This window comes from Streptosporangium sp. NPDC000095 (genome assembly GCF_042899335.1).
In the GTDB taxonomy this organism is placed as follows: domain Bacteria; phylum Actinomycetota; class Actinomycetes; order Streptosporangiales; family Streptosporangiaceae; genus Streptosporangium.
This window is the reverse complement of record NZ_JBIAZS010000001.1, coordinates 57672-170301: the sequence shown is the minus strand read 5'-3', so window position 1 is coordinate 170301 and position 112630 is coordinate 57672. Positions and strand designations below refer to the sequence as shown.

At 70.0% G+C, this 112630-nt stretch carries 104 protein-coding genes and 2 tRNA genes (2 of these 106 only partly in view); 53 read left to right on the top strand and 53 right to left on the bottom strand.

What is annotated here, in order from left to right:
• The 3 genes in view from ACFY3V_RS00620 to ACFY3V_RS00610 are tightly spaced (each overlapping or abutting the next) and all read right to left on the bottom strand, a layout consistent with a single transcriptional unit that may run on beyond the window.
• Positions 1 to 603, bottom strand: partial view of a branched-chain amino acid ABC transporter permease gene (locus ACFY3V_RS00620; RefSeq protein ID WP_362766613.1) — the 5' portion only. It extends 288 nt beyond the left edge of the window; 603 of the gene's 891 nt are visible here — the first part of the coding sequence; it begins with the start codon at positions 601 to 603; its stop codon lies off the left edge, out of view.
• Positions 600 to 1559 (bottom strand): ABC transporter ATP-binding protein, encoded by a 960-nt coding sequence (locus tag ACFY3V_RS00615; RefSeq protein WP_389768632.1) that lies wholly within the window; start codon positions 1557 to 1559, stop codon positions 600 to 602. The genes ACFY3V_RS00620 and ACFY3V_RS00615 overlap by 4 nt, the downstream gene beginning before the upstream one ends.
• Positions 1556 to 2383: an ABC transporter ATP-binding protein gene (locus ACFY3V_RS00610; protein ID WP_389768629.1), complete on the bottom strand. Its 828-nt coding sequence runs from the start codon at positions 2381 to 2383 to the stop codon at positions 1556 to 1558. Before ACFY3V_RS00610 ends, ACFY3V_RS00615 begins: the two co-directional genes overlap by 4 nt.
• A gap of 183 nt (positions 2384 to 2566) precedes the next feature.
• Between ACFY3V_RS00610 and ACFY3V_RS00605 the strand changes: the two genes are divergently transcribed.
• Positions 2567 to 3766, top strand: a complete 1200-nt coding sequence (locus ACFY3V_RS00605; protein ID WP_389768626.1) for a PucR family transcriptional regulator — start codon at positions 2567 to 2569, stop codon at positions 3764 to 3766.
• A 92-nt stretch (positions 3767 to 3858) separates the two neighbouring features.
• Positions 3859 to 4287, top strand: coding sequence for a CBS domain-containing protein (locus tag ACFY3V_RS00600; RefSeq protein ID WP_362895157.1), 429 nt, complete (start codon positions 3859 to 3861; stop codon positions 4285 to 4287).
• Positions 4288 to 4527: 240 nt separating this feature from the next.
• Here ACFY3V_RS00600 and ACFY3V_RS00595 read toward each other — a convergent pair whose 3' ends face one another.
• Positions 4528 to 7872 carry a S8 family serine peptidase gene (locus ACFY3V_RS00595; RefSeq protein WP_362895155.1) on the bottom strand — a complete coding sequence of 1115 codons (3345 nt, stop codon included), beginning with the start codon at positions 7870 to 7872 and terminating at the stop codon, positions 4528 to 4530.
• A 398-nt stretch (positions 7873 to 8270) separates the two neighbouring features.
• Between ACFY3V_RS00595 and ACFY3V_RS00590 the strand changes: the two genes are divergently transcribed.
• The 3 genes from ACFY3V_RS00590 to ACFY3V_RS00580 all read left to right on the top strand — a co-directional run bounded on the left by ACFY3V_RS00590 (position 8271) and on the right by ACFY3V_RS00580 (position 10665).
• On the top strand, positions 8271 to 8525 hold the full coding sequence (locus ACFY3V_RS00590) for a Smr/MutS family protein (protein WP_329093428.1): 255 nt from the start codon (positions 8271 to 8273) through the stop codon (positions 8523 to 8525).
• Between the two features lie 146 nt (positions 8526 to 8671).
• Positions 8672 to 10027: a hypothetical protein gene (locus ACFY3V_RS00585; protein WP_389768621.1), complete on the top strand. Its 1356-nt coding sequence runs from the start codon at positions 8672 to 8674 to the stop codon at positions 10025 to 10027.
• Between the two features lie 275 nt (positions 10028 to 10302).
• Positions 10303 to 10665, top strand: a complete 363-nt coding sequence (locus tag ACFY3V_RS00580) for a hypothetical protein (RefSeq protein ID WP_350948259.1) — start codon at positions 10303 to 10305, stop codon at positions 10663 to 10665.
• A 205-nt stretch (positions 10666 to 10870) separates the two neighbouring features.
• Here ACFY3V_RS00580 and ACFY3V_RS00575 read toward each other — a convergent pair whose 3' ends face one another.
• The 3 genes from ACFY3V_RS00575 to dhaK form a co-directional block, all read right to left on the bottom strand.
• The gene (locus ACFY3V_RS00575) at positions 10871 to 11242 is read right to left on the bottom strand and encodes a phosphoenolpyruvate--protein phosphotransferase (protein WP_362895150.1); all 372 of its coding nucleotides are present in this window, start codon (positions 11240 to 11242) and stop codon (positions 10871 to 10873) included.
• Positions 11236 to 11865 carry a dihydroxyacetone kinase subunit DhaL gene (dhaL, locus tag ACFY3V_RS00570; RefSeq protein WP_362895148.1) on the bottom strand — a complete coding sequence of 210 codons (630 nt, stop codon included), beginning with the start codon at positions 11863 to 11865 and terminating at the stop codon, positions 11236 to 11238. The genes ACFY3V_RS00575 and dhaL overlap by 7 nt, the downstream gene beginning before the upstream one ends.
• A 158-nt stretch (positions 11866 to 12023) precedes the next feature.
• On the bottom strand, positions 12024 to 13016 hold the full coding sequence (gene dhaK, locus ACFY3V_RS00565) for a dihydroxyacetone kinase subunit DhaK (RefSeq protein WP_362895146.1): 993 nt from the start codon (positions 13014 to 13016) through the stop codon (positions 12024 to 12026).
• A gap of 194 nt (positions 13017 to 13210) precedes the next feature.
• Here dhaK and ACFY3V_RS00560 point away from each other — a divergent pair, with 194 nt between their 5' ends.
• The 6 genes from ACFY3V_RS00560 (at position 13211) to ACFY3V_RS00535 (ending at position 19137) form a co-directional block, all read left to right on the top strand.
• Positions 13211 to 13984, top strand: coding sequence for a cyclase family protein (locus ACFY3V_RS00560; protein ID WP_362895144.1), 774 nt, complete (start codon positions 13211 to 13213; stop codon positions 13982 to 13984).
• On the top strand, positions 13981 to 15744 hold the full coding sequence (locus ACFY3V_RS00555; RefSeq protein WP_362895142.1) for a thiamine pyrophosphate-binding protein: 1764 nt from the start codon (positions 13981 to 13983) through the stop codon (positions 15742 to 15744). The genes ACFY3V_RS00560 and ACFY3V_RS00555 overlap by 4 nt, the downstream gene beginning before the upstream one ends.
• A 76-nt stretch (positions 15745 to 15820) precedes the next feature.
• Positions 15821 to 16573 carry a lysophospholipid acyltransferase family protein gene (locus ACFY3V_RS00550; protein WP_389768615.1) on the top strand — a complete coding sequence of 251 codons (753 nt, stop codon included), beginning with the start codon at positions 15821 to 15823 and terminating at the stop codon, positions 16571 to 16573.
• A gap of 85 nt (positions 16574 to 16658) precedes the next feature.
• On the top strand, positions 16659 to 17210 hold the full coding sequence (locus ACFY3V_RS00545; protein ID WP_389768612.1) for a hypothetical protein: 552 nt from the start codon (positions 16659 to 16661) through the stop codon (positions 17208 to 17210).
• A 327-nt stretch (positions 17211 to 17537) separates the two neighbouring features.
• On the top strand, positions 17538 to 18431 hold the full coding sequence (locus ACFY3V_RS00540; RefSeq protein ID WP_389768609.1) for a hypothetical protein: 894 nt from the start codon (positions 17538 to 17540) through the stop codon (positions 18429 to 18431).
• Between the two features lie 253 nt (positions 18432 to 18684).
• Complete coding sequence (locus tag ACFY3V_RS00535) at positions 18685 to 19137, top strand: helix-turn-helix domain-containing protein (RefSeq protein WP_389768606.1); 453 nt, start codon at positions 18685 to 18687, stop codon at positions 19135 to 19137.
• Positions 19138 to 19283: 146 nt separating this feature from the next.
• On the opposite strand, the gene ACFY3V_RS00530 is transcribed toward ACFY3V_RS00535, so the two are convergent.
• From ACFY3V_RS00530 to ACFY3V_RS00510, 5 genes are all read right to left on the bottom strand, one after another.
• Positions 19284 to 19556 (bottom strand): type II toxin-antitoxin system RelE/ParE family toxin, encoded by a 273-nt coding sequence (locus tag ACFY3V_RS00530; protein WP_362895134.1) that lies wholly within the window; start codon positions 19554 to 19556, stop codon positions 19284 to 19286.
• A complete protein-coding gene (locus ACFY3V_RS00525; RefSeq protein ID WP_350948270.1) occupies positions 19553 to 19840 on the bottom strand; it encodes a type II toxin-antitoxin system Phd/YefM family antitoxin in 288 nt (95 codons plus the stop codon). The genes ACFY3V_RS00530 and ACFY3V_RS00525 overlap by 4 nt, the downstream gene beginning before the upstream one ends.
• An 84-nt stretch (positions 19841 to 19924) precedes the next feature.
• Complete coding sequence (locus ACFY3V_RS00520; protein ID WP_362895132.1) at positions 19925 to 20689, bottom strand: SDR family NAD(P)-dependent oxidoreductase; 765 nt, start codon at positions 20687 to 20689, stop codon at positions 19925 to 19927.
• Positions 20690 to 20708: 19 nt separating this feature from the next.
• Positions 20709 to 21149 carry a MarR family transcriptional regulator gene (locus ACFY3V_RS00515; protein WP_362895130.1) on the bottom strand — a complete coding sequence of 147 codons (441 nt, stop codon included), beginning with the start codon at positions 21147 to 21149 and terminating at the stop codon, positions 20709 to 20711.
• Positions 21146 to 21715, bottom strand: a complete 570-nt coding sequence (locus tag ACFY3V_RS00510) for an NADPH-dependent FMN reductase (RefSeq protein WP_389768600.1) — start codon at positions 21713 to 21715, stop codon at positions 21146 to 21148. The genes ACFY3V_RS00515 and ACFY3V_RS00510 overlap by 4 nt, the downstream gene beginning before the upstream one ends.
• A 286-nt stretch (positions 21716 to 22001) precedes the next feature.
• On the opposite strand from ACFY3V_RS00510, the gene lanM reads away from it, so the two are divergent.
• The 10 genes from lanM to ACFY3V_RS00460 all read left to right on the top strand — a co-directional run bounded on the left by lanM (position 22002) and on the right by ACFY3V_RS00460 (position 34999).
• A complete protein-coding gene (gene lanM, locus ACFY3V_RS00505; protein WP_389768597.1) occupies positions 22002 to 24884 on the top strand; it encodes a type 2 lanthipeptide synthetase LanM in 2883 nt (960 codons plus the stop codon).
• Positions 24874 to 25131, top strand: a complete 258-nt coding sequence (locus ACFY3V_RS00500; protein WP_389768594.1) for a hypothetical protein — start codon at positions 24874 to 24876, stop codon at positions 25129 to 25131. The genes lanM and ACFY3V_RS00500 overlap by 11 nt, the downstream gene beginning before the upstream one ends.
• 40 nt (positions 25132 to 25171) lie before the next feature.
• Positions 25172 to 28105 (top strand): helix-turn-helix transcriptional regulator, encoded by a 2934-nt coding sequence (locus tag ACFY3V_RS00495; protein WP_389768591.1) that lies wholly within the window; start codon positions 25172 to 25174, stop codon positions 28103 to 28105.
• Between the two features lie 208 nt (positions 28106 to 28313).
• A complete protein-coding gene (locus ACFY3V_RS00490) occupies positions 28314 to 31544 on the top strand; it encodes a type 2 lanthipeptide synthetase LanM family protein (RefSeq protein ID WP_389768588.1) in 3231 nt (1076 codons plus the stop codon).
• Positions 31541 to 33706: a peptidase domain-containing ABC transporter gene (locus ACFY3V_RS00485; protein WP_389768585.1), complete on the top strand. Its 2166-nt coding sequence runs from the start codon at positions 31541 to 31543 to the stop codon at positions 33704 to 33706. Before ACFY3V_RS00490 ends, ACFY3V_RS00485 begins: the two co-directional genes overlap by 4 nt.
• Before the next feature lie 77 nt (positions 33707 to 33783).
• Positions 33784 to 33969: a hypothetical protein gene (locus ACFY3V_RS00480; protein ID WP_362895117.1), complete on the top strand. Its 186-nt coding sequence runs from the start codon at positions 33784 to 33786 to the stop codon at positions 33967 to 33969.
• A gap of 91 nt (positions 33970 to 34060) precedes the next feature.
• Entirely contained in the window at positions 34061 to 34234 is a 174-nt protein-coding gene (locus ACFY3V_RS00475) for a hypothetical protein (RefSeq protein ID WP_389768581.1), read from the top strand.
• 30 nt (positions 34235 to 34264) lie between these two features.
• Entirely contained in the window at positions 34265 to 34432 is a 168-nt protein-coding gene (locus ACFY3V_RS00470; RefSeq protein ID WP_389768578.1) for a hypothetical protein, read from the top strand.
• Between the two features lie 31 nt (positions 34433 to 34463).
• Positions 34464 to 34643 carry a hypothetical protein gene (locus tag ACFY3V_RS00465; RefSeq protein ID WP_362895111.1) on the top strand — a complete coding sequence of 60 codons (180 nt, stop codon included), beginning with the start codon at positions 34464 to 34466 and terminating at the stop codon, positions 34641 to 34643.
• A gap of 179 nt (positions 34644 to 34822) precedes the next feature.
• Complete coding sequence (locus ACFY3V_RS00460) at positions 34823 to 34999, top strand: hypothetical protein (RefSeq protein WP_362895109.1); 177 nt, start codon at positions 34823 to 34825, stop codon at positions 34997 to 34999.
• A gap of 244 nt (positions 35000 to 35243) precedes the next feature.
• Here the strand turns inward: ACFY3V_RS00460 and ACFY3V_RS00455 are convergent, their stop codons facing one another.
• The 3 genes from ACFY3V_RS00455 to ACFY3V_RS00445 all read right to left on the bottom strand — a co-directional run bounded on the left by ACFY3V_RS00455 (position 35244) and on the right by ACFY3V_RS00445 (position 39330).
• Positions 35244 to 36476: a PP2C family protein-serine/threonine phosphatase gene (locus tag ACFY3V_RS00455; RefSeq protein WP_389770169.1), complete on the bottom strand. Its 1233-nt coding sequence runs from the start codon at positions 36474 to 36476 to the stop codon at positions 35244 to 35246.
• 302 nt (positions 36477 to 36778) lie between these two features.
• Positions 36779 to 38404, bottom strand: coding sequence for an L-glutamate gamma-semialdehyde dehydrogenase (gene pruA, locus ACFY3V_RS00450; RefSeq protein WP_389768573.1), 1626 nt, complete (start codon positions 38402 to 38404; stop codon positions 36779 to 36781).
• The gene (locus ACFY3V_RS00445) at positions 38404 to 39330 is read right to left on the bottom strand and encodes a proline dehydrogenase family protein (RefSeq protein ID WP_350947021.1); all 927 of its coding nucleotides are present in this window, start codon (positions 39328 to 39330) and stop codon (positions 38404 to 38406) included. The genes pruA and ACFY3V_RS00445 overlap by 1 nt, the downstream gene beginning before the upstream one ends.
• Before the next feature lie 94 nt (positions 39331 to 39424).
• Between ACFY3V_RS00445 and ACFY3V_RS00440 the strand changes: the two genes are divergently transcribed.
• Positions 39425 to 40495 (top strand): PucR family transcriptional regulator, encoded by a 1071-nt coding sequence (locus ACFY3V_RS00440; protein ID WP_389768570.1) that lies wholly within the window; start codon positions 39425 to 39427, stop codon positions 40493 to 40495.
• Between the two features lie 13 nt (positions 40496 to 40508).
• Here the strand turns inward: ACFY3V_RS00440 and ACFY3V_RS00435 are convergent, their stop codons facing one another.
• Positions 40509 to 41258 (bottom strand): glycoside hydrolase family 16 protein, encoded by a 750-nt coding sequence (locus ACFY3V_RS00435; protein ID WP_350947023.1) that lies wholly within the window; start codon positions 41256 to 41258, stop codon positions 40509 to 40511.
• 111 nt (positions 41259 to 41369) lie between these two features.
• On the opposite strand from ACFY3V_RS00435, the gene ACFY3V_RS00430 reads away from it, so the two are divergent.
• Positions 41370 to 42323: a hypothetical protein gene (locus tag ACFY3V_RS00430; RefSeq protein WP_350947024.1), complete on the top strand. Its 954-nt coding sequence runs from the start codon at positions 41370 to 41372 to the stop codon at positions 42321 to 42323.
• A gap of 203 nt (positions 42324 to 42526) precedes the next feature.
• On the opposite strand, the gene ACFY3V_RS00425 is transcribed toward ACFY3V_RS00430, so the two are convergent.
• Positions 42527 to 43681, bottom strand: a complete 1155-nt coding sequence (locus ACFY3V_RS00425; RefSeq protein ID WP_362895097.1) for a glycosyltransferase — start codon at positions 43679 to 43681, stop codon at positions 42527 to 42529.
• A 275-nt stretch (positions 43682 to 43956) separates the two neighbouring features.
• A complete protein-coding gene (locus ACFY3V_RS00420; RefSeq protein ID WP_389768565.1) occupies positions 43957 to 45816 on the bottom strand; it encodes a SpoIIE family protein phosphatase in 1860 nt (619 codons plus the stop codon).
• Between the two features lie 125 nt (positions 45817 to 45941).
• On the opposite strand from ACFY3V_RS00420, the gene ACFY3V_RS00415 reads away from it, so the two are divergent.
• Positions 45942 to 46664: a GAF and ANTAR domain-containing protein gene (locus ACFY3V_RS00415; protein WP_350947027.1), complete on the top strand. Its 723-nt coding sequence runs from the start codon at positions 45942 to 45944 to the stop codon at positions 46662 to 46664.
• 185 nt (positions 46665 to 46849) lie between these two features.
• Here the strand turns inward: ACFY3V_RS00415 and ACFY3V_RS00410 are convergent, their stop codons facing one another.
• Entirely contained in the window at positions 46850 to 47221 is a 372-nt protein-coding gene (locus ACFY3V_RS00410; protein ID WP_350947028.1) for an STAS domain-containing protein, read from the bottom strand.
• Positions 47222 to 47416: 195 nt separating this feature from the next.
• Here ACFY3V_RS00410 and ACFY3V_RS00405 point away from each other — a divergent pair, with 195 nt between their 5' ends.
• On the top strand, positions 47417 to 48193 hold the full coding sequence (locus ACFY3V_RS00405; RefSeq protein ID WP_350947029.1) for a SigB/SigF/SigG family RNA polymerase sigma factor: 777 nt from the start codon (positions 47417 to 47419) through the stop codon (positions 48191 to 48193).
• Between the two features lie 176 nt (positions 48194 to 48369).
• Complete coding sequence (locus ACFY3V_RS00400) at positions 48370 to 48768, top strand: ATP-binding protein (protein WP_362895092.1); 399 nt, start codon at positions 48370 to 48372, stop codon at positions 48766 to 48768.
• 315 nt (positions 48769 to 49083) lie between these two features.
• On the opposite strand, the gene ACFY3V_RS00395 is transcribed toward ACFY3V_RS00400, so the two are convergent.
• The 5 genes from ACFY3V_RS00395 to ACFY3V_RS00375 all read right to left on the bottom strand — a co-directional run bounded on the left by ACFY3V_RS00395 (position 49084) and on the right by ACFY3V_RS00375 (position 51586).
• A complete protein-coding gene (locus tag ACFY3V_RS00395) occupies positions 49084 to 49278 on the bottom strand; it encodes a hypothetical protein (protein WP_350947031.1) in 195 nt (64 codons plus the stop codon).
• Between the two features lie 3 nt (positions 49279 to 49281).
• Positions 49282 to 50088 (bottom strand): hypothetical protein, encoded by an 807-nt coding sequence (locus ACFY3V_RS00390; RefSeq protein ID WP_362907548.1) that lies wholly within the window; start codon positions 50086 to 50088, stop codon positions 49282 to 49284.
• Positions 50089 to 50093: 5 nt separating this feature from the next.
• Entirely contained in the window at positions 50094 to 50801 is a 708-nt protein-coding gene (locus ACFY3V_RS00385) for a hypothetical protein (RefSeq protein ID WP_362907550.1), read from the bottom strand.
• Positions 50802 to 51025: 224 nt separating this feature from the next.
• A tRNA-OTHER gene (locus ACFY3V_RS00380) sits at positions 51026 to 51098 on the bottom strand.
• 35 nt (positions 51099 to 51133) lie between these two features.
• Positions 51134 to 51586, bottom strand: coding sequence for a hypothetical protein (locus tag ACFY3V_RS00375; RefSeq protein ID WP_389768559.1), 453 nt, complete (start codon positions 51584 to 51586; stop codon positions 51134 to 51136).
• Positions 51587 to 51705: 119 nt separating this feature from the next.
• Here ACFY3V_RS00375 and ACFY3V_RS00370 point away from each other — a divergent pair.
• Positions 51706 to 51782: transfer RNA gene (locus ACFY3V_RS00370), tRNA-Pro, on the top strand.
• A gap of 647 nt (positions 51783 to 52429) precedes the next feature.
• Complete coding sequence (locus tag ACFY3V_RS00365) at positions 52430 to 53614, top strand: low temperature requirement protein A (RefSeq protein ID WP_389768556.1); 1185 nt, start codon at positions 52430 to 52432, stop codon at positions 53612 to 53614.
• An 18-nt stretch (positions 53615 to 53632) separates the two neighbouring features.
• Here the strand turns inward: ACFY3V_RS00365 and ACFY3V_RS00360 are convergent, their stop codons facing one another.
• A complete protein-coding gene (locus ACFY3V_RS00360; RefSeq protein ID WP_362907556.1) occupies positions 53633 to 53857 on the bottom strand; it encodes a hypothetical protein in 225 nt (74 codons plus the stop codon).
• A gap of 334 nt (positions 53858 to 54191) precedes the next feature.
• Here ACFY3V_RS00360 and ACFY3V_RS00355 point away from each other — a divergent pair, with 334 nt between their 5' ends.
• The 11 genes from ACFY3V_RS00355 (at position 54192) to ACFY3V_RS00305 (ending at position 65094) form a co-directional block, all read left to right on the top strand.
• The gene (locus ACFY3V_RS00355) at positions 54192 to 54422 is read left to right on the top strand and encodes a hypothetical protein (RefSeq protein ID WP_362907558.1); all 231 of its coding nucleotides are present in this window, start codon (positions 54192 to 54194) and stop codon (positions 54420 to 54422) included.
• Positions 54406 to 56061, top strand: coding sequence for a ferritin-like domain-containing protein (locus ACFY3V_RS00350; RefSeq protein WP_389768552.1), 1656 nt, complete (start codon positions 54406 to 54408; stop codon positions 56059 to 56061). The genes ACFY3V_RS00355 and ACFY3V_RS00350 overlap by 17 nt, the downstream gene beginning before the upstream one ends.
• 20 nt (positions 56062 to 56081) lie before the next feature.
• Entirely contained in the window at positions 56082 to 56270 is a 189-nt protein-coding gene (locus tag ACFY3V_RS00345; protein WP_389768549.1) for a hypothetical protein, read from the top strand.
• Between the two features lie 42 nt (positions 56271 to 56312).
• A complete protein-coding gene (locus tag ACFY3V_RS00340) occupies positions 56313 to 57227 on the top strand; it encodes an RNA polymerase sigma-70 factor (RefSeq protein ID WP_362907564.1) in 915 nt (304 codons plus the stop codon).
• Positions 57228 to 57273: 46 nt separating this feature from the next.
• Positions 57274 to 57951, top strand: coding sequence for a hypothetical protein (locus tag ACFY3V_RS00335; protein WP_389768546.1), 678 nt, complete (start codon positions 57274 to 57276; stop codon positions 57949 to 57951).
• Between the two features lie 51 nt (positions 57952 to 58002).
• Positions 58003 to 58230, top strand: a complete 228-nt coding sequence (locus ACFY3V_RS00330; protein WP_389768543.1) for a helix-turn-helix transcriptional regulator — start codon at positions 58003 to 58005, stop codon at positions 58228 to 58230.
• Positions 58231 to 58300: 70 nt separating this feature from the next.
• A complete protein-coding gene (locus ACFY3V_RS00325) occupies positions 58301 to 59053 on the top strand; it encodes an SDR family oxidoreductase (RefSeq protein WP_389768540.1) in 753 nt (250 codons plus the stop codon).
• Positions 59054 to 59061: 8 nt separating this feature from the next.
• Positions 59062 to 59472 (top strand): cupin domain-containing protein, encoded by a 411-nt coding sequence (locus tag ACFY3V_RS00320; RefSeq protein ID WP_362907572.1) that lies wholly within the window; start codon positions 59062 to 59064, stop codon positions 59470 to 59472.
• Positions 59473 to 59586: 114 nt separating this feature from the next.
• Complete coding sequence (locus tag ACFY3V_RS00315; protein ID WP_389768536.1) at positions 59587 to 59844, top strand: ferritin-like domain-containing protein; 258 nt, start codon at positions 59587 to 59589, stop codon at positions 59842 to 59844.
• 222 nt (positions 59845 to 60066) lie between these two features.
• Positions 60067 to 61179: a hypothetical protein gene (locus tag ACFY3V_RS00310; RefSeq protein WP_389768533.1), complete on the top strand. Its 1113-nt coding sequence runs from the start codon at positions 60067 to 60069 to the stop codon at positions 61177 to 61179.
• Between the two features lie 144 nt (positions 61180 to 61323).
• Positions 61324 to 65094, top strand: coding sequence for an RICIN domain-containing protein (locus ACFY3V_RS00305; RefSeq protein ID WP_389768530.1), 3771 nt, complete (start codon positions 61324 to 61326; stop codon positions 65092 to 65094).
• A gap of 616 nt (positions 65095 to 65710) precedes the next feature.
• Here the strand turns inward: ACFY3V_RS00305 and ACFY3V_RS00300 are convergent.
• From ACFY3V_RS00300 to ACFY3V_RS00280, 5 genes are all read right to left on the bottom strand, one after another.
• A complete protein-coding gene (locus tag ACFY3V_RS00300) occupies positions 65711 to 66343 on the bottom strand; it encodes a response regulator transcription factor (protein WP_362905849.1) in 633 nt (210 codons plus the stop codon).
• Entirely contained in the window at positions 66328 to 67590 is a 1263-nt protein-coding gene (locus tag ACFY3V_RS00295; protein WP_389768527.1) for a sensor domain-containing protein, read from the bottom strand. The genes ACFY3V_RS00300 and ACFY3V_RS00295 overlap by 16 nt, the downstream gene beginning before the upstream one ends.
• 66 nt (positions 67591 to 67656) lie before the next feature.
• Positions 67657 to 69042 carry an ABC transporter permease gene (locus ACFY3V_RS00290; RefSeq protein WP_362905845.1) on the bottom strand — a complete coding sequence of 462 codons (1386 nt, stop codon included), beginning with the start codon at positions 69040 to 69042 and terminating at the stop codon, positions 67657 to 67659.
• 1 nt (position 69043) lies between these two features.
• Positions 69044 to 69829: an ABC transporter ATP-binding protein gene (locus ACFY3V_RS00285; RefSeq protein WP_362905843.1), complete on the bottom strand. Its 786-nt coding sequence runs from the start codon at positions 69827 to 69829 to the stop codon at positions 69044 to 69046.
• Positions 69830 to 69918: 89 nt separating this feature from the next.
• On the bottom strand, positions 69919 to 70155 hold the full coding sequence (locus tag ACFY3V_RS00280) for a hypothetical protein (RefSeq protein ID WP_362905841.1): 237 nt from the start codon (positions 70153 to 70155) through the stop codon (positions 69919 to 69921).
• A 159-nt stretch (positions 70156 to 70314) separates the two neighbouring features.
• Here ACFY3V_RS00280 and ACFY3V_RS00275 point away from each other — a divergent pair, with 159 nt between their 5' ends.
• From ACFY3V_RS00275 to ACFY3V_RS00255, 5 genes are all read left to right on the top strand, one after another.
• Positions 70315 to 70758, top strand: a complete 444-nt coding sequence (locus tag ACFY3V_RS00275) for a PASTA domain-containing protein (RefSeq protein WP_389768522.1) — start codon at positions 70315 to 70317, stop codon at positions 70756 to 70758.
• Positions 70759 to 70993: 235 nt separating this feature from the next.
• A complete protein-coding gene (locus ACFY3V_RS00270; protein WP_362905837.1) occupies positions 70994 to 71359 on the top strand; it encodes a hypothetical protein in 366 nt (121 codons plus the stop codon).
• A 518-nt stretch (positions 71360 to 71877) separates the two neighbouring features.
• A complete protein-coding gene (locus tag ACFY3V_RS00265) occupies positions 71878 to 72219 on the top strand; it encodes a TraR/DksA C4-type zinc finger protein (RefSeq protein WP_362905835.1) in 342 nt (113 codons plus the stop codon).
• A gap of 55 nt (positions 72220 to 72274) precedes the next feature.
• Positions 72275 to 73843, top strand: a complete 1569-nt coding sequence (locus tag ACFY3V_RS00260) for a helix-turn-helix domain-containing protein (RefSeq protein ID WP_362905833.1) — start codon at positions 72275 to 72277, stop codon at positions 73841 to 73843.
• 150 nt (positions 73844 to 73993) lie between these two features.
• Entirely contained in the window at positions 73994 to 75238 is a 1245-nt protein-coding gene (locus tag ACFY3V_RS00255) for an FAD-dependent oxidoreductase (protein WP_362905831.1), read from the top strand.
• A gap of 117 nt (positions 75239 to 75355) precedes the next feature.
• On the opposite strand, the gene ACFY3V_RS00250 is transcribed toward ACFY3V_RS00255, so the two are convergent.
• From ACFY3V_RS00250 to ACFY3V_RS00220, 7 genes are all read right to left on the bottom strand, one after another.
• Positions 75356 to 76522 carry an SGNH/GDSL hydrolase family protein gene (locus tag ACFY3V_RS00250; RefSeq protein ID WP_389768517.1) on the bottom strand — a complete coding sequence of 389 codons (1167 nt, stop codon included), beginning with the start codon at positions 76520 to 76522 and terminating at the stop codon, positions 75356 to 75358.
• 137 nt (positions 76523 to 76659) lie between these two features.
• On the bottom strand, positions 76660 to 77442 hold the full coding sequence (locus ACFY3V_RS00245; RefSeq protein WP_362905827.1) for a MerR family transcriptional regulator: 783 nt from the start codon (positions 77440 to 77442) through the stop codon (positions 76660 to 76662).
• Between the two features lie 72 nt (positions 77443 to 77514).
• Positions 77515 to 78342 (bottom strand): CPBP family intramembrane glutamic endopeptidase, encoded by an 828-nt coding sequence (locus ACFY3V_RS00240; protein ID WP_389768513.1) that lies wholly within the window; start codon positions 78340 to 78342, stop codon positions 77515 to 77517.
• Between the two features lie 650 nt (positions 78343 to 78992).
• A complete protein-coding gene (locus ACFY3V_RS00235; protein WP_362905823.1) occupies positions 78993 to 79265 on the bottom strand; it encodes a hypothetical protein in 273 nt (90 codons plus the stop codon).
• Positions 79266 to 79505: 240 nt separating this feature from the next.
• Positions 79506 to 80279 (bottom strand): ABC transporter permease, encoded by a 774-nt coding sequence (locus tag ACFY3V_RS00230; RefSeq protein WP_389768510.1) that lies wholly within the window; start codon positions 80277 to 80279, stop codon positions 79506 to 79508.
• Positions 80276 to 81037, bottom strand: coding sequence for an ABC transporter permease (locus ACFY3V_RS00225; RefSeq protein WP_389768507.1), 762 nt, complete (start codon positions 81035 to 81037; stop codon positions 80276 to 80278). Before ACFY3V_RS00225 ends, ACFY3V_RS00230 begins: the two co-directional genes overlap by 4 nt.
• On the bottom strand, positions 81037 to 81762 hold the full coding sequence (locus ACFY3V_RS00220; RefSeq protein WP_350947084.1) for an ATP-binding cassette domain-containing protein: 726 nt from the start codon (positions 81760 to 81762) through the stop codon (positions 81037 to 81039). Before ACFY3V_RS00220 ends, ACFY3V_RS00225 begins: the two co-directional genes overlap by 1 nt.
• Before the next feature lie 210 nt (positions 81763 to 81972).
• Between ACFY3V_RS00220 and ACFY3V_RS00215 the strand changes: the two genes are divergently transcribed.
• Entirely contained in the window at positions 81973 to 82860 is an 888-nt protein-coding gene (locus ACFY3V_RS00215; protein ID WP_389768504.1) for a sensor histidine kinase, read from the top strand.
• Complete coding sequence (locus ACFY3V_RS00210) at positions 82857 to 83549, top strand: response regulator transcription factor (protein WP_350947086.1); 693 nt, start codon at positions 82857 to 82859, stop codon at positions 83547 to 83549. The genes ACFY3V_RS00215 and ACFY3V_RS00210 overlap by 4 nt, the downstream gene beginning before the upstream one ends.
• A 109-nt stretch (positions 83550 to 83658) precedes the next feature.
• On the opposite strand, the gene ACFY3V_RS00205 is transcribed toward ACFY3V_RS00210, so the two are convergent.
• The 6 genes from ACFY3V_RS00205 to ACFY3V_RS00180 form a co-directional block, all read right to left on the bottom strand.
• Positions 83659 to 85488, bottom strand: coding sequence for an RICIN domain-containing protein (locus ACFY3V_RS00205; RefSeq protein ID WP_389768499.1), 1830 nt, complete (start codon positions 85486 to 85488; stop codon positions 83659 to 83661).
• Between the two features lie 45 nt (positions 85489 to 85533).
• On the bottom strand, positions 85534 to 87123 hold the full coding sequence (locus tag ACFY3V_RS00200; RefSeq protein ID WP_389768496.1) for an arabinofuranosidase catalytic domain-containing protein: 1590 nt from the start codon (positions 87121 to 87123) through the stop codon (positions 85534 to 85536).
• A gap of 120 nt (positions 87124 to 87243) precedes the next feature.
• Positions 87244 to 88698 carry a hypothetical protein gene (locus tag ACFY3V_RS00195; protein ID WP_389768493.1) on the bottom strand — a complete coding sequence of 485 codons (1455 nt, stop codon included), beginning with the start codon at positions 88696 to 88698 and terminating at the stop codon, positions 87244 to 87246.
• A gap of 453 nt (positions 88699 to 89151) precedes the next feature.
• Entirely contained in the window at positions 89152 to 90840 is a 1689-nt protein-coding gene (locus tag ACFY3V_RS00190; RefSeq protein ID WP_362905717.1) for a PQQ-dependent sugar dehydrogenase, read from the bottom strand.
• A 146-nt stretch (positions 90841 to 90986) separates the two neighbouring features.
• On the bottom strand, positions 90987 to 92816 hold the full coding sequence (locus tag ACFY3V_RS00185) for an ABC transporter ATP-binding protein (protein ID WP_362905715.1): 1830 nt from the start codon (positions 92814 to 92816) through the stop codon (positions 90987 to 90989).
• Positions 92817 to 93075: 259 nt separating this feature from the next.
• On the bottom strand, positions 93076 to 93720 hold the full coding sequence (locus ACFY3V_RS00180) for a hypothetical protein (protein ID WP_389768489.1): 645 nt from the start codon (positions 93718 to 93720) through the stop codon (positions 93076 to 93078).
• A 267-nt stretch (positions 93721 to 93987) separates the two neighbouring features.
• Between ACFY3V_RS00180 and ACFY3V_RS00175 the strand changes: the two genes are divergently transcribed.
• Both ACFY3V_RS00175 and ACFY3V_RS00170 read left to right on the top strand, forming a co-directional pair.
• On the top strand, positions 93988 to 94128 hold the full coding sequence (locus ACFY3V_RS00175) for a hypothetical protein (RefSeq protein ID WP_350947093.1): 141 nt from the start codon (positions 93988 to 93990) through the stop codon (positions 94126 to 94128).
• Between the two features lie 195 nt (positions 94129 to 94323).
• Positions 94324 to 94872: an Hsp20/alpha crystallin family protein gene (locus tag ACFY3V_RS00170; protein ID WP_350947094.1), complete on the top strand. Its 549-nt coding sequence runs from the start codon at positions 94324 to 94326 to the stop codon at positions 94870 to 94872.
• 162 nt (positions 94873 to 95034) lie between these two features.
• Here ACFY3V_RS00170 and ACFY3V_RS00165 read toward each other — a convergent pair whose 3' ends face one another.
• From ACFY3V_RS00165 to ACFY3V_RS00145, 5 genes are all read right to left on the bottom strand, one after another.
• On the bottom strand, positions 95035 to 98841 hold the full coding sequence (locus ACFY3V_RS00165; RefSeq protein ID WP_389768485.1) for a type I polyketide synthase: 3807 nt from the start codon (positions 98839 to 98841) through the stop codon (positions 95035 to 95037).
• A gap of 31 nt (positions 98842 to 98872) precedes the next feature.
• The gene (locus ACFY3V_RS00160; RefSeq protein ID WP_362925869.1) at positions 98873 to 99916 is read right to left on the bottom strand and encodes a ketoacyl-ACP synthase III family protein; all 1044 of its coding nucleotides are present in this window, start codon (positions 99914 to 99916) and stop codon (positions 98873 to 98875) included.
• Positions 99917 to 99934: 18 nt separating this feature from the next.
• Positions 99935 to 100186: a phosphopantetheine-binding protein gene (locus ACFY3V_RS00155; RefSeq protein WP_350947098.1), complete on the bottom strand. Its 252-nt coding sequence runs from the start codon at positions 100184 to 100186 to the stop codon at positions 99935 to 99937.
• Entirely contained in the window at positions 100183 to 101193 is a 1011-nt protein-coding gene (locus ACFY3V_RS00150) for a ketoacyl-ACP synthase III family protein (protein ID WP_389768482.1), read from the bottom strand. Before ACFY3V_RS00150 ends, ACFY3V_RS00155 begins: the two co-directional genes overlap by 4 nt.
• A 399-nt stretch (positions 101194 to 101592) precedes the next feature.
• Positions 101593 to 102915: a cellulose binding domain-containing protein gene (locus ACFY3V_RS00145; protein ID WP_389768479.1), complete on the bottom strand. Its 1323-nt coding sequence runs from the start codon at positions 102913 to 102915 to the stop codon at positions 101593 to 101595.
• Positions 102916 to 103454: 539 nt separating this feature from the next.
• On the opposite strand from ACFY3V_RS00145, the gene ACFY3V_RS00140 reads away from it, so the two are divergent.
• On the top strand, positions 103455 to 103673 hold the full coding sequence (locus ACFY3V_RS00140) for a hypothetical protein (protein WP_350947101.1): 219 nt from the start codon (positions 103455 to 103457) through the stop codon (positions 103671 to 103673).
• Positions 103674 to 103806: 133 nt separating this feature from the next.
• Here ACFY3V_RS00140 and ACFY3V_RS00135 read toward each other — a convergent pair whose 3' ends face one another.
• The gene (locus ACFY3V_RS00135) at positions 103807 to 104820 is read right to left on the bottom strand and encodes a LacI family DNA-binding transcriptional regulator (protein ID WP_362907107.1); all 1014 of its coding nucleotides are present in this window, start codon (positions 104818 to 104820) and stop codon (positions 103807 to 103809) included.
• Positions 104821 to 105084: 264 nt separating this feature from the next.
• On the opposite strand from ACFY3V_RS00135, the gene ACFY3V_RS00130 reads away from it, so the two are divergent.
• Positions 105085 to 105987: a hypothetical protein gene (locus tag ACFY3V_RS00130; RefSeq protein WP_362907105.1), complete on the top strand. Its 903-nt coding sequence runs from the start codon at positions 105085 to 105087 to the stop codon at positions 105985 to 105987.
• 168 nt (positions 105988 to 106155) lie between these two features.
• Here the strand turns inward: ACFY3V_RS00130 and ACFY3V_RS00125 are convergent, their stop codons facing one another.
• Entirely contained in the window at positions 106156 to 107838 is a 1683-nt protein-coding gene (locus ACFY3V_RS00125; protein ID WP_389768474.1) for a serine/threonine protein kinase, read from the bottom strand.
• 185 nt (positions 107839 to 108023) lie between these two features.
• Between ACFY3V_RS00125 and ACFY3V_RS00120 the strand changes: the two genes are divergently transcribed.
• The gene (locus ACFY3V_RS00120; RefSeq protein ID WP_362769432.1) at positions 108024 to 108365 is read left to right on the top strand and encodes a hypothetical protein; all 342 of its coding nucleotides are present in this window, start codon (positions 108024 to 108026) and stop codon (positions 108363 to 108365) included.
• 121 nt (positions 108366 to 108486) lie between these two features.
• Here ACFY3V_RS00120 and ACFY3V_RS00115 read toward each other — a convergent pair whose 3' ends face one another.
• From ACFY3V_RS00115 to ACFY3V_RS00105, 3 genes are all read right to left on the bottom strand, one after another.
• Positions 108487 to 108987, bottom strand: a complete 501-nt coding sequence (locus tag ACFY3V_RS00115) for a calmodulin-binding protein (protein ID WP_389768471.1) — start codon at positions 108985 to 108987, stop codon at positions 108487 to 108489.
• A gap of 442 nt (positions 108988 to 109429) precedes the next feature.
• The gene (manA, locus tag ACFY3V_RS00110) at positions 109430 to 110542 is read right to left on the bottom strand and encodes a mannose-6-phosphate isomerase, class I (RefSeq protein ID WP_389768468.1); all 1113 of its coding nucleotides are present in this window, start codon (positions 110540 to 110542) and stop codon (positions 109430 to 109432) included.
• Complete coding sequence (locus ACFY3V_RS00105; protein ID WP_362907097.1) at positions 110539 to 110679, bottom strand: hypothetical protein; 141 nt, start codon at positions 110677 to 110679, stop codon at positions 110539 to 110541. The genes manA and ACFY3V_RS00105 overlap by 4 nt, the downstream gene beginning before the upstream one ends.
• Before the next feature lie 453 nt (positions 110680 to 111132).
• On the opposite strand from ACFY3V_RS00105, the gene rfbC reads away from it, so the two are divergent.
• Together rfbC and ACFY3V_RS00095 are read left to right on the top strand one after the other, a co-directional pair.
• A complete protein-coding gene (gene rfbC, locus ACFY3V_RS00100) occupies positions 111133 to 111726 on the top strand; it encodes a dTDP-4-dehydrorhamnose 3,5-epimerase (protein ID WP_362907095.1) in 594 nt (197 codons plus the stop codon).
• 433 nt (positions 111727 to 112159) lie between these two features.
• Positions 112160 to 112630 carry the start of a BREX system ATP-binding domain-containing protein gene (locus ACFY3V_RS00095; protein ID WP_362907093.1) on the top strand. It continues 2388 nt past the right edge of the window, so the window shows 471 of its 2859 coding nt (coding positions 1–471); its start codon is at positions 112160 to 112162; its stop codon lies beyond the right edge, outside the window.

The following is a 112630-nucleotide window of genomic DNA, read 5'->3' as shown; positions in this document are numbered from 1 at the left end:
CGCGACGGCGGCGAGGGCCCCGGCGACCGCCCAGGCTCCCATCGAGACCCGCCCGCGCCGCACGCCCATCAGCGCGGCGGTCTCCGCGTCCTCCGCGGTGGCGCGCATGGCGATGCCCCAGTTCGTGTGCTTGAACGCCAGCAGGAACGCGGTGATCAGGGCCGCCGCGACGGCCAGCGCGACCACCCGGGTCTGGGCGACGCTGACGTCACCCAGGTGCAGCACCCGGTCGCGCCAAGGGTCGCCCATGGCGAGCACGTCGGTGCCGATCCGCCTGGTCAGCTCGGTCGTCAGCACGATGTCGACACCGATCGTCACGATCGCCAGCACGCTGTGCGAGGCGGTGTTCGCCCTGCGGATGACCAGGAACTCGATGAGGGCGCCCACGACGGCCGCACCGGCGACGCCCAGCAGCAGGGCGGTCCAGAAGCCCACCGACGGGTGCGTTCCGGCCACGATGAAGCCGCCGACCAGCAGTAGCGAGGCGTGCGCGAAGTTCACCACCTCGGTCGCCTTGAAGATGATGACGAAGCCCAGGGCGATCAACGCGTACACGGCTCCGACGGAGATCCCGTTCACCAGGAGTTCGAGAAAAGTGATCACGGAGCGACCTCCCCGTCCCCGCCCGCCGCGCTTCCGGCGTTCGTGTCCTTGCCCGTCGTGTTCTCCGCGCTCGCGTTCTCGACGGTCGTGTTTCTCTCGGGGGTGTCCTCGGCGGTGGGAAGCACCGCGGTCGCGCTCTCGACCACGGTGCTTTCCACCGCCGCGCCCAGGTAGGCGCGGACCACCTCCGGATCGTTCTGCACCTCGCGGGGAGACCCGTCCGCGATGCGCCTGCCGAAGTCCAGGACCGTCACCGCGTCGGCGAGCCGCATGACGATCCCCATGTCGTGCTCGACCAGCAGGATCGAGATGCCGAGGCTCTCCCGTACCGCGATGATCAACTCGGCCATGTCGCGGCGCTCGCCGCCGTTCATGCCGGCGACCGGCTCGTCCAGCAGCAGCAGCCGGGGTTCCATGCACAGGGCCCGTGCCAGCTCCACGCGCTTCTGCACGCCGTACGGCAGCAGTCCGGCGGGCGTGGCCAGTCGTTCGGAGAGCCCGACGAACGAGGCGATCTCGGCCACCCGCTCGCCGTGCTCGGCCGCCTCGCGCCGGGCCGCCGGCAGTCGCAACCCGGCCGAGAGGAACCCGGCGCGGGTCAGCCGGTGGCGGCCGAGCATGAGGTTGTCCCTTACCGACAGGCGCGGCGACAGGGCGATGTTCTGGAAGGTGCGCGCCACGCCCAGGGCGGCGACACGGTGCGGGGCCAGGGAGGTCAGTTCAGCGTCGCCGAACCGCACGCTGCCCGAGGCGGCCCGGTAGACGCCCGACAGGACGTTGAAGAAGGTCGACTTTCCCGCCCCGTTGGGCCCGATCACCGCGTGGAGGCTGCCGGGCTCGACGGTGAAGCCGACCGCGTCCAGCGCGGTGAGCCCGGCGAACCGCACGGTCACGTCACGCACGTCGAGCCGGGGAATGGAAGGGGCCGTACCATCCGGTTGGTATGTGTCGCTCACGCCGACCACCTCGCCAGCGCGGGCCGAGCCGCCTTCCGCGTCCCACGTGCCGTGACCGGGGAGGTGTCCTCGATGCCAAGGTAGCGACGGCGCACCTCGTCGCTCGCGGCGAGTTCCGCGGCCGGCCCCGACAGCACCACCTCGCCGACCTCCAGCACGTAGGCGTACGAGGCCAGGGACAGGGCCATCGCGGCGTTCTGCTCCACCAGGAGCACGGTGGTGCCGTCGGCGTTGATCTCGCGGACGGTCTCGGCGATCCTGGCGGCCATCAGCGGCGCGAGACCGAGGGTGGGCTCGTCGAGCAGCAGCATCCTGGGCCTGGCCATCAGCGCGCGGCCGATGGCGAGCATCTGCTGCTCCCCGCCGGACAGCAGACCCGCGCGTTGTCCGGCGCGCCTGGCCAGCACGGGGAAGAGCGTGAGCACCCTCTCCCTCGCCTCGGCCGCCGACCGCCGGTCGGGTGTGCCGAGGGCGCCGGCCCGCAGGTTCTCCTCGACCGTCATCCGCGCGAAGACCTTGCGCCCTTCGGGTACCTGGACGACGCCCCCCGCCACGATGGCCGAGGTGGCGGCGCCGGACAGCCGTGTGCCGCCGAACCCGACCTCGCCCGCGGTGATGCCGCCCCGGTGGAAGCCGAGGGTGCCGGAAACGGCGCGCAGCAGGGTCGACTTCCCCGCGCCGTTGCCGCCGAGCACCGCGACGACCGAACCGCGCGGGACGCTCAGCGAGACACCCCGCAGGGCCGGGACCGGGCCGTAGTCCACCGCCAGATCCCTGACGGCCAGCCCGGAGTCCCCGGGAGGGCGAGGGGCGTGCACGTCCATGTGTGCCTCCTGACAGCCGATGAACGCACCCAACCGAGACGCTTCACCGGCGTCCAGAGGGCGGGGTGAAGTCGGGGCGGACGCCCATGCGGGACGGGGCCCGGTTGTGCGTGTGCACAACTCCGGGTCACGAAACAGAACAGAACCTTGTTCGGCAAGGTGTTTTGCTGTCACGATCCCCAGATGGGGACCCGGCCGGTTACGGACGACGAAGTACGCAGGGTCATGCGCCTGGCCGCCCGCAGGCTGTTGCTGAGACTTCCCGAGCTCACCGACGAGCTCGTCGCCAGGATCCGTGACACCGACGAGGCGTACCGGCGGATGGTTCCCACCGACGACCACTGGCAGAGCGTCTACGAGGCGATGCGGGACGGTATCGGCGCCATCCTGCTGCCCCGCTCCGAACGGTGCGACGTGCCGCAGGCGGAGAGGACCGCCCGGCGCAGGGCTGAGCAGGGACTGCCCATGGACTCCCTGCTGCGCAGCTACCGGCTCTCCGCGCAGGTGATGTGGGACGGTCTCATCGACGTGGTCACCGAGGAGGAGTCGGACAGCCTGCCTGTCCTGATCCGCAGCGCCACGAAGGTGTGGCACGCCACCGACCGGCAGGCGATCGCCGCCGCCGAGGCATACCGAAGGCGGGAGTCCGAGTTGTTCGGCCGCACAGCCGAGAGGGTCCAGGCCCTGCTCGATGCGCTCCTTGAGGACCGGGCCGACGCCGGCCTCGTCCGCAGCGCCGCCGCCGCGCTCGACCTGCCCGAACTGGGCCGGTACGCCGTCGTCATCACCCGGCTGCCCGGCCGCCACGACCACGGCAACGACACCCCGCGGCCGACCACCTTGGGCGTGATGCGGCTGCTGTGGCGGATGCGCCCCGACTACGAGGTGTCGGTCGTGTTGCTGCGCGACGCGGACATGGACGACCTCGCCGGAGAGCTTCGCCCGTACGTCACCGGATGCGCCGGGATCAGCCCGGTCGTCGAGGGACTGGCCGAGCTGGGCCGCGCCAGGCGGCTCGCCGAACTGGCCCTGCGGACCTGCGTGGGCGAAGGCCCGGAGATCGCCAGACTGGAGGACAGACTGCCCGCCGCGCTGGTGGTCAGCCAGCCCGAACTCGCGGGTCACCTCAGCGGTGCCGTATTACGGCCCATCCTCGCTCTCGACCCGGCCGACAGGGAGGTGCTCCTCGGGACCCTGGAGGCGTGGCTGCGATGCGAGGGCTCGGCCATGCGCGCCGCCGGGCGGCTGTACTGCCACCGCAACACGGTTTTCAACCGCATCCGCCGAATCGAGCAGCTCACCGGCCGCTCGCTCGCCCGCCCGCTCGACATCGTGGAGCTCACCCTCGCCCTCGACGCGGTGCGGTTGCTGCCCGTCACCTGACGGTCGATACTTTGCTCTCCTGCGTGCTTAGCGTGTGGCACAAGAGGGCAAAGGTAGGAATACTCGCGCCAGGCTGAACCGAGGTGATGCCAATGCTGATCGGTACGATTCTTCAAGGCAAGGGCACGGAGGTGGCGACCGTCCGCCCGGATTCGACGGTCGCCGCGTTCCTGGCCGTTCTGGCCGAGAAGAACATCGGCGCCGTGGTGGTGTCCGAGGACGGCTCGTCCATCGCGGGCATCGTCTCCGAGCGCGACGTGGTGCGGCGACTGCACGACCGGGGCGCCGCCGTGCTGGAGGACCCGGTGTCCTCCATCATGACGGCCGAGGTCCGCACCTGCTCGCCGGACGACAACGTCGACGGACTCCGCCAGACCATGACCACGCACCGTATCCGGCACGTGCCGGTCGTGAGCGCGGGCCGGCTGGCGGGGATCGTGAGCATCGGTGACGTGGTCAAGAGCGCCATCGAGGCGCTGGAGACCGAGAAGGCCCACCTGGTCGACTACCTCCACCGCTGAGCCGGAGGTCTCCGAACCCGGGTTTCGAGGGTTCGACCCCTGAGTTCGAGCCCTCGGGACCGGGTTCCCGAGGCGAGGCCCGCTGAGCCCGTGTCGCCCGGAGGGACCGTTTTCCCGAGCCTGGGTTCGTGAGCTCGACCCGCCCTTTCCCGAGCCTGGATCCGTGAGCCCGGCCCGCCGCGACCCTCCCAGGAAGCCCGGATGGGCCCGGCGCGTCGCGCCGGGCCCATCACGTTCTCGCTACTGCACGGTTATCTTGTCCACCTCGATCGTCAGTCCCTTGACCTGCGGTGTCGACGTGCCCGTCGTCACCGTCCCGGTCCCGGCACTGACGCCCTTGATCTTCATCGTGTAGCTCAGGCTGCCGCCGGGGGCGCCGGGTGTGCTGGACACCCGGAGGTCCGTGGCCGGCGGGCCGGTGATCTGGCCACCTGCGGTGCCGTCGGCGTTCTCGGCGCCCACGGTCAGGCCGTAGCCGGCGGGAGGATCACCGGGCAGGTTGCCCGGGTCGTAGGTGTAGGTGATGTCCTCGGTCCCGTTCAGGCCGATCCACTGCTGGAAGACCTTGAGGTTGCTCGTGCCGTAGAGGTTGACCCGCCATTCGATGACGAGCCAGTCGTTGACGCCGTCGGTCAGCGTGCCGGCGTAGATGCCGGGCGCGCCGGTGCCGTCCAGGTCGGTCCAGTAGGTGGCGAGCACGTTGTTCGGGGTCGTGGGGTCGGGCAGGGTCTGCGGTTCGAACGAGACGTCGGCCGAGCCCGAGCTTCCCCCGGCGATCGTGTAGCCGTTGGAGACGATGCCGATCCTGTTGTAGGTCTGGCCCGCGTACTGGAACGAGGGCACGGTGAAGTTGATCGCCTGCTCGTCGCCGATCGGTACCGGCGCGATGCCGAAGGCGTCGAGCGGCAGGTACGGGGCGGGACCGGTGCCCGGGGCGATGCCCGGCCTGTCCGGCTGCCTGCCCGCGAGGGTGGTCTTCGTCGTCGCGATCTGGGTACCGATCTTGGTGGCGCCGGTCACCGAGTTCAGCCGCAGCTTTCCGTCCAGCGTGCTGAGCGCTGTGACCTCGGCGTTCTCAAGGGTGTCGTTCCGCACGGTCACCGTGCAGGTGGACTCGCCGGTGTTGCGCGGGATGGTGGCCGGTGCGCAGGTCTGCTCCACCGGGACCGCGCCCTGCTTGCGGACGAACGCGACCGGCAGGTGCAGGTTGCGCGAGCCGCCCACCTGCTTGAGGTTCACCTGGCCGAAGTACTGGCCCTCCGGCAGGTCCGGCGCGGTGATCACCACGCTGAGCTTGACGCTCTTGCCCGCCTTCACGCTGAACAGCGGCGGCAGCACGGTGATGTTCGCGCCGTTCACCGTCGTGCCCGTCGCGGTGAAGGTGAGCGTCGAGTTCGTGACGTTGGTGAACGTCCGCTTGGCGGTGATGAGACCCGGCATGATCGGGGCGTTCACCGACGGCAGGTTCAGGTCGATGCGGTTCAGCGGGTCGTCGGCCGAGGCGGCGAAGTTCTCGCCCGTCTCGTCCAGGGTCAGGCCGGGGTCGCCGGCCTTGGTCAGGTCGACGCGCCCGCCGCCGGTGTCGAACGGGTCGGCCGGGGTGACGCGGTCCTGCTTGGTGACCGAGGTCTTCGCCGTCGTCTCCAGCGCGGACTTCACCTGGCCGGGAGTCCAGGTCGGATGCAGCGCGAAGAGCAGGGCCGCGGAGCCCGCGACGTGCGGCGACGACATCGAGGTGCCCGAGATGGCCTGGTAGAGGTTGCCCTGCGGGCCACCGGCCGGACTCTCCAGCACCGGTGTCTGCCCGGCCAGGATGTGCAGGCCGGGAGCGGTGACGTCCGGCTTGAGGAAGTCGCCACCGGGGCCGCGCGAGGAGAAGGTGGTGATCGCGTCGCCCTGCCAGGTGGTCTTGGTGCCCTGGGTGAACGAGGCCGTCGCGCCGGGGTTGGCCGACAGGAACGCCAGCAGTGCGTCCCCCTCGGGCTTGTCGATGTGGACGGTGGGGAGCCAGTGGTTGTCCGTCATCACGTCGAGCGGGGAGGAGTTGTACAGGATCATGCCGGCCGCGCCGCCCTGCCGGACGCTGAAGCCCTTCAGGACACGGTCGGGGCCGCGCTCACAAAGGACGATCTTCCCGGTGAACAGACCCGGAGGTGCGGGCGTGGTGCAGAGCGCGTTGGAGTACGGCGGGGCCGAGGCCCGCACCACCGGCAGCGCGGAGGCGATGCCCGGGGTGATGGAGGCGCCCTTCACCGTGGCCGTCGCGCCGCCGGAACCCGACAGCGTGATCGTCGACTGGAAGGTCCTGGTCTGCGTGGAGGCCGCCACCGTGGTCACCCACGGGCTGACGTGGTTGACGGTCGCCGCGCCGGGGCCGGCGTTGCCCGCCGAGGCCGAGACGAGGACGCCCGCCGAGTACGCGTCGAGGAAGGCCAGCTCCACCGGGTCGCTGTAGGGGGAGGTGCCGCCGGAGATCGAGAAGTTGATCACGCGGACGCCGTCGAGGATGGCCCGGCCGACCGCCTGGGCGGAGTCGGAGGGATAGCAGCCGGCCTCACCACAGACCTTGTAGACCGACACGTGCGCCGCCGGGGCGATGCCGTGGATCGGGCCCCGGCTGATGCCGAGCGGGTTCGCGTCGGCCACCGGCCCGCCCGCCGAGGTCGTCGCGGTGTGGGTGCCGTGGCCGTTGGAGTCGCGGGCGCTGTCGGGGAAGGTCTCACCGCCGACGTTCGCGTTGTAGGTCTCCAGGAACGGGGCGCCACCGATGAGCTTCCGGTTGCAGACGAACGGGTCGGCCGCCGGGGTGAGCGGGTTGTCGCCGAAGTTACAGGTGCGCGGTGTGCCGTCCTTGGTCGCCGGTGCGGCGGGCAACGTGCCGGGGTCGGCGAACTGGGGGTGCTCGGGCCAGGCGCCGGAGTCCAGGATGCCGACAATGACGCCCTTGCCCGAGGAGGAGCTGCCGCCCAGCTTGTTGTAGATCGTGGGCGCTCCGATGAACGCGGGGCTGGAGTCGGTGAGCAGCTGCTCGGGCTTGTCCTCCTGGACGGCCGCCACGCCGGGCAGCTTCAGCAGCGAGGCCGCCTTGTTGGCGGGAATGCGCAGCGCGATACCGCCGTAGACGGTCCGCAGCTTCTGGCCCGCCTTGGCGCCTGGCACGTTCCTGGCGAGTTCGGCGAGGAAGGTGTTCTCGACGTCCTCGATGTGTCGCTGGTATTTCTTCGCGTCGTTGCTCTTGATGTCAAGAGCCTTTCCGGTCTTCGCCGGACTCGTCGCGGGAAGTCCCGCGAGGCCACCCTGATAGGCGGCGAAAGAGTCGTAGTCGAGCTTGACCATCACGCTGACCGTGGCGGCCGAGGTCGACTTCAGTAGCCCCTCATCACTTTGGGCGAGTTTGCCGGTGGGGGACTTCGCGCCCTGGATCGGCTCACCCCCGGTCAGGGGAGTCGCCGTCCATTTGGCGGACGGCGTGGGGGTGGGGGTGGGATCCGCGCTCGCCGGCGGCGCCATCGCCGCGACGAGCCCGACGCCGGCGGCGAGCACCGCCACGCGTCTGATCCTCGGTGAGTAGGGCCTTCTGGTCAACGAGACCTCCCTGTAGGCACGCATGAACAGATCACGCGGCAGGGAGGGGAGGCCACCTGGCATGCCTGGGGCACGGCATGCCGGGGAGGGCGCCGACCCTCCCCGTCGGGTGACACGTGCTCGGCCACCCGGCAGGGGCGGCCGATCATGACAGGGAGCCTAACTAGAGGTCATTTGTTTGCCTAGATCGTTAAATTGACACAATAATCCCCGGAATTGGTCAAATTTGCTTGCAGACTCGGCGGTGTTCGCATACCTCCGCAGTTCGGGCGCCTCCGTGCCCGTGTGCCTCGTGTCCCCGAGCCCGCGTGTCCCGTGGCCGGGGGAGGACACGACCACCCCGAGGAGGATGTTCCGTCGCGCGTAAACTGGCCGCACCTGACACACGGGAGGCTCGGTTGAAGCTCAAGCTTGATCTACATCCCCTCTACAACAAGGGTGGAGAGATCGACAAGGCGCTGCGGGGCATCATCGACGAGGCCATCAGGAAGAAGGCCACCGAGGTCGAGATCATCCCCGGCAAGGGCTCGGGCCAGCTGAAGAAGAAGGTCCTGCGCTTCCTGGAGCAGAAGGAGATCAAGGCCCTCTACCACCGCATCGACAAGGACGCCAAGAACCACGGTCGCCTCTTCGTCTACTTCCGCTACAAGTAGGCGCTTTCCGGCCCGGTGACGTCTCTCCGTTCGGGAACTTTATGTTCGCTTTATCCGTCGCTTCTGGAAAAAGGAGAATTTTCGGGGCGGGGGAGACGGGGGTAGCGATAGGCGCGACGCGGGTGCTCGCCGGAGGCGGGTGTGAGATGAGGGTGGACGACGGCTGTCTCGTCGTCGACGTGCCGGGCCGCCATCCGATCCGGTTGCCGCTCACCGGCGAGGAACGCGCGGCCGGCCTGGTCCTGTACCGCCTTCCCCGCGAGAGCGGGGTCGTCTACGGGATCACGGTCCGCGACACCGCCGGGAGGGTCGTGCTCGACTCCCCGGGGGCCAGACATCGCCACCTGGTGGAGGAGTTCGCCGAGGACACCGGGTTGACCTTCGAGTACCGGGGCTACGCCACGGAGTTCGAGGGGCGCGCCGACCTTGAGAACCGGGCGCCGCGGTGGCACACCACGGAGCACGCGGGGCTTCCGGTGCGTGGCGACCACTCTCCCGGGAAGGTGGCGCTCAGGCTCCGGCCGTACGACGAGGTGTCCGGCGAGATCAGGCCGCGCGAGGGTGCGCTGGAGGGCACCCCCTGTCCGGCGACCGCGCTCAGCTGGGACGGCCCGACGCTGGTCGCGAAGGATCCGGCGGCCGGACGCTCGCTGCGGCTCGCGCCCGCCTCCCTGTACCACTACCGGTACGAGCGCCGGGTGATCGTCTCCGGCAAGGAGGAGCGGCGCTCTCTCACCGGGCTCGCCGTGCTCGACGCCGACGGGCTGGTGCTCGCCGACCTTCCCGGCGACTGGCCGGTCCACGAGGTGGCCGTCTTCGCGGCCGGGCGGAAACTCCCCGTGCACGACGCCCTGAAGACATCGTCGAAAGGGGTGCGCGCCGCGCTGAGCAGGCGGGCTCCCGGATGGACGCGTCTCGCCGGCCTGGAGGTTCCACGGATGTCCAGGGCCAAGAAGGCCGTCGCGGCCGGCGCGGGAGTGGCCGGGTTGTTCGTGATGGCCTACGTCGTCACGGCGGGTGGCTGGCTCGCGTGGCGGGGGGTGTCCGCGCTGGGCGGGATGATGCTGGACCTGCTGGACGCCAAGTGGCTGGCGGTCTTCTTCGCCCCCCTGGTCGTCGTCTTCAAACCCGCGCGCCAGGCGTGGCACACCTGGCGCACCCGGCGCGGCGCCGCGCTCGGGCCACCCGGCGGACCGTACCTCTCGGTCCGGGGCGGGACGACGCTGCGCGTCCGGCTCGGTCCGCGGATGGTCCCCGACGACATGGAGATCGGGCCTGAATCCCGCTGTGTCGGCGGCCTGATGACCTACCGCCACGAGAGGCTGTCCGGGCTCTTCGTGATGGACGGTGTGGGAAGGCCCGTACGCCACCTGCCGGGGCCGTGGCCGGCGGAGGAGGCGCACCGCTTCGCCACGCGGTACGGACTCGGCTTCGAGGCCCGTACGCTGGGCCGTGAGGAGTATCTCGACCTCACCGCCCGCGCCCGGGACGCCGTACCCTGACCGGCGCGACGCCGCCGCCAGGGGCATACCTCGATGCCCGAGGTTTCTGAGCATGAGGATTCCACCGGGATAGATCGACGCCGAGTGGGCTCATACGGCACCATTATGTGACGCATGACGGCAATGTCCTCTCCGATGATCGGCGCAGCCTCCAGCAGCTCGTGGATCGCGGCGGGGTTCTGCCCGGGTGCGGGCCCGGTTCTCTCGTGCACGACCTTCCCAAAAGAGTCCGGCGCTCCCGCCCGCATACCTCTCACCTCCCCGAAAGGCCCCCCATGAGCGACCTCAACGCACTCCTCGCCCAGCGCGCCGAGCTGGACCGTCAGATCGAGGAACTCCAGTCCGGAGACCTGAAGGAGCGCGAGAACACGCTCGGCGGCATCCTCGTGGCCGTCGCCGAGTGGGCCACGGCACGCGGTCACGAGGCGCTCAGGAGGGACCTCAAGAACTGGGAGTACGTCACCTTCGCCGGTATCGAGGTCGGCGTGGGTCACGACGGCGGTGAGCGCTGGGGTCTGCCGCAGAGCTCGGTCAGCGTGATGGACTCCGTCAGCGGGACCGACGTGGAGTTCGGGACCACGCCCCCTCCGATCCAGGCCGTCCTCGGCCTGCTGGAGGGCCTGCTCGCCACGCGCTGACCTCGCCTCCGCGCGCCATGCGCCGGAGCTTCGGCGCCGTACCTCCGCGCGTACGCCGGAGTCTCGGCACAGCACCTTCGCGCGTACGCCGGGCCTCGGCTCGCGCGGCACCTCCGTGTCATGCGCCGGAGCCTCGGCCCGCACCGTCCGGCCTCGCGGGTACGCCGGACCCCGCTCTCCCCCGCGGAGGGCGGGGTTTTCCGCGTCAGAGCTTGCGGATGGTCCGCGCCTCCTCGGCCGCCGCGAGCACGACGTCCAGCGAGGAGCCGATGCCCGCCGACACGACGGCCGAGATGGTCCCCTCGACGAACGGCACGTCGGCGATCACCACGCGCTCGTCGGCGAAGAGCCGGGCGGTGAGCACCGAGCTTCCCAGGTCGGGGATGAGGATCACCCCGTCCCCCCGGTCCACCTCCTCGATCGCCGCCGCCACCAGGTCGGGACTGGTCCCGAGACCGCCGTCCTCGCTGCCGCCCGCGGCGGCGAGCGGCACGTTCGCGCCGCCGATCTGTGAGGCGAGCAGTGCCACCTCGGCCGCCAGCGGGCCGCTGTGCGAGATGAGGACGATGCCTACCACGACGTCGCCACCGTGTGCAGGGCGGAGACGACGAGTGCGGTGGAGGCGGCGCCGGGGTCCTGGTGGCCCACGCTGCGCGGCCCGAGATAGCTCGCCCGCCCCTTGCGGGCCTGCATCGGGATCGTCGCCTCGGCTCCGGTGCGTGCCGCCTCCGACGCGGCGCCGATCGCCTCCGCCGGGTCCTTGCCGTCCCGTACGGCCTGCTCCAGTGCCCGTACGGCCGGGGCGAGGGCGTCCACCATGGTCTTGTCGCCCTCGGCGGCCGAGCCCAGCTTCCGCACCCCGGCGAGCCCGGCCTCCAGGGCGGTGTGGAGTTGCGCGAGGGACACCTCGGGGGTGTCGCCCAGCGTCCTGCCCGCCTCGCGGAACGCCGTGCCGTACAGGGGGCCGGACGCCCCGCCGACCTTGCGGATCAAGGTGTTGCCCACCAGCACCAGCAGCGATCCCGGGGTATCGGGTCCCTTGGCCGCGAGCGCCCCGGTGACAGCGGTGAACCCCCGGTCGAGATTGGCCCCGTGGTCGGCGTCGCCGATCGCGGCGTCCAGACCGGTCAGCCACTCCTTCTCCGCGGCGACGACCCTGGCGATCTCCTCGATCCAGGCGGCGAAAAAGGCGGTGTCCATCGCGGTGCTCATCTCGGCTCGGTTCGTGTTGGTGGTCGTGTCAGTGTTCGTGCAGGTGTGTGCCCCGGTGTCCGTCCCCCTATCCGTGTCGGCCTGTGTTCCGGCGGGCGTGTCGGGGCCCGTGTCGGCGTCCGAGTCAGGCCCCGAGTCAGCGGTCATCAGCGGCCCCAGCGCAGGGCGGAGGTCTCGACGGGGGCGTCCCAGAGCCGGGTGAGCTCCTCGTTCAACCGGCAGACCGTGATCGAGAACCCCTGCATGTCGAGGCTCGTCACGTAGTTGCCGACGAGGTTGCGCGCCGCCCGCGCGCCCTTCTCCGCCAGGTGTTCCACGACGGCCGCGTAGGCGATGTACAGCTCGATCAGCGGCGTGCCGCCCATGCCGTTCACCATGACGAGGGTGTCGCCGGAGATCGGCAGGTCCTCGTGGATCGCGTCCATCGCGAGGTGGACCAGTTCGCGGGCCGGGCGCATGGCCGAGCGCGTCCTGCCGGGCTCGCCGTGGATACCGATGCCCAGCTCGATCTCGGTGTCGGAGAGGTCGAAGGTGGGCCTGCCCGCCGCGGGCGTGGTGCAGGGGCTCAGCGCGACCCCGAAGGAACGGCTGCGGGCGTTGACCTCCCTGGCCACCCGCGCGACCTCGGGCAGCGGCGCGCCGGCCTCGGCGAGCGCCCCGGCGATCTTCTCGACGAACAGGGTGGCGCCGGTGCCCCTGCGCCCCGCCGTGTAGAGGGAGTCGCGTACGGCCACGTCGTCGTCGACCAGCACGCTCTCCACCCGCACCCCCTCCTCGCCGCTCAGCTCGGCCGCCATCTGGAAGTTCAGCACGTCGCCCGTGTAGTTCTTCACGATGTGCAGGACTCCCGCCCCGCCGTCCACCGCCGTGGTGGCCTCGATCATCTGGTCGGGTACGGGAGAGGTGAAGATCTCACCGGCGCAGGCCGCGTCGAGCATGCCGTACCCCACGAATCCGGCGTGCAGTGGTTCGTGCCCCGAACCACCGCCGGACACCAGGCCCACCTTGCCGGGGCGGGGCCCCGAGGCCCGGAACACGATCTGGTTGTCCACGTCCACCCGGAGCCCGGGATGGGCCGCCGCGAGGCCGCGCAGCGCATCGGGAACGACTGACTCGACATCGTTGATGAGCTTTTTCACAACTCCCAACCTCGCCCTGTTCGCAGGCGATGGCAAGCACCGGCCGTGGAGGCCCGCTCCCGCGCGGGCTCGAATCCCGAAGCGGCGAGCAGACCGGTACGCATCCCGGAGGTCCGGCGCGCGTACGCGAAGCTGGCGGTCCGAGGTGGCGGTGTAGGAGGATCTGCCCAGATCTCATCCCTGTTGGAGGCGTCATGTCGGTGTTGCGGAACCTGGTGGAGAGCATCCGGAGCGGCGGGATCGAGGTGATCGACCTGACGGCGCCGCTGTCGTCGGAGACGCCGATCCTGAGGCTGCCGGAGCCGTTCGGCAACACCGTCCCGTTCACGCTCAAGGAGATCAGCCACTACGACGATCGTGGCCCCGCGTGGTACTGGAACGACATCGTGACCGGCGAGCACACCGGCACCCATTTCGACGCGCCCGTTCACTGGGTCACCGGCAAGGACGGCGAGGACGTCTCGCGGGTGCCGGTCGAGCGGCTGATCGCCCCGGCCGTGGTGCTCGACTTCGCCGCGGAGGCGGCCGAGGATCCCGACTTCCTGCTGGAGATCGCGCACGTCAAGGCGTGGGAGCAGGTCAACGGGCCGCTGCCCGAGGGGGGATGGCTGCTCTACCGCACCGGCTGGGACGCCTACTCCCACGACCAGGAGCGTTTCCTGAACGCGAACGAGACGGGCCCGCACACGCCGGGTGTCTCGGTCGAGTGCGCCCGGTGGCTGGCCGAGGAGACCTCGATCGCCGGGCTGGGCGTGGAGACCGTGGGCACCGACGCGGGCGCCGCGCACGGCTTCGACCCCGCCTTCCCGTGTCACTCGTTTCTGCTGGGCGCGGGGAAGTACGGGCTGACCCAGCTGCGCAACCTCGACCGGCTCCCGGTGACCGGCGCCGTGGTCGTCGCGCCACCGCTGCCCATCGTCGGAGGCTCGGGCAGCCCGCTGCGCGTGCTGGCCCTGGTCGAGAGGTGAACGTCGCCGAGGTCGTGGGACGGACCCTCGCCTCACTCGGAGTGGACACCGCCTTCGGGGTGGTGGGCAGCGGCAACTTCCACGTGACCAACGCGCTGGTCGCGCACGGCGTGCGCTACGTCGCCGCGCGCCACGAGGGCGGTGCGGCGACCATGGCCGACGCCTACGCCCGCCTCAGCGGCGGGGTCGCCGTGCTCAGCGTCCACCAGGGGCCGGGACTCACCAACGCGATGACCGGCATCGCCGAGGCCGCCAAGAGCCGCACCCCGCTCGTCGTGCTGGCCGGAGAGGTGAGCGAGCCCCGCTCGAACTTCTTCGTCGACCAGACCGCGCTGGCGGAGGCCGTGGGCGCCGTACCGCTGCGGATCGGGTCGGCGGAGACCGCCGCCGCCGACACGGCCGAGGCGTTCCGCACCGCTCGCGACGGGCGTCGTACGGTCCTGCTCAACCTTCCGCTGCAGGTCCAGGGGCTGACCGTCCCCGCCGCGGGCGCGCAGGTCGCGGCGGCCCTCGCGGACGGCACGGACATCGAGGCAGGGGGAGCCGGGCGGATCGTCCCGACGGGGGCAGAAGAGAGGGGTCGGCCGCCGGAGGTCGGGGAGGTCGTTCGATCACCGGAGGCCGGGGAGGGCACCCCGGCACCGGAGCCGGGAGCCGAGGAGGTCGCCCGGCTGGTGGAGATCCTCGCGGCGGCGCGCCGTCCCGTCTTCGTCGCGGGGCGGGGCGCACGCGGGGCCCGGCGCGAGATCGAGGAGCTCGCCGGGCGGACCGGGGCGCTGCTCGCCACCTCCGCAGTGGCGAGGGGACTTTTCAGGGGCAGTCCGTGGGACCTGGACGTGAGCGGCGGCTTCGCCTCGCCGCTCACGGCCGAGCTCATCCGCGACGCCGACGTGCTCGTGGGCTGGGGATGCGCGCTCAACATGTGGACCATGCGCCACGGCACGCTGATCGGCCGCGACACCACCGTCGTCCAGGTCGACCTGGACGACGCCGCGCTCGGCGCCCACCGGCCCATCCATCTCGGGGTGGTCGGCGACGTCGCCCGCACCGCGCGCGCCGCCGTCCGCCTGCTCGGTGAGAGCGTCCCGGACGGTGACGGAGCCGGTTACCGATCGACGGAGCTGGCAGCGCGGATCGCGGGGGAGAACCGCTGGCGGGACGTGCCCTACGTCGACGAGAGCGGCGACGGCAGGATCGACCCACGAACGCTCACCATCGAGCTGGACGACCTCCTTCCCGAGGAACGTGTTGTCTCCATCGACTCCGGAAATTTCATGGGATATCCGTCGATGTTCCTCGATGTCCCTGACGAGCGAGGGTTCTGCTTCACGCAGGCGTTCCAGTCGATCGGACTCGGCCTCGCCACCGCGATCGGCGCGGCCCTCGCCCAGCCCGACCGGCTCCCGGTGGCCGCGCTGGGCGACGGGGGCGCCCTGATGGGCGTCGCCGAACTGGAGACGGTCGTACGGCTCGGCCTTCCGATGGTGATCGTCGTGTACGACGACGACGGTTACGGCGCGGAGGTGCACCACTTCGGCCCGGACGGGCACCCCCTGGACACCGTGACCTTCCCGCCCGCCGACATCGCCGCCGTCGCCAGGGGCTTCGGCTGCGAGGCGGTGACCGTACGGGACCGGGCCGATCTCACCGCGGTGGCCCGGTGGCTGGAGGGGGCCCGCGACCGGCCCCTGATGATCCACGCCCGGGTCAGCCGGGCACGGGGGGCGTGGTGGCTGGAGGAGGCGTTCCGGGGGCACTGAGGTCCCTCCCCGCACGAGCGCGCCCGGGGAGGACGGGGAGGTCGGAGGGAGGGGGTGGCTGAGGTACGGTTCAGCCATGGCTGAGATCGTGTACCCCCCGGTCATCGGGGCGGCGTTGACCTTGTTCCGCGCGCTGGACCTCAAGATCAGCGTTGAGGGCGCCGACCGCATCCCGAAGACCGGCGGAGCCGTGCTGGTCAGCAATCACATCAGCTATCTCGACTTCATCTTCGCCGGCTGGGCCGCGCGGCCCGCCGGGCGCCTGGTGCGTTTCATGGCGAAGAAGGAGGTGTTCGACCACCGGATCTCGGGGCCGCTGATGCGCGGCATGCACCACATCCCGGTCGACCGCGCGGCCGGGGCCGCCGCGTTCGGCGCGGCGCTGAAGGCGCTCAGGGGCGGCGAGGTCGTCGGCGTGTTCGCCGAGGCCACGATCAGCAGGTCCTTCACGGTCAAGGAGATCAAGAACGGCGCGGTCCGGATGGCCGTCGCCGCCAAGGTGCCGATGATCCCCGTCTCCCTGTGGGGCACCCAGCGGCTGTGGACCAAGGGCCACCCCAGGAAACTGCTCCAGCGGCACGTGCCGATCACGATCCGGGTCGGCGAGCCCATGCATCCCCAGCGCGGTGACGACTACGACAAGGTCACCGCCGACCTGCGCGAGCGTATGTCCGAGATGCTCGATGCGGCGCAGCGGAGCTACCCGGAGATCCCGCGGGGCGTCTGGTGGCAGCCACGCCACCTCGGCGGCACCGCGCCCACTCCTGAGGAGGCCGCGAAGCTGGACGCCGCCGAGGCCGAGGCCAAGGCGACCGGGGGCATCTCCTGAGGCCCTCGATCAGGGGCGGCATCGTGAGCGTTGACCTCAAGTCACCAACAGGTGGTTCGCAAGTGGCGTGTCGCATCCTGTCCCCATGAGTAACGCCTTCGAGGACGTGGCGAACGTCTTCCAGCCGGTGCCGACCCCCGGTCCGGGAAGAACGCCGGGGAAGATCGGCATGACCATCCTGCTGATCCTCTGGACGGGTCTGGGTGTGCTGCCCTTCGTGTTCGCGGTGCCCGGCCTCAAGCTCGCGACGGGTTCCGTCGGCGTTCCCGGCACGCTCACGGTCGTCTCGTGCGAGGAACTGGGCCGGGGCCGTTACGACTGCAAGGGCAGCTTCGCGCCCGACGGCGGCGGAGACGCCGTCCCGGTCGACGCCTCACCCGACTCCACCGCGGGAGACGTCAGGCGCGCCCAGCTCACCCCCGAGGGCGACCGTGCCGTCCGGACCGGCACCTCGGGCGTCCTCGCCGCGCTGACCATGCCGTTTCTCGGCGTCGGTGTGCTGGGCTTCCTGCCGTACGTGTTCCTCTACGTTCTCAAGGTGCGTCGCGGCAGGCGCGCCGCGGTGGTCCTCGGCTGCGTCCTCACGCTCGTCTCACTCGCCGGTCTCGTCGTCGGCATGGTCGCCGCCTACTCCTGAACCGTCCTCGCCGAGACGCGTCCCGGTTCACGCACTTCGCGATGATCAGAGAAGGGCACGCGAGACGGCCCGAGGCACGTTTGCAGGCCCTGAGGGAAATTTGTTGTAATTCGCGAAATGTGGCGGTGAGCTGGCGAAAGTTTCGGTTTCGACGGCCCGTCATCTGTTGCGTCTGCATGGCTGCTCCGGAAGCGGGAAGTCTTCCCCGCGCCCCTCGATGGAGGACCACGGCCGGGCGGTGGTCCTCGGTCTCGGCGGCGGGCGTGAGAGCACCCCTTCGACTTCGACGCCCCCGCTGGTTCCGGATCAAACCAGATGGAGGACAAGGTGACGCTAACAAATCCCGACAGGCCCAACGCGGTGTCGTCGAGCGGACCGGGCGGACCACCACGGCGCATCCCCCGCCCGATGGTCATCGCCACCGCCGTCGTGCTGGTGGCGTCGGGCGGCGTCGGGGCCTCCCCGGCGTCAGCGGCATCGCCGCCGCCCGCACCGACGGAATCACCGACGCCGACCCCCAGTGTGACGGTGAGCGAGACACCCCCGCTGAGCCCGACACCGATTCCCCCGCCCTCGACCGAGACACCGACGCCGACACCGACTCCCACCACCACGACGCCGCCCCGGGTACCCCCGGTGGCGTTCCCCGGCACGCTGCACGGCGAGTTCGTCCTACCGGCGAAGGACGGCTGCGGCTTCACCGTGTTCGCCCAGACCGGCGAGGCGACCGCTCTGGCGGAAGACTCGATCACCGTCAAGAGCCAGGACGGCTTCGAGCGGGTGTACACGATCGCCGACACCACCAAGTCCCTCTCGGGGCGACGGGACAACGTGCTCAGGCAGGGCGACTGGGTCTCGGTGACCGCGACGACCTCCGGCGAGACGGCGACGGCCGCCTACGTCTTCGGCCTGACGCGGCCTCACAAGAAGTTCTGGCGCGGTGGCGGCTGGTGGTCCATCAACGAGTGGCGGCCGGGCAGCAGGTGGCACAAGCCCGCCATCTGCCCCACGCCGCCGGTCGCGACCCCCACGCCGCCCGTGGAAACCCCGCTGCCTCCCACCCCGCCTCCCACGGATACCCCGTTCCCGCCGACGGAGTCCCCGCTGCCTCCCACCGAGACCCCGCCGCCCACGGAGGAGCCGCCGCCCGCCCCCACTCCAGAGCCGACCCCCACCGTGACGGAGGGAACCCCGACCCCGACCCCGACCCCCACTCCCTGAGCGAGCAGGAAACGGGCGCGGCCGCCACGCGGCCCTGACCCGCGTGGCCGCGCCGTGGAACCGGGGCCGTCCGTCACGACGTGACGGCCCCGGTTCCGGTGACAGGCGGCTCAGAACGGTGATGCCCGGGTCTCCGACCGGAGACCCGGGCATCACCGCTGGGCGGCGAAGTCGTGCACATGCTTCCGATGCTGGCGTGTTCCGATCCTCCGGGTTACACTTATTGCAGATATTCCTTGAGTTGGAGGTGGGCATGCCTCGCACCGGTGTTCTGGCTGGCGCGACACGCGTTGAGGCAGGTGGCGGTGACCGCGAACTCCTTGCCCGTCTGGAGACGACCGCGGCCGCGGCGAAGGCGTCACTGGTGCTGCGAGGACCCGACGGTACCGACATCGAGTTGCCCAGATCATTGGTGAACCTGCTGGTGGCGGCGGCGCACGACCTCGCGAAGGGGAATGCCGTTCTGGCGCTGCCGGTGGAGACCCGGCTGACTCCGAACGAGGCCGCAGAGCTGTTGGGGCTGTCACGTCCCTTCGTCGTACGGCTGCTCGACGAGGGCGAGATCCCCTCGCAACGTCTGCCGGACAGCCGTCATCGTCTGGTGCGCCTCGCGGATGTCCTGGAGTTCCAGGCTCGTCGCGAGCGGCGCGCGGAAGGCCGTCGCAGGATCATGGATGTCGCCGAAGAGGCTGATCTGCCTTATTGACCGCCCTGGGAGTGCGCCGATGGCGCGGGTCTTCGTTGACACCAACGTGTTGTTCCCGTTTTCACTGATGGATCTGATGTCGGCTCATGTGTGGCCGCGACCCGCCGTCCGGTGGTCAACCGGTACCGGCGGCGGTCGGCCCGCCTTTATGGGCGGTAGGCGTCTCGGCGATGTTTGATCGTCTGGATCGTCACAGTGCGCTTGTCCTCGTCGATGCGATAGACCAGGCGATACGTTCCGCGTCGGGCGACATGCAGCCCTTCGTACGGCTCTTGGAGGGGTTTGCCGACACGCCAGGGCTCGCGTGCGATGGCGCCGGTGATCAATTCCCAGGCTGCGGACGCCACGGTCTCGGGCAGGCCCGAGGCGAGTGCGCGGCGGGCAGGCGGATCCAGCAGGACGGTGTATCGGTCGCTCACGCGCTCGCCTTGCCAAGGCGGGCGGCCATGACGGCGGCCATCTCCTCCTCGGTGGTCACGTCGCCGCGTGCTTCGGCGGCAGCGGCCTCGACCAGGTCGGCCCGCATTTCAGGGTCAGCGAGGATTTCCAGCGTCTCCTGCAGGGACTCCCACTCGGCCACGGACACGATGACGGCATGGGGTCGCCCGTTCCGGGTGAGCGTGAAGTGATCGTGCTCACGAGCGGCCCGGTCGGCCAACTCGGTCAACCGGTCCTTCGCTTCGCTGATCGGGATGATCTCCATGGAGCCCATGGTATCTCTTTGGCTGGAATACTGGCCAAAATCCGGGCCAACTTTCGTGTAGTTGCAACGCCGGGTGCCGAAGGGTCAGCCTGGGGTGAGGAAATGGCCGTCGGTCCTGATGGCCTCGCCGGTGGTGTTGGTGTTGGCGGTCGAGCACAGGTAGACGATCATGCGTGCGGCGTCGTCGGGGTGGCTGACGCGCTTGGTCGCGGCGGCCTCGGCCGCCTTGTCGAGCAGCTGTTGCGGCATGGGTTTGTCCGCGGGGGTGAAGCCTGGCATGACGACGTTGGTGAGGATGCCGGCGGAGGCGAGTTCCCTGGACATCACCCGGGTCAGGCCGTGCAGCCCCGCCTTGGCGGCCACATAGGAGACGTTGCCGGGGAAGCCGTCCTCGACCAGTCCTGTGGAGACGTTGACGATGCGGCCCCATCCGTTCGCCCGCATGTCGGCCAGCACGGCGCGGGCGAGCAGGTAAGGGCCGACCAGGTTCGCGGTCATCGACGTGGCGAACCGCTCGGGCGGCGCGGTCTCGAACAGCTCGCCGGGCGCGGGCCAGTCCGGCCAGCGGACGGCGTTGTTGACCAGGACGTCGACCGGCCCGAGCCGGGCGCGGGCGTCCTCGACCGCCGCCTCCAGCGAGTCGGGGCGGCCGAGGTCGAGTCGCCAGGCGATCGCCTGGGCTCCACGCTGTTCGGCCATGGCGACGGTCTCCTCCGCGGCCTGCCGGTTGGTGTGGTAGCCGACGGCGATGTGCGCCTTCTCCTCTGCGAAGGCCAGCGCGGTGGCCCTGCCGATGGCGGTGCTCGCACCGGTCACCAGAACGACTTTTCCTGCGAGTCCGAGTTCCATGGGTTTCTCCTATGGGGGATCAGGTGAGGTTGTCGCGGACGGCGTGCAGCAGCCGGATGAGACGCGCGGCGTCGGCCTCGTCGAGCCCGGCGACGGCACGGCTTTCCACCTGCGCCCACGCGGCCACGACGGCGTCGACCACGGCCTCGCCGCGTTCGGTCAGCCGCAGCCGGGTCACCCGGCGATCGCCGGGATCCGGGGCACGCTCGACGAACCCGGCCCGCTCCATTCGGGTGATCGCCTTGGCGATGGTGGGCTGTTCCATGCCGATGCGCTGGACCAGTTCCGCCTGGGTGGTCTCGGGGTTGTGGTGAAGGTCGACGATGAGAAGCTCCTGGCCCAGGTGCAGGCCGAGCTCGGCCATCCGGCGCTGCATCTCGGTGCGGTGTGCCCTGGTGACCTCGGCGAGGGCGTAACCGATCGGCCCCTGTGCGGCCGCGACCTGCCGCCCGGCGGTCACGCCGGCACCGTCGGCCGGTCATCCGCGACGCGGGCCAGGACGCGCCGCCACAGCCGGGTGATGTCGTTTCGCGCCTCTTCTTCGGTCAAGAATCCGTCGGTGTCGATGTGACGGTGGGCGAAGCCGACCGCCACATCGAAGTCGGAGAGCACTTCTGCACCGACCCGCCGCAGCATGTCGCCGAGCTGCAACTGGGCGAAGACCCCGCCGAACCGGTTGGGTGACGCGCTCATCAGCACCACCGGTTTGCCCGCCAGCGGGCGTGGGGGTGCGAGGATCGAAAGCCAGTCGACGAGATCCTTCATCTGTCCGGGGATGCCGCGGCTCAGCTCCGGCGTCACCAGCAGCAGCGCATCGGCCGCCGCCACGCGCTCACGTAGAGCGCTGACGGCCTGAGGGAACGGGCGCCCGCGAGTGGCGTCCAGACGGGGAATCCGGGCATGGTCGTCCCACACCTCCACCCGCAGCGGGGCCTCCGCCAGTTGTTGTGCGGCGTGGAGGAGAGCCCGGTTGCGTGATCCCTCCCGGCTGCTCCCGCAGATCGCCAGCACGTCGACTATTTCCATAGTCGGCTATCTTATAGTCGGCTATGGAAATTCCACAACTTCGGCCGGTGAGATGCCCATGAGCCCGGAACCCTGCGAGCCCGTTCGTCGCCGTGCCGTTCCGAGCCTGGATGACCTTCTTGAGATCGGGCCGCTGACAGCCGGGCCGCGGGACGTCAGCCCATGTGCGGTAGCGGTGGTCGACCGGGGGAGTTTCCGGTGGGGAGACGGCGGGTGGAGGTTTTGCGGAAATATGGGGGCATTGCCCCCATATCGTGGTTCAGGGTGGTCGTCATACTTGACGGCTGTGAACTCCGCGAGCCCGTTCGTCGCCGTGCCGCCCCGAGCCCGGACGGCGGCACGTCCCTCCGATCGGGCCACCGCCTCCGACGCGGCTCGCCTCGCCGCTCCCGGCGTGGAGCGTCCCGTCGCCGGAGCAGGCGCGCCGGAGGTCGTTGTGGACATGTCCGGCGTTCCGGCGGGCCGGGAGGTGACTCTGTCGGACGCGGTACTCCCGTTCGTCCGGCGGGCGGTGGAGCGGCTGGCCGCCGGCACGGCACGACTGGAGGGCGGGGTCTGGGGCGCCTCGGTCGGGAAACGGTTCGCGAAGGATCTGACGGCCCGGCTCACGCGGGTCGCCTCCCGGGTCCTGGTGTTCGAGCTGAACGCGCGGAGGACGAGGGGAGAGCTGTCAGGAGACACGCCTACCGAGCGGTTCGCCGATTTCGTGGGCCGGGTGAGCGGCGAAAAAGGGCTCGCCGAACTACTCGGGGAGTATCCCGTCCTCGCCCGCCTGCTGCGCCAGGCCGCCGACCAGGCGGTGGAGACGGGGCTGGAACTTCTGACGCGCTTCGCAGCGGATCGTGAGCACCTGAGGGAACTGCTGGGAAGTGACCCCGGGAGCCCGGTGGAGTTCTCCGCCGTCGGCGACAGCCATCTCGGGGGACGCGCCGTCACCGTGGTGACCCTGGCCGGCGGCGCGAAGGTCGTCTACCGGCCGCGATCGGTCCAGGCGTACCCGCACTTCGCCGAGGTGCTCGACTGGCTCAACGAACGAGTCCTCGGTCTCGGCCTGCGCGTTCCGCGCGTGGTGCGGCGGGAGGGCTACGGCTGGGTCGAGTTCGTGCCGGCCGAGCCGTGCGCGGACGCGGCCGAGGTGGAGCGGTTCTACACGCGCGCCGGTGCGCTGCTCGCCCTGCTGTACGCGTTGAACGCCATCGACGTGCACTACGAGAACCTCGTCGCCTGCGCGGACCGGCCGGTGCTGGTCGACGTCGAGACACTGTTCCACGCGGCGCTGCCCGCGGAGGCGTCCGCCGACCCGGCGCTGCACGCCCTGCGGGACTCCGTCCAGCGCACCGCGCTGCTGCCGAAGATGATGGTCGGCGAGCAGGGCGCGCTGGACGTCTCCGGCCTGGGCGGGGACAAGGGCGGGGTGTACCCGTTCCTGTCCCCCCGGTGGGAGGAGGAGGGGACGGACACGATGCGGCTGGTGCGCGGTGTCACCCGTTTCGCCGGAGCGGTCAATCGTCCCACCCTGAACGGGGTGGACGCCGACCCCGCCGACCACCTGCCGAACCTGCTGGCCGGTTTCCGGCGTGCCTACGACGCCATCGCGGTGGGACGCGACGAACTGCTGCGCGGGCCGCTGGCGAGGTTCGGCCAGGCCGAGGTCCGCGTGCTGCTCCGGCCCACCCGCTTCTACGGCGAGCTGCTGATCGAGTCGACGCATCCGGACGTGATGCGGTCCGACGCCGACAGGGACGAGGTGTTCGACCTGCTGGACGCCGTGTCGGTCGGCGACCCCGCGCGGTCGGCGGCGGTGCCGTTCGAGCGGGCCGACCTGTGGGCGGGGGACATCCCGTACTTCAGCACGTCCCCCGGCGAGCGGGAGATTCGCGATGGCGGGGGCAGGGCGCTGCCGTGGTGTTCGCGGGAGAGCGGGCTGGACGTCGTGGCCGCCAAGCTGGCCCGGCTGGGCGCCGCCGACCGGGAGAACCAGGAATGGATCATCGAGGCGTCGATGGCGACCCGGGTCGCGGGCGGGCGGCATGATCCCGGCGAGCCGTCCGAGACGCCGCTGCCGGCCACGGTGCCCCATCGCGCGGCGCTCGTGGCCGCCGCGCGGGGCATCGCGGATCGCCTGTGCGCGACCGCGCACCGCGAAGGCCGTACCGTCAACTGGCTGGGCCTGGAGCCGGTGGAGGACGGCCGGTGGACGATCATGCCGTTGGGCGCCGGGTTGTCCAGCGGGTACCTCGGCGTCGCGCTGTTCCTGGCACAGGCGAGTCGCGTCACCGGAATCTCCCGTTATATGGACTTCGCCTGGATGGCGGTTCGGCCGCTGCCGCGGCTGCTGGAGCGGATCGCCGGGAACGAGGCTCTGCTGCGAGCCGTGGGCTGCGGGGGATTCGGCGGTCTCGGCGGCATCGCGTACGGCCTGTCACAGCTCGGGGTCCTGCTCGGCGACGCCGAGGTGGCGAGCTGGGTGGAGCCCGCGGTGGAGGCGGCCGGCGCGGCGGTCGTCGACGAGTCGCCGCTGGACGTCCACGACGGCCTGGCCGGGTGCCTGGCCGCGATGCTCGCCGTCCGGCACAGCACGGGAACGGCCGGGGCCGACCGCGTGGCGGCCAGGTGCGCGGAACGCCTGGCGGCCGCGGCGCCCTCTGCGGCGGATCTGCCGCCGGGTTTCGCCTTCGGCGCCGCGGGCGTGGGGTGGGCGCTCGCCAGGCAGGGGCAGAGTGTGGACGGCGCTCGTCTGCTCATCCATGCCGCCGCGCGGGCGGCGGCAGCGGAGGACACCTGGTGCCACGGCCGGGCGGGAGTGCGCCTGGCCCTGTCCGACGCAGCCCTCCCCGGCGATCCGGCGGCGTTCTCGATCTCCGACGTCCCGCTGGGGGGACACGGTCTGTGTCACGGCGAGGCGGGACGTCTGGAGACGCTGAGCGCCCTCGCCCGGCGAGGCGACCCCGTGGCACAGCGGTCACTGCACCGCCACGCCGGCAGGCTGCTGGCCTCGCTGGACACCTACGGAGCGCGGTGCGGTACTCCCCGCCACGCGCCGACCCCCGGTCTGCTGGACGGCCTGGCCGGCATCGGCCACGGTCTGCTCAGGCTGGCCCTTCCCGAGATGACACCGTCGGTGCTGCTGTTGCGGCCCACTGATGAAGGAGAGATCCATGGACCCTGAGAAGGACGCTGAGAACCGTTCGACCACCGAGGAGCCGGCCGCGTCGTGGCAGGAGCGGCTGGGCGCGCCGGCCGGATCGATCATGATCAGACTGGCCGGCGTGTCCCCGGTGACCCGTGCGCTCGTGCTGGCCGGCCTGACAGCGGGGACGACGATCGCGTTCGGCTCGCCGGACACCGCGGCGCACGCGGTGATGGCCGCGAGCGGAGACGACACCGTCATTCCCGTTTCCCTGAGTGCTCGCTAAAAGGCATTTTTGGTGACATGGCGGCAGTTAACCTGTCGTCATGTCATATACCTCCCCCATTTTGGTCGGACGCGAAAGGGAAGTCGAGCAACTCGACCGGCGCCTCGCCGCCGCGCGAGACGGCCGGGGTGGCGCGGTTTTCCTGCTCGGCGATCCCGGAATAGGAAAGTCCCGCCTTTCTGCAGAATGCGCGTACCAGGCGTTCGACACAGGGATGATCGCGTTGCGGGGACGGGGCGGGGGCATCAGCGCGGACATCCCGTTCAAACCGCTGTGCGAGGCGCTGCTCTCCTACACCAGGACCAAGGAGCCGCCGGACGATCCGGCCCTGGTGCCCTATCTACCGGCGCTCACCAAGCTGGTCCCGGAGTGGCGCCGGGCGGGGGGCACCGACCATCTGGAGTCGGTGATGGTGCTGGCGGAGGCGGTCCTGCGGCTGCTCGCCGTCATCGGGCGAGACGGTGGCTGCCTGCTCGTCCTGGAGGACCTGCACGACGCGGACGTCGACACACTCGCCGTCGTCGAGTACCTGGCCGACAACCTCGCCGGGGTGCCCGCCTTCCTGCTGGCCAACCTGCGCAGCCACGCGGGACCGGCACGGTCCGTCGCCGAGGCCTGCGCCCAGCGGCGGACCGCGACCCTCGTCGAGCTCGCGCCCCTGCCGCCGGAGCAACTCGCCCGGCTCACCGCCGCCTGCCTGGAGGCCTCGCCCGACGACCTGCCCCGGCAGCTTCTCACCCGGCTGGAACGTGATACGGCGGGCGTCCCGTTCGTCGTCGAGGAACTGCTCGCCGCCATGGTGAACGTCGGCGCCCTGGAGCGCGACGGGCGGCGGTGGCGGCTGAACGGCGACCCCGCGATCGACGTGCCGACCACGCTGGTGCGCAGCATCATGCTGCGCGCCGCCCAGCTGAGCTCCTCCGCCCGGGAGTCGCTGCACATGGCGGCGGTCTTCGGCTCCCGCTTCCCGATTCCGATGATCCAGGAGGCCACCGGCCTGGCCGACCGCGAGGTGATGGAGTTCCTGCGCGCGGGTACGGGGGCGCGGCTCATCACGCCGGACGACTCCGCCGGCGACTGGTACGCCTTCCGTCACGCGCTGATGGCCGAAGCCCTGCGCTCCTCGCTCATCCCCGCCGAGCGGGTGTCGATCGCGCGCCGCGCCGCCGACGCGCTGGAGCGGCTGTACCCCGGGCTGCCCGGCGAGTGGTGCCAGATAGCGGCCACCCTGCGCCTGACCGCCAGGGACACCCTGGGCGCGGCCGACCTGCTCGCCGGCGCCGGCCGCCGCCTGCTGGACGACGGTGCCGCCGACCTCGCCGTCACGCTGCTCGAACGCGCCTACGCCCTGCTCGGATCCGCCCCCGCCGACCTGCGGGCGCGCGTCCTGCAGGGGTTGTTGCACGCGCTGACCGAGAGCGGGCAGGCCGACCGCGCCTTCGCCCTCGCCAAGGACCTCCCGATCAGCGGCGACCTGGCGATGACCATCCCGCACGAGATGGACCTGCGCACCAAGCTGGCCTGGGTCGCCGCCGAGATCGGCGGGACCGCCGACGGACTGGCGCACGTCGCGGCGCTCCGCAGGCTCCTCCAGATCAACCCGGACGAGGCCCGTACGGCGGCCGTCGACGTGATCGAGGCCCAGCTCATCGTCCCCGACCACGGGGTCCTCCAGCAGAGCCCGCAGCGGATGGCCGCGGCCGAGGCCCTCGTACGGCGAGCCGTGGAGGTCGCCGAACGCGTCCCGCTCCCCGAGGTGGCCTGCCAGGCGTGGGAGCGGATGGCGATGTTCTCCAGGGTCCGTGGGTTCGACGAGCCCGACCGGTGCCTGACGCGGGTGGTGTCCATCGCCGACGCCCACGGCCTGAAGCTGTGGAAGCTGCGGGCGATGTTGCGCCTGGCCGTGAACCACGCCCTGCGCACCGGCGAGCGGGAGCCACTGGAGGAGGTCGGCAGGGCGGCGGCACAGGCGGGCGCGATCAGTCTGGTCCACTCCACCCAGGCGTCCCTGGTCATGACGGGCGTGCTGCGCGGTGAGTACGGTGAGGCCCACGGGCTCGCCGCCCCGTGCGTCGAGTCCACCATCCGGCTCGGCCACACCGCCTACACCCAGTACCTCCTGCTCGCCCAGGCCACGCTCGCGGCCCACCAGGCCAAACGCGCGGAAATGGAGGGCGTGCTGGAGCGGTTCCGCGAGTGGGGCGGTGAGAGCAGCCTGCACATGCCGGTGGTCTACGGCCTGTGCCAGGCGATGTGCGCGCTCCTTGAGGAGGACCGCGACCTCTGCGGCGAGATGCTGATCAGGGCCCGGGAGTGGGAGGACGACAACCCCACCATCTACTACCTCACCGGCAGGTACGGACTCCGCGTGCTCATGGATGTACTCGCCGACCGGGCGGGCGCCACCGAATGCGACGCCGCGGAGAGCACCTCGGCCGCCGAACTGGCCTGGAACCGCACCTTCCTCCACCTGGCCAGGTCCGTGCTGTCGGGCCGCCAGGGCGACCCCGAGGGGGCGCTCGCCGCGTTCGGCAGGGCCGCCGAGGCCGCCCGGCCCTTTCCCCTCGCCCACCACCTGGGGCTCCGGCTGGTCGCCGAGGCCGCCCTGGCGGACGGCTGGGGCGAGCCGCTGGTCTGGCTGCGTACCGCCGAGGAGTACTTCCACCAGGCGGGCGTCCCCGCGGTCACCGGGGCCTGCCGGGCGATGCTGCGCGGAGCCGGCGCGGCTGTGGCGCAGCGCCGCACCGGACGGGAACAGGTGCCGAGCGGGCTGCGCGCCCAGGGCGTCAGCGTGCGGGAGTATCAGGTGCTCACCCTGCTCGCCGAACGGCGTGGCAACGTCGACATCGGCAAGCGGCTGTTCATCTCGCCGCGCACCGTGGAGAAGCACGTCGCGAGCCTGCTGCAGAAAACGGGCCTGCCCGACCGGGCCGCCGTGTACGAGCACGCGGCCGAGTTGCTGCGCCCCACCTGACGTCTCCTCAGGTGGCCCCGGTACGAGCGCGCGCGAACGCCGCCGCCGCTCCACCTGACGTCCTCTCAAGCGCCCGGTCCGAGCCCGCGCGAACGCCGATGCGCCCCACCTGATGTGACCGATGCCCCCATCACCCCCGGCGGGCCCGCGCGAATATGGGGGCGGCTCCCGCATGTGGCCGACGCCGCGCGTCGGCAGAGTGCCAGCCATGAGCGGAGACGGAATCACCCTGGGGGCGGCGCCCGAGCTCGGCGCGGCATGGTGGGCCGGCGGACTGACGCTGGCCGAGCGGCTGGACCGGACCGGCGGTGACATCCCCGCCGGCCGGTCGCCGGAGTCGGCCGGCGAGACCGCGCGCTGGCGGCTACGGGAGTGGCGGAACGCTCACGGGCTGCTGGAGAGCGGACAGTTCGACCGGCGGCTGGCCGCGGCCGGGCTCACCGTCGACGAGCTGACCTCGCTGCTGGACGAGGAGCCCGCCGTGCTGGCCGGCCGTGTCGCCCGCCCGGACTGGGCCGTACAGGCCGAGGAGGCGATCGCCGCGGCGCCTGCCGGGTCCGGCGCCCGCGCGGACGGGATACCCGTCGACGAGGGATTCGCGGCGATCATGACGCCGTTCGCCGAAGGCGCGCTGCGGCGCCTGGGTGACGCGCTGAACGCGTGCGGCCCCGCCGTTCGGGCGGACGCCCTGCTCGCGGCCTGGGGCGTCGAGCTCCGGCAGCGGCTCGCGGCGCTCGCGTCGCGGACGCTGGTTCTGGAGCTCAACGTCATGCGCGTCTCGCGGCGGCTTGAGGGGGCGACGCCCGAGGAACGGTTCGCGGACTTCGTCCGATGGTTCGGGCGTCATCCCGAGGCGCTCGCCGCGCTGTGCGAGGAGTACCCGGTGCTGGCCAGGCTGCTCGCCCAGACGGCCGACCGGTTCGCGGCCGGCCGGGGCGAGATGCTCGCCCGCTACGCCGAGGACCGTCCCGACATCGTGCGGACGCTGCTGGGCGGCGTCGATCCCGGCCCGCTGACGGCGGTCGAGGGCGGCGGCGACACCCACCAGGGCGGCCGCGCGGTGAGTGTCCTGACCTTCGAAACGGGTGCGCAGGTGATCTACAAGCCGCGCCCGCAGGCCGTTCACCGGCACTTCAACGACGCCCTGGCCTGGCTCAACGAGCGCGTCGCGGGCTTGGACCTCATCCGCCTGGCCGTGCTGGACCGCGGCCCGTACGGCTGGGTGGAGTTCGCGCCCCACCTGCCGTGCCAGGACCGCCAGGAGGTCGCCCGTTACTACCACCGGCTCGGGGCGCTGCTCGCGATGCTGCACGCTCTCGACGGCGCCGATTTCCACTGCGAGAACCTGATCGCCTGCGGCGACCAGCCCGTGCTGGTCGACCTGGAGGCCCTGCTGCACCCGCTGGTGCCCGGGGCGGGGATCGAGCGCCTCATGGGGGACCCCGCGGCGCTCGCCCTGGAGTCGTCGGTGAGCCGCAGCGGTCTGCTGCCCGAGCTGATGGTGGGCGAGAACGGCGTGATCGACCTGTCCGGCATGGGCGGCGACAAGGACGTCATGCTGCCGATGAAGACGCCGACCTGGACCGGACAGGGCACCGACGAGATGCGGCTGGTCCGCGAACACCTGGTCTTTCCCGGCGTGCGCAACCGCCCGCGCCTGGGCGAGGACGCGGCCGACCCCGCCGACCACCTCGACGACCTGCTGGCCGGGTTCGGCCGCGGCTACGAGGCCATCGTGGCCGACGCCCCCGCACTGGTCCGGCTGATGACCACGTTCTCCGACGACGAGGTTCGCGTCGTCCCGCGGGCGACCCGCACGTACGCCAAGCTGATGATGGAGTCCACCCACCCGGACGTGCTCCGCCACGGCCTCGACCGTGACCGCGTGCTCGACCACCTGTGGGCGATCACCCGCGGCGACCGCACCCGCGAGCGGCTGATCGCCTATGAGGCGGAGGACCTCTGGGCAGGCGACATCCCGATCTTCACCACCCGGCCGGGCAGTCGCGACCTGTGGACCTCGGGCGGTGTCCGCATCCCGGACATCCTGCCCGAGGCCAGCCTGAGCCGCGCCGTCCGCAAGGTTCTCGGCATGGGGCCTGTCGATCGCGCCCGCCAGGAGTGGGTCATCCGGGCCGCCATGGTCACCCGGGACCGCTCCGGGCTCGCCGCCCTCGCCGTCGGCACGACGTCCTCCGTCTCCGCCTTCGCCCCCCTCTCCGCCGACAGGCCGGACGAGGCCCGGCTGATCGCCGCCGCCCGGGACGTCGCCGACCTCGTCGACCGCCACACCTGTGCCTCGGAACCCGGCGGTCGCGTCAACTGGCTCGGGCTGGAGCTGGTCGAGGAGAAGTACTGGATGCCGCGGCCGCTGAGCTGGGACCTGTACGGCGGCTACACCGGCGTGGCTCTGTTCTTGGCGCAGTGCGCCGCCGTCACCGGTGAGGAACGGTACGCCGACCTGGCGCGACGCGCGGCCCTCCCTCTCGCGGGGCTGGCCGAGGACCCACCGGAGGAAGGCGTCATGGGCGCCTTCACCGGCCTCGGCGGAGTCGCGTACACCCTGGTCCACCTGGCCGCCCTGCTGGACGACACGAGGCTGGCGCGGCCGGTCGAGGACCTGGTGGAGCTGTGCGCGAAGACGGCCGCCCAGGACGAGGCGCTGGACGTCATCGTCGGCTCCGCGGGCACCCTGGCCACGATGCTCGCGATCCACCGGGCCACCGGGTCACCCGCGGCCTGGCGCACCGCGGAGGCGTGCGCCGAACGCCTGCTGGACACCGCGGCCCCCGTCGGAGCCGGAGTGGCCTGGCACACGCCCATGAGCGACGACCGGCCGCTGACCGGCTTCTCCCACGGGGCCGGCGGCATCGGCTGGGCGCTGCGCCGCTACGCCGAGGCGGGCGGCGACCCGCGCGCCCGTGACACCGCCCTGGCCGCCTTCGCCTACGAGAGCGAGCACTACCGGCCGGACCTGCGAGGCTGGCCCGACTACCGGCAGGGACAGGGCGGCGACGACATGCTCCACGCCTGGTGCCACGGAGCACCCGGCATCGGCCTGTCGCGCGTCGGCGGCCCGGTGTCCGAGCACCTCGACGGTGACCTTGACGGTGACCTCGACCGCGCGCTCGCCGCCGAACTGGAGCGCGGGCCGATGGCCAACCACAGCCTCTGCCACGGCGAGCTGGGCAACCTCGAACTGCTCATCCAGCTGCGCCACCGGCCGGAGGCGGCCGAGCTGCTGACGGCCCGCACCGCCCACCTCCTCGACGACCTGGCCCGCCGCGGCCCCCGCTGGGGCGCGCCCGGCGCCGCCCCCACCCCCGGCCTGATGAACGGGCTGGCCGGCATCGGGTACGGCCTGCTCAGGCTCGCCCGGCCCGAGCACGTCCCGTCCGTGCTTCTGCTCGACGCGCCCATCGGAGCTGAGCGCCGATGAGCAGGGTCCCGCTGCGACACCAGCTCACCTCCACCGAATGCGCCGCGGCCTGCCTGGCCATGATCGCCAGCTTCCACGGCAGGGACACCCGGGTCGCCGAATGCCGGGAAATGCTCGGTATCGGACGCGACGGCGTGTCCGCCGCCCACCTGATCGCCGCCGCCCCCCGCATGGGCCTGACCGCGCGGACCGAGCGGATGAAGAGCCTCGGTCCCATCGACCGGCCGGCCATCGCCTACCTCGCCGACCACCACTTCGTCGTCGTGGAACAGGTCGGCGCGCGGCGCGTCCGCCTGGCCGACCCGGGCGGCGGACGCCAGTGGCAGAGCAGGAAGGACTTCGACCGGCGCTTCGGCGGCGTGCTGATCCACCTCTCGCCCGGCCCCGAGTTCGTCCGGCGGCGCACTCCCATGCGGGAGTGGCTGATGCTCCGCTACCTGCGGGACTTCGTGGCGATGCCGGGCAGCCGGAGCCTGCTCGCCGCCGTGCTGGCCTGCGCGACCGTGCTGAAGCTGCTGGCCCTGGTGCTGCCGCTCGCCACCCAGCAGGTCGTCGACACCTTCGCCCCCGACCAGCGGACGGACATCCTGCCGCTCTTCGCCGGGGTGGTGCTCGGCACCACCGTCCTGGCCGGGCTGACGACCCTGCTGAGGGAGATGGCGGTGCTCACCCTGCGCGTCCGCGCCGAGGCGACGCTGGGACGGCAGCTCATCCGCCACATGCTGCGGCTGCCGCTGTCGTTCTTCATCCAGCGCCGCAGGGGAGACCTGCTCGCCCGGCTCGGCAGCGTCTCCACCACCCGAGAGACCGTCACGCAACGGCTGCTGATACTCGTGCTGGACGCCGCGCTCCTGGTGGGCTACCTGATCGGCCTGGCCGTCCTCGCCCCCGGCTACGTGCCCGTCGTCCTCACCCTGGGCGCCGCCCACGTGCTGCTGGTGCTACGGGTCTCCCCGCGGGTCGCGGCCGTCTACCAGCGGGAGCTGTCGGCGAAGGCCGAGGAGCAGAGCTACCTCACCGAGACCCTGGAGGCCGTGGTCCCGGTCAAGGCGAACGGCGTCGAGGGACGGGCGGAGCAGCACTGGGTGCGGCTGTTCGAGACGTATCGCGGCGCCCTGGTCGTCCGCGGCCGGATCACCGCCGGCCTGGAGGCCTTCCATCAGGCCCTCACCGTCGCCGCCCCGCTGCTCCTGCTGCTGACCGGGCTCGCGCTCGTACTGAACGGTGGCATGACGATCGGCACCGCGCTCGCTGCCAGCACCGTCGCCCTCGCCGTGCTCGCCCCCCTTCAGGGGCTGGCCAGCGCGGGCCAGAGCTACCCGATGCTGCGCAGCCAGATCGAGCGGGTCTACGACATCGTCGACGCGGACGAGGAGGCCACCGGCCCCGTGCGTCTTCCCGAGAACACAGCCGGCGGCATCGAGGTCGAGGAACTGGTCTTCCACTATCAGGCGGACGCCCCGCCGGTGCTCAAGGACCTCACCTTCACCGTCCCGCCCGGCGCCAAGCTCGGCATCGTCGGCCGCACCGGCTCCGGCAAGAGCACCATCGCCCTGCTGGTCCTCGGCCTGCTGCGTCCCAGCGCCGGTACGGTGCGCCACGACGGACACGAACTCGACGAGCTCGACGTCCACGACCTGCGCTCCCGCTGCGGGGCCGTGCTGCAGGACCTCAACCTGTTCAACGGCACGATCATGGACAACCTCACCCTCGGACGGGAGGACGCCACCGAGGAGGAGGTGGTGCGCGCCGCCCGCATCGCCGGACTGCACGACGACGTGGAGGCCATGCCCATGGGGTACGGCACCCTCGTCGGAGAGGCCGGCGCCGCGCTGTCGGCCGGGCAGCGCCAACGGGTCGCCCTGGCCCGCGCCCTCGTCCACAAGCCTCGCCTGCTCATCCTGGACGAGGCCACCAGCCACCTCGACCCCGAGACAGAACGCCGCGTCGACGCGGCGCTGTCCCGGCTCGAGGTCACGCGGATCGTCATCTCGCACCGCCTGAGCGCGATCCGCGACGCCCACAAGATCCTCGTGCTCGACCGCGGTCGCATCGTCGAGCGGGGCACGCACGAGGACCTCGTCGCACGAGAGGGGACCTACCGAGAGCTGTTCGCGCACGACGCGGCGCCCCGGCAGCGAGCGGGGGCACTGAACGCGTGAGGCGCGCCGGGTTCCGCCGACGCGCCCCATGGACCGATTCCGAACCACGAAATCTCAATCCAGAAGGAGAGTACGTCATGTCCGAGAACGAGCTGATCCGTCAGTGGAAGAACCCGCAGGTCCGCTCCGCCGACCTGGCTCACCCGGCCGGGGAGATCGCCCTGGACGACGCCCGGGTGGTCGGCGGCCGCGAGCCGCGGACCGAGTACATCATCTCCTACGGCTGCTGCCCCACCGGCATCTGGTGCGGCGGCGACTTCTGACCCGCTTCACCACGAAGGGGCCTCGGCCCGTCTCCGCGCCGGTTCGGCCGGAGCTTTCCACAACATCGAATCCCATGAAGGAGAGTACGTCATGTCCGAGAACGAGCTGATCCGTCAGTGGAAGAACCCGCAGGCCCGCTCCGCCGACCTGGCTCACCCGGCCGGGGAGATCGCCCTGGACGACGCCCGGGTGGTCGGCGGCCGCGAGCCGCGGACCGAGTACGCCATCTCCTACGGCTGCTGCCCCACCGGCATCTTCTGCTGATCCCTGCGGCCCACACCAAGGAGTCATGAGATGTCCGACAACGAGCTGATCCGTCAGTGGAAGAACCCGCAGGCCCGCACCGCCGACCTGGTCCACCCCGCCGGGGAGATCAGCCTGGACGAGCTGGTCGGCGGCCGCGAGCCCGCCACCGAGGGGATCGCCTCCTGGGGCTGCTGCCCCACCGGCTACTACTGCTGACCCGCGGCCGCGTGCGCGAAGGAGGCGCGAGATGTCCGGCGACGAGCTGATCCGTCAGTGGAAGAACCCGCAGGCCCGCACCGCCGGCCTGGTCCACCCCGCGGGCGAGATCGACCTTGACGAGCACCTCGCGCGCGTCGTCGGTGGCATGCCACAGGAGACCTGGCCTCCGGTGATCTCGCACAAGTGCTGCACCGTGGACCTCTGCTAGGAGGCCGGGAACCGACCCGAGGTCGTGACCGAACGCCGCACCGCGGACCTCTGCCACGTGGTTCGCGACGGACCATCGGACACGGCCACCAACGGTCACCAAGGGCGTCCGGCCCGGTCCTCGTGCCGGGCCGGTCCCCGTGTCCCACGCACAACGAATCTCGACGAAGGAGACAAGTGATGTCCGAGAACGAGCTGATCCGTCAGTGGAAGAACCCGCAGGCCCGCTCCGCCGACCTGGTCCACCCCGCCGGGGAGATCAACCTGGACGAGCTGGTCGGCGGTCGCGAGCCGCGGACGGAGCACTTCATCAGCATCGGCTGCTGCGCCACCAGCACGCTCTCCTGCCCGGTGTAGTCACGTCCTGCGGTCGAGTACGGACCGGACACGGACGGCTCACCGCGGTGGGGGCGATGCCCCCGCCGTAGCGGGAAACGAGTGACGCCTGGGTTTCGGATGCGAAACCCAGGCGTCACCGTTTTTCGCGGCCTGTTCGAAGACAGACGCGCTTCTTGAGATCTGGTCGATGCCGACCGGGCCGCGCGACATCGACCCATGTGCGGGTAGCGGTGGTCCGACGGCGAGGGAAGAGCTCTCCTTTTCACAGGTGCAGCCGCTCGTGGGCGTCGCCGTGCCATTCCACCAGCAATACCGTGACGTCGTCCTGCAGGCGATCGGTGTGGTATTTCAGCACGCCGCGGATCATGCGGCGCAGCGTCTCGGGCACAGGCAGGCCGTCGGCGGTGTGGCGGATGATGAAGTCGACGAACCGGTCGAGGCCGAACTCCTCGCCGTCGGCGTTGCGGGCCTCGGTGATGCCGTCGCTGTAGAACACCACCCGGTCTCCGGGCTCCAACTGTTCACGGCACATCACGATCTCCGTGCCCAGGTTCAGGCCCATCGGGGTGGCCGGAGGGCATTCCAACGTGGCGACCCAGCGGCCGCCGCGGATCACCACCGGCGGATGGTGACCCCGGTTGACCCAGGACAACACCCCGGTGCGGGTGTTCAGATCACCCAGGATCGCGGTGACGAAACGGGTGGCCTGACCGAACTCGGTGATCAGGACCTGCTCGACTGCCTCGCTGGTCGCCGCCAGGCCGGCGCCCTGACGGCGGCTGTTACGGCAGGCGGCCACCGCCAGATTGGCACTCAGCCCCGCAGAGACATCGTGCCCCATCGCGTCGAAGATCCCCAGATGCGCCACCTCGCCGGCCAGCGCGTAGTCGAAGGCGTCCCCGCCGACCTCGTAGGCCGGCTCCAGCGCCGCGGCGATGGTCACCCGCTGATCGGCGAAGGTCAGCGGCGGCATCAACGTCCACTGCATCTCCGCGGCCACGTGCATCGGCCGGGTACGCACCAGCCGGGCGTAGGAGTCACTGTAGGGACGCTTGTCGACCAGCAACAGTGCCACCAGCGACGCCAGGTCCCGCATGTTGTCCTGGATCTGCGCGTCGGCGGCGGCCTCGACGCCGATGCGCAGCACCCCCATGCGTTCGACGCCGTTCAACAGCGGCACCCACCACCGTTGCGGCCCGTCGGTGTCCTCGTCAGTGTCCCTTTCGGTGCCCTCGCCGACGCCGACCAGGATCCGCATCTCCTGGAAGGCCCGCCCGGCCAGGGTCGCGTCGATGCGCAACTCGCAGGCCGCCGTGCTCGCGACCTCCCTGCCGCCGTGGCCCTCACCGGTCAACAGACGCAGCACGTTGCACTGCAGATCCGCCAGGTAGATCAGCACCTCGGCCAGGCCCGCGGACACGGCGTGCTCCGCGACCAGGCCCGGAATCTGCTCCAGAGCCGCCAGGTGACTGGCCCGTAGCAACTCCACCAGCATCCGCTCGGGGCCGGGAGAGGGCTTCACCGCCACGCCACCGCCGACACGCGCTCACTCACCTTGGCGGCCCCTTCCATCTCTCACATCCCTGCGACACGATCATCCGCTTTACCGAAGGATCGCAGGATCGGCCGTGTCCGAAGGCACCTTCGCCCCTCGCCTCCTGGAACTTTCCTACCCGTCGGCCTCACGTCGAAGCCGACCGACAGAGGACGGCGGTGCCGGAACTCGTGAATCCGAGTCCCGGCGCCGCCCTCTTCCGCCGTCGTCAGGTCGGGCTCCTGCCGACCGTCCGGAGAAGGTCAGCCCTGGTGCGGGTAGCGGTGGTCGGTCGGCGGGGCGAAGGTCTCCTTGACGGTCCTGGCGCTCACCCAGCGGGTCAGGTTGAGGATCGACCCGGCCTTGTCGTTCGTGCCGGACGCCCGGCCCCCGCCGAAGGGCTGCTGGCCGACGACCGCGCCGGTCGGCTTGTCGTTGATGTAGAGGTTGCCCGCCGCGAAGCGCAGCCGCTCCGACGCCGAGGCGATCGCGTAGCGGTCCTGGGCCATGATCGAACCGGTCAGCGCGTACGGGGAGACGCCCTCCATCTGGTCCAGGACCGTGTCGAAGTCCGCGTCGTTGTAGACGTGCACGCCGAGGATCGGCCCGAAGTACTCCTTGACGAAGATCTCGTCGGTGGGGTCGGCCGACTCCAGGATGGTCGGCCTCACGAAGTAGCCGGTCGAGTCGTCGTACGACCCGGTCAGCACGTTGATCGAGTCGAGCGAGCGGGCCCGGTCGATCGCGGCCCTGTGCTTGGCGAACGCCCGCTCGTCGATGACCGCGCCCATGAAGGTCGACAGGTCCGCGGCCACGTCGCCGACGGTGAGCGACTCGGCGGTGCCCACGAGCTCGTCGCGGATCACCGACCAGACCGAGCGCGGCACGTACGCGCGGGAGGCGGCCGAGCACTTCTGCCCCTGGTACTCGAACGCGCCGCGGATCAGCGCCGTGGTGAGCGCCGCGGGGTCGGCCGAGGGGTGGGCGAGCACGAAGTCCTTGCCGCCGGTCTCGCCGACCAGGCGCGGATAGGACCGGTAGGAGGCGATGTTCGCGCCGACCGTGGACCACAGGTGCTGGAAGGTGGGCGTGGAGCCGGTGAAGTGGATGGCCGCCAGCTCGGGGTGGGTCGTCGCGACCTCGGAGACGGCCGCGCCGTTGCCGGTCACCATGTTGATGACACCCGGCGGGAGCCCCGCCTCCTCAAGCAGGCGCATGGTGAAGTGCGCGGAGAACTGCTGGGTGGGGGAGGGCTTCCAGACGACGACGTTGCCCATCAGGGCGGGAGCCGACGGCAGGTTCGCCGCGATGGCGGTGAAGTTGAACGGCGTGATCGCCAGGACGAAGCCCTCCAGCGGCCGGTACTCCATCCGGTTCCACACGCCGGGCGAGGAGACCGGCTGGTCGGCGAGGAGCCGCCGCGCGAAGTCCACGTTGAAGCGCAGGAAGTCGATCAGCTCGCAGGCCGCGTCGATCTCCGCCTGCTGCGCGGACTTGGACTGGCCCAGGATCGTCGCGCCGTTCAGCGTCTGCCGGTAGGGGCCGGCCAGCAGGTCGGCGGCCCGCAGGAAGATCGCGGCCCGCTCGTCGAACGGCAGGGCGCGCCACGCGGGCGCGGCCGCGAGCGAGGCGTCGATCGCCGCGCGCACGTCGTCGGCGTTCGCGTCCGCCATGCGGCCCAGCACGGAGGCGTGGTTGTGCGGCTGGACCACGTCGATGGGGGCGCCGCCGCCCATCCGCTGCTCGCCGCCGATCGTCATCGTCAGGTCCAGCTGGGCGCCGGCGAGCTCCTTGACGCGGTTCTCCAGCGCCGTACGCTCGGCGCTGCCGGGCGCGTAGCCGAGCACCGGCTCGTTGACCGGGGCGGGAACGGTGGAGATGGCATCCATTAGTTGCCTCCAAGGGCACGAAGGAAGAAGGCGATGTTCGCCGGACGCTCGGCCAGGCGGCGCATGAAGTAGCCGTACCAGTCGTCTCCGTACGGGATGTAGACACGCACGGTGTGACCCGCTCCGGCGAGGGCGAGCTGCTTGTCGGCCCTGATCCCGTAGAGCATCTGGTACTCGTAGTCGCCGCGGGACCTGGAGAACCGGTCGGCGAGCGTCTCGGTGATCGAGATCAGCCGGTCGTCGTGCGTCGCCACCATCGGGTAGCCCGCCCCCGACATGAGGATCCGCAGGCAGCGCACGTAGGCCTTGTCGACCTCGTTCTTGCTCTGATGCGCCACCGAGGCGGGCTCGGCGTAGGCGCCCTTGACCAGGCGCACCCGCGATCCCTCGTGCGCGAGGTCGCGGCAGTCGGCCTCGGTGCGGAAAAGGTAGGACTGCACGGCGACACCGGTGGAGGGAAAGTCCAGGCGCAGGGCCCGCAGGGTCTCCAGCGTGGAGTCGACCGTGGTGTGGTCCTCCATGTCGAGGGTGACGTTCGCCCCGCAGTCGCCGGCCGCCTCGCAGATCCGCCGCGCGTTCTCCAGGGCGATCTTGTCGCCGTCGGCGCCGAGCGCCTGGCCGACCGCGGAGAGCTTCACCGACACCTCGGCCCGGTCACCGAGCCCCAGCCCGCCCAGCGCGCCGAGCAGCGTGACGTACGCGCCGGCCGTCTGGGCGGCGGCGGCGGAGTCTCTCGTCTCCTCGCCAAGGTGGTCGACGGTGACGGCGAGTCCGGAGGCGGCGAGCCCGCGGATCGCCTCGACCGCCTCCCGAGGCGTCTCGCCCGCGACGAAACGATCGACGACCTTGCGGGTCAGCGGCACGCCGGAGACCGCGCGCCGTACCAGCGGCGACCGGGACGCGCCGAGAAGGAGAGAACCGAACATGTTTCCAGCCTAAAACCTCCGCTCGCCCGGCCATCATGTGCATCTGCCACGATCGACGGGCGGGGCTTTCATACACATGTATGACAATGGTGGGGTGTTGCAGGAGACGGTAGACGAGATCGCCACCAGGCTCGGCGCCTCGGCCACCCTGGAGGACCGGGCCTTCCAGCTCCTGGCCTACGCCGCGCAGAGCGGCGACATCGACGTGGTGCGCCAGGAGTCCATTCTGCGACGCCGTGCGACGGACCAGGTACGCGCCTACTTCGAGGGGTACGGCATCGCCGGGGCACGCGGCCCCGTACGCATCCCCGCCGACGCCGACCTGGGAGTCCTCGCCCGGGTGTGCGTGCCGTTGCGGCACCACGAGGTGACCTACGGCTACCTGTGGCTCCTCGACGACGGCACACTCGGTGACGAGGTCCTCGCCTCGGTCGGCGACCTGGTCTCCAGGGCCGCCACCGTCCTCGCCCAGGAGGCCCGCAGCCGTCAGGACCTGGGTGCGAACCTACGGGAGCTGTTCTCCTCCGACGCCGAAGAACGCTCCCGGGCACTGACACGGCTGGACGACGTGCGCGGCCCGGTGGCGGCGATCGCCGCCCGCGTCTCTCCGGACCGGGTCGCCGCCCTCTGGACGCTCCCGCGCGCCGTGCTCGCCGACCCCGCGTTTCCCGTACGGGGCGAGCCACTGGTCGCCCTCCTGGCCCCGGCGGGCCAGGCGGGGGAACTGGCCGACCGGATCCAGGGCATGTACGGAACGGTGGTGGGCGTCGGCGCACCCAGGGACGAGCCCGCTCAGGCCTGGCGAAGCTGGCGGGAGGCCGTGCACGCGCTGGGCGTCGCCGGACGGGTGCCCGCGCTCGCGCCCGTCGCCACCTGGCCCAAGCTGGGCGTCTACCGGCTGCTCGCCCGCATGTCACCGGCGGGGCTGCGGGAGCTCGCGGAGGAGGTCGCCGGGCTGGCCGACGACCCGGAGCTGGCCAGGACCGTGGAAAGCTACCTCGACCGCGCCGGTCACGTCCAGGAGACCGCCGGCGCGCTCGGCGTGCACCGCCAGACGCTCTACTACCGGCTCGCCAAGGCGGAGCGGCTCACCGGCAGGAACCTCGCCGACGGTGAGGACCGCCTGCTGGTCCACCTCGCCCTCAAGGCGGCCCACCTGCTCTGAGCCCCGGGTCCCCTCAGACGGGGGCCCGGTAGATCTTCACCCAGTCCACGTACATGCTGACCGTCGGAGGAGTGGAGCCGTTACGGCACGGCGACCACTGGTTGCACGTCACGTCGTTCTGGAGCGTCAGGTGCATGGAGCGGCTCCTCGGCACGTTCGGCCCCCGGTAGTCCCACACCTTCCTGCCGTCCAGCCAGAACGTCAGCCGTCCGGGCAGCCAGTCGACCGCGACCGTGTGCCACCGGGTGAAGTCGGCCCTCATCTGCCGTTGGGCCTGCGGCCGGTCGCCGCGATGCACGAAGATCCCGCCCGACCTGCGGCTCGGATCGATGATCTCCGCGAAGTCGACCTCCGCGTACTCTCCGCCCCCCTGGTCGGACGGCCAGAGCAGCGCCACGGGGGTGTAGCCCGCGCCGCGTTCGGCGCGCAGCCGCACCTCCCAGCGCCCGTACCGCTGGGCGCCGCGGGTCGCGATGCCCCCCGACAGGTCCCTGCCGCCGTAGAAGCCGCCCTTGAGCCGCAGGACGCCGCCGCCCACGGTCGAGGCCCGCCCGGTGCGCGGGTTGGTCTCGGCGCCGGGGGAGTGGTAGACGACCCACTTGCGGTCGTCCACACGGGTGCCGTTGAAGTTCTCCACCAGGATCGGGCTGCCCCACCCGCGCGGGGTGGACGGGTCCGTCCGCGCGGCCGCCCCCGTCGCGGGCAGCGAGGAGAGGGCGAGGGCGGCGGCCAGGACGCCCAGGAACGTGCCACGAATCGACATGGGGACATCAAAGCAACAATCGCACTCCAGTAACAGAGGTATTTCGTTTTCGCATACGTCCCACTGGTTCGGGGGGTGCCGTCCGGGTCAGGCTGTGCCACGATTCCGCACATGAACGACGTTGACGCCGTACGGCGAGCACTGGCCGGCCTGGTGGAGTCCGGCGAGCTCCGCCCCGAGCAGGTGGAGCCGGTCGCCCGCGCCGTCGGCGAGGCGTTGCGTGAGCCGGGGGCCGGCGACCGGGTCAGGTGGAGCGAGATCCTCGCGTACGTCGGCGGTGCACTCGTCCTGGCCGGTGCCGCGGCCTTCGTCGGCCTGGGCTGGGACCGGATGACCCAGCCGGCGAGGATCGCGGTCCTCGCCGTGGTCACGGTCCTCCTGCTCGCGGTGGCCGTGGGGCTCGGCGCGGCGGCGCGGTCGGCGACCGGCAGGACGGCCGCCGTGCAGGGCAGGGTCGCGGCCACGCTCGCCGCGCTGGGCTCGGCCACGGCGGCCCTGTGCGCGGGGGTGGTGGTCGACCGCCACGAGGGTCTCGTCGCCGGGGTGGCCGGGCTGGTGGTCGCGGCGACGGCCTACGCGCTGCTGCCCACCGCGATCGGCCTGCTGGCCTGCGGCGGTTTCGCGCTGGTCACGGTGACCGGCCTGCTGGACGTCCTCGCCGGGCGGGAGGGCGCGGGCTGGGGCCTGGCCTATGTCGCGCTGGGCCTGCTCATCCTGACGGCCGCCCTGGCCGGGGTGCTCGTCCCGCGCGACCTCGGCCTGGGCATGGGGGCGGCGATCGCGCTCTTCGGCGGTCAGTGGCCCGTCCTGTGGGACGGCGGCGCCTGGGGATACTGGCTGACCGCGGCGATCGCGCTCGCCTGCCTGGCCCTGTACCGGCGGTGGCGCACCTGGGTGCTGATCGTCAGTGGCGTGGCCGGGCTGACGCTCGCGGTTCCCGAGGCGGTCTGGGACTGGACGGACGGCGCCGTGGGCGGTGCGGTGATCCTGGTCCTGGCCGGTGTCGTTCTGCTGGCCGCCAGCGGCCTCGGTGTCGTCCTGCACCGTCGCGTGGCCCGGTCGTAGACGTCGCACGTACTCGCCATGAGCCGTCATGCCCGTGCACGCGAGCGCGACATGACACGTCGAACGCAACCGAGGGCATCCTGTGGGTCACGCCCGTGCACATGGGCCCGACACGCGAAGACCGGGGACCCCTTCTGTGGGATCCCCGGTCTCGGAGCGTGTTCCGCGTGGCCCGCGGTGCCCGGCCGGCGCGGCGGACGCGGTCAGCGGGCGGAGCCGGAGAGCGCGGTCTCGTAGACGTGGACGAGCTCCTGGCTGATCCGCTCCCACGAGTAGCGGGACCGGGCGCGGTCGGCACCGGCGAAGCCGAGCGCGGTGCGGCGGGTCGGGTCGGCGAGCAGCTCGCGGGTCAGACGGGAGGTCTGCGCCGGGCGGTCGGCGGGCACCAGCAGGCCGGTCACCCCGTCCACCACGGAGTCGAGGTGGGCGCCCACGGCCGAGGCGATGACGGGGACGCCGCAGGCCATGGCCTCCAGCGCCACGACGCCCGCCGGAGCCTCCCTGGGAAGGGAGAGAACCACGTCGGCGCTGCGCATCAGCTTGGCGATCGAGGAGTGTGGGACGTGCCCGAGAACGGTGATCCGGTCGTCGACGCCGATCTCCTTGGCCAGCAGCATCATGCGGTGCGCCTCGGCGTCGTGCTCCAGGTCCACGGACGCGGGACCACCGGCGATGATCAGCTCGGCGTCGGGAATGCCCTCCAGCGCGCGGAGCGCGGTGTGCACGCCCTTGTCGGCCGTGAGCGGACCCACGTGCAGCAGGCGGGGGCGGGTGCCGCGCGTGGCGGCCGGACCCTGACGACGGAACCGCTCGACGTCGACGCCGCACGGGATGACCGAGATGTTGCGGCGCGGCACGCCCAGCCGGATCAGCGAGCTCTCCTCGTCACCGCACCCGGCGATCACCGCGCTGGCCCGGCGCCCGATGGCCCGCTGCAGCCGGACCTTCTTGGCGTCGTGGGAGTTCTCGCTGCTGAAGGTCTGGGTGAACGGGACGTTGAGGCCGTTCGCTCCGGCGATCGCGGCGAGCCCGCCGGTCCAGGAGTGCGCGTGGATGACGTCCGGGCGGTCCTGTCCCCAGCGGTGCATCAGCTGGTCACCGAGGTCGGACAGGTAGGGCAGGACGCTGTCTTCCGGAAGGTCCTGCGCGGGGCCGGCGGTCAGGTTCTCCAGCGTGACGCCCTGCGACACGCGAACCCTGGCCTTCTCCGAGTCGGAGTTCCTGCGGGTGTAGATCGTGACTTTGTGCTCGCGGCCGAGCTCACGGGCCACTGCCATCAGGTGAGCGCGCTGGGCGGCGAGGTCGGACTCGTCCTGGGTGGAGGAGAGAGCCTCGGAGGAGACGAATGCAATGTTCACGGCACACCTCTGGGAGGAGATAGGCATAAAGAGCCTGTGATTCCTTCAGGGGTGCCTGCGTCTTAGGCACACGTCTGTATGAGGTCAACCATACCCCGATCCGCGCAGAAGCCAAACCCCTGAGGCGAAGCCGGGCCTCCCGACGCGTCCCGCGCTGCCGCGACTCCTCGGCCCCGGAGCTCAGGACGTGTGATCGGCTCTCGTGTTCTCCCTGGTCAGGGGGATGTCGAGGCGTTCGCCCGGCTGTCCGTACCGAATTCGACCGGTTATCCGGCTCATACGACGCGAAGAGCGAGGATCACGATCTCATCCCAGACTCTTCCGCCGGAGAACGCGTGCCGGTCCTCCTCCACCGTCTTGACGATCTCGGCGGGGGACTGCGCGACGCAGCGCGCCAGCACGTCCGCCAGCCTGATCTCGCCGTAGGACTCACCCAGCTCGTTCTGCGAGGCGACCAGGCCGTCGGAGTAGAAGACCAGGGTCTGGCCCGAGGCCAGGGTGAGCTCCTCGGTGAACATCTCCGCCTCGGGAGCGATGCCCAGCGGAACGCCACCCCCCGCGGTGAACCGGACCCCGCCGTCGGGCAGCAGCAGCGCGGCCGGGTGGTGCCCCGCGCTGGCCAGCCTGATCTTGCGCGCCTTGATGAACCCGGTCACCGCCATCACGAACATGCCGTTGTGCTGGGCGTTCAGGGCCTGGTTCAGCTTGCGCATCACCTCGCCGGGGTCGGTCTCCCAGACGCTGAGCACGCGCAGGCCGTTGCGGACCATGGCGCTGACCGACGCGGCCTCCTCACCCTTGCCCGCGGCCCCTCCAAGGGCGAAACCCCATCCGTCGCCGACGCGGAAGACGTCGTAGAACTCGGCGCCGACCGGGCTGGAACCCGCGTTGTAGATGGCCGCGGCCTCGAATCCCGGGATGTCCGGCAGGCTCCTGGGCACCACGCTGGTCCGCAGCGCGTCGGCCGCCCGGGAACGGGTCTGGAAGCTGCGCCGCGCGCGCAGCGCGAGCCCCAGGTGGGCGCCGATCTCCTCCATCAGCCCCAGATCGGCGAGCGAGAACGGTTCGCGGTCGCGCAGCCGCACCAGGGTGAGGGCTCCCAGCACGCCGTTCTCGCCGCCGATCGGCACGATCAGTACCGAGGCGGCGCCCATCACCCGCAGCAGCGGCGGGCCACCGGGAACGTCGCCGAGCAGCCTGTCGTCCTCCAGCATCTCGTGCACCACGCCGGAGCCGCCGGTCAGCACGTGCGCGACGGCCGGAGCGGTCAGCGGGTTCATCCCCTCGGCGAGGCGGAGCAGCTGGGTCACCGGCTTGTCGCTCGGGCCCAGCACGCAGGCACGTTTGGGCATGCCGTCGCGGACCACGTCGGCGATCACCCAGTCGGCCCACTCGGCGGCGAGCAGCCGGGCGGCCCTGGTGACGGTCACCGGCTGGCGCAGGCTCTCCTCGTCGAGCAGCAGGCGGGTCATCCTGGACAGCAGCTCCTGCCGGCGCGCCGCGGCCATCACCAGGGTGGCGTCCGAGCGGTCGGCCGGGCCGTGCGGCGGGCCCGCCACCTGCGCCTCCAGCGGCAGGATCATGACCGCGACCATCTCCTGCGGCTCTCCCGGCATCGTCAGCCGGGTGACGGCGAGCTGAACCGTGTGCGCGCGGCCCTGGTGGGCGAGCCGCGTCTGGAATGTCGCGGTCTGGCCGCCCTGCTGGACCGCCGTCAGGTGCGAGCGGAACGCCGCCCGCCGGGAGACGTCGACGAACAGCGGGAACGAGCGGCCGATCAGGTATCCCGCCGGGCTGCCGAGCATCCGGGAGGTCTCGGCGCTGATCCGCCGCACCACCCCGGAGGCGTCCAGCACCACCACGGGGATGGGGAAGGTGCGGAACACCTGCCGCAACAGCTTGAGCTCCCGCTGTGACCCGCTCTCCCGCTCCCCCGACCGTTTGGGCGCCTTGCGCAGCTCGCGCACCGAGGCGTCCAGCAGCTCACGGGCGGTGTCGAGCTCCGCCAGCGCCGCGTCGAGTGTGGACCGGGGGTCGGCGGGGTAGGCGGACTTCGCCTCGCGCAGGGAGGAGATCCTGGTGGTCAGCGCGTTCAGCGCCTGCTCCAGGGTCTGAAGGCCAATGGCGTCGGTCAATGCTCGTCCTCGTCAGGGGCCGGAGTGGACTGGTCCCGTCGTAGACGGTACGCCACCCGGTGGGCCGAATCGATGCGCGGTCGGATAGTGGTTAAGTTAGCGACACAGGGGAGGGGAGTCGCGAGATGGACATGGTCACCCCCGTTCTCGCCCGGGACCTCGCGGCCCTCGGCAGGGTGAGCGAGGAAACGTCGAGTGAGAGCGTGCTGCGCGGTCTCACAGCCACTCTCGCAGGCGGCGTGCCCGGTTGCGCGGGCGGCTCCGCCGAGCTCTGGCGACAGGAACGGATGGTCGTCTCAGCTTCCCACAGCGAGCTCATCGTCCTGCTCGACAGCGAGGGGGAGATCGGCGAGGGGCCCTCGTCCGAGGCCCGCGCCACCGGGCGCCACGTGATCGTCCAGGACGTCCTGCACGAGCCCCGCTGGCCCGCCTACGCCGGCATGGCCGTGCGCTGCGGCGTCCGCTCGGTCCTGGCGATGCCCATCGTCATCGAGCACGCCGTCCTGGTCCTCGGCATGTACGGGGTGCGTCCCGGCGTCTTCGCGGCGAGGAACGTCCCTCCGCTCGCCGACATGCTCGCCGAGCAGGTGGGTGTGGCCCTCGCCAACATGTGGGACTACGACGAGGTACGCACCGACGCGGCCCAGATGCAGGAGGCTCTCGCGGGCCGGGCGATCATCGACCAGGCCAAGGGCATCATCATGAAGTCCAGCGGCTGCTCGGCCGAGGCCGCCTTCGACGAGTTGCGCCGAATCTCGCAGCACCACCAGGTGAAGGTCGCGGACCTGGCCAAGCTGCTGGTCGAGGAGCACCAGCGCAACCGTGAGACGAAGAAGAAAGAGGGCTGAGGTCCCGGTGGGGGGTGGTTTCCGGCGGCCGGCGGCCGGCCCGGGATCGTCGGGAGAGCACCGGGGGGCCGTCACCGGTCGGCTCCGCCTTCCGCACGTGCCCCTGCCTGAACCCGGGCGGTAACCCGTCGCGCCGGATCGGACATGGCCGACCCGCGACAAGGCGGCACGTGCGGAAAACGGGGCTATCCAAAGGCTGCGATCGCCTCGTCGATCGTGTCGTACAGGGGCAGCCGCTGGGCCAGCCCTGTGATCCACATCACCTTGGTCTTGGCGTACTCCACCCCGATGAGGGCGAACTTGGCGCCCGCGGTGGTGCTGACCTGCCAGTGGTGGACGATGAGTCCCAGCGCGCGCGAGTCCATGAAGGTCACACCGCTCAGATCCAGCGCCATGTCGAGACCGTGCTCGCCGGTCTCCGCCGCCAGGTAGTCGGCGAACTGATCCCTCGTCGTCGCGTCAAGCAGACCCGTCACCCGGATCACGTTGATCCCACTGACCAGCGCCGACGTGAGAGTCAGGGCTGCCGATCTCTCGCCGTTCTCCGACACCGTCACTCAGGGCCTCCTCGTGCCATTCGATTAGCAACCTTACTGTTACCTGGGAGCGAGTAATACTCCTGGATTCGGGGGAATACTGGAACCCTGAGGTCCAGCAGAGGGCCTCGCCTCGAAAATTGGTCGAGGCGATGCCGTCTGCCCGGATGTTGCTTCCGTGGTCGGCTCGCCCGACAGTAATACCAGGGAGCAGCAATGTCTGTTCAGGCACTCGAAATCACCGACATGACCGCTGAGGACCTCCTCGCCGAGATGTCCCTGCCTGAGATCTCCGAATACCGCGCCGAGCGCCTGCGTGAGCGCATCGTCGAGATGCACCGCCACCTCGCCATGGAGATCGCCCGCCGTTACCGCTACCGCGGCGAGCCGATGGAGGACCTCCTGCAGGCCGCGTACGTGGGGCTCATGAAGGCCATCAACGGCTTCGACCCGACCCTCGGGCACCCCTTCCGCGGCTACGCCGTGGTCACCATGACCGGTGAGGTCAAGCGCCACTTCCGCGACCGCACCTGGGCCATCCGCGTTCCCCGCGTCTACCAGGAGCGCAGGGCCGAGCTGAACCGCCTGGTCGCGGACCTCAGCCAGGACCTCGGCCGAGCCCCCACGGTCGCCGAGCTGGCCACGAAGATGAAGATCTCGGAAGAGGACGTCCTGCTCACCCTCGACGCCTCCGCCGCCTACAGCGCGCTCTCACTGGACGCCCCCCTCGGCGCCGACGACGACGCGGGCGCACTGGGCGACGTGATCCCCGACGAGGACGACGCTCTGGGCACGCTCGTGGACCGCGAGGCGGTCAAGCCGCTGATCGACAAGTTGCCGGAGCGCGAGAAGAACATCCTCCTGCTGCGTTTCTTCGGCAACATGACCCAGGCCGAGATAGCGGCGGAATTCGGGATCTCCCAGATGCACGTGTCCCGTATCCTGCGGAAGGTGCTTGACCAGCTCCGTGAGGAACTTGTCGCCGAATGCTGAATAGACCGCCCGTTGCAGGGCACCCCAGTCGGCGACAACGGACGTGGCGTAAGGTGCGTTTGAATGGATCCCGGATGCTGAGGACAACGGCGAACGGGAACAGGGGAGGCGGATCTCGGGTGAACGAGGACGGTGTTCGTCCCGCTCGTTTCACGGCGAGTGGCGGCCGTTCCCGGATGATCCCCGCAGGCGCCGCCGTCGCCGAACTCGCCTTCTGCCTTCCCGATCTCCCCGACGTCCGCGACTTCGCCGCCGCCCAGGCCGTGCGGAGTGGCATGTCCCAGGAGAACCTCGCCGACTTCCTGGTGGCGCTGAACGAGGTCGCCACCAACGCGGTCATCCACGGTCACACCACCGCCAAGGCGGTGTTGCGGATGTGGACGGTCGGCCGGACCCTCCTCGTGGAGATCCACGACGAGGGCCAGTGGGACCCGGGACCCGCTCCGGGCGAGACGCCTCCCGGCCCGCAGGCGACCAGCGGCATGGGGTTGTGGGTGGCCCGGATGGTCAGCTCCGACATCAAGTTCGAGACCGGGGCCTCGGGCACGTTCATCACGATGTCCTTCAAGGTCTGATTTTCTCCGAGGAGGTGCTCGGAGGCCCTGGAAAGCCGGTGGGCGGCGTACGTGGCCACGTACGCCGCCCACCGGCTTTTCCCGCACCGCCCCTCCTTCGCCGGCGCGAGGCGCGTCCCAGCGCCCTCGACGCCGGTTTCCTCATGCCCTTGAGGCCGTCGGGGAAGGGCTTCCCCCGCAGCCGACGGAGATCAGGACAGTCGAAAGGGCCCCGTCCATGTGGACGGAGCCCTTTCCTTCGGCTCCTTCGGCGACCGTGTTCCCGACTCTCGGAGCAGGCTTTCCCCGGTGCGGGGCAGCCGGTGGGCGGAGGGTCTAGCGCCTACGGCGCCAGCCGCCTCCACCCCCGCCGGTCCGCGGACCGGCCGAGCCGATCCCGGCCTGGTGCAGCGCCAGGAGCAGGAGTCCGAGAAGCAGGAAGCCTGTCCCGCTGATCGGGCCGAGTCTGGTGTTGATCAGGTCGAGCAGGAATCCAAGGCCGAAAACGACGGCGGCGGCGATTGCGAGCATGGGTCACCTCGTCCCGGCGGAGATGTTCAGGAGCTGCTCCAAGGTCGCGCGGTAGTCACGCAGAGCGGTCCGGAGATCTTCGGTGTCGTTCTTCTCGGTGTTCTTCCAACGCCCCTGGAGCTCGGTCGCCCGGGTCTCCAGCGCGTTCCTGAGGGAACCCGTGACCTCGTCGAGGAGGGAGTCGGCCCGTTCCACCGCGTCACGCGGATCGTCCACGAAACCGGCCTGGACCTCCTGCCAGCGCCGCCGTACGTCGTCGGCGTCCTGGTCGAACAGGGCCCCGGCCGTGGTGGGCGCGGTGGTGGCGGGCGTCTGGCCGGTCCGCTCGGCGTCGGTGAAGCCGGTGCTCTCGTCGAGCACGTCGTCCGGCCGGTCCGCGGTGCTTCCGGGGAGATCGGAGGCGACCGGGGAGTCGTACGCGCCGGTGCCGGTCACCGGCGTACCCGGGGTGGTGGCGGAGGGCTGCGCGTGGGCGAACGGGCTGTCGTTCCTGCCGTCGCCGTCGAGGTCACCCCGTACGCCGTCGTTCGCCACGTCGCGCCGGTCGTCGTCGAGAGAGGTGTCCGATCCGACGGTGGTGTGCCGGTCGTCGCTCGATTCGACGACGAGGACGTCGTCGCGGTCACTGATCAGCGGGTCGCGCGTCCCGGTGTCCGGGTCGAGGGACGAGGCGTTCGTGCGGTCGGCGTCACCGTGGTGCGGCTCCCGGAACTCGGGGGCGACCTCCTCGCCGTGGCGCGGGGTGTTCAGGTCGTCCTCGTCCGCCTTGTGGACCAGCCGGTCCTTGTCCGTGCTGAATCGGTCGTTCATTCGGGTCACCGTCCTTGGGGGTCGCGTCGCGGGGCTCGCTCGGCGTCGTCGATGGTCTCGGGCTGGGTGGAGTCCGGGTGCCGGGCGTCTCGGTCGGCGGGAATCGTGGCGTCCCGGTCGGCGGTCTCGGTCCGCCGGGAGTTCCGGTCGCCGTTGACCGAGGGGTCCGGGGTCGAGGTGCCGGGGGCCTCGAGCAACTCCTCGAACAGGGCGCGGTAGTGGACCATGGCCTGCCGGAGCTCCTCGGTGGAGGCCTCCTTGCGGGCGGCCCGGGTGCTGATCTCGTGAGCCTGCCGGTAGTGGTCGAGGGTGCGGCCGTGCGCGACCGAAAGGTCGGAGAGCCGCTGCTCGAAGTCCTCGGTCGGGTAGCCCCGCTCCGCCATCACGGACGTGACCAGGTGGTCGGCCTCCGTCACCGCGAAGCCGGGAGCGTCCACGAAACGCTCCTGGACCTCCATCCACTTCTTCGCGTAGACCTCGCGCGTCCCGGCGTCCAGGGCGCGGATGTCGAGGGAGCTGAAGCGCTGCTCGCGGGCGATGAGCTCCTGCTCGGCATCGCGCCGGTTCTCACGCTCCTGCACGGTACGTTCGTATTCGGGGCCGAAACGGTCGCGAAGCCGGTGTCGGCGTTGCTGCTGCATCACGAAATAGCCGACTGCAGCGATCGCCACCACCGCGACCACGATGACGGCCACCCAGATCACGGTGGACATGTCTGCCTCCGGTCGTGTAGGCGCTTGTACCCGTGCGCTGCCCTGGGGTCAAGGCTCGAAACCGGTTGCCAACATCTCTGGCGTGCCACTATTTAGACTTGATTTGACGTTTTACCGCGATTTTTCGGGTATTGACCGTTCCTTTGCGGAGTTTCTGATCGTGGCCTCCTTCTCTGGCTTCGGCTGGTTTCCGGTGCTCACCCCTCCGTCGAGCCGAAACCCGGTCGGGACGACGGGCTTTGAACCTGCGCCCCCGTGCCCCCGGCCAAGTGCGCCACCAAGCTGCGCTACGTCCCGGTCGCCCATCGCCCTCTCGGGCGGGACGTCATGATCTAGTGATCCTCGAGACCCTCAGAGGGCACGGCGGCCTCAAGAGCCTTCCTGGCCTCGTTCAGCATCCTCTCGACGAGCCAGTCCTCAGGAGAGGCGGGAACCTCCAGGAACCCGCGACTCGGCTCGTATGAGATGTCCATCCCGGAGGCGACCAGCCGCCCGGCCCAGCGCAGCGCCGTGTTCAGCTTCTCGGCCGGGATCACCCGCCCCTGCGCCACGGAGGAGAGATTGCGCAGGTTCGTCGCGGGTCCGGACTGGTTGTGCGCGCGGTCCAGCTTCCACGGGATGGCCCGCGAGTGATCGAGCATCGGCTTCGACAGACCTGCCGCCCGCTTCGCCTGCAAGATCCCCGACTCGCTCACCCCGAACCGCGCGGCCAGCTCCGCGTTCGACAACCCCTGCCCGGCCAGCCGCCGCAACTCCTCCTGGTCGATCAACGCCTTACGCCCCACGGTGCCCCTCGCCCTTCGCGCGATCGCCTGCCCTCGTGGGCGTCGCCGTGTGCGAAGCCCCCTCGATCTGCGCTAAGGTTATGACGTCCCGCCCGAGAGGGCGCAGGACGCAGGACAACCGGGACGTAGCGCAGCTTGGTAGCGCACTTGACTGGGGGTCAAGGGGTCGCAGGTTCAAATCCTGTCGTCCCGACCAGGTTTCAGCTGGTCGGCAAGGGTGTCACTCGGAAGGGTGGCACCCTTTCGCATTGGTGGGTGACTACCGGGCGAAGATCGTTGTGGACTTACGCATCGGCCTCCGACCGTTCAACGGGGGCGGTGCCTTCGCGGGGAGAGACCGACCCCCGTCGAACGAGCGGTCTATCTCCCCGCATTGCCTTCGACTACCCCTACCACCCCTACCGCCGAATCTCCGAGATCCTCCACCTGGGCGAAGACCACGCGCGGCAACTCCTGCGACGCGCCCGCGACCACCTTGCCACCGAGCGGCGCCACCAGGTGAGCAGCACCGCCCATCGGCGCCTCGCACAGACGTTCGTCGCCGCCGCGCAGTCCGGCGATCTTGCCGGACTGGAGGAACTGCTCGCCGCCGACGTCGCCCGCCGAATCCGATCAGCGGCGGAACACCCTCGCGAGCGCACCGTAAGTGGAGGCCGGTGTCGCCGCTCTATTGGGCCTGGTCGGTCGGGCGGATGAGGAGGGTGCGCCTGGAGGCGGCCATGTCCCTGGCCGAGGAGTGGCCTCTCGACGTGTGACAACCACCGCGACGAGCTGTCACAGATCGCGACGCCGTCCGGTCTTCCTTGGCGAACCGGATGCCGTAAGAGCGACAGGAGCGTGAGCGTGCCCTCGACCAGGACCACCGTCCGGATCCGGGTCCAGATGAGCTCCCGGCCCGTCGACGAGCCGCATCGCGCGTCGAGCCAGCTCGAGCTCCTCTTCGATCTCACCTTCGTGATCGCGGTCGCGGCCATCACGGCGCAGTTCGCGCACGCCATCGCTGAAGATCACGGCCTGACCGGGCTGGTCCCGTTCCTCCAGGTGTTCTTCGCCATCTGGTGGGCGTGGATGAACTTCACCTGGTTCGCCTCGTCCTACGACACCGACGACGTTCCCTACCGGTTGCTGACCATGGTGCAGATGGCGGGGGTGCTGGTCCTCGCCGTCGGCGTGCCCGCCGCGGTCGGCCACTCCGACTACGGGATCATCACCCTGGGTTACCTCATCATGAGGATCGGGCTTGTCGCCCAATGGCTGAGGGCCGCGTTCGAAGACCCGGCGAGCCGTCGTACGGGGCTCCGCTACGCCGCGGGCATAGGTCTGGTCGAGTTGGGCTGGTTGTTCCGACTCGCTCTCCTGGGGACGGGATTCCTGCCGGCGTCACTCCAGCTGCCGTTCTTCGCCTGCCTGGTCGTCCTGGAGCTGGCGGTGCCGTGGTGGGCGGAGCGAGTCAGGGCAACCACCTGGCACCCGCACCATATCGCCGAGCGCTACGGCCTGTTCACGATCATCCTGCTGGGCGAGAGTGTCCTGGCCGCGAGCAGAGGAGTTGAAGCGGCGCTCGAAGCGGCTCCCCTCGTCGCCATCGCCGGATCCGGTCTCGTCCTGCTGTTCGCCATGTGGTGGCTGTACTTCCTGGTCAAGGCAGGGGAGGGGCTCAGCGACCGGCGTCATCGGTCGTACTGGTGGGGGTACGGCCACTTCGGCATCTTCGCCGCGCTGGCGGCTCTTGGCGCCGGGCTCGAGGTGGCGGTGGAGCAGAGCGGGCGCCAGGTGGCGGCATCGCCGATGGCGATCGGCTACGCGGTCGCCATCCCGGTCGGGGTGTATCTCATCCTGCTCCGGGTGGTGCATGCGCTGGTCGACGCGGACTCCGTCATCCCCCGCCCTGCCGTGGCAGGGTGCGTCGGCGCCGTCGTGTTGTCGCCGCTCGCGGCGCCCTGGATCGGGGTGGCCGCCGTGGTCGGGCTGATCGCGGCCGCCTGCGTCGCGCTGGTCGCCGTCGCCATCTGGGCGGCCCGTAGCTGAAGGAGCGTCATGTACGCATCAGGAAACAGAATCGCCACGTCCGTCCTGGTCATCGGGACCGGAGGGGCCGATCTGCGCGCGACCGTCGACGCCGCGATCGAGCGCCGCGAGACCCGTGGCTGCCACAACCGCTCCGACGACCCGGAACTCGACCCCGCACTGCAGGTCAACCGGGTGGTTCGGCCCCGGATCGGTGGAGCGGGAGAGCATCCCGCCGATTCCCGCCGAGATCGCGGCGTTCATGCGCGAGGTCTCAACCGTGGGAAAGCTCGTCGAATAGCCGGATCTTGTCACAAATGCCGGGGCTGTCCTGTCTTAGCTGGCGATCGGGCCACACCGCTGAACGGGGGAGGTTGTTGTGACCGCGTTGCCGATGGTCGCCGAGTTCGGCGATGTCGCGGGCTGGACCGCCGGCGCCCGGGATGCGGCTGCTCGATGTGGGCGCGGGAGTCGGCGGGCCGGTGGCCTGGGCCGCCGAAGGGTTCGGGGTCCGGCCAATCCTGATCGAGCCGATGCCGGCCGCCGACCGGCTGATCCACGCGGTCAGCAGGCCGGCTGTACATCCCTTGGAGGAGACATGATCACCCCGAACGGTGAGAACGAGTTCCTGTACGAGCTCCACGTCGAGATCGAGGAGGAGCTGATCATCGCCGAGGCGAGCCATCCGGAAGAGGAGGTGTGGCAGCCGGTCACCGAGTGGCTGTACGACCCGACGGACGTCGAGCGCGAGAAGATCGCTCTGCGGGGGCTGCGCGACGCGGTCAAGGTGCTGGAGGACGGCTCGCGGCCGGGTGACGACGTTGCCTGAGCCGCGGATCGGCACGCTCGGCAGCCTCCGTGAGCACCTGCAGTGGGCGATCGAGTTGGAGCACGCGACGCTGCCGCCGTACTTGACGGCGCTGTACTCGTTGGATCCGGAGCGTAACCCGGCGGCTGTGGAGGTGGTGAGTGGCGTCTTCGTGGAGGAGATGCTGCATCTGGCGCTGGCGGCGAACCTGCTCAACGCGGTCGGCGGCGCGCCGCGCCTGGACATGCCGGGGATGCTGCCGCCGCACCCGCGCAAGCTGCCGCACGGTGATCTGGAGGTGTCGCTGGTGCCGTTCGGTGCGGAGGCGGTGGAGATGTTCCTGCGTCTGGAACAGCCCGCACCGCCCGGCGCGCCACCGGAGGACGACAACTACGAGACGATCGGGCAGTTCTACGCGGCGATCGAGCAGGGGTTGCGCCACCTGTGCGACACGCTCGGCGAGAAGGAGGTGTTCTGCGGCGACCCGGCCCGGCAGGTGAGCGGCGGCCACTTCCGCCACACCGGCGGCAGGCTCGTCGCCGTCACCGACCTCGCCTCCGCGCTGGACGCGCTGAAGGAGATCGTCGAGCAGGGGGAAGGCAACGCTCGCGGCGAGGTCTGGGACGGTGACCAGGACGAGGTCGCCCATTACTACCGCTTCATGGAGCTGAAGCTCGGCCGCCGCTACCGGCGCGGGGACACCCCTGAGTCAGGGCCCACCGGTGAAAAGCTCTCGGTGGATCTCACCGAGGTGTTCTCCATGACGCCCAACCCCGCGGACCGCGCCGCGCAGGAGGAGTTCAACCACACCTACTGCGCGATCCTCCATCTGCTGGAGCTGGCCTTCAACGGCAGCCCGAGGATGCTCGCCGTCGCCACCGGGGAGATGTACGCGCTCAAGGCCCAGGCGCAGGAGCTGATGCGGCGGGGCGGCCTCACCTTCGACTACGTCCCGCCTGAGCTGCGCCGCTGGAGCGCGGGCGACCACCAGCGGATCGTCGTGCTCCGGGACGGGCCGTACGTCGTGTACGGTCGCGTCCCCCTGCGACGCAAGCGGAAGATCGTCTCCGCCGAGCAGAAGAACGCGCTCACCTGGAAGACCGGCGAGCCGCTGGAGACCGAGGAAACCTATGCGCTGTGCCGCTGCGGCCGTTCGGGCGCCAAGCCGTTCTGCGACGGAACTCACGCCGTGATCGATTTCGACGGCACGGAGGCCGCGCCGATGCGGCCCTACCAGGAATTGCAGCACGTGCACGACGGCGTCGGCATCTCCGCGCAGCGGGTGGGCGAGCTGTGCGTGCACGCCGCCTTCTGCATCGGCCGGACCAGACCCATCGCCAAGATGCTCGACGACACCGCCGACAGCGACGTGCGCTCCGCCGTCATGGGCCGCATCGATCACTGCCCCTCCGGCTCCTACAGCTATGCCCTCGAACGCGGCGGCGAGACGATCGAGGCCGACCTCCCGCGCGCCGTCTCGGTGCTGGAGGAGGAGGACGGGCTGGCCGGCGCGCTGTGGGTGACCGGTGGAATCCCCGTCACCCGATCGGACGGCCTACCGCTGGAGACCAGGAACCGGATGACGCTGTGCCGTTGCGGCCACTCCGGCAACAAACCGCTCTGCGACGGTACCCATCGCGAGATCGGCTTCCACGAGTGAACAACCAGAGAGGCAATCCCATGGACCAACCGGTCGTTCTCCTCGTCCACGGCGCCTTCGCCGAGTCGGCCGGCTGGAACCGCGTCATTCAGCGCCTGCGTGGCAATCAGCTCACCACGGTCGCCGGCGCCTCTCACGCGCTCGCGGCCTCCCAGCCCGACGCCGTGACAGCGACTATCCTCGACGCTGTGGACCGCGCGCGAGGCTGACGAACCCCTGCCCAGGCCAACGGGTGAATCGATGTGGGGCACATGAACACGGAATCCCTGAAACAGGCGGGCGCTCTCGATCGGGCGGCGTCCGCTTTCATCGAGCTGCGTCCGCGGCTGTTCGGCATCGCCTACCGGATGCTGGGCAGCGCGGCCGAGGCCGAGGACATCGTCCAGGAGGTGTGGCTGCGCTGGCAGGACACCGACCGCGAGACCATCGAGAACCCGCCGGCCTTCCTGGCGCTGGTCACCACCCGGCTGGCCATCAACCTGGCGCAGTCGGCGCGCATGCGGCGGGAGTCCTACATCGGCCCCTGGCTGCCGGAACCCGTGGACACCAGTCTGGACCCCACTGTCGGCGCCGAACGCGGCGAAGCGCTGGAGCTGGCCTTTCTGCTCCTGCTGGAGAAGCTCAATCCCACCGAGCGCGCCGCTTACGTCCTGCGCGAAGCCTTCGACTACCCCTATCCGCAGATAGCGGAGATCCTGCGGCTCACCCCGGTCAATGTCAGGCAGATCGTGAGCCGCGCCCGCAGGCGCCTGACCGCCGTACGCCACGAGCCCATCGACAGGCTCCAGCACCGGCGCCTTCTGGAGACGTTCCTCGACGCCGCCCAGACAGGAAACGTCGGCGCCTTGGAGAAGCTCTTCGCCTCCGACGTCGTCAGCTCCTCCGACGGCGACGGCATCAGGGGATCGGCCAAGTTCCCCGTGCTGGGCAATGAGCGGGTGGCCAGGTTCGTGGCCGCGTTCTCACCACGGTTCTGGCCGGGCGCCGCCGTCACGTGGGTCGAGATGAACGGGCTGCCAGGCGTGCTCGTCACCCGGGACGGCAGCGGTGTCGCCCTGCTCGCCATCGAGGCCTCCAGGGAGGGGATCCACCACCTGTTGTGGATCCTCAACCCGGCCAAGATCGAGGCCTTCGAGCGGTCTCGCAGCCGCTTTGTCACAACGTAACGGGCTGTCCGGTCTTATCTGCCAACAATGAAGGGGGCGGCAGATCATGACCGAGGCGGGCGCCGAGTCGCTGGCGGAGATGCTCGACGAACGGCAGCACCTGCTCGAGATCGCTCTGTGCATGTTCGGCTCGGACACCACGGCCGACCACGTCGTCCAGGAGACCTATCGCCGCTGGTACGCCCTCGACGAGGAGGAGCGCGCCGCCATCGCGGTGCCGCGCGCCTGGCTGACGCAGACAGCGGGAAGCATCTGCCTGGAGCTCCTCGCCGACCCCGACCCCGACCACGTGCCCGGCGGCCGGGTGCCCCGGGCCCAGCCCGTGCCGTACCCGGCCTCGCTCCGGGCCGGGTACGGCCCGGAGATGCTCGCCAGGCACGAGCGGGTGGCCCGCCGGTTCGCCGCGGCCTGCCAGGCGGGCGACACCGAGGCGTTGCGGGAAGTCCTGGCCGCCGACGCGATCGTCGTCAGCGATGGCGGCGGCAAGGTGCGCGTCGCCGTGCGGCCGACTTACGGTGCGGACGCGGTCGCGCGGGTCGTCACGGCGTTGCTGATCGACCAGCCAGGAACCGAGCCGGCCATCGGATCGGTGAACGGCGGGACGGGGCTCGTGCTGCGGCGGGCGGGCAAGGCCGTGGCGGTGGTCAGCGTGAGCGTGGCCGGAGCCGAGGTCACGGCGGTGTGGATCATCCTGAACCCCGACAAACTCCAGCGTTGGCACTGAAGGGCATACCGGCGCACGACCTCAAGGGCCTGGGCGGGCGCCGCTCGCGCGGTGTCCGGTAGGCCGACCGCGGGCTGGGACAGCCTGACCGCCTCCGAGATGCAGATCATCAGGCTCGTCGCCGACGGCGCCACCAACAAGCAGGTCGCCGATCGGCTCTACCTGTCGCCGTACACGGTCAGCACGCACCTCCGGCATGCCTTCACCAAGCTCGGGATCGGCTCGCGCGTCGAGCTCACCGAGCTCCTCCTCGAACACGAGGCCGCCTGTCACAAGTGAGAGGGCTGCCTTGTCTTAGCTGACGATGCGGGCGCACTACAGCGCCCGGAAAGGCAGAAGGGTGCCAACAATGAAGATCGTGGTGATCGGCGGGACCGGGCTCATCGGGTCGAAGCTGGTGAAGAAGCTGGGCGAGCACGGCCACGAGGCCGTGGCCGCGTCGCCGAACACCGGCGTCAACACGCTGACCGGGGAGGGCCTGGCCGAGGTGCTGAAGGGCGCCCAGGTCGTGATCGACGTGTCGAACTCGCCCTCGTTCGAGCGCGAGGCCGTCATGAAGTTCTTCCAGACCTCCACCGGCAACCTGCTGGCGGCCGAGGCGGCCGCGGGGGTGGGCCATCACGTGGCGGTGTCGATCGTGGGGACCGACCGGATGCCGGAGAACGGCTACTTCGCGGCGAAGATCGCTCAGGAGGAGCTGATCGAGAAGTCGGGAATCCCGTTCTCGCTGGTGCACTCCACCCAGTTCTTCGAGTTCGCCCGCGGCATCGCCGACGAGGGCACGGTCGACGGCAAGGTGCACATCGCGCCGGTGCTGTTCCAGCCGATCGCGGGCGACGACGTGGCCCAGGCGGTCGGCAGGACCGCGGTGGGGACGCCGCTGAACGGCCGGATCGAGATCGCCGGACCGACCCGGTACAAGATGGACGAGTTCTTCCGCAAGGCGTTGGCCGCCTGGGGTGACACCCGTGAGGTCGTCGTCGACCCGCAGGCACGCTATTTCGGCAGCCTGCTCGGCGAGCGGTCGCTGGTGCCCGCTGACGGCGCGCAGCTCGGCACCATCACCTACAAGGACTGGCTCGACCAGTCCAACGCGAAGTAGGCGGGGCGATGGACAAACCGCGATCGACCGCGTGGCAGACGGCGCTGACCGTGCTGCAAGAGGCGCAGCCTCCGTTCATCCCCGAGGGCGCGCACGCGATGACCGTGGTCATCGAGTACCCGCCTGGAGACCCTGGCGCGCCGCCGCATCGCCACCCGGGCCCCGCCTTCGGCGTCGTCCTCGAGGGCGAGATGCTGATGGAGCTGGAAGGAGAGCCGGAGCGGGTGATCCGCGCCGGCGAGGCGTTCTGGGAGCCGGGGGGCGACGTCATCCACTACCAGGACGGCAACAATCGCGACGATGTCCCGGTACGGTTCACGGTCACCATGCTGTGCGAGCCGGGCAAGCCGATGTTCACGCTGGTGGAAGAGGCCGAGCTGGCCCAGCGCCAGGACCGCCGCGGCCCGCGCCCGTCCTGAACCCCGTCGAAGTATCCGCAGCGTGACGGCACCGGCTGCCGTCACGCTGCCTGACCCCAGGAGCGAACCAGGCCGCCGGCCCACCGGCCGGCGGTCCGATCCGCTGTGGAGGTGGTGAGTGGCGTCTTCGTGGAGGAGATGCTGCATCTGGCGCTGGCGGCGAACCTGCTCAACGCGGTCGGCGGCGCGCCGCGCCTGGACATGCCGGGGATGCTGCCGCCGCACCCGCGCAAGTTGCCGCACGGTGATCTGGAGGTGTCGCCGGTGCCGTTCGGTGCGGAGGCGGTGGAGATGTTCCTGCGTCTGGAACAGCCCGCACCGCCCGGCGCGCCACCGGAGGACGACAACTACGAGAGCGGTGCCACGGGATAGCGCGTCTGGCATCGAGACGTCCATGGTGAAACCGAGGCAGGCACGCATTGAGGTGACCTCGGAAAACAATTCAGACTGATTGTGCCGCGGGCTTGACGTGATGTGACGAGCGTCATGTCACAAGCCGCCTGCCGCACTTTGTCTCTGTAGTGACAGTCCATGAGTTACCTCCGCGCAAAGGGCGCGACGGACATCGATTCGAGAGACGATGCGGGAGAAGAAATGCTCATCAAGAAAAGGTTGTTCATCGCGCTGGTGACGCTGGTCGCCTGTGCCGCCGCTCCTGGTGGAATGACGGCGCCTGCACCGGCTTCGGCCGACGACGGTGACGCCTCGATCAGTTCCTGGGGTTTTCCCGGTGAGGGATCCGACTGGCAGCCGGTGACCTATGCCGGTGGGCAGATCACCAGCAGGTCCACTCCGGGAGAGGCACGCGACAACCGTGGCAACATCCTGCACGCCTGGCGCGGCGCGGACAACGACTCCATCTGGATCTCGTTGAACAACGGGCCGGCGTACTCACTGCCCAACGCGCAGACGTGGACTCCTCCGAGGGTGATCTGGACCGACGACGGGGGTCGCGGAAACTTCCGGATCTTCCACACCGGTACCGAGGGCCACGTCTACCAGCACCGCGTCCAGCTCAGCGCGAGCTACCAACTGCCCGGCACTCTGCCCAGCTGGACCAAGATCCCCAACGACACGCGCACCACCAACACCGAGCCCGTGGCGGTTGCCGCGCTTCCCGACAACTCCTTCATGCTCGCCTGGAACAGCCAGTCCACCGATGACATCTGGACGATGTACTACAACGGCGAAACCGCGACCTACGGCGCGCCCAGCATCGTGCCGGGTGCGCAGAGCAAGGACGCGCCGGGACTGGCCGCCCAGGTGGGCAGCAACAACGACCCCGCTCCCTGGAACCAGATCGTTCTCGCCTTCACGGGCACCGATAATTACGTGTACATGTCGCGGCAGCGGTACGGGACCGGAAATTGGACGAATCCGTTCCGGGTTTATGCGACAGGCACCCCCGGTTACACGAGGAATGGCCCGTCCGTTGCGCTCTCCCGAAGCGGTTACGGCGTCATCACCATTACCGAGGACCGCGACAACACCATCGGCAGTTACATGATCTCGCGCGACGGTGGGTGGAGCGGCTATTACGAGGAGAACAGCTTCGCACTCTCCCCGGGCAGAACTCCGCTGGCCGTGGTAGCCGGTACCGATGTCTATTACGTCATCAACGGTTCAGCCGGTGGCAAGAGCGGCGTGCTGTGGAAGAAGGTCTACGACTTCGCGGCGATGCCCACGCCGTCGGCCCCGCAGTGGTGAAGCCGGTAAACGCTTAGCCGGACGGCGCCATCGTCTCCGACGCCCGACGCCCGACTCCCGGCGTCCTACTCAGAAAGAGATCACGTGAGACTGGTTCGACCAGCGGCGGCCGTGTTATCCGGGTTATCCGGCCTGCTGCTCTCGTTGTCGTCGCCGGGCATCGCCCCGGCGGCGTCCACTTCCCCGACGCCCTTGACCGCGGCTGCAACGGCGGAAGACTCGCCGTCGGCCGGACCGGGAGCGTCCGGCCCGGACCTGAGTGTCACCAACCGCACAGCCCCTACGGCCGGTCTACCGGACTGGTCACGCGCAGGATACCGAGGCGGCCAGAAGCTGCCCGAGGGCGATACGGATCTGACCGACGACGCCTCCTGCCGTATCTCGCCGGAAAAGCTTGCTTCCTCCTACGGGGTGACGGCGGACGACGGGGCCGACGACACCGCCGGACTGCAGAAGGCGATCGACCACATCAAGAGCGTCTGCTCGCCGAACGCCAACTTCAACCGGCTCTCGCTCATCGAGCTGCCTTCCGGCCGGCTCGACATCACCCAGCAGATCTACGTTGACGCCGGATTCCTGATCGTACGGGGCAAGGGGGCTGGCGACGGCGGCACCCGGCTGGTGTTCAGACCCGGCCTCCGGACCCGCTACGACCAGGTGATCAACGGTCGGTGGGACCAGGAGAGCATGATTGCCGGCACCGCCCCCGACATCGGCAACGGTGGCTGGATCTGGCCTGGGCGAGGCATGTTCCGGGTCCAGACCCGAGAGGTGGCGGCCCGGTACAAGGATGACTGGGAGCTGGCGTCGAGCCTGCCCATGCGCAAGGACCTCTATGAGGGCAGCATCAACCAGCACTGGGCCTCCGGCTTCAAGGTGGCCGCGGCGGACGGGGACCCGGGCTTCTCGGCACGGGCGGGAAACACGGTCGTGCGGCTGGACGCGAAAGCCGACATGACGAAGTTCAAGCCGGGCGGCTATGTCTGGGTGGGCGCGGCCAACAGCCGGAAGTTCTACGCGCAGCAGGGCATCACCGACCAGAGCATGATCGAGGCGCTCCACATGCGGCAGGAGATGTTCCGGCTCAGCCGCATGGACGCCACGGCCAAGACGATCACGCTGGACCGGCCGCTGGAGTGGGACCTGCCGGTCAACTCCGAATCGGACGGCTCCGAACCGCTGAACGGCAACGGCACCCCGTACGCCAGCAAGGTCACGCCGCTGAAGGTGGTCGAGGGTGTCGGGTTCGAGGACTTCGCCTTCACCCAGGACATGAACGGCCTGCCGAAGATCGGTGGCCAGGAGACGTACTCGCTGACTCCCGAGCAGGCCGTGCACAACTACGGCAACATGGCGCCCGAGTACGCCATGCACGGCATCGTGTTCAAGTGGGCGGCCAACAGTTGGGCGCGCGGGCTGAAAGCCACGATGACCGGCTCACACCCGATCGTCACCGAGGTGGCGCGTAACCTGCAGATCGAGCGCAACAGCTTCGACGGCGCCTGGAACAAGGGCAAGGGCGGCAACGGCTACCTGCGCGGCAGTCGCGTATGGGACTCGCTGTGGGCGCACAACCTCAGCCGCAACTTGCGCCACTTCACCTTCCAGTGGTCGGCCGGCGGCAACGTCGCCTTCCGCAACGACCTCGACTCCGACCTGAACCTGCACGGCGGCTGGGAGCACGACAACCTGTTCGAGCAGAACACGGTGCGAGTCCCCTACGAGCACCGCTCGGCCAACTGCTCGGCCAACTGTGGTGGTGAGGGCGGCGAGATCGACGAGGGCACCTGGTATCCGATCTGGTGGGCGGCCGGCCCCAAGGCGGGCAAGTGGGCCGGCTCCTCCGGGCCACAGAACGTCTTCTACAACAACACGCTGAGCAAGCAGACCACCGCGGGCGGGCCGTTCGAACCGTACAGGCCGTACGGCGCCCAGGTCGGTACCGCCTTCCAGTTCGGATCGGACGACTCCGACCCGCGCACGTTTCTGCCCCTGCGCCAGAACGGGCAGGCGATCACGGACTGGACCGAACGGGAGACCCTGAACTACCAGGGCAATGGAGTGGCCACCCTCGACGTGGGGAATCGGCACTCACTGTTCCTCCGCGACACCGGCGGCGAAATTCCCCCACGGGACCCAGAGTTCGTCGAGATCAAGGCGGCCACCTGGAACATGGCCGGCGCGTCCTCGCAACACCATGGCGACAGGTACGCGACCGCACTGCCCTCCCTGCATACGCAGGAGAATCCTCCCAGGGAGAACGACATCCTGGCCCTACAGGAAACCGGCTATCCCGCCGACCGGCACTATTGGGCCGAAGATGCCATCGCGCAGACCGACTACGTCAAGAGGATGCGGGACGGCAGTACGAACGCGCCTCCCGTCCAGGAGATCTGGCTCAGCCGAACCAGTGGAGGCCGCAGAGGAGGTTACCTCTACTGGCTGAACACGAACGTCGACACCGGCTCCGGCAACCCGGAAAAGATCAATCTGGCGGTCTGGACTCGGAGAAGTGTCCAGCGGAACGAGATATTCGTCGTCCCCGGAGCGACCAGGAACGGCGTGCACGAGGGCAAGTCCCGTCCCGCGCTCGGCGTCAACTATTGCGGTGTCGTCTACTTCACCTGGCATGGGGCGGCACAAGGCGGAACGGACAACGCCACGATGCTGAGGAACATCAAGAGTCGTATGGAGAACGCCGGCCCGAACGGGCAGCCGCTGCGCTGGGTGGTCCTCGGCGACTTCAACATGGAGGTTTATGGACAGGCAGGATTGATAAACGCTCTCGGCAGTGACTCCCATCAGTTCGACATACTGTCCTCGAGCGGGCCGACCCGCCCCGTCACGGGACGCACCATTGACTACGCCGTCACGCAGAACAGCGTCACCCCGGTGCTCTACAGGGGTTACGGGTTCGGGACGCCGATAACCGACTTCGAACTATCGGACCACCGTCCCGTCGAATACGACTTCTCCTATCCCACCGACGATCAGAGATGCACGACGTCCAAGCCGGCACAGCGGGCGAAGGCCGTTCCGCGAACAACGCAGAATCTCAGAAGCGCATCCAGCACCCGCTCTCCCTACCCTTCGGGTGCGGGGACACAGCCCGGCAGTAGTCGCCTCAAGACCAGGATGTTCGCCCGCTCCGAGCAGAGCGCGCACAATTTCCGCTTCCTGGCCGCCGCTGACCACCCAGGTCACTACCGCGTGCTGCACAGCGTCACGCGTACCTATCTGGGCCAGGACTCCGCCCGTGCCGACGCGCCGGCGGTTCTCCAAGGCTCTGACGAGGGCGACTCCCAGCTCTGGCAATTGCTGGACATGGGTGACGGCACATGGATCTTGCTGAACAAGGCCACCGGTCAGGCGTTGACCGTCCTGGATCGCGCGGACGGCGAAGAACTGGTGGGTCGTGATCTCGTCGACGAATTCGACCCCGAGCAACGCTGGTTCCTTCAGGACGCCGAGAACGAGGCGCTGGACGTCGACGAGATCGTCACCGGCGCAGGCTCGGCCATGACCGTGCAGGACTCCGATCCGGAGCCGGGCACCCCGGTGGTGCTCGAACCCGACAGCGGCGATCCCGAAGAAGAATTTCTGCCCATATACGCTGACAAGACCGAGGATTTCTACTGCTACTACCTCGTCCACAAGGGACTGTACGTCAATTCAACGGCCACCGATCCCGCGGTTGGCGATGGCAACCGGCTCACGCTGAACGAATTCCGCGCCAATGACGGCGGCTACGTGTTCTGCACCCCTCTCGCCGACAGGCACGTATCGCAGCCGACGGTGGTGGGCCAGTACGACGCGCAGGCCCGCTTCCTCAATCTCGGCGCCATCGGCCCGGGTTCGCTGGCTCTGAGCTCGTCCTACGGGCTCACATGGAACTGGAAAGCACTCCGGAGCTGATCGCCGGCCCCGTTCTCCGGGGTCTGTCCAGTGAACTGCTCACGGAACGGGCGCGTAACAGGTGTAGATGTAGCTGAATATGAGCAGGGGGAGACTGCGAGTGCTGCGGCAGCAGCGAGTGTGTCCAGGTTCAAAACCACCTCCTGAACTGATTTACGGATGGCAGGCGGGCTGGGTGCTATCTGCTACAGCCCTGGTCATGCCATGTTTCAGGGGGCTAGCGGGCGTGCTTCCGGAAGCACGCTCCATGCCTATCCTGGCAGGCGTGGCGACGCCGTCCCTCCGAAGCACACGCCGCCACGCCCGTCTCTACCGGGCCTTCCCGGACAGCAGCACCGTCCAGGTTGCCCGAGCCTCAGCGATCGACCAGCGGTGACTTTCGTCCACCCGGTGGCCGCCCCCGCGCTGGGAGGGGGCGCGGGGTGCGTCGCGCGGAGAGCGGCGTAACGGTCAGCGATCCGGCGAGCGGCTGCCGCCGGGTTGTCCGCCGTGTGAGCGGCGTACTTCCTGCGGCCCGTCCGCGCGGAGTGCTCGCCGTTCCACCACATGAAGCGAAAGCCAAAGGTGTTGGTGCTGAGCAGGACGACATCGCCGACCTCGGGAGTCGGTGCCTCTGCTACTGCCGGAGGTAGGTGAGGACAGCCTGTACTCGCTTGTGGGCGCTGCCGTCGCCGAGGTCGAGCTTGGCGAAGATGCGATTGATGTGCTTGGCCACGGCCGCATCGGTTATGACGAGTTCGCTGGCGATGGCGGTGTTGGTCTTGCCTTCTGCCATGAGCGCAAGCACTTCCGACTCGCGTGGAGTGAGCTCATCCAGATTGGATCGGCGGCGGAGCAGCTTGCGGATGACTTCGGGGTCGATCACTTCGCCTCCGGCTGCGATGGTGTCGAGGGCTCGAAGGAGCTCGTCCAGATCGCCGACACGATCTTTGAGCAGGTACCCGATGCCGCCATCGCCGGTCGTAAGGAGGTCGGCGGCAGCACGTCCTGAGACGATCTGCGAGAGCACGAGGATGGGTTCCGCGGGGTTGAGCAGCCGGAGTGCTTGTGCGGCTTTGATGCCTTCGTCGGTATGGGTGGGCGGCATCCGCACGTCGATGATCGTGAGGTCCGGGTGATGCGCACGCACGGCTTCCAGGAGCGAGTCACCGTCGGAAACGGCACCGACGACCTCGTGACCAGCAGTGGTGAGCAGACGTGCGAGTCCTTCGCGCAGGAGTGCGGCGTCCTCGGCTATGACGATGCGCATGGGACCTCCAAGGTGATGCGGGTGGGGCCTCCGGCGGGGCTGCTGATCTTGACGCGCCCGCCAAGGGTTTCGATTCGGTCGATGACTCCGAGAAGGCCCGTGCCATCCGGCAGCGCGCCGCCCGATCCATCGTCCTCGACGGTCAGGAAAACAGTCCCGTCCGGCGTGTGATGCGCGAGCAGCGTGACCATCGTGGCGTTGGCGTGCTTGGTGACGTTGGTGAACAGTTCACTGGCGGCGAAGTAGAGACCCACCTCGACTTCGGTGAGCAGGTCTGCCGGCAGGTCGATGAACGCAGAGGCGGCGAGTCCATGGGTGTCGGTGCGAGCGACGAGCTCATCGAGGGCGTCGGCGAGGTCGTGGTCACGGAGCGCGGCGGGATAGATGCCGTGCACGATGTCGCGGAGCTCGGTGACGGCCTGCTGCGCGTCGACGCGCGCCTGCTCGATGAGCTGAGTGATGTCGCTTCCGCGGTCGTGCTGGTATCGCATCGCACCGAGTGTCATGACGAGTGCAGTGAGGCGTTGCTGGGCGCCGTCGTGCAGATCACGTTCGATGCGCCGCCGCTCGTCATCGAACGCTGTGGTGATCCGAGCACGGGATCGGGTCAGGTCGTGCACTTGCTCGGCAAGCTCGGTGCCATGCTCGCTGATGAGCGTCCGAGTGAGATACCTCTGTCCTTCGGCCGCGAGCGTCACGAGGTACATGCCGGCTGCGAGCAGGAGCAGACCGAGCAGGAAGAACCCGACCTGGGCGATGGGGTTCTCATGAATCGCTTCCGAGGTCGGATCGACAGTCCCGGGGTCGATCCCGAGTACGAGCAGGGTGATCAGGAGCCCACTGGCTCCGGCAAGCGCAGCAGGCAACAGCAGGGCAATGGTCATGACGGCGAAGCCCACTAGCGACAGTGGGATCAGGACGACCCCGTATAGCAGCTCGGTCCAGGTGATCCGCTCGCCGAGCCGATGCCGGGCCCAGAGCCGGAACCCGCTGGAAGGTGTGGACGTGTGCGGGTCGGGGATGGGATGGAGGTCGGTCCAGCGCAGCCGCCATCGTTCCACTCGCCCGAGCGGTAACCCGGCGAGTGGAAGCAACGGCCAGCAGGTGAGCAGCCAGGCGAGAGCGACCAACGGCGTGGTCAGCAGATAAGCCAGTGACCGCCAGGGCCAGGATGTGAACAGCAGCGAGAGCCGGTGTTGGCGCAGCGCGAGGCCAGGGGTGGCGGCCATCCGCTGTTCTTCTCCCATACGCCCCATTGTTCCGGGCGCTCCTGGGGCTTGTTCGTGTGTCATCTCAGCGCGCATACCAAGCCTTTACGCCGTCCGTAGACCCACGGCGATGTCGGCGCGCAGGGAAGGTCTGGCCGGGCACCACTGGACGAGGAAGAGCATGAGCCAGCTAAGGACGAAGCCGAGGGTCAGGGTTGCCCACGGTATGACGACGATCGGCTCTCCCACGTAGGCCGTGGAACTGATGGCCGTCGTCGCCACGGTGATAACGATTGGCATGAGCGCGAGGACGGTGCCAGTCAGAGCGAGCAGGAAGGCCTGCCATACATACCAAATAGAGATGCGCCGACTCGACATGCCCGCCACCCGCAGCAGCGAGTGCTCACGCTCAACGTCCCGAGCAGCCAGTGAGACCACGGCTGCGGAGGTGACCAGGAGGACGAAAGAGATCAGGGCGGTCATGACAAGAGTGTCGACGAGACTCGTCTCGGCCGAGTTGTCGAGGGTATGGACGACTACTGCGGTGGACTCGACGGAGGTGAGCATGACCCCGACTCCGCCGATGCCCGCGGCCAGGGGAGCGACGGTGTTCGCGCTCGTGCCTGCCCTTTCGATGGCGGCATTGGCGGCCAACCTCCCGGTGACGCTGCCAAATGCGCCAGCTAGGCGACCAGCCACGGCGAGGATTGCCGGGGTGATCAGTGGGCCGATGATGTAGACGAATATGACCGCAGCCATGCCTCCATTCAGGGCAAGGTTGAACATCACCGCCACACCGGCCTCATGGGCACCGAGAGCTGCTGAGGCGGCAAGGAGGCCGAGGGAGGACAGTAGCAGGAGCCCTGCCACCGGAGCCCGCCACCACCAGCCCTTGCGGCGGGTGCGGGAGATGGCGCGGAAAACCTCGATCGCCTGAGTCCGCGAGGCCGTGTAGGCAGGCCCAAAGGCCCCGAGCAGGCAGGTGATGACGCCGAGAACAAGGGAGAAGACCCAGGCGAGGATCGGCGGGGGCAAGACTGGTGCGTCAAAGCCCGGTGCTGCCATCTGATTGAAGGTCGGAACGACGAGGTAGCTCAGGCCGATAGCGGTGAGCGAACCGGGCACCGCACCAATGAGCGCGGCCGTGGCGACCAGAGACCAGATACTGCGACGGACGTCACTGGGACTCGCCCCGACGAGCCGCCACTGAGAGAAGGTGCGCCGTGTGGACTCGACCGTCGCGGTGCCGACAACGGTGAGCGAGAACAGCGCGAGGGCGGCGACGAGTATGTAGATCGTCTCGGAGACGATGGTGAACTCGGTGATCGAATGACCCTGCGATTCAGCAGCGGCAACGAAACGCTGGTCGTGGGTCCAGGCGAACTGTGTCGCGCATAGGCCGACCAATGCAGTCACAGCAGCGATCGTGGTAATCGCCGGCCACCAACTGCCAAGGTCGGCGAATAGGATACGGCGGGCGTACTTGCGCATTTCACCTGCCTCCGAGGCGGGCCATGGTGTGGAGGATTTCGTCGGCACTGAGCCTGCCGGCGACATGAACGATGAGCCCGTCGCGCATGAACACGATCCGGTCCGCCAGAGCCGCGGACTCGACATCATGGGTGACCATGACGACCGAGCAGTCCTGGGTGGCGAGGTCTCGCAGAACCTTCAGGACGATGCCGGTGTTGGCGGTGTCGAGTGCGCCGGTGGGCTCGTCGGCGAAGATCACCGATGGCCTCATGAGGATCGCCCGACACAGGGCCGCCCGCTGCTGCTCGCCGCCGGAGAGGGTGCTTACCTTCGCCGCTCTCTTCTCGAAGAGGCCGAACCGGGAGAGTATGTCCTTAACAGCGGCGGTATCGACCGGCTGCCGGGCCAGGGCGTGAGGAAGGCGGACATTCTCTTCAAGGGTGAGGTAGCCGATGAGGTTGTACTGCTGGAAGACAAAGCTTGCGGTCTGTCGGAGGAACAGGGTGCGCTTCTCGTCGCTGAGAGCGTAGAGGTCGGTCCCGTTGATCGAGACCTGTCCCTGATCGGGGCGATCGAGGCCACCAAGGCAGTAGAGCAAGGACGTCTTGCCGGCGCCGCTGGCGCCGACGACGGCGGTGAGACCGCCACCGCGCAGTTCGAGGGAGCAGCCTCGAAGGATCGGAACCTGCTGTCCGCCGCCACTGGGAAGTTTGACGATCTGATTGGCCTGGATCGTGGGCGCTGTATTCATATGCGCTTGTCCGATCGAGGCTCCGACATGCGGCTGAGAAGGACGTGCAGTCATACATCCATCTCACGCCGTGAACCGAGACCAGTCGATGATGCTGTCGCCCCAATCGGAGGTAACGCCAGCGTTACCTCCATCCGGCAGCCTCAGCTCCGCGGCAGACCGGTGTGCGTGATGATGTAAGGCCGGAGCCCTAGCCCGCATTTTGGTAGCGGCTGCATCGACTCCAGGCCGGAGACGCCGTAGACCTCCTCGACCGCGTTCGCGAGCAGGTGGCAGGTACGGAAGCGGTCGAGCGGGGTCAGGCCGAGCCTCGTCAGGTGCAGGTAGGTGTATTCCCTACGCCCGATCTTGAAGGCGAATTGGTGGTGCTCAGGGATCATCAGCACGTCACCGCTCAGGACGTGGCCTGTGCCCCTGCCCTTTCACGGTGAGTGGAGCATCGCATCCTGGCACCCCAACAGAACGGCGTTCACCGGTCAACCAGCAGGCCGCCCGAACCGTCCTCACCTATCCGTTCACTACAACGCAGGAGTGCCCGCATGAGAATCGCCGGCTCGATCGTGATCGCCGCAGTCGTCGCCGCTCTCGCCGGATGCGGGGCGGGTGCGGACACCGCGGCGCCTGTCGTGACCGTCACCGCGCCGGCGCCTGTCGTAACCGTCACCGCACCGGCACCCGTGGAGAAGAGCCCTGAGCCGATCGAGCAGGACGACAAGGAGCCCCCTCCCGCCCCGACCGAGGAGAAGGAAGAGGCGGCTGAGAAGAAGGTCCTGCCGGATGTTGTCGGGATGAACCTGCAGGAGGGGCAGGACACCATGCAGGCCGCAGGCTTCTACATCCTGAACGACAAGGACGCCACCGGGCAAAACCGCTTCCAGGTGTATGACCGAAACTGGGTGGTGACCAGGCAGACGCCCGCCGCCGGCCGGAAGGTGACGGTCGACACGTTGATCACCTTGTATGCGAAGAAGATCGGCGAGTAAGACGAGTAGTGAAGGGGGCCCTTCCTTCAGGGGCGCCGCCGTGTTCGATCGCGGTCAGCCGCCCAAGGCATGCGGGGAATCGCCGGACGTCGTGCCACGCTTTGATGGCGGGGAGACGCGGGCCCCCGGCGGATGACCCCCGCCCCGGCTCACCAGGCATTGTCGGCCTGCTCGCGGATCTTGTGGCTGATGCCGTGAAATGTCTTTTCCGGTGGGGTGGGCTATGGTCGGCCATATGACGGGACCGTGGAGAACTCCACAGGGGTCCATCGCGCTCGTCGGCGTGATGGGCCTGGTTCTGTTGTCCCTGGTGCTGGCCGGCGCTTCGTGCAAGGCGAGCTGCGGCGCCTCGACGGTTACCCAGAGTTCGGCCTCCGGCCCGGTGTGGGAGCCCGGCGGATGGGACGTCGACCTGTCCAGCCTGCCGCCGCAGGCGGGTGACGCCCGCGCGCACCACGTGCTGTCCCTGCGGCCGCTCACGCGCGGCGAACTCGCACATCTGGTGCTGTTGCCGTCGCCGAGCTCGGACGCGGATACGCTGCGCGAGCCTCAGCAACTGGCTCACCGCATCACGGGATCGCGCAGCCCGCCGCTGATCTAGCCGATGTCTTCCCGTCGGGCTCCGCGGCCACGTGCTGCGGAGTCCGACAACAGCGCATCCGGTGCACCCTCTCTGGCCCATACCGGGCTTTCCCTGTCGCGGGTCCTGGCGTGCCGCTGCGCGTCCTGAAGACATCTTGTGACGTCTCCTTGGCAGGAGAAGCGGTAGGCGATCTTCGTCCGAAGCGACCCCTTCGGATTCGGGGAGTTTTCGCCGTGCCGCCTTTTCTGCCGACGTCCGCCTCCGTCGGCGTCCGCCAGGAGCCGATCATCGCCATGGTCGTTGTCGCGTCGGTTCACGGAGCCTCCGCGCCGGCCACGCGCTCCTGAGGCTTCCGGTCGGCGCGGAGCAGGCTCAGCACGCGGCCGTTCGCGGCCTGATACGGCTGCGCCCGCGGCCGCCCCTGGCGGCCGACCTCGCCCTGTCCGCCCGCTGACGTGCCGCGACGCGAAAGAGATCTCGCCGAGGCTCCCTTCTCCAACACCTTCCCGACCCATCATGGAAAGGATCACATGATCATGACCGACAGCCACACGACATCGCATCTCAGCAGCGTGCAGCTCCAGTCACTGCGCCAGGACCTGCTGGAGCAGCTGGAACAGCGCAGAGGGCACCTGCACGGCCTGCGGGTCCAGGAGCAGGAGAGCAGCGGTGCCGACGGCACCTGGCAGGAACTGGTCGTCTCGATCACCGCTGCCGAGCGCGCCGTCGCGGAGCTGTCCCTTGCCTGTGAGCGGCTGGCGGCCGACGCCTACGGGCGCTGCACCCACTGCCAGGCCCCCATCCCGTTCGAACGGCTCAAGGTCCGGCCGCTGGCACGCACCTGCATCGACTGCCAACGGCGGCACGAGGCCGCCTGACATCACGAAAGAGGGTGGAGCGATCCGCCCTCTTTCCGATCACCCGGAGCTGAACATGATCACATTGGACCGTCTGGTGAACGTGCTCGGCGGGTACGGAGTGCGGCTGTACGGCCGTCCCGAGGCGCGCTCGGCGTGGCTGCGCAGCGTGGCGATACCGGACTCCACCGACCACCACGTCGCGGGCGACCTGCTCCTCGCCGTCGGAGCCTCCTCACTCGCCGAGGCGGTGCGGTGGGCGGCCGCGGACAGGGCCACGGCGGTCCTGGTACGCCCCCCTCGAACCGGCGACGAGAGCGAAAGCGGCGCGGACGTCGAGCGGGAGGCCGCCGCGATCGCCGACCAGTACGGAGTGGCCGTGCTGCTGGCCGACCCCGCCGTCTCCTGGAGTCAGCTGGCCGGCGTGGTGTACGGGTTGGTGCTGGAGAGCCGCGAGACCGCCTCGGGACGCGGTCCCACCGACCTGTTCGCCCTGGCCGACAACCTGGCCGACGTCATCGGTGGCGCGGTGACCATCGAGGACCGGCACTCGCAGGTGCTGGCCTACTCCCGCTCCCAGCAGGCGGGAGATCCGGCCCGGCTGGAGACCATCCTCGGGCGGCGGGTCCCGGAACGGCTGCGCGAGCTGTTCCGGCGACAGGAGGTGTTCACCCGCCTGGCGGCGACGAACGAGCCGGTGTTCGTCCCCGCCGACGCCGGGCACGGCCTGACCGGGCGGATGGCGGTGGCGGTGCGGGCCGGCCGCGAGTTGCTCGGTTCGGTGTGGGTGAGCTGCGCCGACCCGCTGACGGGCGACCGCCGCCGGGCTCTGGTCGACGGCGCGCGCACCGTCGCCCTGCATCTGCTGCGCTCCCGGGCCAGCGCCGACCTGGAGCGGCAGGTGGAGTCCGACCTGGTCATCCGACTGCTGGAGGGCAGCGCCGACGCCGCGACGGTGATCAGCCGGTTGGGCCTGGCCCCGCGGGCGATCCGCGTCATCGCGGTCCGCGCGTACACCCCTGACGATCGTCACGCCGCGCTGCTGCTCGCCCTTGAGCAGGCCACCACCGGCTTCGGCTGGTCCAGGCCCGGGCGCAGCGCGCTGCTCGGCGACACCCTCTACACCATCCTGCCGGCCGAGCGGGCCGAGGCGGCCAGGCAGTGGATCACGGCCCTGCGCTCCGAACTGCCCGCCCAGGTGCGCGTCATGGCCGGGATCGGCGCACCCGCCGAGGCGGCGGACCTGGCCGCGGGCCGCCAGGAGGCCGACGAGTGCCTGGCGCTGCACGAGAGCGCCGAGCCCGGGACCGTGCCGCCCGCCTACGACGAGTCCTGGGACGACATCCTGCTGCGGCGGCTGCGCGCGGCCGCGCGGACCGGCCGGGCACCGGCCCGCGGGCCACTGGGCGCGCTGCTGCGGCACGACACCCGGCACGGCACGTGCTTCGTCGCCACGCTGCGGGCCTGGCTGGAGAGCCAGGGCGACCTCACCCTGGCCGCCGAGCGGCTCGGGGTGCATCCCAACACCGTCCGCAACCGGCTCCGCAAAATGGACGAGCTGAGTCCGCTGGACCTGTACGACGCCCGTCGGCGCCTGGCCATGACCATCATGCTGGCCGCGTTGGAGGACGAACCTCGCCGATGACCTGATCAGGACCCGTCACCGTTCCCGGTGCCGGCGTTGTGCGGGATCCACAACGGCGGCGCCGCGATTGTCGCCCGCTCACAACGCCGCCGGTCACCGCCCGCGCCATCCTGGCCAGGACATCGACGTTCGTACCTGTTGGAGGTTGGCATGGTCGGCAACTGGCCGCGATCGGTGATCGTGGTTGGCGCGGGCATCGTGGGTCTGTCGACCGCGTGGTTCCTGCAGGAGCGTGGCGTCCAGGTCGACGTGGTCGACCGCGGCGGCGTGGCGGCCGGCGCGTCCTGGGGCAACGCCGGCTGGATCGCGCCTGGCCTGGCCATCCCGCTCAACGAACCCGCCGTCCTGCGCTACGGCCTGCGCTCGCTGCTCAACCCGGCCGCGCCGCTGCATGTGCCCGCGACTCTCGATCCGGGCCTGTGGAGTTTCCTGGCCCGCTTCGCCGCCAACAGCCACTGGCGGTCGTGGACCCGCGCCGCGCGCGCCAACCTGCCGCTCAACGACGAATGCGTCGAGGCCTACGAGGTGCTCGCCGCCAACGGTGTGTCCGCACCCGTCGTCGCGGCGCCGATCACCGCGGCGTTCCGTACGCCACGTCAGGCCGAGAGCCTGCTGCGCGAGCTGCGCAGGCTGGGGGCGGCCGGGCAGACGGTCGAGCACACCGTGCTGGACGGCGCTGGGCTGGCCGAGCGGGTCCCGCTCGCCGGTGAGGCGCTGAAGACGGGGGTGCGGATCGACGGTCAGCGCTACGTCGACCCGGGCGCCTTCGTGCACGCCCTGGGAAAGGCCGTCATGCGACGCGGCGCGACCGTGTACGCCGTCGAGGTCGACGAGGTGCGCACCGACGACAGGAAGGTGATCGTCCGCTCGGCCAAGGGCACCGTGCTGTCCGCCGACGCGGTGGTGCTGGCCACCGGCGCCTGGCTGCCCCGCCTGGCCCGGCAGTGGGGCGTGCGTGTCCCGGTGCGGGCCGGTCGCGGCTACTCCTTCACCGTGCCGGTCGACCATCCTGTCCCCGGCCCCATCTACCTGCCCGAGGAGCGGGTGGCGTGCACGCCGTACCGCGACGGGCTGCGGGTGGCGGGGACCATGGAGTTTCGCGACCCGGACGCCCCGCAGGTGCCCGCCCGGCTGGAGGCCCTCGTCGCCTCCGTCCGGCCGCTGCTGCGGGGTGTGCGCTGGGAGGAGCGCACCGACGTCTGGGTGGGGCCCCGCCCCGTCACCCCGGACGGACGGCCGCTCGTCGGCGCGACGGTGGCCCCCACCGTCTACGTGGCGGGTGGTCACGGCATGTGGGGCCTGGCCCACGGTCCGATCACGGGCAGGCTGCTGGCCGAGCAGATCACCACCGGCAAGCAGCCCGCCGCCCTGGCCGACCTCGACCCCCTCCGCTGACGCGGGCCGCGCGCCAACCGTCCGGCCCGCCGTGCCGGCACAACGAGCGGACGGGCAGCGCTGCCCCCCTGCGCAGCCAAGTCACTGTCCCGGTGACCGTGGCTTTGAGTGCCGCGGTCATGCGGGGAGGTCCGAGAGTACCCGCGCGAACCGCTCGCCGATCATCTGATGTGTCGCGGCATCGGGGTGAAGCGCATCGGGGAGAGGGTGGGTCGCCGCGTCGGCCTGGTCGTAGAGGCTGAGCCCGTCCAGGTAATGCAGGTGCGAGTCCGTGCGCCGCCGATCGCGGACGATACGTGCGAGTTCCCCGCGGATCGCCGTCAGGGTGAGCTTGCCGACCGACCGCTCGGCGGGGTCTCCGGTGGCCTGGAAGCGCACCGCGCCGTGAGCGAGGGCGTCCGGGTCGAAGGCGCCCGGCCCGGGAGTGTCTTCATGGATCCCGCAGTAGATGGGGGAGACGACCAGCAGCGGGGTCGTGGGGTGTCCGTCGCGGATCGTGTCGAGGAAGCCGTGCACAGCCGGTCCGAAGGCACGCATCCGCATCAGATCGGTGTTCACGAGGTTGATCCCGAGCTTCAGGCTGATCACGTCCGCGGCGGCGTCGCGGATCGTCCGGGCGACGAAGGGATCGAGCAGCGCGCTGCCGCCCAGTCCGAGATTGATCAACTCGACGGAGGCGCGGCGCGCCGCGACCACGGGCCACGTCCCGGTCGGCCGCACGGCGTTGGAGCCCTGGCTGATCGAACTGCCGTGATGGATCCACCTCTTCCGGCCCCGATCGGGCGCCGGTTCGACGGGAGCGTCCGCACGCAAGTCGATCAACTCGACCGCCTCGTTGTGAGGGAGCCAGATCTCGACATCCTCGGGGGCATCGGGCAGCCCTGTGAAGCGAGCGGTGCTTGAGGGGCCTTCCTCGACGAGTCGGGCCCCCGTCGACATGTCGATCGTGACGGTGATCCCTCCCGACGTCGTCGCGCTCGCAACGGGAGCGTCGCCGACCACGATTTCGATCATGCCGTCCGGCCGGGGTGGGATCCCGGTGTACGTCGTCCGAGACCGGAGCACCTCAAGCTCGATCGTGGACGCCGCCGTCCGGAGCGCGAGGTGCACGCCGGATGGCTGGGCCTCGACCATCGCGAGCTGCGGATCGGTGCTCTGCGCGCGTGCCCGGCTCGGAAGCCGGTGAACGGTTACCCCGTGTCCGGTCGTCTCGATCTCGGCCGCGCCGCGGAACAGCGCCGCTGTGAGCGGCACCGAGATCAGATCGCGGGATGAGGTCGTCATGCGTCTCCTTGTGAGGGCCGTTGCCGCCGGTCGGCTTCCGACCGTACTTCCTTTGACGGTCGTGCTGCCCGACGCGAAGAAGTCAGGTGGCGCGAGTCCCCGTCAGGCCCGGAGCACCTCAAGGCTGGGCCGGATACCTACGCCGTGCTGCCGTCTCCGGGAGATTCCTTCGACTCGTCGCGCGACACCGAGCGTGCGTCGCCGTTGGCTGTGCTGATCATGTGTGCCCGACGCAGCACGTCGAGCTGAGCGTGGTTGTAGAGGGCTTCGAGGGCATGGCCGACGGCGCTTTGGGCCGCTCGCACCTGCCGCGGGGTGGAGGACCTGGGCTCCAACGTGACCGAGTGATCGGTGGTCGCGCCGTTGACGAACGGTGCGATCTTCTCGGCCAGGGCCTGTCGAGCGGCCTCGTCGGCGTCCTCGGGAAGGTCACGGAACTCCTCGTCGAGTGCGACGTTGGGGCGTGCCTCAAGGGTTCGCCGTACGGACTCCATCGACTCGTCGGAGAAGAGCTGGGCGTAGATCATGAGGAGCGCTCGATCGTTGTCGCGCAGCTGCTCCGCGACGCCGCTGAACCCGGTCGGCACGTCCGCCGAGGCGCCCGGCTCCGACAGTGTGGCCAGTTCCTGCCGGATGTTCTGGAGCCGTTCCACCGTCGCCTTGAGTTCGGCGTCGATGGTCCGGAAGACCGAGGCATGACCGTCGGTGTCCGTTCCCATCGCGGCCACCTGTGTGAGCGACACGCCCAGCCCGGTCAGTCGCCTGATCTGCAGAAGCCGGGTGAGGTGGTGGATCTCGTATCGCTTGTAGCCGTTGGGCTCGCGGTCAGGCTCATCGAGCAGGCCGATCTCGTGGTAGTAGCGCACCGTCTTCACCGTGGTTCCCGCGAGCTCGGCTATCTCGTGAGTGCTCCAGGGCATGGATCGCTCGCCTCCTCATGCGATATCGCGCGTCCGGCGATCTCTCTTCGTGGATGTGACATCGACGCAGGATCAATCGGGCTCGTCCGCTGCTCGCCGCTCGCGCAGCCGGACGAGGACGACCATGCCGATGTTGACGGCGACAAGGATCAGCAGGGATGCGTCGCCGGTATCGGTGGAGCGGTCGAGGGGGAACGCCTCGCCGTCCGCCATCAGTGTATTGACGGTCGTCGCCAGGACGTTGTTGGCGATGTGGAACGCGACCGGTGCCTCGATCCCCCTGCTGATGATCGCCATCAGCCCGGTGCAGATGCCGATCACGACGTAGTAGCCGAACAACCAGGGGTCGGTCGACCCGTGGAGCACCGCGAAGGCCAGGCTGGAGACCACGATTCCCAGGACCAGGGCCGGGCGAACCGCACGCACCCAGGATGCGGCGGCGGGCAGCACGACGCTTCGGAACATCAACTCCTCTCCGGCGGCCTGTATCGGAGTGGTCAGGAGGATGATCACCAGCATGATGATCGTCGTGGTGCTCACGCCGAAGGCCGTCCAGCCGGGAGCGTCTGGAGCGACCAGCGCCACGATGCCGATCCCGGCGCCCACCAGCAGCGCCGCGCCGAGAAGGTACTGCGTCAGGCGGCGCGCGTCGAACGCTCGTGGTGAGCTGATCAGGCTGCGCCACGGTACCTTCGCCGTCCACACCAGGAGCAGGATCGCCAGCGCACCCGTCGCGCCCACGCTCAGGTTGACGGCCAGGAACTTCAACGGCGTGAAGGTGGCTGACATGGGGTCGTCGCTGCCCTCGATGACGCCGACGATCTGGTAGAGCAGAATCTGCAGGACCACCAGCACCAGTGCCGGCACGATGATGACCACGAGCGACTTCCACCGGCTCATGCGGAGATGCGCGCCGAACGGCCGGGAGTCGTCGACGGCCGGCCCGAAGCGCCCTTGCGTCAAAGGACTCGGGGCCGCGGGGTTCGGGTGATTCGTCGTGTTTCGGGGATCGCCGGATCCTGGTCCATCCATCGGGGGTTCCTCTCGGGCTCGAACCGGTCGTTGCGCTCACGAGCGAACACCATGCCCTGGGGGCAGACTCAAGTCGCCCAGGTGAACGTGTCCGGGGTGGAGCACGACGATCTAGAGGACCTCGGCGGCGAGCGCGCGACGACGCGCCGCGAATCGGCGCCCCCTGTTTTCCGGACCGGGTCAAGCGAGGGGCCGCCGTCCGGTTTTGGAAACCTCAGGCCACGGGCGGCGAACCGCACCTCGTGTCAGTGATCGTGGAGAGTCTCCCGCTGTCGGCCCGGATGGCCGTAAACCCGCTTCGTGAACGATGAATCGGTAGTCGCTCCCCTTCCCTGCGGATGCGGGAGAGCGGCTCTGCACACGACAATGCCCCGCCGAGTGTCTCGACGGGGCATCTCCCGAGATGCCGTCACCGCACAATCCTCCGGAGGGCCGCCTCGAACGCCTCGGCCTGCTGCGGAGTCACTCCTTCGAGACCCGCGCCTCGGGTATTTCAAGGGCTCGGGCTCGACTGAAGCTCAAGGGATGTAGACCTCGTAGTAGTAGCCCGACGGATAAGCGCTACCCCCGAGGAGCCAGCGACAGCCGACGAGCCCGCTGTACAGACCGCTCTGCGCGTCGATGTCGTAGTAGCTATCGCATTCGGCCAGGGTGGGGAAGGGACCCACCTTGTACCAGTCTCGTGTCGGCCAGTCCCCGCTGGCCGCGCCGGTCTGGGTGGCGGTACCGACCAGGATGCCGGCGCCCAGCGCCACGGCGAGGACGGCGGAACGCAGTCGGCGGATCTTCATCGTGGGTGACTCCTCACGTCCGGGAAGGAGAACACCTTCAGATGAGCATCCGCTGTCGGGCCTGAGAAGATACCGGTTATCCATATTTCGGATTGATGGTGCGTTTGCCGAGGCGATTTCGCCTGACCTGAACACGTGAGCGCCACGGCGGACCGATCGGGCAAGAGCGGAGCGGTGAGCGCGCCGGTGGTCTGGCGTGTCGGTCACCCTGGGCGTGGACGGGGGTGTCGTCCGGCCGGGTCAGGCGTCTCGGCGTTCGAAGACGAGGGCCGCGGCGGCGAGCGCGACGAGCGTCCAGGCAAGGACGAGGAGCGAGCCCTCCCACTGACCGAGCGACGTGCCGGTCTCCGCGCCGGCCGAGAGCCACATGCCGCGACCCGCCGCGTCGGGCAGGTAGGCGGCGTAATCCGTGTGATCCCGGACGTACGGGCCGACGACGAAGTAGTGGCCGAGCAGGACCGCGACGGCCGGGAGACTCCTCCTCACGACGGTCGCGAGGGAGGAGGCGATCAACGTGGTGAGGACGAGGTAGGCGATCGCCCCGGCCGCGGCCTGCGCCGCTCGGTGACCGTCCACGGGGGCCGCCACGTCCACCGGAGCGAACCGGGCGATCACCACGCCGACGGCGACGGTCACGGCGGCGACCGGGACGGCCGCGAGGGCGAGGGCGAGTGCCTTGACGAGCTGCAGCTCGATCCTTCGGGGCATGCTCGTCAGGCTCGTCCGAATCTGGCCGCCACCGTACTCCGAGGTGGCGGCCAGGACGCCGAGGACGATGAAGCCGGCCTGCAGGTATCCGACGGCGGCCAGGCCGACGTCGAGTGTGGAGGTCGCGTCGCCTCGCCCCTGTTTCGCCGCGGCGACGAACGCGGCATCGAGGACGAGTGCCGCGCCCCAGGTCCCGAACGTCGTCAGCCACAGGGCGGGCAGGGTGAGCAGTTTGACGAACTCGGCGCGGAACGCGTCCCTGACGATCTCACGACGGGACCGCGCCTGCCCCGAGGTGACGGTCATGCGTCTCTCCGCCGGAACACGGCGACACCGAGGGCGAGTACCGCGATCACCCAGGACGTCATCACCAGGCCGCCGGTCACCGGAGCGATCTGCACGGAGGATCTGACGTCGCGGAGGAACATCCGTGCCCCGACCAGGTCCGGCAGATAGTTCGCGGCGTCGATCACGCGGGACAGGAGGTAGGTGACCGACACGAGAGAGGTGTTCAGGATCAGCGCCGTCAGCGGTATGACGCCGTTGCGGGTGAGCAGCGTGATGCCGTAGGCCAGCAGCGAGGTGAGCACCCAGTACAGGACGACCCCGAGCACGCGCGGAGCGGTGTCGGCGGTGAGCGATGCGGCGTGGTCGCCGAGGACGACCCGGGTGACGGTGAGGGTCACCGCGGTCGTGACCGTCGCCAGCGCGGCCACCGTCAGGACCAGCGCCGCGGTCTTCGCGGCGAGGAACCGGGTGCGGGAGGGTACGGCGGTCAGACTCGTGGTGACCTGGCGTGCGCCGGCCGACTCCTCTCCCTCGGTCAGGTATTCGCTGCTGATGGCGACCACGCCGAGGACGATCGCGCCGAGGACGCCGAACGCGAGCTCCTGGTATCCGGCGTCGCCGCCGGGAACGGTCAGGGTGCCGTTCTCGATCGCCCGCACGATCGTGGACGCGTTGAGGAAGGCGATCGCCGGTGACACGACGAGGCCGATCACGACGGCGATCCAGGCCGACGGTAACCCGAGGAGCTTGAGCGACTCCGCGCGGACGATTCGCACTACCGGCCTCCCGGCGTCGCGTCGCCGGATCCCGCCGAGGTCAGCGCGAAGAAGGCGTCCTCAAGGGTTCGGTGGTCGCCGGTGACCTCGGCCAGGGTGCCCCGGCTCACGATTCGCCCCCTGTCGATGACGACGACGTCGTCGACGGTCTCGGCGAGTTCGCCCATGAGATGGCTTGACAGCAGGACGGTCCGGCCCGCGGCGGCGCGATCACGCAGGAACCGCCGCATCCATCGGATGCCCCCGGGGTCGAGCCCGTTGATCGGCTCGTCCAGTACCAGCACCTCCGGGTCGCCCAGCAGAGCCGCCGCGAGGCCCAGACGTCGCCCCATGCCGAGCGAGTATCCGCTCACGCGCTTTCCCGCGGCCTCCGTCAGGCCGACGACGGCGAGGACCTCGTCGACCCGCTCACGGGGCAGGCCGTTACTCGCGGCGACCCAGCGCAGGTGAGCCCGCCCTGTCCGGGAGCGGTGTGCTCCGCTCCCGTCGAGCAGCGCGCCCACGGTGGTCAAGGGGCGGTTCAGCCGGGCGAAAGGCCGGCCGCACACGAGCGCGACACCCTCCTGCGCCCGGTCCAGGCCCAGGATGATCCGGAGTGTCGAGGACTTTCCCGCCCCGTTCGGGCCGAGGAAGCCCGTCACGCGGCCCGGTCGGGCCTCGAAACCGACGTCGGACAGGATCTGGGTGCTTCCCCGCCGTTTGCTGACGTGTTCGACAGTGATCATTCAACCCTCGTGTGAGTCGTGGTGAGGCGATCAGTCAACCGGGGGACGGCCGCCCCCGCATCGGACGTCGGATCGAAACCCGGCGGCGCGTCTCGGACCGGAGGCCGTCGGACCCAGGGCTGAGATCGAGCGGGGGAGACCGGCGTGATGTGCCCTGGCCCTTGTTCCGAACCTGACGAGGGCTTCGGCTCGGCGCCTAGGATGACGGTGATGAACACGCTTCAGCGGCCTGTATGGCGCTCGCATGCCGGGCTGGTCAGCGGCGTGGTGTTCGTCGTGCTGCTCGCGGTCCTTCTCGCGACAGGAGCCGATGGACCACTCGCCGATGTCGTTCCCTCGCTGATCGCGGCGATCGCGATCGGCGTCGCGGTCTGGGCGGTCCGGCGGACGCGCGCCACCCGTGCCGACTACGAGGCGCGGCTCACCAGCTGGGCCGCCACGGAGGCGGTGCTGGCGGAGCGGATGCGGATCGCGCGGGACCTGCACGACATCGTCTCCCACGGCCTCGGGCTGATCACCGTTCGCGCCGCCGCGGTCCGCCAGGTCACGAACGCCGACGGGCGTGACGTCGCCGAGCTGCGGGAGGCCCTCGCGGACATCGAGGCGGCGGGCAGGAACGCGACGGCCGAGTTGCGTCGCATGCTGACCGTGCTCCGCACGTCCGGAGACTCCCGCGACGAGGAGGTTCCGCGGCTGCCCGTGGAGAGTCTCGAGCAGCTTCCCGCGATCGTCCGCGGCACCGAGATCACCGGCCTTCGTACCCGGCTGGACCTCGAACCGCTGGGCGAGGTCTCCCAGGGGGTCCAGGTCGCGATCTGCAAAATCGTGCGGGAGGCCCTGAACAACTCGGCGCGTCACGCCGGTCCCACCACCGTCTCGGTGCACGTCTACCGGGACGGGGGCACGGTGGTGGTCACGGTCGCCGACAGCGGTCCCGACGGTGGCCCCGAAGGCCCCTGGTCGGCGAGGCCCGGCGCGGGCCACGGGCTGGCGGGCCTTCGGGAACGCGTCTCGGGTCTCGGCGGCAGCCTCCACGCCGCGGCCGTCGAAGGAGGCTTCCGGGTCGTCGCCCGGATCCCGGACGAGGTCGGCACGTGAACGACGGCGACCGCCCCGTCCGGGTGGTGCTCGCTGATGACCAGCCCTTACTCCGCAGGAGTCTCGCGATGGTCATCGACAACGCGGCCGGCCTGGCCGTCGTCGGTGAGGCCGGCGACGGCGTGGAGGCGCTGGCCGTGGCGCGAGCGACCCGACCCGACGTGATCCTGATGGATGTGCGCATGCCCCGGCTCGACGGGCTCAGGGCCACCCGGGAGATCGGCGCCGACCCGGCACTGGCGACGAGCAGAATTCTCGTGCTGAGCATGTTCGAGCTGGACGAGTACGTCTACGAAGCCCTGCACGCCGGTGCTTCGGGGTTTCTCCTCAAGGACACCGTGCCCGAGCAGCTCATCGACGCGATCTGGCGCACCCATCGCGGGGAGTCCCTCTTCGCCCCGTCGATCCTCACCCGGCTCGTCGAGCATTACGTGATGACGCCGCGCTCGCACCCGCGTCCGCCGGTGGGGCGGCTGACCGGCAGGGAGGTCGAGGTGCTCACCCTCGTCGGGCGGGGCCTGTCGAACGACGAGATCGCCGCCCGGCTCACGATATCCGTCAAAACCGTCAAGACGCATATCTCTCACCTGCTCGCCAAAGCCGGCGCGCGTGACAGAGCGCAGCTCGTCATCGCCGCGTTCGACGCGGGACTGGTGCGACCGCGCGGACACACCGGAAACATCCGCTGAACTCCGCACCTGTCCGTCCTCTCCCCTTACTCGGAGGTCACTGCGGCCTCGGGGGCGGGACGACGACCGTCGTCCCGCCCCCGAGGCATGATGGCTCACTCGCCCACGGTCACAGCTGGGTGCGGAGCCACTGCTGGTTGGTGCCGGTGCCGCAGGTCCACTGCACGACCTGGACTCCGTCGGCGGTGCCGGCGTTCAGCACGTCGAGGCACTTGTCGCTGTGGCGGGCGACGAGCCGCACGTAGCCGTTGCCGGCGTCCTGGAGACGCCACTGCTGGTTGGTGCCTCCGTTGCAGGCCCACTGGACCACCCGGGCACCGTTCGCGGTCGCGGTGGCGCCGCCGTACACGTCGAGGCACTTGCCGCTGCTGACGCTCGTCACCGTGTAGTAGCCGCCACCGGCGTCCTGGAAGCGCCAGCGCTGGTTCGCCTGCCCGTTCGCCGTCCACTGCACGATGTTCGCGCCGTCGGTCGTCGCGGCGTTGTTGACGTCCAGCGACTTCCCGCTGTGCCGCGCGGTCATCGTGTAGGTGGCCGGTGGCGGGACGGTGGTCTGGGGAGCCAGCCGGTAGAGCCCGGAGCCGTGCGGGGGCAGCGAACGGCTGAACGTCCCGGTCGAGGTGCCGAGGTTCGCGCCGGACCACAGGTCGGTCACGACGGCCGAGCCGATGCCGAGGTCGGCGAGGTTCACCGACACGTTGGCCGTCGCGCTCTCTCGGTTGAACAGGGCGACGTAGCGGTGGTCGCTGTCCGGCACGTTGGCGGTCCACACCTGCCGGGTCCCTCCGTAGAGCCGGCGGTTGTCGGTGCTGTGCTGGTCGACCGCGAGCACCGCGGAGTTGGTCATCAACGCCAGCTCCGCCGGCCGGTTCTCGACGAGGTTGCCGCCCCACATCAGCGGCGCCCGGTTGATCGCCCACAGGGTCATGAGCGTGCGTTGCTCGTCGGCGGTGAGGTTGGAGTATCGCGGCGAACCGACCGGGCCGTACTTCGACAGCCGCCCGATCGGGATCATGTCCGGATCGGGCCACGCTCCCTTCGTCCGGTGCGGCGTCCAGTTGTGCAACTGGTCGAACAACGCGTCGAGAGCCGACCAGTTGTCCCACAGGTCGTTCACGATCCGCCACATGTGCGCGTTCGCCCGCACGTGCGATCCGCCGGCCAGCGGGGTCGCGCCGGGGGAGAGGCTCAGCACCATCGGGCGACCGCTGCGCTGGATCGCCACCCGGTACCCCTCGACCTCCGCCTGCCGGTACGTCGGCGCGGAGATGTCGTCCACCTTCACGAAGTCGACCCCCCAGGAGGCCAGCAGCTGGAACACCGAGTCGAGGTACGCCTGCGCGCAGGGGTTGGTCATGTCCAGCCCCCACATGAGGTTGAGCCAGGCCGCGGTGGTGCCGTTGGCGATCTGGTTGGCGCGGCAGTCGGTGCCGAGGATCGGCACGTTGTCCGCGACCGCCTGCCGGGGAATGCCTCGCATCAGGTGCACGCCGAACTTCAGCCCCTGGGCGTGCACGTAGTCGGCGAGCGGTTTGAATCCGTTGGTGCCGGCCGCCGAGGGGAACCGGGTGGTGTCGGGCAGCAACCGCCCGTTGGCGTCCATCCGGAGCCGGGGTTGCAGGTTGGCGTCCTGGTTGGGGCTACCGGTGTGCTGGCCGGGGTAGTACCACGCCCAGTCGATGACGACGTACTGCCAGCCGTGCTGCCGCAGGTTCGCACCCATGTAGTCGGCATTGGCCCGGACATCGGCCTCGGTGACCCTCCAGTTGAACGAGTCGTAGCTGTTCCACCCCATCGGCGGGGTGTCGGCCACGCCGTTGTCCCACATCTGCATCCTTTCCGCCGAACCGCTGCCGACCAGATTCACCACGAGCAGGAGCGTCGCGGCCATCAGGACGGCCGTCCTACGGAGTACCGGATGGACCGTGCGGTTGCTCATCAGACCTCCACAAAGACCTGGGAACCCTTACCGCTCTGTGCCCGCTCAGCGATAGCCGGCGGACACCACGCTTGCCTGTACCGCGTTCTCGGTCGCGTCGGACGGGTAGCCGGCGACCATGGCCCCTTCGTAGAAGGTGCCCGCACTCAGGTTCGCACCGCCGTCGGGCTTGCAACAGTCTCCGCCGCTGCCCAGGATGATCGCGCCCTGCTTCTTCATCGGGCTGTATCCGGGCGGGAGCGCGCCGTCCCACAGCGTGTAGAGGCTGCCGGACTGGGCGTTGCTGCCCTTGATCGCGAAGCGCGTGGTGCCGTTGTTCTTCAGGGTCGCGGTGACGAACTTGCTGTTGAAGGCGCGCTGGTTCGGGTTCCAGCTCTGGCTGCCGCCGGGGAAGAGGCCCCATTCGAGGTCGGCCTGCACCCAGGGACCCGTGCCGGAACAGCCGCCGAACCAGCACTGGGTGCTGAAGTTGATGGCGTCCATCGCCCCGGCGGCGTCGGCCTTCCGCGTCGTCTCGCTGTTGCCGTAGTCGAAGCAGCAGCCGTTGTTGACGTGGGTGCCGCTGGTCACCATGTACATGCCCTCGGGGGCGGCGCCGGTCGGCACCCCGGTGAGGTGCCCGTCCCGCCAGTAGCTGTTGCCGGGGTTGATGTAGAGCGAGTACGCCTTCGCGCCGCCCACGGTGAGGGACTCCGAGGTGGCGATCGCCGGCCTGCTCTGCGGCGAGCCGGGAACCACGCTCGATCCCTGGTACCACAGGTCGTTGCCCCGTCCCGACTGGTCGAAGACGACCGTCACCACGCAGGTCGTGCCGGCGCAGAACGAGTCCTGCGTCGCGGCGTTGGCGGTGCCGCCCGCGGCCAGCAGGCCGATGTTGCGGGTCGTGTTGTCCGACGAGCGGCGGACCTGGTACAGGTTGCCGGCGTACGCTTCATAGAGCGCCCGCGTCGTGCTGTGGGCCGCCACGCACGGGGTGCCGCCGGAGGCGTAGATGTCACACGGACGCGCGCCGGGCGGAGGTGGCGTCGGCGTCACAGTCGGCGTCGGGGTCGGAGTGGTGGGCGAGGTCCACTGCTGGTTGGTGCCGCCGTGGCACGCCCACAGGAGGATCTTGGTGCCGTTCGCGGTGCCGGCGCCGTTGGCGTCGAGGCACAGGCCGGACTGCACGCCGGTGATGGTGCCGTTGGCGTTGACGTTCCACTGCTGGTTGGTCTGGCCGTTGCAGTCCCAGATCACCGCCGCGGTGCCGTTCGAGGTGCCCCGGCCGTAGGCGTCCAGGCACTTGTTGCCGTAGACCATGAGCTGCTTGCTCGACGTCCAGGTCCAGATCTGGCCGGCGCCGCCGTGGCAGTCCCACAGTTGTGTCTGGGCGCCGTTGGCGGTGCCGGCGTTGGGGACTTCGAGACAGCGGCCGGACGCGGTGCCCACGATTCTGGTGCTCTGCCCCGGCTCGATGGCGGCCGCCGCCGACGCCGAGGCGGCCGCCTCGGCCGGAGCCTGGGTGCCTGGTGTGACGCCGCCGACGATGAGGACGCCGGCGAGCGCGCCGGCCAGGGCGCTCAGCAGCCGGAGGCGACGGCGTCGGGGCATGCGGTCGCGGACCTGCCCTGACCTGCTGCGTAACGGGATTCGCACGGTGTGACTCCTGTTCTGTTGTGAGAAAGCGAGGGTCTGCGGACGTTCCACGGTGACGGTGCTGTCGAACCGATTCGACAGCACTTCCACCGTGTTGACGGCGACTCTGGCCCGCCAGGGTCACCGGCGGTGGGCGGGTGGGGCCTGCGGTGTCGCGTCCGGGCGGGAGTGCTGGGCCACCACCACCGACTGGAGGCCGCCGTCCGAGGGCGGCAGCAGGGTGATGGTGTAGGTGTCGGTCTGGTTGCCGTACGGCAGGGTCGCCGTGACGTTGTTGTTCGACAGGTTCACCACGTTGTTCGAGACCGTGATCGGGCCCTGCACCGCGCCGCCGCCGTTGTACGGGATGCGCTGGGTGAGGACACGCACCTGGTTGTTCTGCACGATGCCGCTGGTGGTGTCCAGGCGCCGCAGGTTCACGGTCAGGTTTCCGGTGGTGCGACCGCCGCCGACCAGCACCTTCGCGACCCCGCTCGTCTTGGTGGCGTGCGCGTCGTACGACGGCCCGGCGGTCACCGAGACGACCTGTCCGGTCTGCGAGGCGTAGTAGCGGTAGACCCACCACTCGCCCTTGGGCTGGTGCCGGCCGGCCGAGTCGCGGACCAGCAGGTTGGCGAGGTCGTTGTGCAGGTCGCCGCCACCGGCCCAGTTCGCCCGCAGGCCGTCCGCGCGGGCCCGCTCCAGCCGCGCGATGTACCAGGCGCCGTCGGCGGGGTTCTGCTCCTCGGGCGCGCCGTACTCGTTGATCTGGTACGGGCGGGGGTGCGGGATGCCGCGCGGGTCGAGGGTGGCGTTGGCGGCGGCGACGTTGGCGACCGGGTCGCCGGGCAGCGAGTGCCAGCTGATGATGTCCGGCACCGTGTCGGTCGAGCGGACGAAGTCCAGGTACTGGTTCCAGAAGGTGTGTGTGGTGGACGGGACGCAGGCACAGCTCGGGCCGACGATGAGCCGGCTGGGGAACTCCGCCCGGATGCGCCGGTAGGTGCGGCGCCACAGTTCGAGGTACTGGGAGATCGGGCGGTTCCAGAACAGGGTGATGTTGGGCTCGTTCCAGATGTCCCACTGCATGCTCAGCCCGGAGGCCCGGACGTCGTTGACGAGGCGGTTCAGGAAGTCGTCGTAGTCGGTCCAGTCGCCGTTGTCGCCGGGGAAGCGGGAGATCCCGGCGCCGTCCGCACCCCACAGGTCGTGCGGCAGGAGGATGAACCGACCGCCGAGGGCGACGGTCCTGCGCGCCTGGGCGAGGGTGGAGTTCCACCGGCGCTCGTAGGTCCCGCCGACCCAGCCACTCCCGGGGAGCTGCGCGCCGCCGGCGCGCATGAAACGGAAGTTGACGTCGCGGAAGAAGTGGTCGGCCGGTCCGACGGCGTTCTCCGGCATGCCGTAGATCCAGCCGGAGGCGCGGTAGGTCGGCGCACCGCCGGTGGTGGAGAAGTCGACGGTGATCGACTCGTCGGCGGCCTGGGCCGGGGAGCCGGTGACGGTCACGGAGGCGCCGGTGACGAGCAGGCCGACCACGAGACGGGCGACGAGCGCACGGGATCGTCGCGGCCTGCCGCGGGAGGGGGCTTTCACGGGCGGCTCCTTGCAGGGCGTTGGGGGGGGACGCTCTTCGGAGGGCTGCACTTGCGAACCGATTCGAAAGGATCGTAGAACCGGTCACCGAAGCGTGTCAATGAAGTGACGGTTCGATGACATCGATGTTTCGTAAAACACGGCTTTTAGCGTGATGGATGCCTTGACTGTTCCGGGTGGACAGGCCATGTTCACCCTGCTTGATTCATCGAATCGGTTCGCTTCACGCCGAGAATCGGCGTCGACCTGCGCATCCCCGCCCGACGATCCGCGCGAAGCGCGGCGGATGACGGGGCTCGGCCGTCGGTGGCCGAGGCCCCGGTCGAACACGAACCGAACCGCACCCGCCTCGCACGGCGATGCGAGGCGGGTGCGCGTGCCCACCGGGATCGGCGCGCCATCGGGGGACCGATTCCCCGGTGGCGTGCCGCTTCTCTCAGGCGTGGGCAGGACTCAGGGGCTCGTGCACTGGTAGCCGGACGGCGTCTGGGTGTTGCCGTTGGGGCGGCTCGCCTGGAAACCGAAGGTGGTGCTCTGGCCCGGGCCGAGCGCGCCGTTGTGCCCGGCGCTCCTCGCCGTGACGGTCTGCCCGCTCACGGTCAGCGTGGCGTTCCACGAACCGGTGACGGCGTGGCCGCTCGGCAGCGTGAAGGTCACCGTCCAGCCACTGGTAGCGGACGTGCCGGTGTTGGTGACCGTGACCGGCTGGATCACGTATCCGTTCGACCACTGCGTCTGGACGGTCCCCGTCGCCGAGCACCCACCGGGGCCGCCGCCACCCGGGGTGGTGGTGACCGTCACCGTGTTCGACACCGGCGAGAGGTTGCCCGCCGCGTCGCGGGCCCGGACCTGGTAGCGGTAGGTGGTGTTCGCGGTGAGCCCGGTCTCGGCGTACGAGGTGGTGGCCGAGGTCCCCACTTGGGTGAAGGTGCCGCCGGACGCGCCCGGCGCGCGCAGGACGTCGTATCCGGTCACGCCCACGTTGTCGGTGGAGGCGGTCCAGGCCAGGGTGGTGCCGGTGGAGGTCGTCCCCGACGCGGTGAGGCCGGTCGGCGCGGTCGGCGCGGTGGTGTCGCCCCCGGTGGTGGCCGGTGGGACGCGGACGATGCGGTCGTCCTGCGCCGCCGGGGTGCCGCGGCCGTCCCGGTTGCTGGTCGCCACCCAGAGCCAGCCGTCCGGACCGACCGCGACCGTGCGGAGCCGCCCGTAGGTGGACTGGAACTCGGCCAGCGGCGTGCCGGGGGTGCCGGCGCCGCTCAGTGGCACCGTCCAGAGGCGCTGGCCGCGCAGCGCGGCGACGAAGAGCGTGTTGTTGGCCCAGGCCAGCCCGCTCGGCGACGCCTCGGCGGTCGTCCACGTGACGATCGGGTCGCGGAAGGAGGGGTTGTTGCAGGTGCCCTCGCACGTCGGCCAGCCGTAGTTGGAGCCCGCGACGATCTGGTTGATCTCGTCCCGGGTGTTCTGCCCGAGTTCGGCGGCGTACATCCTGCCCTGGGAGTCCCAGGTCAGGCCCTGGACGTTGCGGTGGCCGTAGGTCCAGACGCGGGAGCCGGCGATCGGATTGCCCGAGGGCACGCCTCCGGTGGGTGTCATCCGCAGGATCTTCCCGGCGAGGCTGTTGACGTTCTGCGCGTTGGCGGTGGTGCCGGCGTCGCCGGTCGCCACGTAGAGCATGCCGTCGGGCCCGAAGGCGATGCGGCCGCCGTCGTGGATGGTGGCGCTCGGTACCCCCGAGAGGATCACCGTCTGTGTCTGTGGCGCGGTCAGTTGCAGCCTGACCAGGCGGTTGTCCCCGGCGGTGCTGGTGAAGTACGCGTACACCCAGCCGTCCTGGGCGTAGGTGGGCGACACGGCGATGCCGAGCAGGCCGCTCTCACCCGAGGCGCTCACCCCGCTGATGGTGGCGACCGCCGTGGGTGTCTGGTCCGGCCGCACCCGCAGGATGCGTCCGGTGTTGCGTTCTGACACCAGCGCGCTGCCGTCCGGCAGGAACGCCAGACCCCAGGGAACCTGGAGGCCCGTGACGGAGACCTGCGCCCGGGAGAAGTCGAAGCCGCCCACCACCTGGGCGCGGGCCTCGGGGGCGGTGACGACCAGCGCGAGCAGAGCCAGAATCAGGGCCGGTATGACGCGGGCGCGCATGATGGCCTCCTTGACCGAATCACTTTACGTATGTCAGCACCGTAGGCACGCGGGCCGCGGAACCTCAAACACCGTGATCGATCCACCCTGACACTCTGGGAGTACGGCGTCACACCGGTGAAAATTTCACGCGAACGGTGAGACTCTCAGCGGGGGACGGCGTCCGAGCTGTCCTCTTCGAGGAGGAAACCGCCGGACTGGTGGTGCCACAGGCGGGAGTACGGTCCCTGGGCACGAAGGAGCTCGTGGTGGTCGCCCTGTTCCACGATGCGGCCCTGGTCGAGGACGACGAGGCGGTCCATGCGCACGACGGTGCTCAGCCGGTGCGCGACCACGAGGGCGGTGCGGTCACGCATCAGGCCCCACAGGGCCTCCTGGATGAGAGTCTCGCTCTCGGAGTCCAGCGCGCTCGTGGCCTCGTCCAGCAGCAGGATCGGCGCGTCGCGCAGGATGGCGCGGGCGAGGGCGACGCGCTGCCGCTGGCCGCCGGAGAGTTTGACGCCGCGTTCCCCGACCAGCGTGTCGAAGCCGTTCGGCAGGGTCTCGGCGAACTCCGTGACGTGCGCCGCCCGCGCCACCCGGTGGATCTCGGCATCGGTGGCGCCCGGCCGGGCGAAGGCGATGTTGTCGCGCAACGACCGGTGGAACAGGGCGGGCTCCTGCGGGACGTAGGAGATCAGGCTGCGCAGGTCGGCCTGGCGGAGCCGGGTGACGTCCTGGCCGCCGATGAGGATCCGGCCGCCCTCGATGTCCATGAGGCGTAGCAGCAGCCGGGTGAGGGTGGTCTTGCCGCCGCCCGACCGGCCCACCAGGCCGACCTTGGTGCCGGTGGGAATGTGCAGGTCCAGGCCGTCGAACAGCGGCGGATTGCCGGAGTGCGCGAACGTCACCCGCTCGAACCGGACGCCGGCGTCGGCGGGGCGCAGCGGCTGCGGGTCCTTGGGGTCGACGACTGCCGGCGGGGTGAGGAGGAGCTCGGTGAACTGGGCGGACTCGGTGAGCACGCTCTCCATGCGACGGTAGATCTGGTTGAACTCGAACATGATGTTGATCGAGGTCGTGTAGTAGCTGAACGTCACCACGATCGCCTCCACGCCCAGGCCGCCGCGGAGGGTGATGGCGAGGAGCAGGCCGAGGGTGCTGGTGAGGATCGAGAGCGGGGCGATGACGGTGTCCACCCGGAGGTTGGCGTAGTCCCAGGAGCGGAGCGTCAGCCCGCGCTGCTCGGCGACCCGCGCCCGGTGCTTCGCGGCCTCGCGCTCCTCGGCGGCGAACGCGCGGACCGTCTCCATGTTGGCCAGCACGTCGGCGATGTGCCCGGACACCCGCACCTTCGCGGCCTCACGCTGGTCCACCAGTCTCTGGCGACGGCGAATGAGCGGGGCGATGACGAGGCCTGTGACGACGATGAGGCCGAGGAGGACGAAGACCAGCAGCGGGTGATACCGCCACAGCACCACCGAGGCGAAGGCCAGCGGCACCACCTTGGCGATGATCGAGAAGGTGAGCGTGTCCACGAAGTTCTCGAACCCGCCGGAGAAGCTCAGTACCCGCTTGGTCAGCGAGCCGGCGAAGTTGTCGTGGAAGAACGCGGCGTCCTTGGCCAGCAGCCTGTCCATGGCCATCACCCCGAGCCACTCGACCCCCCGGGCGTCCGTACGGTTCAGGAAGTGAATGCCCACCCGCCACAGCACCTCCCCGGCGAGCAGCGTCGCGCCGAAGCCGAGCACGTACGGCATGAGGGCGGCGACGTCGTCGTCCCCGCCATCGGACAGGCGCCCCACGATCGCGCCCACCGCGAGCGGGGCGAGATAGAACAGGCAGGTGTTGCCCAACGCGGGCAGGGTGAGCGCGGGCACGGCGACCCGCCACTGTCTCAGCAGCTCCCGGTTGTAGTACCGCAGCGCCAGCAGGACGGCCGACCTCCGGGGAGACGGTCTGTCTTCTGGAGAATCGAGTGATTCCAGCACGGCCATCCGCCCCTCCGAACACCCTCGGTCATGGCAATGGTGACGCAGGGTGTCAGGAGGATGCGAACGATTTTTCGCCGGCCGGGTCATCGGGGCTCCGTCGCCCCGGCTGGGCGGCGGGTCCGAGGTTCTCGGGGCGGTTAGGCCCTCTCGGTCAAGTGCGTGCCGTGGCCGGGAGGGCGGCGAGCGGGACTCGTGGAGGTCCGCGCAGGTCAGGGTCCGTTGAAATCGTCCGCCGTGCTCCGGCCTTCACGCCGGGAGCGCGTCAGTCGCCCGGTGGGGGATCGGGCCAGTACGGGACCGATCGCTCGGCGGCGGACACGATGGCCGCGCCGTCCAGGGGGGTGATGCTCAGCTCGATCCCGCCATCGGGCCACTCCACGCCGAGTTCGAAGGTCTCCGGGGGCGGTGAGGGCCAGAGCCACAGTCCTATGTTGAAGAGACTCCCTTCGTCATTGTCGCCGCTACGCAGGGACGTGCCTCCGAGCAGCCAGGAGAGCTGTGGGCTCGCGGGCGGATCCTGCGGGAGCCCTGCCAGGTCGAACCTCTGTCCGACGGTGGTGGCCTTGGTGCCGTCGGCGAAGCGGACGCCGAACCGCAGCAGGTTGTCCGGTAACCCGCGGGCGCTCACGCTGGAGATCATGTGGGGGAACACGGACATCTGGAGGGCCTGGAAGTCGTCGGGAGGCAGGGAACGCCGCCTCATGACGATCTCCACGTCCAACAGGCATCCGGTGGTGAACGCCCGGATCGTCGGCAGGGCGACGGCGACGTTCGGGGTGCGGGCGAGCAGTAGATCGCTGGTCACTGCCGCGCCCATCTCCTCCGCGGGCGGGGCGTACCAGGCGGGCGGCCCGAGTTTGGGCGGGCGGAGTGCTTCTTCCTGTGCCGATGGGGGCTCGAAGAACATGCTTTTACCATATGGAAAAAATTTCGCGAGCGCGGGGCGGGGGAATCGCCGCGCTCGTCGGCGTTCGGCCTCCTTCCTGGAGGACGCGAGCCCATGGGCTAAATATGGAAAATCATCACTTTTGTCATAAAATCGCATACTTTAGGGATGTGGTGAGGAAAGACATCACCTCCCCGGGCCGGGCGGCGTGACCGCGGCCCCGACGGCGCCGGGGCTTCGCGGCCGAGGACCGGCCGGAACCAATGATCAAATGGAGGTCCACCCGTCATGAGCACGCATGTTCACGTCCGCCTCAATCGCGACATGACCGTGACCGAGGGGGGCGAGCTGCTCGTGCTGTCCCACTGCCGGTGCGGTGCCACCTGGACCACGTCCTACCGGGCCGAGGAGGGGGAGCCCGAGAGGTGACCCGCTGGAGGTCGCCGGGGATACCGCCCGGCGGGGCGGGTGGGGTCGGCGGCGAGTGTAGTCGCGACCTTTGTCGGGTATCTGTCACTACGCGGTAGCGCTGTGCTACTGGCCGCGCGGGCCGTTGCCCTGCTGCGGCCGAGGTTCCCTCGTGGGGGACGAGGAGCCTGATTCAAGCGTAAGCAGGGGGATGTCATGACATTGCCGATGAGGCGCACCAGGGGCGGCCACATGCACGGGGTCGAGCCGTTCGCGATACTGCGAAGGGACCCCTTCGGGGAGATGCAGGACCTGTTCAGCCAGCTCGGACTGCTGACCCGGCCGACGGTCGAGGGCGAGGCGGAACGCCCGTGGATGCCGATCGCCGAGATCGACGAGATCGACGACGCCTACCTCGCCAGGCTGGAGATGCCCGGCATCTCACCCGAGGACGTCGAGATCTCCATCAACGGCCGCGAACTGTGCGTCAACGGCGAGGTCCACAAGGAAGAGGGAAGTTCCAACGCGCTGCGGGTTCGGACGGGACGATTCCACTTCCACACCTCGCTCCCCTCCGACGTGGACCAGGAGGGCGTGGAGGCGTCGATGGAGGAGGGGATCCTGACCCTGCGGATCCCCAAGGCCACCCAGGGACAGGGGCGACGCATCCAGGTCAAGGCCGGGCATTCCAAGGGGCGCCCGGAGAGTGGACGTTCGGAGAGCGGCCGCTCCGGAGGGCGATCCGAAGGCGGAAAGCGGTCCTGACCGGGCCTTCCCCCTCACGTCCGCAGGTCGAGGTTCTCGCCGTCTCTCGACGCCTCGCTGTCCGTGCGCGGCCCGCATGACCGACTGAGCCGTCCACCCCCGCACCGCACGCGCCTGCCGGGTGTCCGAGAGGGATCCCTCTCGGACACCCGGCAGGCGGCCTCAGCCTCCGATCGCGAGCACGCTCTCGGCGGCGGTCTCCGTCGCCACCTCCGGTCCCGGAGCCGTGAGAAGCTCCACCAGGTGGTTCGCGATCGCGGTGATGGTGGGCTGCTGCCACAGCAGGGTCGCCGGGAGACGGCGGCCGAAGCGCTTCTCCAGACGTCGCCGGACCATGATGGTCATCACCGAGTCGAGCCCCTGCTCGACCAGGGGACGCCTGATCGCCAGGTCCTCGGGGGCGAGCCTCATCACGGCGGCGATCTCCGCGCGGATCTCGGGCAGGACACGCTCGCGCAGGTCCTCGGGCGCCAGACCGGAGAACGACTCCGCGGGCCCACCGAGATCCTCCTCGGCCGGGGCGGGCGCGTCGATCACCGGATAGCGGAGTCCGGTGAGGTGTCCCACCACCCGGCCGTCCACGTCGGCGAGGAGCACCCGGACGGTGTCCTCGGCGGCAGGGTCGACGGCCGCGTCGATGATCACCGTCGAGGGAGGCGCGCCGGTCAGCGTCATCTCGTCGATGTGCACGACCATGCGCAGCACCGGATCGCCGGGGAACACGCAGGGGGCCACGGACATCGCCGCGTCCAGCGCCGGCGTCCAGCCCTCCGCCTCCCCGGTGCGGACCGTGGCCCGCAGCACGCCGTCCCCGCTCAGCAGCGTCTCGATCGTCCAGTCGAAGCCCGTCGAGGGCACGCCGACGCCTGCGAGCCGCTTGTGCACGAACCCGGGATCGATCGGGGTGAGAGCGTCCGCGTCCGGCAGCACGTCGGGTTTCACCTGGCCGGGGGCGGCCACGTCCGCGGTGACGTGCACCAGCCAGGCGGGTTCCGGCTCGTCGGGACCGGCCGGGGTACGGGCCGCGAGCCGCACCGCCGGAGGCTCGTGCACGACCTGGATCTGCCTGCGTTCCGCGGTCATCAGCGGATGCATCATCTCCACGTCGGTGAGCGTGACGTCCTCGTCCTCGACCGCGTGCAGGAACGTGTTGACGAGCACGGCGGCGGGCACGATCTCGACCCCGTTGAGGGCGTGACTGCCCGGGTAGGGCCGGTTGGCGTCCTCCAGGCTGGTCCGCCACACCCGGGTCCGGCTGCCCGCGAGGCCGGTCCCGGCCCCGAGCAGGGTGTGGGAGTGCACGTCGTGCCCCCGGTTGTCGTCGCCGGTGTACGCCTCCCGCCAGTGGCGGCGGTGCTGCCAGGCGTACGGCGGCAGGTCGGCCAGGCCGCCGGACGGCTGCAGCCGGCTCCAGTCCACCTCGACGCCGTGGCAGTGCGCCGTGCCCAGCGCGACGAGGAAGGTCGAGGACTCGGGCTGGTTCCTGCGCAGTGACGTGCCGACGAACACGTCGTCGAACCCGTTCTCCGAGAGCGTCTCGGTCACCGAGTGCGCGACCACGGGGTGGGGGGAGATCTCCAGGAACACGCGGTGGCCGTCCTGCGCCGCGGCCGTCGTCGCCGCGGTGAGCCGCACGGGGTCTCGCAGGTTCGCCGCCCAGTACGCGCCGTCCAGGACGGGCGTCGACCGGGGGTCGGCCAGCGCGGTCGTGTACATGGGGACGCGAGGCGCGCCGAACGAGAGATCGGCGACGGCGGCGGCGAGTTCGACGGCGAGCGGGTCCATGTGCGGGCTGTGGAAGGCGACGTCGGAGGCCACCCGCCGCACCACGATGCCCTCGGCGGGCCACTCGTTCACCACCGCCTCGACCGCGGCGACGTCGCCGGACAGCACGGTGGAACCGGGGGCCGACGAGATCGCGGCCACCAGGTCGGTACGGCCGGCGAGCCGCTCCGCCGCCTCCTCGAACGACAGGTCGACCATCGCCATCGCCCCCTCGCCCTCGACCTGGCGCAGCAGCCGGGAGCGGCGGCAGATCAGGCGGGCGCCGTCGGCGACGGTCATCGCGCCGGCCGTCACCGCCGCCGCGATCTCGCCGACGGAGTGGCCGATGACGGCCTTCGGAGTGACCCCGTACGCGTTCCAGAGCCTGGCGAGGCCCAGCTGCATCACGAAGATCATGGTCTGCACGCGGTCGATGGTGTCGAGATCGCCGTCGGCGAGGACCTGCCGGGGCGAGAAGCCGATCTCCTCGACGAAGATCGGCTCCACCTCGTCGACGAGGGACGCGAACTCCGGCACGGCGAGCAGTTCCCGTCCCATGCCGCGCCACTGGCAGCCCTGGCCGGAGAAGACCCAGACCGGCCCGGGGCCGAGCTCGGGCAGCACGTCGCCGGTGATGACGCTCTCGGCGGGCACGTCATCGGCGAGCCTGCGCAGACCGGCCGCGAGCTCGTTCCCGTCCGTCCCGATCACGACGGCGCGACGGGCCAGATGGGTGCGCCGGAGCGCGAGCGTGTGCCCCGCCGACGCCAGGTCGAGCCCTTGGTCGAGGCGGTCGGCGAGCTTGCCCGCGTACTGCCGCAGTGCCTGCTCCGAGGCGGCCGACAGCGGGAACAGCCGCTCCCCGCCTTCCTCGCCCCGGGGAGCCTCCTGGGCCGCGGGGGCCTGTTCGAGCACGATGTGCGCGACCGTGCCGCCGTACCCGAAGCTGGAGACGCCCGCCCGGCGGGGGTGGTCGCGCTCGGGCCAGGCCGATTGCTCGGTCACCACGCGAAGGCCCGAGGTCTCCCACGGGATGGACGGGTTCAGGGTGTCCAGCACGCTCGGCGGGATCTCACCGCGGTGGAGGGCGAGCACCGCCTTGATGACGCCGGCGATGCCGGCGGCGCCCTCGAGGTGACCGATGTTGGACTTCACGGAGCCGACGAGGCACGGGTCGCCGGGGGGCCGCGGCGTGCCGTACACGGAGGAGAGCGCTCCCGCCTCAAGCGGGTCGCCGAGCCGGGTGCCCGTGCCGTGCGCCTCGATGTAGTCGACGGTGGACGGTGCGATGCCCGCCTGCCGGCAGGCCCGGATCATCACGTGTTCCTGGGCCTGTCCGCACGGCGCCATGATGCCGTTGGTGTGCCCGTCCTGGTTCACGGCGCTGCCGATGACGAGCGCGAGGATCCGGTCACCGTCGCGCCGGGCGTCCGACAGCCGCTTGAGCACGACCACGCCGCAGCCCTCGCCGCGTCCGTAGCCGTCGGCCGAGGCGTCGAACGACTTGGACCGCCCGTCGGGGGCGAGGGCTCCCGCCGTGCCGAGCGTGAGGGTCTGACCCGGGGTGACCAGCAGGTTCACGCCGCCGGCGAGGGCGACGTCGCTCTCGCCGAGCCGCAGGCTCTGGGCGGCCAGGTGCAGCGAGACCAGCGACGCCGAGCAGGCGGTGTCGATCGCCATGCTGGGGCCGCGCAGGTCCAGGGAGTAGGAGATGCGATTGGCGACGGCGCAGGTCGCGGCGCCGATCCCGGTCCACGCCTCGATCTGGGGCAGGTCCTCGAGGAGGCGGCCTCCGTAGTCGGCGGTGCAGACTCCGATGAACACCCCGGCGTCGGTGCCGGTCAGTTCGTGCGGCGGCAGGCCGGCGTGCTCCAGGGCCTCCCACGCGGTCTCCATCAGGATCCGCTGCTGCGGGTCCATCAGTTCGGCCTCGCGGGGCGACAGGCCGAAGAACTCCGCGTCGAAGCCCTCGATGTCGTCGAGGAAGCTGCCGTGACGTACGGCGTCGCGCAGCGAGGCGGCGTGCTCGGGGCTTCGGTTCTCGTACGGGCGCCAGCGTTCCGCGGGCAGCGGCCCGGTCGTGTTCCGGCCGGCACGCAGCAGGTCCCAGAACTCGTCCGGTGAGCGGGCGTCGCCGGGAAGGCGGCATCCGATCCCGATCACCGCCACTGGTTCCACCTGGACTCCGCGCGTACTGTCGGCCATCTGCGTTCGTTTCCCTTCGGTCGGACCCACTTCAGACCCACTGAGGATTGTCGATGATCTTGATGACGGCGCCGGAGACGGTCACTCCCGGCCCGGTGCCGAGCATCAGCACGTGGTCGCCGGGGCCCAGCTGCCCGGTCAGGAGCAGGTGGTCGAGGGAGAGGGTCTGGTCGGCGGCACCGCAGTGGCCGATGGTGCGACCGTAGTCCCAGGTCGAGCGGGACATGGGCAGGTCGAGCATGGCCATGCACCGCTGTTCGACGATCTCCTCCGAGTAGTTCATGAACGCCACCCTGGTGAGGTCGCCGGCCCCGATCCCGCTCTCGGTCAACGCGCGCTCGACGACCTCCATCAGCGCCCGCTGGATCTTGAACAGCGCCGTGGTGGCCTCGCCCTTGGGCATGACCTGCTGCCTGAACTGCTCGTTCCTGGCGGCGAAGCTCATCTTGCGCCCGACCGTGACGCCCGGAGGGAAGAGAGGCTCGCTGCCCCGGTGGAGTTCCTCGGCCTCGGTCACCGTCGTCGTGCAGACCGACGTCAGGCGCGCGAAACCCGTCCCCTTGGTGAGCACGAGCGCGGCGGCGGCGTCCCCGCCGATGTAGCCGGGGCCCATCCGCCACCGGTCCATCAGCGGGGTGCCGTAGTTGTCGGCGGCGACCAGCAGGGCGGCCTGCCTGCCGGGTACGGCGTCCAGGTGGCCGGCCGCGAGCTCCAGGGCGATGAACATCCCGTTGCAGCCCTGCCGGATCTCGGTGGCCAGGACGTCCCCGCCGACGAGGTGGCGCTGCAGGTAGGAGTGCGGGGGCCAGCCGTCGGGACCCTGGTGCCACGTCGAGGCGTACAGGAGGAGATCCAGGTCGTCCGGCGCGCGCCCGCTGCGCTTGAGCGCGCTCCGCGCCGCGTGCAGGGCCATCTCCGGAGCCGGTACGTCACCGGCCACCACCGCCCCGGCCAGGTTGTGCAGCTCGGCCTCCTGCGCCGGGTACCAGCCTTTGGCGACGGCTTTCTCGACGCTGACGACGGTCCGGGGGAGGAAGGCTCCCACCCCGCTGATGTAGGTGTCCGCCAACTGCATGACTCTGCCCTCGCCCGGCTAGACGGATTCGAGTTCTTCGACCATCGCCACGATGGTCACGACGTCCTTGAAGTTCTCCGGGTCGAGCCTCGCGGCGGGAATCGGGACGCCGACGTCCTTGCGGAGGAAGTTCAGCAGCCGCGCGGTCCGCAGGGAGTCCAGGAGCCCCGACAGCAGGAGCGGGGTCGTCTCGTCGACCTTGATGTCGTCGCCGTCCAGGACGAGGTTCTCCTGGATGAAGTCGACCAGCCTTCGCGTGAGATCGGTCATGCGCGTGCCCCTGTCGTGACGGGAGAGGTGGCCAGGACCCTGAAGACCGCCGCGGCGACGGACGTTCCCGAGCCGAAACCGACCGTGAGCAGGTGATCGCCGGCCACGAGCCCGCCGGTCGCGACGAGATGCTCGAAGGCGATGAACTGGTCCACCGCGCCGCAGTGGCCCACGCGCCTTCCGTAGTCCCAGGTCGTCTGGCCCTCTTCGATGCCCAGCCAGGACATCTGCCCGTCCAGGTCCTCGCGGCGGCCGTGCGGCAACGCCACCCGCGTGATGTCGGAGAGCTCGATCCCCGCCTCGTCCAGGGTCTTCTCGACCTGCTGCATCATCGTCTTCTGGATCGTGAGGTGGATCCCGGTTCCCTGCTTCTTGAGCAGCCTCTGGCGGAACTCCTCGTGCCGGTCGCCGAAGCTCAGCCCTCTGCCGATGGTGGCGTCCGGGGGGAACAGGGGGTAGGCGCCGTCGTTGACCGCGTCGGCCTCCGGGATCACCGTCGCGTTCACCGAGAGGAGCTCGGCCATGCCGTAGTCCTTGCCGAGGAGGAGCGCGGCCGCGGCGTCGCCGATCAGCGCCCCGGGGGTCATCCGCCAGCGGTCCACCAGCGGGGTGCCGTGGTTGTCCGAGGAGACGACCATCGCCGTCTTCCGGTCCGCGTCGGCCTGCAGATAGCTCGCCGCCAGTTCGAGCGAGCTGATCATCCCCACGCAGCCGCTCCGGATCTCGAACGCGGGAACGTTCCCACCGAGGAGGTGCATCTGCAGGTAGTGCTGGGGCTGCCAGCCGTTCGGGCCCTGGTGCCAGACAGACGGGTAGAGCAGCAGGTCGAGGTCGCGAGGGGAGGACTCGCCCCAGCGGTCGTACGCGTCCAGGACCGCGAGCCGTGCCATCTCGGGCGCGGGCATGTCGCCGGCCACCGCCGCGCCGATCTGCTGGAACCTCTCGACCTCCTCGGCCGGGTACCAGCCCTCACGAACCGCCTGCTCGACGCTCACACTGTCAGGCACATAAACGCCGAGGCTCCTGACGAATATGTTGGATGTACGCACACGTCCCCTAACTCATCGACGATCCCGGACAACGGCCTTCTGGTAGCGGAAGACGGCTTATCCGATTTATTTCGGGTCACGGGATATCAAGTGACCTGCGGCCGGGCAATGAAAAGCGGGAAATGGGCCGGCGGCCGTCGGGGGCAACAATAGGGGCGGACCGTTGCGGAAAGCAATATGGACGTGAGCGGCCGGTCGGTGACATTCCGTGATCGGGTTCCGACGGAATGTATTCAACTCTGGAAATGCGCCTTTCCGCTCCAGGTCACGGTTTCCCAGAATGTAATTCTTGGGAATCCGGGCGACAGGAGAACGGTGCCGGGCCCTCGCCGTTCGGCTCGGGCCCGGCACGTCGTCTCAGGCGGGCACTCTCGTGCAGACGAGGTTGTTGAGTTTGAACTGGGCCGGAATGCCGTTCGTCCCGGTGGCGGTCGCCGAGAAACCGAGGCTCTGACTGGAGCCGGGGCCGATGTAGGAGTTATGGCCGGCGTCACGGGCGGTCACCTGGGTGCCGACCTGGGTCACCGTGGCGTTCCAGGCGCTCGTGATCTGCTGGTTGCCCGGCCAGGTCCACGTCAGGGTCCAGCCCTCGATGGGGGTCGTGCCGGTGTTCCTGATGGTCGCGCTGCCGTTGAAGGCGCCGTTCCAGGCGCCGGTGGTGTAGGTGACCTCGCAGGAGGTGCCCATCTTGAGTCCGCCGCGCAGGAAGGTCGTGAAGTTGGCCCAGGTGGGGTTCAACGTGCCGGTGCTGACGGTCTCGGAGCAGTTGGCGGTGGTGCGGACGGTCTGCAGACCGTGCTGGGCGGTGTCCATGATCTGGGGCATCATGTGGTCCGCGCCGGGCACCGAGACGAACGTCGCCCTGCCGCACTGGGCCTTGATCCTGTTGTAGAGCAGGACGCTCTGCCCGTGCGGTACCAGGAAGTCGGCCTGGCCGTGCAGGAACAGCAGTGGCGGGTCGTTGCTGTCGACGTAGGTCATCGGATTGGCCTGGGCCACCGTGGCCGGGCAGGTCTGGATCGGGCAGCCGACCAGGAGGGACTCGGGGGAGGCGGGGGAGTTGTGGTCGAGTCCGCCGGTCGGCAGGTTCTGCGCGTTCATCTGCAGGAAGTCGGTCGGGCTGTAGAAGGCGAGTCCTGTCTGCACGGCGCTGGAGACGCCGGTCGTGCCGACGGTGCCCTCCAGTGCGGCCACGCCACCGGAGAAGGTGGCCATCTCCGTCAGCCAGCCGCCCGAGGAGTCGCCCATGATCGCGAAGCGGTTGGGGTCGATCTGGTACGTGGCGGCGTTCGCACGCAGCCAGCGGATGGCCGCCTTGATGTCGTGCACCTGGGCCGGGAAGATCGCTTGGGCGCTGGAGCGGACGCTGACGCCGGCCACGGCGAAGCCCAGAGGGGTGAAGATGTTCGCGATCGCGTCCGCGCCGGCCTTGCCGTCGTCACTGCTCCAGGCCGAGCCGGTGTGCCAGATCAGCAGCGGCCGGGGCGTGATTCCGGTGGAGGGCAGATAGAGGTCCAGCAGATGCCCCTTGCTGGTGGCCGGTTGCGCGGGCGCGTAGGCGATGTTGGTGATCACCTGCGTGGCGTGAGCCGGTGGCGCGAAGACTGCTGACACGCCGACGGCGGCCAGCATGGTCATCGCCATGCCGACAATCACGGCCGTGCGGATTCGAGCTTGCATGGTACGACTCCGGTTTGTCGGATGCTCGCCGCTCGTCCCCGGTGACCGTCCGTGTTTTCTGCCGCGCCGTGGCGACCTCGATCAGCAGGCCGACCGTAGCGCCTGCGAGAACAGCGTCCTGTTCGAGTGTCGCGGCTCACATCGATATGGGCGGGGCGACGATATGACACGTAAGTGATGGTGGTCAAAGTTTTCGATGCATCGTTCCAATAGAACAGGATGAGGGGCATAAATCGTACTTTGAGGATCAGGTGGTGCGAAGACAGGTCAGATCATCTATGGCATGCACAGGCGGTCGGATACGCGCCCGCGAGGCCTTTCAAGGCCGCCATGTCGAGAATTGGACAGCGGCTGGACCTTCGAGGGCGGGTGGCATGGGATTTACCGTCGGTAAACATCCGCGAAACATGTGCGGCCGGTGACAAGACCGATGAAAGTTTCATCCCCGTCCCGCGAATGATTCGAGTGCGATGATCTTCTCTGGTGCGGGCCGAGTGATAATGTTCACCTTCATGATCTCCCCAGTCACAGGAGGACGAATGCGAAAGGTACGCGCTGTTCTCGTCTCGGCCGTCATGGTCCTCGGAGTTTCGCTGACGACCGGTGCCGCCCCGGCGCACGCCGAGAGGCTGGCGGGTGTCTTCAAGGAGCACGCGGAGTGCGAGCGGATCGGAACCCACGGCATCACCGAGGACTGGTGGAACGACTACTCATGCGAGTGGGAGAGCCGGTACAGCTACTACTTCCTGTACGCGTGACCCCGTGAGACGCACGCACCCCCGGCTCCGAGAGATCGAATCGGGGGCGCGTGCCCATGATCCGCGGCTCGCGGGATCGGCTCCCTCTCCGTCACGCCGGCCCGCAGCCCGGTAGGGAACCGGCCGCCGGAACTCAGCGCGGCGGGATGCCCCGCTCGACCAGCTCGGTGGGAAGCACCACGGTGCGCGGCCACGACCGATCCCCGCCGATCCGCCGGAACAGCAACTCGGCGGCGGTCCTGGCCAGCTCACGGGTGTCATAGGCGATCACCGTCAGCGGGTACGGCACCAGAGCGGCCATGTCGAAGTCGTCGAACCCGAGCAGCGCGGCGTCGCTGCCGCGCCGGTGCAGTTCCCCGACCGCGCCGAGGGTGATCCGGTTGTTCAGGCTGAAGAAGGCGGTCGGCGGATCCGGCAGGTCGAGCAGTTCGGAGACGGCCCGGGCCGCCGCGGCCGGGTCGCGGACGCCGTCGCGGACCAGCCCGGTGTCGTACGGCGTGCCGGCCGAGGTCAGCGCGTCCCGCGCGCCGTCGAGCCGCTCGCGCATCGTGTGGACGCCGATCGAGTCGAGCAGGACCCCGATCCGCCGATGGCCCGCCTCGACGAGCCGGCACACCCCGGCCCGCGCGCCCCCGCGGTTGTCGAGCAGCACCGTGTCGGCGAGCAGTCCGCCCGCCGGACGGTCGAGAAAGACCACGGGGGTGCCGAGCTCGACCTCGGCGCGCAGGAACGAGTGGTCCTCACCGGCCGGCACCACGAGCAGCCCGTCGACGCGGCGGGCGCACATGTCCCGCAGCAGTTGCCGCTCGCGCGCCGGATCCTCCTCGGAACTGGCGATGATGAGCATCGTGCCGTGGTGCCCGGCGACCTCGGCGGCGGCTCCCGCGATCGTCGCGTAGAAAGGGTTCGCGATCTCCTCGATCAGCAACCCGATCGTGGCGGTCGCCTGCCCGGAACGCAGCGAGCTGGCCAGGTGGTTGCGGCGGAAGCCGAGTTCGGCCACGGCGGTGAGCACCCGCTCGACCAACTCGGGCTGTACGTGCGGAGCGTTGTTCACGACCCGCGAGACGGTCTTCAGGCTCACCCCGGCCAGGGCCGCCACGTCCACCATGGTGGGCCGCCTCGCACGGCCGCCATCGCTGGTCATACCCGAACCATACCGACAGGCCGTCCGCCACGTTGACAACGTTGTCCGATCCGGCCGTACCTGCTCATCGCCCACGACGCCCGCCCGGCGCGAGGGTGACCACCGGGTGTCGTCCACGTGATCGAGTGCCTCCTGACGGGTGTCGACCCGGGAAAGACCGGAACCGACGGAGGTGCCGGAAGCGCGAAACCCGCGAAAGGCCGCTCGGGGAATGAGAAAGTGACGGGCAACCAGGTTGTAAGCGGGCTTCCAAGAATGGCTTCCATGAAGAACCTCCCCTCACGCCTTGCCGCCCCCGTCCGGCACGGTGCCTTCCTTGTCCTCCTCGTCCTCGCCCTGGTGGCGTTCACCGGTTGCGGTCTCACCGGCGGCCAGGCCGGGGACGGCGCGGCCGCCCCCGCGCAGGTGACGAGCGAGGCGACCACCGCGCCCGCCGAGAGCGACCCCCCGGCCCAGCCGGAAAGCACTCCCGAGCAGGCGGAGACCGGCGGGCAGGACCGGCCTTCCTCGGCCGTCGAACCGGGCGGCACCCTCGTCGACGGCAGCACGGTCTCGGCCGAGCTGACCCGCGCGGGGGAGAGGCACAAGTTCACGCTGGACCTGGGCGACGCCAGGGAGTTCTACGTCGCCGACATGGAGGGCGACGGCATCCAGTTCCAGGTGTTCTCCGACGTCGACGACGAGCCCCTGACCCCGGCCAGTGTCGATTTCAGCGCGGGTACGTCGCTCAGCAACAAGCTGACCAAGGTGGGCGGCCACCGGCTGGAGGTCTGGGGGAACACCAACGTGATCGGGGCGTACAGCTTCAGGATCGCGACCGTGAAGGTCCGCACGTTCCCCGCGACGATCGGCCTGAAGATCGGTGAGGGCAGCCCCGAGGGGGCGGGGTCGCTGGATGTCCCCGGACGGATCGACCGCTTCGAGTTCGACGCCGACGGTGCCAAGGCCATCAGGATCATCGCGGGAGGCGGGCCGTGCACCTCCATCGACGTCGAGCTCTACGACGCGGCGGAGAAGAGCCTCGCCGATCCCCGGCAGCCCTACCCGCTGTGCGGCAACGAGTTCGACATGCCGCTCTCGGGCGGGGACGGGCGCTACGCGCTGGTCGTCAGGTCACCCGCGGCGAAGACCGGGTCGTACTCCTTCCAGATCGTGCGCGCCGGCTGAACGACGAGAGGCGAGGCGGGCCGAATGACCGGGAAAGGAGCGGGCGGACGCTCCGAAGAGGAGCGGGGGCAGGGCGAGCGGAGAAAAGCGGGGCAGGGACGACCGAGCGAAGGAGGGCGGGGCGGCCGGGAGCGGTGCGGGCCGGGCGACCTCGCAGGATACGAGTGGTCAGGAGCGGCGCAGGGTCCCCCGGTACTCCAGCGAGCCCCCGCCCTCCTGCTTCACGCAGTCCAGCGTCTGGGGGTCCTGCAACGTGAGGGTCATGTCCCCGCTCACGCACTGGCCGCGCTGCGCCACGTTCAGGCTGAGCACGGTGTCGCGTACGCGGGTGAGCGTGGCCTGCTGCTCGCAGTCACCGGACACCCAGGTCCCGGTGGATCCTCCCGGATTCAGGGTGATCGTGACGTCGGCGGTGCGCTCGCGGTCGTCCTGCGAGACGACCTGGCCCGTCCAGGTTCCCGCGAAGGCCGAGGGGATGCCCCCTCCGGGAGCCGCGGGCGGTGCCGAGGCCGATCCGGAGGCCGGTGCCCGGTCGGGGGTTTCTTCAGGTCCGGAGGTCGGTGCCCGGTCGGCGGTGTCGCCGGATCCGGAGGTCGGCGCCGGGCGGGAGGTCCCCTCGGATCCGCTCCGGGGCGCCGCCCCGTTCGCGGGGGAACCTCCGATCGTCCCCGTCGCGTACAGCACACCGGCCGTCGCCAAGCCCGCGAGGACGACGGCGGCCACCGGGATGGCCACGTTCCTCGCCCGCCGCGTGCCCCGCTCGCCGTACGGGGGCGCGTGGACCCTCGTGCCACGACCCGCCGTACCGGCGTCACCGGGAGGTAGCAGCGCCGTGTCCCCTGCCGTGTCCCTTATTGGGCCCTTTACTGGGCCCCTTACCGTGTCTCTTACCGGACCGGCCGGTTCGGTGGGCGTGGGGTGGACTCCGGACCGGACGACCGGTGGCGGCTCGGCCTCGACGGGATGGGTCAGGCCGCTCGTGGCGCGGTCCGACCAGCCGGAGGGGACGTACGCGCTGGGCACCGGGCCGACGTCGGGGACCGTGACGGTGGAGGCTCCGGGGTCGACCAGGCGCACCAGAAGCGACCGGGCCGAGGGACGCGCCGCGGGGTCCTTGGACAGGCAGGCGGCCAGGGTCTCGCGCAGGCCCTGGGGAACGCCGGACAGGTCGGGTTCCTGGTTGATGATGCGGTTGAAGACCGCGGCGACGGTGTCGCTGCCGAACGGGGCCCTGCCGGTCGCGGCGTAGAGCATGGTCGAGGCCCAGGCGAAGACGTCGGCCGCGGGTGAGCCGTGCACCCCCATGAGCTGCTCGGGAGCCATGTAGGGCGGGGTGCCCGACATCGTCATGGACGCCGTGTCGGCGTCGAGGGGCCGGGCGATACCGAAGTCGACCACGCGTGGCCCGTCGGGGCCGAGGAGCACGTTGGCCGGTTTGAAGTCCCGGTGAACCACCCCGGCGCCGTGGATGGCCGCGAGCGCGGAGGCTGTGCCGACGGCGAGCCGTTCGAGGTCACCGTCGCGCAGCGGACCGTCGTCACGCACCCGTTCCTGCAGCGAGGGGCCCGCCACGAACTCGCTCACCACGTAGGGGTCCGGCCGGTCGAGCTCCGCCGCGAGCACCCGGGCCGTGCAGAAGGGGGCCACCCGGCGGGCCGACTCCAGCTCCCTGGCGAGCCGGCGGCGGATGTCGGGATTCGTGCCGCCCTTGAGGACCTTGATCGCGACACGGTCGCCGGAGGCGCTCCACCCCTCGTAGACGATGCCCTGACCGCCCTCACCGAGGCGCCCCACGACCTGGAACGCTCCCAGCGTGCGCGGGTCATCCGGTTCCAGCGGGCCAGCGGCCATGAGCTCCTCCATGCACGTCGGCGCGGGTCCCCAGCGTAACGACGGCGGTGGCCGGGCCGCCACGGTCGCGTCGGGGCGCTTCGCCGTATGGACGGCTGGTTTGCCGCACCCCTCGCGGGGCAGGCGGCCGGTGATCGGAGACGCCGTCTCCGATCACCGCCGACGGCCAGGGAGGTGCGATCCCGATGAGCGCGCACACACTGTCGGTCGCGTTCAGCTGGGCCCTGCTGGGGATCGGATGCGTGATGGCCGCGCACGGCGTTCGCGTGCTGCTGAAGGGCCGGGTTCCGCTGATGGTCTCCAGGCGGGGCGGGGTCCTGCGGGTGAGACCGTACGCGTGGTCGCTGCTGTTCTTCGCGCTGTTCGCCGTCTCGACCGCGTCGCCCCGGCTGCTGGAGCGGACGGACGAACTGTCGCTCACCCTCTTCACCCTGCTCGCGCTCGCCTTCGCGGTGGTGGCGCTCACCCTGATGGCGAAGGCGAAAAGGGTGCTGGAGTCAACGACATCGCGCGACCGGGAAACCTGAGGACGATCCCGGCGCTCTGACGGCCGTACGCGGCAGGCTGGGAGGGACCGGCTCCGATCGTGGTCATCGCCTCCCCGAGGGGAGACGATGACCACGGCGGGCCGCGAACCCGTGGCGATGGTCAGGGGGCGGAGACCTCGGCGACGAGCTTGGAGGTCCAGGGGCAGAAGAAGCAGCCGGGCAGGAAGGCGCCGCACGCCTCGTCGAGATGCTCCTCGACGTACGGGAGCGACGCGTCACAGACCTCGATGGCCACCTGGAAGAAGTCGATCGTGTTCGGATCGAGGTGGAAGCCGTAGGAGGGGTTGTACGGGGCCCGCGTCTTGATGATCCGGCCCAGGACGTGCGTCCTCTCGGTCTCCTTGCCGCTGATGATCCGCCGGGCGTGTTCTATCTTCTCGGCGTCGGTGAGCTTGATGACGAACGGCAGGCGCGAGCCGACGGTCGTCATCGTGAAGTAGGCCGGCTCGACCGTGGTGGCCCGCGACGGCGCGTCGGTCTGGGCGGAGAAGGGCATCGAGCAGGCGCGGGTGGTGGCCGTGGCCTGAGCGGGTGCGGCCATCGTGGTGGCGATCACGGCCAGGGCGGCGAGGTAGCCGATCCCGGTGAAGAAGCGTCGCACGGAGGTTCCTCCTGTGTTCTACGGGCCGTGACCGTCACGGTCTCAACGCCCTTGTAGGACTCCTCGCACGCCGGTCACCCGGCTCCACACCGGCCTTGATCGAAAAATCTCCGTCCCCTACCGCGGCTTGGCCCCTGTCCTTCGACGCGTCCGGTCCCGGCTCCCCCCGTTGGAGCCGGGACCGGGACGCTCAGCCGGTCGCGAGGTGCTCGGCTTCGTGGTGCAGTACCTCGACCAGGATCAGCTCCAGACGGAGGTCTGGATCCGTGAGGTCTTCGGACGGTGTCATCGGATACCTCCAGCCTCGCTGGTGGGGACGCCCCGACCACCCCGGGGGTTATCCGCCATAGCAGGCCGGTATGGACGCGAGGGCGCCCGCCCGCCGTGGATCGCGCCCGCCCGCGGCCTCACGAGGGAGGGGCGGGCGGGCGCGATCCGCTGGTCAGGGCGCCTGGTCGATCCCCGGCTCCGCCCAGAAGACCGTTCCCGGGCCGCGCAACTCGACGGGTCCCTGGGCGGCGGAGACGAAGACCGACTCGCCGGCCCGCAGGGGGTGCCCGCCGGTCTCGACCTCGCCCTCGGTGCACAACAGGATGCGCGGCACGCCGCCCTGCAGGGTGAGGCCGGAACCGGGGACGGCCGTACCGAGGCGGAACTCGGGGGCGGGGGTGCGGTAGAGATCGCCGACCGGCTCGACCTGGAGGGCCGGAAGCGAGGGGTCGGTGACCCGCAGCAGCTCCTCCACGTCCATCGGCTTGCCGGTCAGCCCGGCGCGCAGCACGTTGTCGGAGCCGCCCATGATCTCCACGCCGAACCCGCTCAGATAGCAGTGCAGGACCCCGGCGCCCAGGAAGAGCGCCTCACCGGGCCGCAGCTCGTGGCGCCGCAGGAACAGCGGGGCCAGGCAGGCGGGGTCTTCCGGGTGGATCTCCGTCAGGCGTACGACCAGCTCGTTCTCGGGGCCTCCGACGAAGGAGGCGGCCCGCGCGATGTCGGCCACGAGATCGGCTCTGCCGTCTTTCGGCCACTCCACCAGGACGCGGAGCGCGGCGGAGGCGTCTCCGGCCGCCAGCGGCGCGACGACGGGCTCCAGCTCCGGTACGCCCAGCCCGCCGATGAGGACCGCGGCCTCCTCGGGAGGACGGAACCCGGCCAGCGCGGTGAACGGGGTCAGCGCGCAGATCAGCTCGGGCTTGGGGAAGGGGTCGACGTAGGTGCCCCGGGCGTGCCCTTCCCTGGCCTGCTCCTGGGAGGGGTGAACCTGGAGCGAGAGCGGCAGGTCCACGGCGATCAGCTTCAGCAGGTACGGCAACCGCGAGCCGAACCGCTCGACGGTCTTCCCGCCCAGCTCTGTCTCGGGGGCGGCGGCCACCACCTCGGCGAGGGAGTGCCAGGTCCCCTGGCGAAGCACCGACGAGGAGCCGGACGGGTGGGTGCCGAACCACATCTCCGCCTCGGGCAGCTCGGTGGGGGAGGGGCGCCCGGTGAGCGTGGCGATCGCCGTGCGCGAACCCCAGTCGTAGTTCTTCACGGGGTTGCGGAGGAGGTCGATCATGACGCCTCCACCGGAGCGGACGCGGTGCCGCCGGGTCGCCCGCCGTCGTTCTCCGGCCGGGAGGAACGCCGTGCGGGCGTGCCGCCAGGGCCGGTCCCGCCTGCCGCGCGGGCGGCGGGGATGAAGGAGTCGTTCATGATCCTCTGTGTCCGTGTGTGGTCGTGAGCGGAAATCTAATGAATGTCGCAGAACGTCGATGCTACGCGGCCCCTGGCCGGGTGGCCGTCGGGGCGTCGGCGGGACCCGGTGCCGCGCCCGTGGGGAGGGGAGGATCCCCTCGGGAACGGGTCGTCGCGCGGATCGTGAACGCGGTCTTCCCGGCCGCTCCCCCGAGCGGGTGGACGAGGCTCGTGATGGCCGGAAGTGGCCAGATCGGCCGGTCACCGGCCTGATGGGCGCCCACCTGGGACGATCCGCCCGCCCGGCACTGGAACGGTCCCGCGAAGGACCGTACGCGCCTTCGCGGGGTACCACGACGGGTTCACAAGGGGGCGATGGTCGGAGGAGACTCCGCTGGGAGCACCCGTCGCGCGTGCCGTCCGGGGGTCCCGCTCCCCGGATGAGGCGGGGTCACGGAAGGAGAGGTGGGCATGCGTTCACTCGGCATCGAGGGTGCGTGGGTGTTCGAACCGGAGGTGTTCCCCGACGATCGGGGCAGCTTCCACGAGTGGTTCCGCGCGGAGAGCTTCCGTGAGGCCACCGGCCGGCCCCTCGCCCTCTCGCAGGCGAACTACTCGGTCTCGCGCCGGGGGACGCTGCGCGGCGTGCACTTCGCCGACGTCCCGCCGAGTCAGGCCAAATACCTCAAGTGTGTCAAGGGTGCGGTTTTCGATGTAGTCGTCGACATCCGCGTCGGATCGCCCACCTTCGGGCGGTGGGAGTCGGTGATCCTGGACGACAGGGACCACCGGGCCGTGTACGTCTCCGAGGGGCTCGGTCACGCCTTCATGGCGCTGACCGACGACGCGACCGTGGTGTACCTCTGCTCGGAGGGGTACGCGCCGAGGCGTGAGCACGGGATCGATCCTCTCGACCCCGAGCTGGGGATCGACTGGCCCGCCGGAGTGACACCGCTGCTGTCGGACAAGGACGCGACGGCCCCGACCCTCTCCGAGGCTCGGCGACAGGGTCTGCTCCCCGCCTACGAGGAGTGCAGCCGGTTCTACGCCAGGCTCCAGGCCTGAGACGGGCCTGAGGCGGGCCTGAGGCGGGCCCGAGAAGACGGGTGTGAGACGGTGTGCGGCCGTCGCGGGCGACGGTGGGTACGGAAGGCACGCCCGGCCCCTGACGAGCGGCCCGCCGGAGGGGCGCCGCCCCCGGCGAAAGCGGGGTTCGGATGAACTCGCGGCAAAGAGGTCTTTGCCGAGCGAGATTCTAGAAGCTAACGTCGGAAAAACATCGGAAACACGGCTGTACCGGATCAGTGGATGACCGGGCGCCCGTCCGGAGGTGGCATGTCGATGCGCGCGCGACCCCCGCACGCCCTGCAACGGCGTCTCGAATGTTCCCGGCCACGTTGACGTCGGTGTCGGCCCGGTGCCCGCACGCCACGCACAAGAAGAGCGCATGGCTCTCACGACCCCCTCTTGGCGAGATTCGGTGACCTGATGGAGCGAGATGGTGACCATGTCGGGACGGATCTTCCACGGCGAGGCCAGGCCGGTGGGCCGGGAAGCGGAGTTCCGCACACTGGTGTCCTGGCTGGAGGGGGCCGCGGAGGGCGAGGCGTCTCTGACGCTGTTGCGAGGACCCACGGGATCGGGGAAGACCTCCCTGCTGGAGGCACTTGAGCGATATGCCCGCAGTGTCGGAGTGACGATCCTGCGCGGCTCCTGCTCGCCCGCGGGGGCCCGCCTGCCATGGAGCGGTGCGGAAAGCCTGTTCGGCGGGGCGCCGCTTCCGACGCGAGGTGGCACCGTGCCGCTGTCACACCTGTTGTTCCGGCGCGTCGGCGAGGCGGCCGTGTCGGGACCGGTGGCCCTCATGCTCGACGACACGCAGTGGTGCGACGAGGAGTCGTTGGCGTGGCTGGACTTCCTGGTGAACCGTGGGCATCATCTGCCGCTGTTCGTCCTGCTCGCTCAGCAC

What these genes read in the sequence shown, in the direction of transcription:
- ACFY3V_RS00610 (WP_389768629.1), bottom strand. Translation starts at nt 2,383, where the DNA reads ATGGACGTGCACGCCCCTCGCCCTCCCGGGGACTCCGGGCTGGCCGTC.
- ACFY3V_RS00605 (WP_389768626.1), top strand. Translation starts at nt 2,567, where the DNA reads ATGGGGACCCGGCCGGTTACGGACGACGAAGTACGCAGGGTCATGCGC.
- ACFY3V_RS00600 (WP_362895157.1), top strand. Translation starts at nt 3,859, where the DNA reads ATGCTGATCGGTACGATTCTTCAAGGCAAGGGCACGGAGGTGGCGACC.
- ACFY3V_RS00585 (WP_389768621.1), top strand. Translation starts at nt 8,672, where the DNA reads ATGAGGGTGGACGACGGCTGTCTCGTCGTCGACGTGCCGGGCCGCCAT.
- ACFY3V_RS00580 (WP_350948259.1), top strand. Translation starts at nt 10,303, where the DNA reads ATGAGCGACCTCAACGCACTCCTCGCCCAGCGCGCCGAGCTGGACCGT.
- dhaL (WP_362895148.1), bottom strand. Translation starts at nt 11,865, where the DNA reads ATGGACACCGCCTTTTTCGCCGCCTGGATCGAGGAGATCGCCAGGGTC.
- ACFY3V_RS00560 (WP_362895144.1), top strand. Translation starts at nt 13,211, where the DNA reads ATGTCGGTGTTGCGGAACCTGGTGGAGAGCATCCGGAGCGGCGGGATC.
- ACFY3V_RS00550 (WP_389768615.1), top strand. Translation starts at nt 15,821, where the DNA reads ATGGCTGAGATCGTGTACCCCCCGGTCATCGGGGCGGCGTTGACCTTG.
- ACFY3V_RS00545 (WP_389768612.1), top strand. Translation starts at nt 16,659, where the DNA reads ATGAGTAACGCCTTCGAGGACGTGGCGAACGTCTTCCAGCCGGTGCCG.
- ACFY3V_RS00535 (WP_389768606.1), top strand. Translation starts at nt 18,685, where the DNA reads ATGCCTCGCACCGGTGTTCTGGCTGGCGCGACACGCGTTGAGGCAGGT.
- ACFY3V_RS00525 (WP_350948270.1), bottom strand. Translation starts at nt 19,840, where the DNA reads ATGGAGATCATCCCGATCAGCGAAGCGAAGGACCGGTTGACCGAGTTG.
- ACFY3V_RS00520 (WP_362895132.1), bottom strand. Translation starts at nt 20,689, where the DNA reads ATGGAACTCGGACTCGCAGGAAAAGTCGTTCTGGTGACCGGTGCGAGC.
- ACFY3V_RS00510 (WP_389768600.1), bottom strand. Translation starts at nt 21,715, where the DNA reads ATGGAAATAGTCGACGTGCTGGCGATCTGCGGGAGCAGCCGGGAGGGA.
- ACFY3V_RS00500 (WP_389768594.1), top strand. Translation starts at nt 24,874, where the DNA reads ATGGACCCTGAGAAGGACGCTGAGAACCGTTCGACCACCGAGGAGCCG.
- ACFY3V_RS00495 (WP_389768591.1), top strand. Translation starts at nt 25,172, where the DNA reads ATGTCATATACCTCCCCCATTTTGGTCGGACGCGAAAGGGAAGTCGAG.
- ACFY3V_RS00490 (WP_389768588.1), top strand. Translation starts at nt 28,314, where the DNA reads ATGAGCGGAGACGGAATCACCCTGGGGGCGGCGCCCGAGCTCGGCGCG.
- ACFY3V_RS00485 (WP_389768585.1), top strand. Translation starts at nt 31,541, where the DNA reads ATGAGCAGGGTCCCGCTGCGACACCAGCTCACCTCCACCGAATGCGCC.
- ACFY3V_RS00480 (WP_362895117.1), top strand. Translation starts at nt 33,784, where the DNA reads ATGTCCGAGAACGAGCTGATCCGTCAGTGGAAGAACCCGCAGGTCCGC.
- ACFY3V_RS00475 (WP_389768581.1), top strand. Translation starts at nt 34,061, where the DNA reads ATGTCCGAGAACGAGCTGATCCGTCAGTGGAAGAACCCGCAGGCCCGC.
- ACFY3V_RS00470 (WP_389768578.1), top strand. Translation starts at nt 34,265, where the DNA reads ATGTCCGACAACGAGCTGATCCGTCAGTGGAAGAACCCGCAGGCCCGC.
- ACFY3V_RS00465 (WP_362895111.1), top strand. Translation starts at nt 34,464, where the DNA reads ATGTCCGGCGACGAGCTGATCCGTCAGTGGAAGAACCCGCAGGCCCGC.
- ACFY3V_RS00460 (WP_362895109.1), top strand. Translation starts at nt 34,823, where the DNA reads ATGTCCGAGAACGAGCTGATCCGTCAGTGGAAGAACCCGCAGGCCCGC.
- ACFY3V_RS00455 (WP_389770169.1), bottom strand. Translation starts at nt 36,476, where the DNA reads ATGCTGGTGGAGTTGCTACGGGCCAGTCACCTGGCGGCTCTGGAGCAG.
- pruA (WP_389768573.1), bottom strand. Translation starts at nt 38,404, where the DNA reads ATGGATGCCATCTCCACCGTTCCCGCCCCGGTCAACGAGCCGGTGCTC.
- ACFY3V_RS00445 (WP_350947021.1), bottom strand. Translation starts at nt 39,330, where the DNA reads ATGTTCGGTTCTCTCCTTCTCGGCGCGTCCCGGTCGCCGCTGGTACGG.
- ACFY3V_RS00435 (WP_350947023.1), bottom strand. Translation starts at nt 41,258, where the DNA reads ATGTCGATTCGTGGCACGTTCCTGGGCGTCCTGGCCGCCGCCCTCGCC.
- ACFY3V_RS00430 (WP_350947024.1), top strand. Translation starts at nt 41,370, where the DNA reads ATGAACGACGTTGACGCCGTACGGCGAGCACTGGCCGGCCTGGTGGAG.
- ACFY3V_RS00415 (WP_350947027.1), top strand. Translation starts at nt 45,942, where the DNA reads ATGGACATGGTCACCCCCGTTCTCGCCCGGGACCTCGCGGCCCTCGGC.
- ACFY3V_RS00405 (WP_350947029.1), top strand. Translation starts at nt 47,417, where the DNA reads ATGTCTGTTCAGGCACTCGAAATCACCGACATGACCGCTGAGGACCTC.
- ACFY3V_RS00400 (WP_362895092.1), top strand. Translation starts at nt 48,370, where the DNA reads ATGATCCCCGCAGGCGCCGCCGTCGCCGAACTCGCCTTCTGCCTTCCC.
- ACFY3V_RS00395 (WP_350947031.1), bottom strand. Translation starts at nt 49,278, where the DNA reads ATGCTCGCAATCGCCGCCGCCGTCGTTTTCGGCCTTGGATTCCTGCTC.
- ACFY3V_RS00390 (WP_362907548.1), bottom strand. Translation starts at nt 50,088, where the DNA reads ATGAACGACCGATTCAGCACGGACAAGGACCGGCTGGTCCACAAGGCG.
- ACFY3V_RS00385 (WP_362907550.1), bottom strand. Translation starts at nt 50,801, where the DNA reads ATGTCCACCGTGATCTGGGTGGCCGTCATCGTGGTCGCGGTGGTGGCG.
- ACFY3V_RS00360 (WP_362907556.1), bottom strand. Translation starts at nt 53,857, where the DNA reads ATGAACGCCGCGATCTCGGCGGGAATCGGCGGGATGCTCTCCCGCTCC.
- ACFY3V_RS00355 (WP_362907558.1), top strand. Translation starts at nt 54,192, where the DNA reads ATGATCACCCCGAACGGTGAGAACGAGTTCCTGTACGAGCTCCACGTC.
- ACFY3V_RS00345 (WP_389768549.1), top strand. Translation starts at nt 56,082, where the DNA reads ATGGACCAACCGGTCGTTCTCCTCGTCCACGGCGCCTTCGCCGAGTCG.
- ACFY3V_RS00340 (WP_362907564.1), top strand. Translation starts at nt 56,313, where the DNA reads ATGAACACGGAATCCCTGAAACAGGCGGGCGCTCTCGATCGGGCGGCG.
- ACFY3V_RS00335 (WP_389768546.1), top strand. Translation starts at nt 57,274, where the DNA reads ATGACCGAGGCGGGCGCCGAGTCGCTGGCGGAGATGCTCGACGAACGG.
- ACFY3V_RS00325 (WP_389768540.1), top strand. Translation starts at nt 58,301, where the DNA reads ATGAAGATCGTGGTGATCGGCGGGACCGGGCTCATCGGGTCGAAGCTG.
- ACFY3V_RS00320 (WP_362907572.1), top strand. Translation starts at nt 59,062, where the DNA reads ATGGACAAACCGCGATCGACCGCGTGGCAGACGGCGCTGACCGTGCTG.
- ACFY3V_RS00310 (WP_389768533.1), top strand. Translation starts at nt 60,067, where the DNA reads ATGCTCATCAAGAAAAGGTTGTTCATCGCGCTGGTGACGCTGGTCGCC.
- ACFY3V_RS00300 (WP_362905849.1), bottom strand. Translation starts at nt 66,343, where the DNA reads ATGCGCATCGTCATAGCCGAGGACGCCGCACTCCTGCGCGAAGGACTC.
- ACFY3V_RS00295 (WP_389768527.1), bottom strand. Translation starts at nt 67,590, where the DNA reads ATGGGAGAAGAACAGCGGATGGCCGCCACCCCTGGCCTCGCGCTGCGC.
- ACFY3V_RS00290 (WP_362905845.1), bottom strand. Translation starts at nt 69,042, where the DNA reads ATGCGCAAGTACGCCCGCCGTATCCTATTCGCCGACCTTGGCAGTTGG.
- ACFY3V_RS00285 (WP_362905843.1), bottom strand. Translation starts at nt 69,829, where the DNA reads ATGACTGCACGTCCTTCTCAGCCGCATGTCGGAGCCTCGATCGGACAA.
- ACFY3V_RS00280 (WP_362905841.1), bottom strand. Translation starts at nt 70,155, where the DNA reads ATGATCCCTGAGCACCACCAATTCGCCTTCAAGATCGGGCGTAGGGAA.
- ACFY3V_RS00275 (WP_389768522.1), top strand. Translation starts at nt 70,315, where the DNA reads ATGAGAATCGCCGGCTCGATCGTGATCGCCGCAGTCGTCGCCGCTCTC.
- ACFY3V_RS00270 (WP_362905837.1), top strand. Translation starts at nt 70,994, where the DNA reads ATGACGGGACCGTGGAGAACTCCACAGGGGTCCATCGCGCTCGTCGGC.
- ACFY3V_RS00265 (WP_362905835.1), top strand. Translation starts at nt 71,878, where the DNA reads ATGACCGACAGCCACACGACATCGCATCTCAGCAGCGTGCAGCTCCAG.
- ACFY3V_RS00260 (WP_362905833.1), top strand. Translation starts at nt 72,275, where the DNA reads ATGATCACATTGGACCGTCTGGTGAACGTGCTCGGCGGGTACGGAGTG.
- ACFY3V_RS00255 (WP_362905831.1), top strand. Translation starts at nt 73,994, where the DNA reads ATGGTCGGCAACTGGCCGCGATCGGTGATCGTGGTTGGCGCGGGCATC.
- ACFY3V_RS00250 (WP_389768517.1), bottom strand. Translation starts at nt 76,522, where the DNA reads ATGACGACCTCATCCCGCGATCTGATCTCGGTGCCGCTCACAGCGGCG.
- ACFY3V_RS00245 (WP_362905827.1), bottom strand. Translation starts at nt 77,442, where the DNA reads ATGCCCTGGAGCACTCACGAGATAGCCGAGCTCGCGGGAACCACGGTG.
- ACFY3V_RS00240 (WP_389768513.1), bottom strand. Translation starts at nt 78,342, where the DNA reads ATGAGCCGGTGGAAGTCGCTCGTGGTCATCATCGTGCCGGCACTGGTG.
- ACFY3V_RS00235 (WP_362905823.1), bottom strand. Translation starts at nt 79,265, where the DNA reads ATGAAGATCCGCCGACTGCGTTCCGCCGTCCTCGCCGTGGCGCTGGGC.
- ACFY3V_RS00230 (WP_389768510.1), bottom strand. Translation starts at nt 80,279, where the DNA reads ATGACCGTCACCTCGGGGCAGGCGCGGTCCCGTCGTGAGATCGTCAGG.
- ACFY3V_RS00220 (WP_350947084.1), bottom strand. Translation starts at nt 81,762, where the DNA reads ATGATCACTGTCGAACACGTCAGCAAACGGCGGGGAAGCACCCAGATC.
- ACFY3V_RS00215 (WP_389768504.1), top strand. Translation starts at nt 81,973, where the DNA reads ATGAACACGCTTCAGCGGCCTGTATGGCGCTCGCATGCCGGGCTGGTC.
- ACFY3V_RS00205 (WP_389768499.1), bottom strand. Translation starts at nt 85,488, where the DNA reads ATGAGCAACCGCACGGTCCATCCGGTACTCCGTAGGACGGCCGTCCTG.
- ACFY3V_RS00190 (WP_362905717.1), bottom strand. Translation starts at nt 90,840, where the DNA reads ATGCGCGCCCGCGTCATACCGGCCCTGATTCTGGCTCTGCTCGCGCTG.
- ACFY3V_RS00185 (WP_362905715.1), bottom strand. Translation starts at nt 92,816, where the DNA reads ATGGCCGTGCTGGAATCACTCGATTCTCCAGAAGACAGACCGTCTCCC.
- ACFY3V_RS00180 (WP_389768489.1), bottom strand. Translation starts at nt 93,720, where the DNA reads ATGTTCTTCGAGCCCCCATCGGCACAGGAAGAAGCACTCCGCCCGCCC.
- ACFY3V_RS00175 (WP_350947093.1), top strand. Translation starts at nt 93,988, where the DNA reads ATGAGCACGCATGTTCACGTCCGCCTCAATCGCGACATGACCGTGACC.
- ACFY3V_RS00170 (WP_350947094.1), top strand. Translation starts at nt 94,324, where the DNA reads ATGACATTGCCGATGAGGCGCACCAGGGGCGGCCACATGCACGGGGTC.
- ACFY3V_RS00165 (WP_389768485.1), bottom strand. Translation starts at nt 98,841, where the DNA reads ATGGCCGACAGTACGCGCGGAGTCCAGGTGGAACCAGTGGCGGTGATC.
- ACFY3V_RS00160 (WP_362925869.1), bottom strand. Translation starts at nt 99,916, where the DNA reads ATGCAGTTGGCGGACACCTACATCAGCGGGGTGGGAGCCTTCCTCCCC.
- ACFY3V_RS00155 (WP_350947098.1), bottom strand. Translation starts at nt 100,186, where the DNA reads ATGACCGATCTCACGCGAAGGCTGGTCGACTTCATCCAGGAGAACCTC.
- ACFY3V_RS00145 (WP_389768479.1), bottom strand. Translation starts at nt 102,915, where the DNA reads ATGCAAGCTCGAATCCGCACGGCCGTGATTGTCGGCATGGCGATGACC.
- ACFY3V_RS00140 (WP_350947101.1), top strand. Translation starts at nt 103,455, where the DNA reads ATGCGAAAGGTACGCGCTGTTCTCGTCTCGGCCGTCATGGTCCTCGGA.
- ACFY3V_RS00135 (WP_362907107.1), bottom strand. Translation starts at nt 104,820, where the DNA reads ATGACCAGCGATGGCGGCCGTGCGAGGCGGCCCACCATGGTGGACGTG.
- ACFY3V_RS00130 (WP_362907105.1), top strand. Translation starts at nt 105,085, where the DNA reads ATGAAGAACCTCCCCTCACGCCTTGCCGCCCCCGTCCGGCACGGTGCC.
- ACFY3V_RS00125 (WP_389768474.1), bottom strand. Translation starts at nt 107,838, where the DNA reads ATGGCCGCTGGCCCGCTGGAACCGGATGACCCGCGCACGCTGGGAGCG.
- ACFY3V_RS00120 (WP_362769432.1), top strand. Translation starts at nt 108,024, where the DNA reads ATGAGCGCGCACACACTGTCGGTCGCGTTCAGCTGGGCCCTGCTGGGG.
- manA (WP_389768468.1), bottom strand. Translation starts at nt 110,542, where the DNA reads ATGATCGACCTCCTCCGCAACCCCGTGAAGAACTACGACTGGGGTTCG.
- ACFY3V_RS00105 (WP_362907097.1), bottom strand. Translation starts at nt 110,679, where the DNA reads ATGAACGACTCCTTCATCCCCGCCGCCCGCGCGGCAGGCGGGACCGGC.
- rfbC (WP_362907095.1), top strand. Translation starts at nt 111,133, where the DNA reads ATGCGTTCACTCGGCATCGAGGGTGCGTGGGTGTTCGAACCGGAGGTG.